This is a genomic window from Microtetraspora malaysiensis (assembly GCF_001528665.1).
Lineage (GTDB): Bacteria > Actinomycetota > Actinomycetes > Streptosporangiales > Streptosporangiaceae > Microtetraspora_A > Microtetraspora_A malaysiensis.
On record NZ_BBYJ01000019.1, the window covers coordinates 57,672 to 173,014 of the forward strand.

Consider the following 115,343-nt stretch of genomic DNA (forward strand, 5'->3'; position numbering starts at 1 on the left):
CTGAGGACGACACCGAAGATCGACGGCGCGACGAAGAAGAGCAGGTAGGCGATCAGTGCCGGCAGCAGCAACGGGAGGTACAGCCGGCGGCGCTCGCCGTGCAGAGCGCCGCCGGCGGCCTTCACCCGCCCTCGGCGGGCCGCAGGCCGCGCCCCGATGTCCGCGACCACTACTCTCCCAACTCGGCGGTCTGCGCCTTGCCCTCGGCCAGGAACTTCCCGGCGCCGATCGACCCGCCGATGAGCTTGTCGTCGAGCGGGAGGAAGACGTCGTTGAACCACTTGGGCGCCACCGTGGCGACGCCGTCGAAGTCGAGGCTGACCGCCGTCGCGGTGCGGATCGACTCCTGGATCGAGGTGAGCGCCTCGGGGGCCGGGGAGTCGCTGCGCGACGGGATGTTGTCGGCGTCGGTCGCGATCCGGTCGATGTACTTCTTCTGCATCGCGAACGCCAGGAAGTCGGAGACCGCCTGCTGGCTCTTCGATTTCGGGTTCACTCCCCATCCGAGCGCGCCGATCGTGACCGCCGAGCTCTTCGACGCGTCGACCGGCGGCAACGAGATGATGCGCGCCTGGACCGCCTGAGCGCGGATCGAGGCCGTCTCGCTGCCGAGCCAGGTGCCGTTCAGGTTGAAGGTGTGGTCACCGGCCGCCCACGCGTTCTGCGCGTCGGGGAACTTCGTGGCCATGTAGTCGGGCTGGAAGAGCCCGGCCTTCACGAACGACTCGAGCTCGGTCACGGCCCGCTTCACATCGGGACGGTCCCAGGCGGCGGGGTCCTCGGCGAGCTGGCGCAGCGCGCCGGGGCCTGCCGTCGAGAGCAGCAGTTGGTAGAGCCAGAACGCGTTGTAGGAGTTGACCGTGCCGTCGAGCGCGATCGGCCGGCGACCCGCGTCCTTCTCCTTGCCGGCGACGGTGAGAAAGTCGCGAAAGGTCTTGGGCGGAGTGGTGGCGAAGTCAGGGTAACGAGCGGCGTCGTACCAGAGACCCACGGAGAAGACGCTGTGGGGCACGAACCCGTAGCCCTTGTCGTCACTGATCGCCTGCAGGACGCTCTTCGGCAGGACCTCCTCGATCGTGGCGTTCTCGCCGGGGATCTTGGCCTTGAAGACGGCCGACATGTCGCCGAGCGCGCCGGCGGCGCGGAACTCGGCGGTGTGGTCGATCGCCGTGTCGAAGAAGTCGGGTCCCTCGCCGGTCGCGATCGCGTTCTTGATCTGCTCTTCCTCGGCCTTGCCGAGCCACTGCACGTCGACCTTGACCCCGGTCTCCTTGGTGAAGTCGGCGATGACGTTCTCGAAGAGCGTGGCCTGCGGGGTGCCCTTGGCCCACTTCCCCCAGTAGACCAGGGGTTTTGCCTTCGGGTCGGACGAGACGTCCGAGGACGCGCCGCCTTGGATCTTCGTGCCACACGCGCTCAGGACAAGGAGCGCGCTGACGACGGCCGCGACGCGGATGCTGTTGCGCATTGCTGTTCCCTTCTTGGGGCAGGCGTCTACGGAGTGCCGTGCGACGCGAGGCGAGGCTGCGCAATAATAAAGACAGTTTCTGTATTAATGGAAGAGGCGTGACCGTACTGCGTGCGTCAGCCGACGCCGGGGGCAACGAGAGGGTTGTGGATGAGTGTGCTGATCGGACGTGAAAAGAGCCTGCTGCGCCGCGCCGGAGACCAGTCGCGGCTGCGTCGTCTGAACTCACTGGCCGTGATCGAGGCGATCCGGCAGGAGCCGCTCACCATTCCGATGGTCGCCCAGGCCACAGGGCTCTCGAAGACCGCCACGGACTCTGTCGTCGCCAATCTCGTCACGCTCGGCTGGGCCGCCCCGGTCGAGCCGCTGGCCCCGACCGGCGCCGGCCGGCCGGCCAGCCGCTACCGCTTCCGCGCCGAGGCGGCGGTCGTGGTCGGCATCGACATCGGCCAGCACACCACCAGGGCCGAGATCGCCGACCTGAACGGCGAGGTGCTGGCCGCAGGGTCGGTCGCCCCATCCGTCTCCGAGGCGCCCGGCGACCTCGTCTCCGGCGCGGTGAAGGTCGTCGATCGGCTGCTCGCCGAGCAGGGCCGGAAGCGAGCCGAGGCCTGGGCGATCGGCGTGGCCGTGCCCGCCGTGGTCTACCAGGATGTCATCACCAAGGGGGCGGAGGGCTGGGCCGGCTTCAGCGTGCGCGCGGCACTGGAACCGCACTTCGAGTGCCCGATCGCGGTGGAGAACGACTCGAACCTCGCCGCGTTCGCCGAAGCGTGGAAGGGCAGCGCCACCGACGCGACCTCGATGATCTACGTGCACTCGGGCAACCGCACGGGAGCGGGGCTCGTGCTGAACGGAATGGTCGTCCGCGGCGCGAACGGCGCCGCCGGCGAGATCGGCGCGCTGCCGCAGCTCGGCTGGGAGCATGCCCAGGAGTTCCTGCACGACGTGCGGCTCACCGACGGGCGACGACTCAACCGTGAGGCGGTATTCGCCGCCGCGACCGAGGGCGAGGCGGCGGCCATACAGGCGGTCGACCGGTTCAGCAGGGAGATCGCGATCGGCATCGCCGCGCTCGTGCTCGCGATCGACCCCGAGATCGTGGTGGTCGGCGGCGGCAACGCGCGCGCCGGCGACACCTTCCTGGAGCCGCTCCGCCGGCACGTCGAGGCCCTGTGCACGGTACGGCCGGCACCACCGATCGTGCCGTCGACGCTGAAAGAACGCGGGTCGATCACCGGCGCGGCCGGGCTCGCGGCCAACACCGTCCTGGAGCAGCTGTACGCGGCGGCTTCCGGCGGGCAGACCCTGTCCAGCACCGACGTCCCGCCATGGCGCTGGAACACGGCGGCGGGTGGATCAAGCTCGTAGAGCAGACAACGACGCTTCCGCCGTTGACGCCAGACATCGGATGAATGTGCACCGAGCCCTTGCCGTCGGAATGAAGATCGAGCTACCTTTCCCCCAATCTCTCCCCCGCTTTGGAGTGGCCATGGCTCGCTTACATCGACTTCTCGCCGCCTCAATGCTCACAGTCATCGGATGTATTGCCTCTCCTGCTCAGGCATCGACGGACGGCCCCTACGAGCCGACCGTCGAATCGCTGAACAGCCATCCGACCCCCCAGTGGTTCAACAACGACAAATTCGGCATCTTCATCCATTGGGGCGCGTACTCCGTCCCAGCGTGGGGGCCCCGCGGCAGTTACGCAGAGTGGTACTGGTACTACATGAACTCCCCCGGTAACGAGACCAACCGCTACCACCGGGCGACCTACGGGGAGGACTTCTCCTACGACCGCTTCGCCGAGCAGTGGAAGGCCGAGAAGTTCGACGCCGCCGACTGGGTCAAGCTCTTCAACGACGCCGGGGCCAAGTACTTCGTCCTCACCTCCAAGCACCACGAGGGCGTCGCCCTGTGGGACAGCAAGGTGAGCGAGCGCGACACCATGGCGCTGGGCCCGAAGCGTGACCTGGTGAAGGAGCTGTTCACCGCGGCCCGCGCCGACGGGAAATTGCGCGGGGGCTTCTACTACTCGCTCATGGAGTGGTACAACCCGCTGTTCACCGGCCAGCCGGCGACCAACCCGTACACCGGTCAGCCCGTGCCGTACACCGGGGCTCCGCAGAGCGGCGACTACGTCAAGGACTACATGCTTCCGCAGCTGCGTGAGCTGATCGACGGCTACGACCCCGACATCCTGTGGTGCGACGGCCAGTGGGACCGCTCGGCCGCCCAGTGGCAGACCGCGGGAGTGATCGCCGACTACTACAACAAGGCGCTCAAGAGCGGCAAGGAGGTGGCGGTCGCCAACCGGTGCAAGATCGAGAGTGGCGCGCTGGAGAGCCACGAGCTGGACTTCCAGACGCCCGAGTACTCCGTCAAGCCGGACATCGACCCCGTCAAGTGGGAGTCCAGCCGCGGCATCGCGCACTCCTATGGCTTCAACCAGAACGAGCCCGTCGAGGACTATCTGACCTCCGACCAGCTTGTGGACTCCTTCGTGGACATCGTCAGCAAGAACGGCAACCTGCTGCTGGATGTGGGCCCGAAGGCCGACGGCACCATCCCCGACGTACAGCGGGAGCGGCTGCTGGACATGGGCGCCTGGCTGAAGGTCAACGGCGAGGCCATGTACGGCACCACGTACTGGACGCGCGCCGAGGAGAAGGGCGGTCCGGACGACGTCCGGTACACCGTCAAGGACGGCGTCCTTTACGCGACCGCGCTGAAGTGGCCGGGAGAACAGCTCACCTTGGGCGCGGACGTGCCGGTGGGCCCCGGAACACGGATCACGCTGCTCGGCTCCGACGGCGCCTCGTTGCCGTGGCAGCGCGACGAGCAGGGCCGGGTGGTCGTCACCACCCCCGCCGAGACCGGGCAGTACGCCTACTCCTTCAAGATCGAGACGCCCGGCGTGTCGGCCCTGCCGCGCTTCGCCACTGACCTGCCTGAGCATGTGCAGGCCGGTGAGAGCTTCACCGGCAAGGTGACCGTCACCAACCCCGCCTCCAAGCCGCTGCGCCAGGCCTCGCTGACCCTCACCGCGCCCGAGGGCTGGACGGTGACCCCGGCGAGCACCCAGATCGGCCACCTGGCGGCCGGGGCGAGCGCCGAGGTGCCCGTCACCGTGACCGTGCCGGGCGGGGTCGAGCCTGCCGCGCTGCGGATTCAGGCGACGCTCAAGACGGGCCGGCTCCGCGCGCCGTACTCGATCCCTGTCTCGGTGGTCCTGCCCAACCTGGCCCAGGGCAAGCCGGCCACCCAGCAGAGCACCGGCTACGACGCTCCGGCCTCACGGGCCGTGGACGGCAACACCGACGGCGCCTTCTGGAGCGGTTCGGTCAGCCACACCGCGGAACCGGCCAAGGAGGCTTGGTGGCAGGTCGATCTGGGGGCCTCGGCCAGCCTGGACAGCGTGGAGATCTGGAACCGCACCGACTGCTGCGGTGACCGGTTGCGGGACTACTGGGTGATCTCCTCCGAGCAGCCGATCACCGCGGACGGCCTGGAAGCGGCCCGCACCGCGCCGGGTGTGACCGCCGTGCACGTGCAGGAGCAGGCCGGGCGGCCCAGCACGATCAAACTGCCCACCGGCACGTCCGGCCGGTACGTCCGTATCCAGCTCTCCTCGGACACCAACCCGCTGACCCTGGCCGAGGTGCGGGTGAGAGGTCAATACAGCTAGCGCAGGCAGGAACCACAAGGCGCCGATCGCCGCGGTCCGCTCGTCATGAATGAGCGCGGTGATCGGCGCCGATGCGCGCAACGGCAACGGAGAGAACCTGCAGGGGGCACCGAGGCTGCCGCCACCTTGCTTCGTGGACCGCGACGACGACGTACGCCGCGGCAGCGGTAGCCCGCCGGGTCCTCGCCGCATCCGGCCCGAGGGCCGCGTCCCCGCAGGGCGGGGACCAAGCGTCGCCGGCGACGGACATGCACGGAGACCTCCGACGATCGTCGTTCCGGTCCCGTTCATACACCGGAGCCATGGAGGCAACAAGGCTCGCCATCCGATGTTTTCCACCGCACGACCGGACGGCCGTGCGGGCAGATATCGGATGCACGGACCGCATTCCATGGCATCAACCGGACATTTCGCCACATATCTAGATCACAGATCGGGCTACCTGGCGCCTAAATATTGACACGAACCCGCGGCACACATGAGCATCTCGACCAAGACATCCGATGTATGGCTGTGTACATATCGAGGGATGCGGTGTGAAGCTGCTGCGAGTGGGACCTGCCGGGCAGGAGAGGCCGGTGGTGATGGACGCCGCCGGAAACCTGCGCGACATCGGAGAGCCCGAGATCGACGGGCTCGGGCGGCAGCGGCAGACGGTGGGGGCAGGCGTGCGCTCCCGGATCGTGTCCCTGGAGTGCTCGCGCGGGTGGTCGACCGCCCCCGAGAGGCCCGAGTTCGGCGGAATCCTCGCCGTCGACGGCGGCATGCACGGCCTCCGGCTCCGGCCCGGCAACTGAAACACCCCCACCCCCTGAGGAAGCAGAGGCGAAACGATGAGGTTCGGCCCCGTGGTCGCAGGAGCGGCCCTCTTGACGATTATCACCGCGTGCGGCTCCGCCGGCGATGACGCCGCAACGGGCGGTGGCAGTGGCACGGCCTCAGGGGGGAAGGTCGGCATCGACTTCCCCCGGGCGGACTCCGACTTCTGGAACTCCTACAGCAAGTACGTGCCGCAGATGGCGGGCGAGCTCAAGGTCGAGCTGATGAACCCGACCAACTCGCAGAACGATGTGGCCAAGCTGGTCGCCAACACGCAGGCGCTGATCAGCCAGGGCGCCAAGGTGATCGTCATGGCCCCCCAGGACACCGGGGCCATCGCCTCCACCCTCCAGCAGCTCGAGAACAAGAAGATCCCGGTCGTCTCCGTCGACACCCGCCCCGACAAGGGCAAGGTTTACATGGTCGTACGCGCCGACAACAAGGCGTACGGCACCAAGGCGTGCGAGTTCCTCGGTGAGAAGCTCGGCGGCAAGGGCAAGGTCGTCCAGCTCATGGGCGCGCTCAGCTCGATCAACGGCCGCGACCGGGCCGAGGCGTTCCGCGAGTGCATGAAGACGAAGTTCCCCGGGATCACCGTCTTCGACGAGCCGACCGAGTGGGAGGGCAGCAAGGCCGCGTCCATGCTGCAGACCCGCCTGGAGCAGAACCCCGACATCAAGGGCGTGTACATGCACGCGGGCGGCGTCCACCTGGCCCCGACGCTGCAGGTGCTCAAGGCCAAGGGCCTGCTCGTCCAGCCGGACGACCCCAAGCACGTGTTCGTCGTGTCCAACGACGGCATCCCGCAGGAGTTCGACGCGATCCGCAAGGGCGAGATCGACGCGACCGTCTCCCAGCCCGCCGACCTGTACGCGAAGTACGCGCTCTTCTACGCCAAGGCCGCCGCCGAGGGCACGACGTTCCAGCCCGGCCCGACCGACCACGACAGCACGATCATCTCGCTGCCGAACGGCCTGGAGGACCAGCTCCCCGCTCCCCTGGTCACCAAGGACAACGTGGACGACCAGAACCTCTGGGGCAACCAGGTCAAATGAGCGTTCACGTCGAAGCCAGGAACGTCGTCAAGCGGTTCGGGCCCACCGTCGCGCTGAACGGCGCGGGCATCTCCATCGCCGAGGGCGAGACGCACGCACTCCTCGGCAGGAACGGCGCGGGCAAGTCCACCCTGGTGTCGATCCTGACCGGGCTGCAGGCTCAGGACGAGGGCGAGGTGCTGTTCTCGGGAGAGGCGGCGCCCGCCCTCGCCGACCGGGACGCGTGGCGGCGGCGGGTCGCCTGCGTCTACCAGAAGTCGACGATCATCCCCACGCTGACCGTCGCGGAGAACCTCTTCCTCAACCGGCAGCGGACGTCCGGCAGGCTCATCCGCTGGGGCGCCGTGCGCCGCGAGGCCCGCGAGGTCCTCGAACGGTATGGCGTGGACGTCGACGCGGGCGCGCTCGCCGGCGACCTCGGGGTCGAGCAGCGTCAGCTCGTCGAGATCGCCCGCGCGCTGTCGTTCGGCGCGCGGTTCATCATCCTCGACGAGCCGACCGCCCAGCTCGACGGCCCGGCCATCGAGCGGCTCTTCGAGCGCATGCGCGCGCTGCGCGAGCAGGGCGTCACGATGATGTACATCTCCCACCACCTGGACGAGGTGTACGAGATCTGCCAGAGCGTCACGGTCTTCCGTGACGCCCGGCACGTCCTGACCCGGCCGGTGGCCGAGCTGCCGCACGACGAACTGGTCGCCGCGATGACCGGCGAGGCCACCGCCGCCTACGAGCCCAGGTCCCGTACGGCGGGCGACTCGGTCGCGATCTCCGCGGCCGGGCTGTCCCTGCGGGACCGCTACCAGGACGTGGCGCTCGACGTGCGGGCGGGCGAACTGGTCGGCCTCGCCGGGTCGGGCAGCAGCGGCAAGGTCGGGCTGGCCGAGACGCTGGTCGGGCTCCGCCGGGCCGACAGCGGCACGATCAGGATCAACGGCGTCGCCGTCAGGCCGGGGGACGTGCCGTCCGCGCTGCGGGCGGGTCTCGGGTTCGTCCCCCAGGATCGGCACCGCGAGGGGTTCGTGCCGCTGTTGTCGATCGCCGAGAACGCCACCCTGCCGATCGCGCACAAGCTCGGCAGGTTCGGCACCGTGTTCCCATCCCGGCGACGGGCCCGCGCCGTACGGATGATCGAGGATCTGGACATCAAGACCGAGGGACCGGAGCAGCCCGTCGGCGACCTGTCCGGCGGCAACGCGCAGAAGGTCGTGCTCGCCCGGGCGCTGTCCGACTCCCCCGCCGCGCTGGTGGTGATCAACCCGACCGCCGGGGTCGACGTGAAGGCGAAACAGTCCCTGCTCGGCGCGGTCGAGGACGCGGTCGGGCGGGGCGCCGGCGCGCTGCTGGTCTCCGACGAGCTCGACGACCTGCGGATCTGCGACCGGGTGCTGGTGATGTTCCACGGCAGGGTGGTCAGGGACGTGCCGCGCGGCTGGTCCGACCAGCAGCTCGTGGCCGTGATGGAAGGCATGGAAGAGTGAGTACAGCGACCCCCTCGGCAACACCGTCCCCGCCGCCGGCGGCGGCCCCGGCGGGACGTCTCCGCGCGGGCGCGGGGCTGCGGCTCGGCCGCTTCCGCGACCTGACGCTGGTGCCGGTCATCGTCGTCCTTCTGGTGGTGGGCGCGTTCGTGGACCCGGTGTTCCTCACCGTGGGCAACCTCACGAACGTGCTCCAGCAGCAGTCCGCGCTGGCCCTGGTCGTGCTGGCCGAGGCGATGATCCTCATCGCGGGCAAGTTCGACCTGTCCCTCGAGTCGACCGTCGGCATGGCTCCCGCCATCACCGTGCTGGTGATCCCGGCGACGGCGGGCGGCTCGGGGCTGCTCGCGATCCCGCTGTGCCTGCTCATCGGGGCCGCGATCGGCGCGTTCAACGGCTTCCTGATCCTCAAGTTCCAGCTTTCGGCATTCGTCGTCACGCTCGCCATGATGATCGTGGTCCACGGGCTGCACCTCGGCCTGACCGGCGGCAAGAGCCTGTTCGAGCTGCCAGAGTCGATCATGTATCTGGGCGGCGCCACCTGGCTCGGCGTGCCCGCGTCGATCTGGATCGCCGCCGTGCTGTTCGCCGCCGGGATCGTCGGGCTGCGCTACTTCAGGGCGGGGCGCGCGCTGTACGCGATCGGCGGGAACCCGGACGCGGCGCGGGCGGCGGGCATCCGCGTGGACCGGGTGTTGTGGACGGTGTTCGTCATCGGCGGCGCGCTCGCCGCCCTCGCGGGCGTCCTGGAGACCGGCCGTCTCGGCGGCATCAGCGCCAACCAGGGCGTCGGCTGGATCTTCATGGTGTTCGCGGCGTCCGTCATCGGCGGCGTCAGCATGGACGGCGGCAAGGGCACGGTCCTCGGGGCGCTCACCGGCGTCCTGGTCATCGGCCTGGTCGAGAACGTCCTCACGCTGAAGGGCGTGCCGGGCGAGTGGAAGCAGCTCGTCTACGGCGGCATCATCCTCGTCGCCCTCATGATCAGCCGGGTGGCCGGCGGGAAGGCGCAGGACTGATGACCGCCCCGCGGCCCACCGCGGACCGGGGCCCGGGCGCGAGCGCCGAAGACCGCGGTGGCGTTATGGAGTGACTTCGTGTGGAACCGCACCCTCCGAGGGGGCGTGCTCCGACAACGGCGGTGAGGCGAGCGAGCCCTGGTCCGCAGGATGAAGATCACCGTAAGGTGATGGTCATGGACTGGGTCGAGCGGGTCGCCGACATCCGGCGCTGGGCGCGGGGCGGCGAACGCGCTCCGCACAAGCCTCTCCTGCTGCTCTACGCACTCGGCCGCTTCCAACACCACGGCGGCGGCCCGATCCCGTTCAGCACAGCGGAAGCGGATCTCAAGCGCCTGCTCAAGGAGTTCGGACCGCCACGGGACACCAGCCCCGGTTACCCGTTCCACCACCTGACCAACGACGGCGTCTGGCTCGTCGACACCGTTCACGGCCCGGGCAGTCCCGGGCCGGAACTCGGCCGACTACGGGCCGCCCAAGCCTCCGGCCGGCTCCATCCCGACCTCCTGCGAGCGCTGTCCGAAGACTCCCATCTGGTCGTACGCCTTGCCCGCTATCTCCTCGACACCAATTTCGAACCGTCTCTCCACGCCGACATCTGCCAACTCACCGGCCTCGACCTGGAAGCACACGGCGCAGCCGACCCGGTGAACGTCCAGGCGCGTTCGACGGCCCGGCGCGACCCCGCCTTCCGCGAGAACGTCCTCATTGCCTACGAGTACTGCTGCGCGTTCTGCGAGTACGACGGCTGGCTGGACGGCACCGCCGTCGGCCTCGACGCCGCCCACGTCCGCTGGTGGGCGTTCGACGGACCCGACGACGTCACCAACGGCCTGTGTCTGTGCGCGATCCACCACAAACTCGTCGACAAGGGCGTCCTCGGCCTGACCCCCGACCGGACGATCAGTGTCTCCGCGAGGTTCGTCGGCCGAACGTCGGCGGCCAAGGAGGTGGTCCTCGCCCTGGCCGAACGCCCCGCCCGCGCCCCACAACCGGGGCTCGCCCCTGTCGACACCGCGCACATCGAATGGCATCGACGCCAAGTCTTCCGCGCCCCCGCCCGCAGCGGATAACAGCTCTCCACCGACGTCGACGAGGCATCCCGTACAACCATGCACGTCGTCCTGACCATCAGGACGCCCCCGGCGCAGGCGGGACCCGGTGGCCGGTCACGCACCTTCGTCGTTGCGCCGGAACTCGTGCACGACTTCGATCAGCCCGACGATATGGGCGTTGAACTCGGCCAACTCCTCGGCGGGGACCCACAGTTCGAGGATGCCCCTGGCCGAGCTTCCGGGTTGACCACGGCCCCGATCTCAAACTCCAGCCGAACCGATCAGCCAGCCACCAGATAGGCGCGAAAGATCGAGGTTAAGTTCGGTGAGTTCGTCATTTTACTTCAGAACATTGACAATGTGCGCGTCCAAGGCGCGGGTGATTTCCAGAAAATCCCCCTTGGCACGTCCACCGATTTCCCGTCATCTATATAGTCGTTCAAGGTCAGCTCGACGACAAATTGCGAATAGCGCCCTCTGAACACCCAGCGCCTGCAGGTGTCGGCGGGGACACGCCAGGCGCCGATACACGAGACGGCGGCGGCTGGCGCCCCCAGGCGAAGATCCGATATGTCCTCACGCTTTATCGCCCCAAAGTCCGAATCGTTGAACTGCCTGCCCTGAGGTGCGGCGTCGAACTCCGCCTGAGCCTCCTCCGGGGTCTCGTAGGTCAGGATTCTCTCGATCAGCGCGGAGTCGCCCTCACGCGTTCTTCCCCAAGAACGTATGACTTCCTCACGGGCGCCGAAGTGGGAAAGCCGGTGATCCCCAGTCACGTCTTCCTGTAGGACAGCGACCGAATCAGATATCGAAGAAGGCCGGGGAAGGTCACGATCGTCGATGAGCAGCCTTTCCGCTGGCACGGACGCGGCCACGAAGGACGCCTCCACTGCCGATGGCTCCCGTGCGAAAGCCAGCACGGACACCAGGACCACCGCGGCGGTCGCGCCGAAGGCCAGGAACGGCTTCCAAGCTCTCACACTATCTCCCACAGCCCTTGACTTGGCCGGCCGTTTCGTGACAGTAAATTGGTATATATTCGCTTATCTTTCTCACGACATCCCCCACAGTCAGGGTCCTCGGATCTCTCCCCACCTGAACCAAGGTTTGACAGAGGTCAACTCCCAAGGCCCCCGGCTTCTTCGCCTCGACCTATACCTCCTCTGATGGCCGCCTACAGTTCGCCGTGTCCATGACACTGGCCATGGACAATGACGAGCGCATGACCGCGGACCAACGCATCACCAACGCCCTCAAATCGGTGTTCTGCCCCGCGATTTAAGCCGCTAATGGCCCGACGATCACGGCCGTGATCGTCAGGCCATTAAGGGCGGTCGACAGGGGGCAGTCACGGTCGCTCGCGGTCTGCCCCCTGCCCAGGTCGCGGCCGCCCCCCTTGGCGATCAGGCCGATTTGCAAGCAGGATGTCAGGAGGCGTTGGGGTCAGCCGCAGTGCTCGAAGGGGCTCTCCCACCACTGGTTGCCGTAGGAGCCGCCCCACATGATGCACTTGCCCGGCGCCTTGACCTTTACCGGGCCGGCGTAATAGTGGTAATAGTCCGCATCCACCACGCCCGGAGAGCCGTACGCCTGCACCACCGCACGCACCCAGGCGCTGTTGCCCACGTAGGATCCCTTTTTCCAGGTGACCACGCAGTTAGTGGAGCCGTTGTAGAGCAGGTAAATGGTGGCGTACGAACCCAGCGCCTTGCTGTCGATGACGTGGTAGCTGCCGCCACCGCAGGCCTCAATCGGCGACGACGCCGCCATGGCCGGACTGGTAAAGGCGACGGACGCCGCCAGCGTGGCCGCCATGCCGAGTGCGAGGGTCGCGCTTCGCTTGATACCGCCCATTCGGGGATGCCTCCTCACTATCTTCATGATCTTCACTGTGGCGATCAAGAGTAGACGAAACGCCCCGACGGCGCCGAGCGATCAGCACGTCGACGCCTGTCACCGATTCGGAGGACAACCATGGACACTGGCACGCTGAGCCTGATCGCCGTGCCATTAGCGTGCCATTGAGGGCGGTCAACACGGGGTAGTCATGGTCACTCGCGGACTGCCGCTCGTCCAGGTCGAGGCCGTTTCCCCTGAAGATCAGACCGATTTGCAAGCCCGTAAGCCTGATGAGTCGGCGCGTAGCCCAACCTGCGGTTGATGACGCGCATGTAGCGGTTGCTGTCGGCGGTATCGATCAGCAGGCCGTCCAGAGCGGGATGGCGCTCTCTCGCCTGCCGGATCGCGAGCTCGGTGATGACACGAGAGCCGCGGAGGGAGGCGCCCGGCGGCGTGCTGTACGGCCCGGCGAGGCCGTACAGCACGGGGAAGCCGTTCTAGGAGGGACGGCGGAGGAACACGCGCTCCTGGACGACGGGGTAGCCGGCGCGGGCGAAGGCGGCGGCCATCGGGGTGTTGCCGACGTCGGTGTCCGCGCCGATCTCGAGGGCCCCGGCGTCCGCCAGGATGTGCGTCGCCTCGGCCAGCAGGTCGTACCCGTAGCCGTGGCCGCGCTGCTCGGGGACGACGCCGATGTAACCGATGGTCGGGCGGGCATGGTTCCGCCCGGGGACCGCGAGACCAACCAGGCGCCCGTCACCGGTGAAGGCCAGGTGCCACCACGTGCGTGGGGACGGCATCCAGTGCAGGAACTCCAGCTCGTCTCTGGCCGAGGCGTCCACGCCTCCGCGTGCCATCTCGGCCCGGGCGTGGGCGTCGAAGGTGCCGACATGCGTCCGGCGGATCACGTCGAGGATCACCTCGTCGTCCGGTTCCGGCCGGAACTCCAGCCGCCTCGGCCGCGGCGGCAGGCCCGCGGCAGGGGTCCATCGGTAGTTGAGGCGCTCGACCAGCAGCTCCATGCCGGCCCGTGTGGCCGCCGCGACGCGGAGGTCTGCCGTGGCGCGAACCTCGGGATCCTCCCGCCATCCTGGCGGCAGGACGAGGCAGTAGTCGGCGGTGAACGGAGCGGCTCGCAGGAGCGCGGCCCCCACCTCGACGTCCGTTCCGAAGTCGAGCCAGTCGAGGGTCAAGGGCCGCCGGTCAGCAGGGCCGCCCCACCAGGCGGCCCTTCCGACGACCTCACCGCCGCGCAGCGCCACCCAGGTCCACTCGGGACGGTACTGCGCGGCCTTCACGGTCTCCAGGTAGTCGCGGCCGGCCCACGCCATGCCGACTGTGGCCGGGGCGGACAGGGACAGGAACAGGTGTTCTTCGCCGGGGTGGAGCGGTCGGACGACCAGATCGGTCATGGAAGTCTTCCTTCGAGGAGATGTGCGCTCCCCGGTTCAGACCCGCGTGAACGCCCGAGCGGGGAGGGAGCGCATGAACGGTCGGATCGACATGGCTCTCACCTCCTCCGTGATCGAGGGCGTGATCTGACCTAAGCACACGGCGGACGTCCGATCAATCCCTTTTCGCGGCCCCTTGCCGAGTGTTAGCGGCCAGCCGCCCGGCCCGGAGACGACCTGCATGTTCCCGCCATGGTGCTTGTGCTTGCCTGACCACCGGAGGTCGGCGCGGTTGGGGCCTGGGGTGGCGACGTCGGTGAGGTCTCCACGCGTCTCGGCGATGGCCCATCGGCATCAGCGACCGGGGCGCAGGCGAATCCTCCTGATCTCAGCTCCGTACACTTCCTAGCTCCATCCGAGTTCGTGCATGAACGCCGTGCGGGCCTCGGCGAAGGCCGCTCTCGACAGTACGGCGCCCCGGTGTGGCCCGGCCGCCACGGGCTCGTCGTGCAGGCGGTCAGGCAGAGTGTCGGGGCCGCTGCCTTCCCGCTGGGCGTACGCGCGCATGAGGTCCAGCCGCGTCTGGCCCGTTCGCAGCAGGTCGACGGGATGGCCGGAGACGGCGGTGACCAGGGCGTTCACGTGGTCGATGGTCAGGGGCCTGGTCGGGGTGGCGGCGAAGACGCAGATGTTCAGGGCGTCGAAGGCGCTCCACAGGCGCAGGAGGCGGGCCGTTCTGCGGCCTCGTTCCGCGTTGAGCTCTCCGGCCGGTGCGGGTTCCACGCCGATGAGGGCCGCCTGGGGCCAGCTGTACGGCAGGCCGTGTTCCGGGTCGAAGTCGAGGTCATGTTCCAGCGCGTCGTAGCGGGGTCCGCTGGGCGACAGGGCGTAGCCGAGCCCGATTCCCGGCTGGATTCGCGGGTCGAAGGGTGGGATCTCGGCGCTTTTGACCGTCATCGCGCACGATACGCCGAGCGTGCGGGCGGCCCTGGCGGAGCCCTCGGCGAGCAGATCGCCCACCTTGCCGCTGCGGTGCGCGATGGCGTGGATCAGGTCGGGCAGCGGGTCGCCGAACGTGGGCGGAAGTGCGGCCTCCATGGCGAAGGCGAGCGTGCCACCCAGCGATACCTGGTCGAGCCCGAGGCCGTTGCAGAGCGCGTTGGCCTCCAGCACCGCGTCGAGGTCGTCGATGCCGAGGTTCCAGCCGAGCGAGAGGAACGCCTCCTGCCCGAGTCCGCCCGTTCTTCCTGGGCCGTAGATCTTGAGGCAGTCGGTGGGGCAGCCGGGGCAGTTGCCCGTCAGCGCGACCTCCCTGCCGAGGTAGGAGGCGGCGGTCGGCAGGCGCAGGGTGCCGTCGCCGGTAGAGGAGAAGTTGCGCACGGCCGCGTAGCCGGGGTCGAGCCTGGCACCCGCCCACGCGCCGAACCCCGGCGGGTCGTGCTGCACGACGGTGAGCGGGTTGTGCGGGATCGCCTCCCGATAGAAGCGCGCGATCGCCTCCACCCCCGCGGGGTCGGAGACCGGAGGTGGTGAGCCCACGCAGACGATCGCCTTGAGGTTCTTGGCGCCGAACACCGCTCCCAGGCCGTATCTCATGGCGGGGAAGGCGTAGTCGGTCACCACGCTCGCGTAGCGGACGAGGTTCTCGCCCGCCGGTCCGATCGCGGCCACGTGAGCGGCGTCGCCGTACCGCTGCCTGAGCATGTCGGTCACCGCGGCGACGCCCAGCCCGCGCAGGTCGGGCGCCCGATGGAGGGAGATGCGGCCATCGCGGACCAGCAGGTATGAGAGCACCTCGGCCCGGCCCGTGATGGCCAGCGACGTTCCGTGCAACCCGGACGCGAACGGTCCGAGCGCGTGCGATTCGCCGGCGATTCCCATGAGGGGCGACTTCGCGAGGAAGACGGCCTTGGCCAGGCCGGGCGCCGCCGTACCGCCCAGAGGTCCTGCCGCGACGTACAGCAGCGCCTCTGGCGCGTACGGCTCAAGCCCCCCGGGCGTCCGTTCCAGCAGCAGCCGGAGCCCAAGGATCGAGCCCCCGCTCTCCTCGGAACGATGGACGGTCCCGCTACCCAGATCGACAGAGAAGAGCGCCATTACTTTCCCAGCACCTCCGGCTCAGGCATGACCAAGTAATCAGTACCGGCGATCGTCCTGTATGACCTCAGCTGAGGTCCACCACGACAACGCTGCACATGGGGTCCAGCAGGGCGGACGGGATCTCCACGCGCAGATCGCCGAGCGGGCCCCCGGTTCCGGAGTGGACCTCCTTGAGCCAGGGCAGCACCGACCAGGCGAGCCGCCCGTCCGCGCCCAGGAGACGCACGTCGGTGATCCGGCGGACGGGCAGCCCGCGCACGGTCAGCCGTTCGTAGGGCCGCATGACCAGGTGCAGGTAGAGCCGCTCCCCGCCCTCGGGCAGGGAGCGGCGCGTGGAAGGCCCGTGAAACTGCCACAGTTCCAGCCCCGTCCGCACGCCGCGGATGCTTTCCTCGTGCCGCTCCATCCAGGTCGCGAACGCCTCGAGCCGGGCCGTCGCCTCGGCGGGTAACTCCCCCATTCCGGTGGGTCCCACGTTGAGCAGCAGGTTGCCGCCCATCGCCACGGCCTCGACCAGCGTGCGCAGCAGTTCGCCGGCGTCCTTCCACTCCTCGTCGGCGACGTACCCCCACGACTCGTTCATGGTGAGGCAGGTCTCCCAGAGCCGGTCCGGCGGGGCCAGCGGGAGCTGCTGCTCGGGGGTGACGAAGTCGCCGTGTCCGACGCACCGGTCGTTCACCAGGCAGTACGGCTGCCGCTCGCGCACGAACTCGCGGATCGCGGCGAAGTCCCACTCCTCGGCCGTGTGCTCGAACTCGCCGTCCAGCCACAGGATGTCGATCGGGCCGTACCCGGTGAGCAGCTCGCCGAGCTGCCCCAGCATGAACGCGCGGTAGCGCTCCCACTGCTCCCGGGTCCCACGCGGATAGTCCCCGACGACGTACGGCTTGCGCACGGTGGCGTCGGTGTAGCGGGGGTAGTCCTCGTGGTGCCAGTCGATGATCGAGAAGTACAGCCCGATCCGGAACCCCTTGTCCCGGAAGGCGGCCACGATCTCCCGGGTGTAGTCGCGCCCTGCCTTGTAGTCCGACAACTTGGTGTCGAACATGGCGAACCCGTCATGGTGCTTGGCGGTGAACACCACATACCGCGCCCCGGCCCGCCAGGCCAGGTCCGCCCACCCCGCCGGGTCGAACCGCTCCGGATCGAAGCCCGCGGCGTTGGCGAAGTAGTCCTCGATGGGGACGGGCGAACGCGGTGGGGACTGGTCGCGGACCCCGCCGGTCATCTGCCAGGACAGCTCCCACCCGCGGGTGCTCGCGTGCCCCCAGTGAATGAACAGCCCCAATCCCAGTTCCCGGAACCAGTCGTTCACTCCTTGACCCCTCCACTCGTGATGCCCTGGGTGATGAAGCGCAGTCCCCCGACCACCAGCACGATCACCGGTACGGCCAGCAGGACGAGCGCGGCGAAGTACTGCGAGGTCTGCTCCGGCGTGGGCCCGAACGAGCTCTCGATCGTCCGTACGGCCTGCGCCGCCGTACTCAGGTCGGAGCGCTTGAGGATCATCGACGGGAACAGGAAGTCCTGCAGCGACCACATGACCGACAGCGCGCCCAGATTGATCAGGGCGGGCCGGCACAGCGGCAGGAAGACGTGCCAGAACGCCTGCCCGTGCCCGGCGCGGTCGATGCGCGCCGCCTCCAGCAGCTCATCGGGGATGCCGTCGGCGTAGTTGCGCAGCATCAGCACCGCGAACGGCAGGGTCAGCGCCGCCTCCGGCAGTGCGACGCCGAGATGGGTGTTGAACAGCGCGAGCTGCCCGGTGATCCAGTACACCGGCACGATGATCGCCACACCCGGCACGGCCAGGAAGATCAGGACGGCGTGGTAGAGCGTCTCGCGCCCCGGAAACCGGATCTTGGAGAAGGCGTAGGCGGCCAGCGCCCCCACCCCGCAGACCAGGATCGCGTGCAACGCGGCCACGATCAGGCTGTTGACGAACGCGCCGAGCAGGCTGACGCCGTTGTAGGTGCTGGTCAGCACGGTCCAGTAGTTGGCCACGCCGCCGTGGGCGATCGACGCCCGCACAGCCGTGACGAGCGGGAACAGCCAGAGCGCGGCCCCCGCGAGCAGGATGCCGTACACCGCGACGCTGTCGCGACGGCGCTGCCGCAGTGCGCGCAGGGGTGTGCTCATCGGGCCCTCCTGCGGGTCACCAGAACCTGGAGTGCCGAGATGGCCAACGCGAACACCAGCACGATCACCGCGGCCGCGGAGGCGTAGCCGATGCGGTTCTCACCCAGCATGGTGTTGTAGATGTAGGTGCCGGTGATCTGGGTACGGCCGCCCGGCTCGCCCTTGGTGGAGAAGAACACCACGTCGAAGGCGCGGAAGCTGCCCAGCAGGACCGAGAGGATCACCGTCTTGTGGGTGTTGCGCAGCATCGGGAAGAGAATGAGCCGGTACATGTGCCCCGACCCGGCGCCGTCGATCATCGCCGACTCCAGGACCGCGGTGTTGGTCGTGGCCAGGTCCGACGTGTAGTACATGATCGGCAACCCGACGAGGTAGACGAGCAGCACGAACAGCGCCGCGTATGACGGGCCCGTCGAGCCCAGCCAGTCCACCGGCCCGATCCCCACGACGCCCAGCAGCGCGTTGACCGCGCCGTCGTCGGTCTCCAGCATCCGCCCGAAGACCGTGGCGAACAGCGACAGCGGGATGAGCGACGGCAGCAGGAACACCGTGAAGAAGAACCGGCGCAGCCGTACGCCCGATGCGAGGCTGACCGCCAGGAAGAATCCCAGGGTGAGCGCGGCGGCGATCGAGACCGCCGCGAACAGCAGGTTGTTGAGCACCGCGCGCAGGAACAGCTCGTCGGTGATGACGAGGCGGAAGTTCTCCCAGCCCACGACCGTCGCGTCGGTGAACGACAGCGAGGTCCGGGTACGGCTGGCGTCGACCAGGACCCCGAAGGCGTACAGGTAGTAGACGCCGTAGAACGCCAGGAGCGGCAGCAGGAAGAGCGCTGCCGCTCCGAGAGCCTTGGATCTCATTGGGCCGCGTACCGGCCGCTTGACCACTCCTCCTGGAGGTGGTCGGCCGCCTTGTCCGGGGCGGTCTCACCGCGGATCACGTCGAGGATGGCGTTGCCCTCGACCTGGTTCAGGAACGCCTGATTGGAGTCGCGGGCCGAGCCGCCGCCGTTGATGACCTGGATGACCGCGCCGTAGCCGTCCTTGGCCGACTGGCTGGTGAGTACCGACGGGTCGACCTGGAAGTCCTTGAAGGTGGGCACCAGGACGAGGTCCTTGGCCCATTCGGCCACGCCCGGGCCCATCGTCATGAACTGGATGAACGCGGCGGCCTCCTTCACGTGCTGGGAGGCCTTCGGGATGGAGAGGCCGCCCTCGGCGAACGCCCGCGCGGCCGGCTGGCCGCCGCCCAGGACGGGCACGGCGGACGCGCCCACGTCGGCGATGGAGATCTTGTTGGCCTTGCGGTAAATGTCCGACAGCATGGAGCTCTGCCAGGAGCCGTCGATGAGGAACGCCGCCTGACCGGAGCCGAACAGCTCCGCCGGGCGGTTGCCCTTGAGGCTGAGCACCGATTTGTCGAAGATCCCCTTGTCGAAGAGCGACTTGTAGTCGGTCAGCGCCTGGACCATCTGGGGAGCGTTCCAGGGCTTGCGGCCGGCGAGCAGGTCGTCGGACAGGGTCGGCGCGGTCTGCCCCGACAGCGTGAACAGCATCTCCTCCTGCCAGTACGGCTCGCCGGAGAAGACGACCGGCTTCACATCCGGCTTGGCCGCCTTGATCTTGTCGACGGCCGCCTTGAGCTCGTCCATCGTCTTGGGTGCGGCCACGCCCAGCTCACCCAGCATCGCGGTGTTCGACAGCATGATGGCGCTGCCGATCGAGCCCATGGGGATGCTGTAGAGGACACCATCCTTGGCGATCTTCTCGCTCTGGGCCACCGGGCTCGCGGCCAGCTTGTCGCGCCAGCCCGCCGGGAGGTCGGCCTCCCACTCGCTCACCGGCCTGAGCTGCTCGTGGACCGAGTTGGTCATGGCCGAGACCTGAACGCCGACGATGTCGAGCTGTTCGCCGCCGCTCAGCGCGAGCGGGAGCTGCTTCTGGTAGTCGGCGGCCTCGAACTCGCGAAGCTCGATCTTGATGCCCGGGTTGCTCTTCTCGAAGGCGGCAATCGTGGTCTTCAGCGTCGACTCGGGCGGGAACCAGGTCCAGTACTTTAGCGTGACTGGTTCACCCGCGGCAGCGGTCTTCTGCGTGGCCGGCTTCTCGCCGGCGCCGCCGACGCCGCCACTGTCCCCGCACCCCGCCGTCAGGCCGAGAGCGACGACGAGCGCGCCGATGAGTGACGTTGCGCGCATGCACACCTCCAGGGATTTCATGTGAGGGCAATAACATCTAGTTAGGCGACAAAAATCAAGAGGCTCATTTGTCACGACTCGGTGAACCGGGCAAGCTGTGATCGTGACCACCGAGACCGACGCGACCTTGCGCGGGCTGCTCCGGCATCTCATCGACTTCGGCCCCCTCAGCCGCCCCGAGCTCGGCGAAGGCGTCGGCCTCGCCCGTGCGACCACATCCAGCCTGGTCAACGACCTCATGCGGCGTGGGCTGGTGGGCGAGATCCCGACTCCTCCGCAGGGCCGCCGGGGTCGTCCCACCACGCTGCTGGACGTGGACGACGACCGGTACGCCTCGCTCGGCCTGGAGATCGGCCTGGACCGCATCCTCGTCGCCGCCTACACCCCGCGGGGCGGGCAACTGCTGCGGGTGGAGCGCCCCGCCGAACCCGAGCCCGGTAACCCGCGCGCGCTCCTCCGGGTCGCCGCGGGGGCGCTGCGCGAGGTGGCCGACTCGGTGGCGGCGACCGGCAGGATCCCGCTGGGCGCCGGGGTCTGCGTCCCCGGCCTGGTGGACGCCAGCAGCGGCACGGTGAAGTACGTCCCGAGCCTGGGCTGGCACGACGTCGCCCTGCGTGCGGGCGTGGCCGACGCGCTGGGCGGAGCGGCGCTCGGGGGGTCGGTCCTGGTCGACAGCGACGCCAACTACGCCGCGCTGGCCGAGCGCCGGGCCCGCCTGCGGGACGGGGCGGCCGGGACGAGCCTGGTCTACCTGACCGGCACGTACGGCATCAGCGCCGGGATCATCACCGGCGACCGGCTCTGGCGGGGCGCACGCGGCCTGGCCGGGGACGTCGGTCACATCATGCTGGACCCGGGCGGCAAGCGCTGCGTGTGCGGCCGCTCCGGCTGCTTCGAGACCCGGGCCGGGCTCGCCGGGATCGTGCGTACGGCGCTCGCCGGGCACCGCCGCCGGGGTCCGGCCCGCTCGCTCGCCGACGCCGTCGAGGAGACGGTACGGCTGGCGCAGCGCGGCGACTCCACGGTCCTGGACGCGCTGGCCGAGGCCGGGCGCTGGCTGGGCCGCGGCGCGGCGGTGGTGTCGGCGCTGCTCGACCCGGGAGCGGTCGTGCTGGGCGGCCACTACGCGCGGCTGGCCCCGTGGATGCTCGACCCGGCCCGCGAGGCGTACGCGGCGGCCGTACTCACGCCCGGAGGCGAGGCTCCGGGCCTGGAGGTGTCGATGCTCGGCCCCTGGGGACCCGTCGAGGGGGCGGCGCTGTCGGTCCTGCTCGCGCTGACCGAAGGCAGCCTCCCCCTCCCCGATCCGGTCAGCTGACCAGATTCACCGCGTCGATCTGCAGGTAGGGCCCGCCACGCTTGACCAGCTCGACGGTGTGGGACCCGCGGGGCAGGTCGCGCACGCCGTACAACACGACCTGCGGCTGGTAGGGGCCCGTCTGGTCGAACCGGCCGACCAGTGTGCCGTCCAGGTAGACGTCCGCGAGCACCTGGCCGTCGACTGGGCCGAGCACGTCGATGCCGGTGCCCGTGAAGGTCATCGACACCGAGTCGCCGTCGGTCCGGGTATAGGTCACGTCCTCCAGGTAGTCACCCGCGCCGACGCGGCCCGAAGCGTGCTCCCAGGAGCCCTCGTAGACCAGGTCCGGGTCGTCGTCGTTGCGCATGCCGACGGGCTCGGGCTGCTCCAGGGTCGCCTTCATGTCGGCGAGCGCCTTCAGCGACGCCGGGGCCGGAGTGCCGGGGTACCACATCATCATGTTGATCGACAGCGCCGACCCGTTGGCCTTGGCCCGGCGGACCATGGCGGCCAGGCTTTGGCCGGAGTACCGCGTGGTGATCGTCTGGTCGGCGTGCCAGACGCCCCAGTCGTCCTCCAGCGTGAACATGCACTGGGCGAACATGCCCTTGTCGGGACCCTCGGTGACGATGCCGTTCGCGTCGGTCTTCGGCGCCGACCCGCAGCCCTCGCCGAACGCCATGTCCTGGAACTCGGTGAACCGCGGCATCCCGGCGGTGTTGTAGCTGACCAGGCGGTTCGGGTTGCCCGTGCGAGCGGCCTTGCCGAGCTCCTCGAACGGCGCCGGGTAGTAGATCAGGCCGTCGTCGAAGAACCAGCCGTCCAGGCGGTCGCCGTACCGGGCGCCCAGCTCGCCGATCACCGACTTCCAGTTGCGGAAGAAGGTCTGCCGGTCCCCGCCGCCGGTGGTGGAGAACTCGTCGGGGAAGCTCTGGGCGCGCCACCAGTCGGTGGAGTTCAGGCCCAGGTGGCTGTCCTGGCCGGTGTGGTAGTACAGGTAGAACTGGATGCCGCGCGACTTCAGCTCGGTGGCGACGTCCCCGACCAGGTCCCGCGCGGCGGTCCGGTCGCCGTTGCCCAGGATCGCGTCCACTGCCGTCGACGGCGCGGCGAGCTGGTAGGTCCACCAGGTCATCGACCAGGTGACGTACCCCGCCCCGGTCGACTGGACCATGTCGGCGAACCGCTTGACGTCGAATCCGGAGGCGAACTCCTCAAGGGAGGGCCGGCTCCCGTGCTCTGGATAGCCCCAGGGACCGAACTGGAACATCAGGCCGTAGCCCGCCTTGGAGAACTTCTCGCGCGTGGGCGCTCCCGCGGCGCGGAACGCGTCGACCCGCCGTTGGTAGGCGGCGTAGTGGTCGGCGGGGAACAGCTCCAGGGCCTTGAAGTCGGTGTTGTCGCCGTCAGCCTGCGGGGCGAACCGAAGCGTGCTGGTCCCCTTGGGGAGCCGGATCGTGCCCTCGACCCGGTCGAAGCCGCCACGCTCGGTGGTGAGGTCGAGCGTGTCGCCGCCGGAGGTCAGCCGGAACGCGCGACCTTTTTGTCCGGCGAGCAACGCGCTCACGTGATATTCGCCCGCCTGGGCGACGGAAACACTCCACTCCAGCCAGCGGCTCGGGCTGGTCAGCCCGTACAGCCAGAAGTTCTTCGGCCCCTCGCCCGCGCCGCCGACGCCGATGCCGTCGGCTCGCCTGGCCGCGCCGCCCATCAGCACGGTGACGTGGTCTTCGCCTCCCCCGGGCAGGACGCGGATCGGTTCGGGTCCATCGGCTCGCGCGGGACCGGTCAGGGTGAGGGCGGCGGCCAGAAGAGCGGCGACAGCCGTCACGAGCCGCCGGACTACGGGTGTGAAACGCACCTGTGTCTCCTTTGCAATGATCTGCGGAGGAGTCTGGCTCATTTTTTGTTGCCCAACAAGACGTAAATTGGCAAACGTGGAGCAGGAGATCGGGAAGGCCGGAGCCGGGCCTGCTCACGTCCGGCCTCACCGGGCTAGGTGTACTGCCCGGGCAGGGTGGTGACACGGCTGATGGGTGGCCGGCTGGGGCGGTCGGTCATCCCGGCCACGCCCAGTTCTCGGCAGGCGCAAAGCGCCAGGGGGACTTCCCGGCGCTGAACCTTGTCGCCACGCGAAGAACAAATTTTGGCTGACGTGTCGAGACCGCCCGTACGTCTCCGACAGAGGGGGTGAAGCATGGCACACACCAGGGAGACCACCGTGACCGCCACCACCATGTCAGCCGCGACGACCGCTACCTCGAGGCGCAGCCGCATCCGTACCGCACTGTCCCGGGTCGTCCGGCTCGCACTCGCCCTGCAGTTCGCTTCCGGCGGGGTGCTGAAGCTGTTCGGCGCCGCGCAGATGACGGCCATGTTCGCCGAGATCGGCGCCGGCCAGTGGCTGCGGATCGTCGTCGGCGCACTCGAGCTCGCGGGCGCCGCCGGACTACTCCTCCCGCGACCGGCCCGCGCTGCCGCGGCCGGGCTTGTCGCGCTGATGATCGGCGCCACCGTCACCAACGTCACGGTGCTCGGCACCAGCCCGGCACTGCCGCTGTTCCTCCTGACGCTCGCGGCCGCGGTCGCGGTAATGCGGCGCGGCCACCGCTGATCCCGGCACCTTTCACCTCACAGGAGAACACGATGAACGCGACAGCGAACAACCTGTGCAGCCTGGAGCCGCTCGTCGGCACCTGGGCCATCGACGGACCCGGCATGTCGGGTACGGCCCGCTACGAGTGGATGGACGGCGGCGGCTTCCTGGTGCAGCACGTCGACCTCGTCAACGATGGCGAGGTCACCCGCGGGGTCGAGTACATCGGCCTCCACGCCGAAAGCGGCCAGTTGCGGTCGCACTTCTTCGGCGAGAGCGGGGAGATTCTCGAGTACGTATACGAGCTCGTCGGCGATACTTTGACGATCTGGTACGGCGACGTCGACTCCCCGGCCAAGTTCGTGGGCAGGTTCGACGCCGATGGCGGGCGCAACACCGGTGCCTGGCAGTGGCCGGGCGGAGGCTACGAGTCGAACATGACGCGGGTGGAGGAACCTTGAAATACATGATCATGACCTTCGGCGACGCGTCGGCGTGGGACACCCTCGGCCTCGGCGCCGAGGAGGCAACCTGGTCCCCAGAAGAGGTCGCCGAACACTTCCGCGCCATGTCGGAGTTCTACGCCGACCTCGCATCCTCCGGCGAGATGGTCACCGGTTTCGGGCTGGCCGACCCCTCGCACACCATGACGGTGGAGATCCGCGACGGACGGCCCGTCGCCTCCGACGGACCACATGCCGAGGCCAAGGAGGTACTCGCCGGGTTCGGGATCATCGACGTGGCCTCACACGACCGGGCGGTCGAGCTGGCCGCGCGCTTCGCCGCGATCGTGCGGAGCCGGGTGGAGCTGCGGCCGGTCATGGACGACACCGGCCGGGAGATGTGACCGTCCCTCAGCGGATGGAGGACCTGCTGCGCGAGCTCGCGCCGCAGGTCCTCGCCCTGCTCACCCGCCGTTACGGCCACTTCGATCTCGCTGAGGAGGCCGTTCAGGAGGCGCTGCTCGTGGCCGCGACCCAGTGGCCGGACCAGGGACTGCCGGACAACCCGCCGGGCTGGATCACCACCGTCGCCACCCGCCGCATGACCGACCTGCTGCGCAGCGAGCAGGCCCGCCGCCGACGGGAGCAGCAGGAGGCGTTCCGCGCGCTGCCCGCCGACCTGCTGTTACCGGCGGCCGACGTACGGCCCGCTGGGGACTCCGACGACACCCTGCTGCTGCTGTTCCTGTGCTGCCATCCAGCGCTGAATCCCCCCGCGCAGGTCGCGCTCACCCTGCGGGCTGTCGGCGGCCTGACCACCGCCGAGATCGCCCGCGCGCTCCTGCTGCCCGAGGCGACGCTCGCGCAGCGGATCAGCCGCGCCAAGAAACGCATTCTGGAAGCGGGCGGCCGGTTCCGGATGCCCGATGACCGGGATCGCGTACGTCGCCTCGACGTCGTCCTCCATGTGCTGTACCTCATCTTCAACGAGGGCTACACCGCCACGGCAGGCGAATCGCTGCATCGCGGCGAGTTGTGTACCGAGGCGATCCGCTTGGCCCGGATGGTGCACCGGCTGCTGCCTGATGTGCCTGAGGTGAGCGGGTTGCTCGCCGAGATGCTACTCACCGACGCCCGCCGTCCGGCCCGCACCGGCCAGGACGGCGAACTGGTCCCGCTCGCGGAGCAGGACCGTGGCCGGTGGAGCCGGGCGATGATCGATGAAGGCATCGCGCTGCTGACCGCCGCGTTGCCGCGCAGGCGGCCGGGTCCGTACCAGTTGCAGGCCGCGATCGCCGCCGTGCACGCGGAGGCGGGGCGGTTCGAAGACACCGACTGGGCGCAGATCGTCGCCCTGTACCAGGTGCTCGACCGGCTCGCCGACAACCCCGTGGTCACGTTGAACCGCGCCGTGGCGGTGGCGATGCTGAGCGGCCCCGCGGCCGGACTGGCCGTCCTGGAGACGGTGGCCCGCGACCAGCGGATGGCCGGCCATCACCGGCTGCACGCGGTGCGCGGGCACCTGCTTGAGGAGGCCGGCGAGAAGACGGCCGCGATCGCGGAGTACCGTACCGCGGCCCGGCTCACGACCAGCCTTCCCGAGCGCCGCTACCTACTGACCCGCGCCGCCCGACTGGACATGCGCTGACACGCCGTCGAGGAGGCCGCCGGCCTGCCCGGCGAAGCGGGCTTCGCCGGGACCGCGGTTTCCTTCCGGCGAAGTGACCGGCCCGGCCAAGGTTCGTACAGCCCATCAACTTCGAAGGCGGGGCGCGTCCGACGGTCCGGCCCTCGTGGCGGGACATGGGGCGGCGGAAGGTCGGACGCGGTTCTACACTGATACATCCGATGTCTGCGGTGCCCAGCCGCCGCACGAGCTGGAGGACGTGGTTCCGTGGCGGTGACGGACGCGGCGATCGACAGGATCAAGGAGATGATCCTTTCCGGTGCGCTGGCGCCCGGCGACCGGCTGCCGAAGGAGGCCGAGCTGGCCGAGCGGCTCGGCCTGTCGCGCAACTCGCTGCGGGAGGCGGTTCGCGCGCTCGCCCTGATCAACGTCCTGGACGTGCGGCAGGGCGACGGCACCTACGTCACCAGTCTCGAACCCCGGTTGCTGCTCGACGCGATGTCGTTCGTCGTCGACTTTCACCGCGACGACACGGTGCTGCAGTTCATGCAGGTGCGGCAGATCCTGGAGCCCGCGGCGACGGCGCTGGCCGCGATCCACATGGCGGACGAGGAGATCGAGGAACTCCGCGAGATCCTCGCCTCGCTGCCGGAGGCGCCGAGCGTCGAGGAACTGGTCGCCAACGACCTGCGGTTCCACCGGCACATCGCCGCCGGGTCCGGCAACCCCGTGCTCTGCTCGCTCGTCGAGAGCCTGTCCGGGCCGACGACCCGGGCGCGCGTCTGGCGTGGCCTCACCCAGGAGGGTGCCATCGCCAAGACTCGGGAGCAGCATGCGGCGATCTGCGACGCGATCGCCGCCCGCCGGCCCGAGGTGGCCAGGGCCTGGGCCACCGTTCACGTGGCCGGGGTCGAGGAGTGGCTGCGCCGGGCGCTCTGAGCGCTCGGCGGGGGCCGGCCGGTCCGGACGCTCTCCCGTCCCCCGCGGGAAAAGAGATCGGATGTATACCCCCATTTTAACTTGACATCAGGCGCTCATGACCCCAATCTGCCAGTCATACATCCGATGTCTTTCTTTCAGGGATGCGATGTGAAGCTGCTGCGAGTGGGGCCTGTCGGGCAAGAACGGCCGGTGGTGCTGGACGGAGCCGGCAACTTGTGCGACATCGGGGAGCGCGAGATCGACGGCGCCTTCCTCGACTCGGGAGGGATGGCCCGGATCAGATCGGCCCTCGAATGGGGTGACCTGCCCGTTGTGCGCCCCGCGGACCAGGCCCTGACACCCGGTACGGACCTGCGCATAGGCGCCCCGGTAGCCCGTCCGGGCAAGATCGTTTGCATCGGGCTCAACTATCGGGACCACGCCGAGGAGACCGGCGCCGCGATCCCGGCCGAGCCCGTCATTTTCATGAAGGCCCCGAACACCGTGGTCGGTCCGTACGACGAGGTGCTCATCCCGCGGGAGAGCGAGAAGACCGACTGGGAGGTGGAGCTGGCCGTCGTCATCGGGCGCACGGCCCGCTACGTGGAGACCGACGAGGAGGCCCTGGCCTGCGTCGCCGGGTACGCGATCTCCAACGACGTGTCCGAGCGGGAGTTCCAGCTTGAGCGGGGCGGGCAGTGGGACAAGGGCAAGTCCTGCGAGACGTTCAACCCGTTGGGCCCCTGGCTGGTGACCCCGGACGAGGCCGGCGACCCCGGAGCCCTCGGCCTGCGGCTCTGGGTCAACGGTGACCTCCGCCAGGACGGGAACACCAGGGACCAGATCTTCCCCGTGGCCGAGGTGATCCGCTATCTGAGCCGCTTCATGGTGCTGGAGCCGGGTGACGTGATCAACACCGGCACACCGGCGGGAGTGGCGCTCGGCCTGCCCGGCACGCCGTACCTGCGCGCGGGCGACGTGATGGAGCTGGAGATCGACGGCCTGGGCCGGCAGCGGCAGACGGTGGGTCAGGCGTGAGCGTGACCGTCACCGCGCTGGAAACGCGCGATATCCGGTTCCCAACGTCGCGCGAGCTGGACGGCTCGGATGCGATGAATCCCGACCCCGATTACTCGGCCGCGTACGTCGTGCTGCGGACCGACGGCCCGCACGAGGGCCACGGCTTCGCGTTCACCATCGGCCGGGGGAACGACATCCAGACCGCCGCCATCCAGGCGCTCGCTCCGTACGTGGTGGGCCGCGACGTCACGGATCTGGGTGACCTGTACCGGGAGATGGTCTATGACTCCCAGCTCCGCTGGCTCGGGCCGGAGAAGGGCGTCATGCACATGGCGATCTCCGCGGTGGTCAACGCGCTCTGGGACCTCACGGCCAAGATCGAGGGCAAGCCGCTCTGGCTGCTGCTCGGGGAGATGCCGCCGGAGCGGATCGTCGACCTGGTCGACTTCCGCTACCTGACCGACGCGCTCACCCCGGAAGAGGCGCTCGAGATCCTGCGCGCCGCCGAGCCCGGCCGCCGCGAGCGGATCGAGCGGCTGCGGACGTCCGGCTATCCCGCGTACACCACCTCGCCCGGATGGCTCGGGTACGACGACGACAAGCTGCGCCGGCTCTGCCAGGAGGCCGTCGAGCAGGGCTTCCGGCAGATCAAGCTGAAGGTCGGCGCCGACCTGCAGGACGACGTCCGGCGGATGCGGATCGCGCGGGAGGTCTGCGGAGAGGGGTTCCGGATCGCGGTCGACGCCAACCAGCGCTGGGACGTGGGCCCGGCGATCCGCTGGGTGAACGAGCTGGCCCCGTTCGACCCGTACTGGGTGGAGGAGCCCACCAGCCCCGACGACGCGCTCGGCCACGCCACGGTCGCCCGCGCCATCGCGCCGATCAAGGTCGCCACCGGCGAGCACGTGGCCAACCGGGTGGTCTTCAAGCAGCTTCTGCAGGCCGGCGCGCTGTCGGTGCTCCAGATCGACTCGGCGCGGGTCGGCGGGGTCAACGAGAACATCGCGATCCTGCTGCTCGCCGCGAAGTTCGGCGTACCGGTCTGCCCGCACGCGGGCGGCGTCGGCCTGTGCGAGATGGTCCAGCACCTGTCCATGTTCGATTACGTGGCGGTCAGCGGCACGCTGCGGGACCGGGTGATCGAGTACGTGGACCACCTGCACGAGCACTTCGTCGATCCCGTCGTGATCGAGGACGGCGCCTACCGCGCCCCGTCGTCCCCCGGCTTCAGCTCCACGATGCTTCCCGAGTCGATCGCAAGGTTCAGTTATCCGGACGGCCTCGCCTGGAGGGCCTCATGAACGAAGTCGCCGGACTGAAGGCGCTGGTGACCGGAGGCGGCTCCGGGATCGGCCTGGCGACCGCCGAGTTCCTGGCCGCCCGGGGAGCCTCGGTGGCGTGCCTGGACCTCAACCCGCCGGGCCGTCCGTTCGTCGGCGTGACGGCGGACGTGACCGACGCCGCCGCCGTGCGGGCCGCGGTCGACGCGGCGGCGGACGCCCTGGGCGGCCTGGACATCCTGGTGAACAACGCCGGGATCGGCGCGGTCGGCACCGTCGACGATAACAACGACGCCGAGTGGGCCCGGGTGCTGGACGTCAACGTGGTCGGCATGGTCCGGGTCACCCGGGCGGCCCTGCCGTACCTGCGCGGTTCCTCGCACGCGGCGATCGTCAACACCTGCTCGATCGCGGCCACCGCCGGGTTGCCGCAGCGGGCGCTCTACAGCGCGTCCAAGGGCGCGGTGCTCTCGCTCACCCTGGCCATGGCGGCCGACCACGTGCGTGAGGGGATCCGGGTCAACTGCGTCACCCCCGGGACCGCCGACACCCCGTGGGTCGGCCGCCTGCTGGACGCGGCCGACGATCCGGAGGCCGAGCGCGCCGCGCTCGACGCCCGCCAGCCGATGGGCCGGCTGGTGACGGCGGCGGAGGTCGCGGCGGCCATCGCCTACCTGGCCGGTCCGCTCGCCGGTGCGACCACGGGAACGGTGCTGGCCGTGGACGGTGGCATGCAGGGTCTGCGGCTGCGACCCGTCTCGTAACCCGGCGGAAGAGGCGATGTCATCGAGCCGGGCGGTGCCGCACCGCCTGATCCACGGTTCCCTGGAGGCTGCGTGAAGGCGACGGAGAGGGTGCGACTCGGGCGCACCGATGTAGAGGTGACTCGGCTCGGGCTCGGGCTCGCGCCGATCGGCGGCCTGTTCACCCCGGTAGGGGACGAGGTCGCGCGGGCGACGGTCGAGGCGGCCTGGGACCTCGGGCTGCGCTATTTCGACACCGCCCCGCTGTACGGCTACGGGCTGTCCGAACGCCGGGCCGGGGCGGTGCTGTCGGGCAAGCCGCGAGAGGAGTTCGCGCTGTCGACCAAGGTCGGCCGGCTGCTCGTGCCAGGCGGAGACGCCGGGCAGCAGTTCTGGGCGGAGCCGAGCGATCTCGCCCCGGTCTTCGACTTCTCCTACGTGGGGGTACTCCGCTCGCACGCGGAGAGCCTGCGGCGACTGGGTGTAGACCGGGTCGACATCGCCCACATCCACGACCCCGACGACCATTTCGCGGAGGCGGTGAGCGGGGCCTTTCCGGCGCTGGCCGAGTTGCGGGCCCGGGGAGAGGTAGGCGCGGTCGGCGCGGGCATGAACCAGACGGCCATGCTGACGGAGCTCGCCCGGGCCGGTGACTTCGACTGCTTCATGCTCGCCGGGCGCTACACCCTCCTGGATCAGTCGGGGCTGGACGAGTTGCTGCCGCTGTGCCTGGAGAGGGGCATCTCGATCATCGCCGCCGGGGTGTACAACTCGGGCCTCCTCGCCGACCCGAAGCCGGGCGCCCGCTACGACTACGCCCCGGCCAGTACGGCGCTGGTCGAGCGGGCCATGGCGATCCGGGCCGTGTGCGAGCGGCACGGGGTGCCCCTGCGGGCCGCGGCGATCCAGTTCCCGCTGGGTCACCCGGCCGTCGCCGCCGTCGTGATCGGCGCGCAGGATCCCGGGCAGATCGCCGACAACATCGCGATGTTCGAGTGGGACATCCCCGGCGCGTTGTGGGCCGACCTGAAGAAGGACGGCCTGCTGCCGGAGGAGGTGCCGACGCCGTGATCGTCGACGCTCACCACCACGTTTGGACCGCGGACTACCCATGGCTGTCCGCGCCGGATCTGGCGCCGATCCGGCGCGACTACACCCTGGCCGATCTCACGCCCCAGCTGGAGGCGGCGGGGGTCACGGCGACCGTGCTGGTCGAGGCGGGTCGCTGCGACGCGGCGGAAACCGCCGAGTTCCTCGCGCTGGCCGCCACGGCGCCCCGCATCGCGGGCGTGGTGGGATGGGCGTCGCTGACCGACCCGGACCTGCCCGCCACCCTGGCGGCCTATCGCGACCTGCCCGGCGGGGCCACGCTGGTCGGCGTCCGCGACCAGCTGCAGGGCGTCGACGACCCGGAGTACCTCGCCCGCCCGGACGTGCGGGCGGCGATGGCCACCATCGGCGGCGCGGGGCTGGCCTACGACCTCGTCGTCCACGTCCGGCAGCTGGCCGCGTGTGCCGAGGCGGTGCGCGCCACCCCGGGCACGCTCTTCGTCCTCGACCACCTCGGCAAACCGCGGATCGGCGCGGGAGCGGAGGGGTTCGCCGAGTGGCGTGCCGCCGTCGCCCCCCTGGCCGCCTGCGGCAATGCCGTCGCGAAGCTGTCCGGCCTGCTGGTCGAGGCCGGACCCGGGTGGGACGTCTCCCTCGTCCGGCCGTACGTCGACACCGCCCTGGAACTGTTCGGCGCGGAACGGCTCATGATCGGCTCCGACTGGCCGGTGTGCGAGCTGGTCGCCTCCTACTCCGAGGCGCTGGGGACGCTCGACGACTGCCTCCGGGAGCTGTCGGCGGACGAGCGGGCCGCCGTGACCGCCGGCACCGCGATCCGTACGTATCGCTTGGATCTGGCTCCAGCCTCTGACCTGCGGTGACCCCACATGACCAAGGTCTTGATTCACTTACGGTGTGGACCCTGAGCGACGACGGCCCTCAATTCGGGTACGTCGCGGGCGGGCGTCCGTAGTGGGGTGCCTCCCGCGGAGCTGAGACGGGACCTGAGCGTTCGATGGCGATCATGGCGGCGTCGTCGCCCAGATGTCCGCCGGCGTATGCGAGTAGATCCGTGCGGAGGTGCTCTACGAGGACCTGCGGGCGTTTCCCGGTCCAGGCGGCGGCGCGCTCGGCGAGTGGGTAGAAGACGCCCTGGGAGTTGCGGGCTTCAATGACTCCGTCGGTGTACACGAGGAGGGTGTCGCCGGCCTTGAAATCGAAGGTCTCGACCTGGCGGCAGGGCAATCCCAGTTGCAGGCCGAGAGGGGGGCCCGGGCTGCGGGCGCAGAGTGCGATGATCTGCTTGCGCCGCAGCAGGAGTGGTGGAGGGTGGCCGCAGTGAACCATCCGGATCGTGGGCGTGCGGTCGGGAATATCGATCAGTACCGCGGTGATGAAGCCTTCCTCCGCCTGCTCGTGCGCACAGGACTCGGCCAGGTGCCAGGCAACGCCCGCTTCCAGGTGGGCGGCGAGTTCCGCCAGGCCGGCTTGCAGATGCGCGGCCGCTCGGAAGGCACCCAGCAGCAGCGCCGCGTCGCCCACGGCGGTGAGGCCCTTGCCGCGGACGTCGCCGACGATCAGCCGGGTGCCGGAGGTAGTCCGGGCCGCCGCGTACAGGTCGCCGCCGATCTGCATCTCGGTCTCCGCCGCCAGGTACGCCGCGGCCACACGCAGTGGTCCGATCCGTGGGGGCAGCGGACGTAGGACCAGGCGCTGGGCGATCTCGGCGACCTGGCGCACCTGCGTCAGCTCCCTCACCTGCCGCTCACGCAGAGCGGAAAGGAGCGCTGAAAAGACGGAGACCAGCACCACGGAGGCCATCTGCGCTATGCGGTCCGTCGTGGGGAGGTCTCCGAGAATGACGCCGATGGCCACCTGTCCGACCAGGGCCAGTACACCGGTCAACGCGGTCAGCCACCGCCCCAGGATCACCGCGGCGAGCGCCGGTGCGGCCACCAGGAGCGGCCCGAGGTGCAGGTGACTGGGTGTGGCCAGGTTGACGACGGTGATCGCGACGATCAGCGCGAGCGGAACGGCCACAAGGCCACGAGCCTCGCGCCACGACCAGCTGCGGGCTGCGGAGCGCCTTCGCACGGCCATACTCCTGTGCTACCCCGCCGTCGGCACCCCAGCCCACAGGGCCGACCTGTTCGGTCCCCGCCGACCGAGCGGCTCGGCACAGCCCGGGCCATCACCGGGCTGAGGAAGCCACCGGACAACCGTTATCAATGAGAACGATCTTGCTAGGGGCGCCAACGGGCAGAAACGGGCATCCCCGAACCACGTCCACCGCCCGCCGGCCGGCCTGTCCCGCACCGCGCGGGCGCCCCAGGTCGAGGACGTCACGAACTGCCGCAGGCCGGCAGAGCCCCCTTCTAGATCCAGCCGCGTTCCCGGGCCTCCAGCCCCGCCTGGAAGCGGGTGACGGCGTTCAGGTCGCGCATGACGGCGTGGATGCGGCGCTGTACGGTGCGCAGCCCGAGCCCCAGCGCCCGCGCGATGGCCTCGTCCGTCAGGCCGCCCGCGAGCAGCCCGAGCAGTTCTCTGGTCGGCTCGTCGGGCCCTTCGGAGAGCGCGGTGGGCCGGGGTGCCGCGCGTAAGGGCAACGCCCGCCGCCACTCCAGTTCGAACAGCGCGATCAGCGCGTCGAGCAGGGCGGACTGGTGCAGGATGAACGCCGCGTCGATGGAGTAGGACCCGTTGCGGATGGGGATCAGCGCGAGCGCGTCGTCGGCGATCCATATCTTGGCCGCCGCCCCGGCCACTACGCGGGCTTTCTCCCCGTGGGCCATGGAGTCCTGGATGAGGCGTAACCTGCCGGGGATCTCCAGGGCCTCCCGGTCGTACACGGTGCGGTATTCGATGCCCGACCTGAGCATCTGCCGCTCGCGCTCGACGTTGTCGGCGTGATTGCGCATGGCGTACGGGGGCTTGTCGATGTTGCGGAACATGGCCTGGGCGCTGTCCTGCAACGCGTACGCCCTGTTGATGATGTTGTCGGTCCCGGTGATGACCTCTACCTGCTCGGCCGGATGCGTCGCGTAGCGGGAGGCCAGGTGGAACGAGCTGGTCAGCTCGTGGATGGCCGTACGCACCCGGTGGAGCCCCTCCTCCTGATGGGCGAGCAACGGCCTGAAGGCGATGTCGGGGGCGACGGCGACATAGCGGGCGCGGCGGCCCGGCAGCCTGCTGGCGAGGCCGCGCCGCGCGAACGCCGCCAGCGTGCGGGCCGCGAGGAGCGGCGGGTTACCGCCACCTGGCGGGTTTTGGCCCGTTCGGCGGACTTGTGCCCTGACTGAATCCCAGATTAGGTCAGCAAAGAAACGATCTCCATCGCATATAGGCGACGATGGCCGATTTTTCACGTCTGGAGAAGGTTGTGCGCATGCTGTCCACCCCCCGGCGCCGCAGACTCGTGGCCTTACTCACGGCCGTACTCGCCGTACCGCTCATCGCGGTCCCGGATACGGCCATCGCGACAACCGCGTCACCGACGGCCGCCAAGGCGGACGCGCGGGCGACCGGCATACCCCCGGTCAAGATCACGCTGATCACCGGGGACACCGTCATCTACACGAAGGCCGGTACGGGTCACGCGTCGGCCACGCTGGAGCCCGGCGACGGCCGGGAGGTGCGGACGTTCCACGCCCAGCAGGACGATCATGGCTACTACGTGATCCCCACTGACGCCTGGCCTTACGTCAGCAAGGGACTGCTGGACAAGGAACTGTTCAACGTCGACTACCTGGCGGCCAACGGGTACGGCGACGCCAAGGCCGCACAGATCCCCCTCATCGTTCAGTACCAGCCCCAGACCAAGGCCGGCGACCTGGCGGGCAAAGCGAGGTCGCTGAAGGGCGGCGCCGAGCCGAAGGTGCTGGACAGCATCGACGGCGCCGCGATCAAGGTGGACAAGAAGCAGGCCACCACGTTCTGGCAGTCCCTCGGACAGGGACAGACCCTTGGAGAAGCGCAGAACAGTGCCACGGCCCTGGCGGGCGGCCTGAGCAAGGTGTGGCTCGACGGCAAGGTCAAGGCGCTCGATGACGTCAGCAACCCGCAGATAGGCGCCCCCACCGCCTGGGCGGCCGGCTACGACGGCACGGGCGCGAAGGTGGGCATCATCGACTCCGGGGTCGACACCGCGCATCCCGACCTGCAGGGCCGGATCGCCGCGGCCCGCAACTTCGTCCCCGAGGGCAGCCCGGGCGGCGGCAACCCTGACGAGGTCACCGACCGGGTCGGCCACGGCACCCACGTGGCGTCCATCGTCGCGGGCAGCGGCGCCGCCTCGAACGGCAAGTACAAGGGCGTCGCCCCCGGCGCCCAGCTGACCATCGCCAAGGCGCTGGACGACACGGGGAGCGCCTACGACTCCGAGATCATCGCGGCGATGCAGTGGCAGGCGGCCACCGAGCACGTCCGGGTGGTCAACATGAGCCTGGGCAGCCAGAGCCCGACCGACGGCACCGACCCGCTGAGCCAGGCGGCCAACGAGCTGACCGCCCAGTACGGCACGCTGTTCGTGGTCGCGGCGGGCAACTCGGGCCCCGGCCGGTACACCATCGCCGCTCCCGGCGCGGCGACCTCGGCGCTCACCGTCGGCGCGGTGGACTCGGCCGACAAGATCGCCTCGTTCTCCAGCCGCGGTCCGCGCCTGAGCGAAGACTTCGCGATCAAGCCGGAGATCACCGCGCCCGGCGTGAACATCATCGCGGCGCGCGGCGGGCACCTCGCTGGGCGCGGGCAGCAGCGTCCCGGGTGGCGGCCCGATCGACGACAACTACACCGCGGCGTCCGGCACCTCGATGGCCGCACCGCACGTGGCGGCCGCCGCGGGAATCCTTGCCACGCAGCACCCCGACTGGACGCCCGAGCAGCTCAAGACCGCTCTGACGGGCACCGCGAAGCCGGGCGACGACACGGTGTACGACCAGGGCTCGGGGCGGCTGGACATCGGACAGGCCGTCACCCAGCAGGTCTTCAACGACCTGTCGACGGTCTACGCCGGCTTCACCGACCCGTACACCGGCCAGACGCTGACCAGGAAGGTGACCTTCCGCAACACCGGCAAGGAACCGGTCACGCTGGACCTGTCCATGGCACTGAAGCGTGGCGACGCCCAGCCGCCCTCCGAGATGGCCACTTTCAGCCCGTCGTCGCTGACCGTCCCCGCGGGCGGGTCCGCGAGCGCGGATCTCACCGTTGAGCCCACTCTCGGCGACCCGGGCTGGTACGAGGGACGCCTGACGGCCACGGCGGACACGGCCCGCCTGACGGCGCCGATCGCCCTCCACAAGGGCGCCAAGATGGACACCGTGCGTGTCAGGTTCGTCGGCAGGCCGGAATGGACGCTGAACCCGGGCGTCGTGACCGCCCTACGGGTCAGCGACACCGACCCGCTCCTCGAAGGGGAGCCGACGACCACGGTCGCCGAGAACTGGCGGGCCACCGACACGCCGGGCACGCTGGAGACCGAGCTCAAACTCGCTCATGGCGGCGTCTACTCCATCGGCGACATGCCCTGGTGGTACACCAAGCCGGACCGGGATCTTCAGTTCGCGGCGCTGCTCGCCCCCGAGATCAAGCTCGACGGCGACACCACGGTGACCCTGGACGCGACCGATGTCGAGCCGATCCAGGTGAGCACGCCGCGCACGTCGGAGCTGGCGTTCATGAACGTGATGGTCACCCGCACGACCGCCTCGGGCCAGATGTACGCGGGCGCGTCAGTGCTGAGCTACGAGCCGGTCAACAGGGGCAAGTACTGGGTTTCGCGGGTGCGGAAGGCACCCACGGTGGGCACCTCCACGGTGCTGTTCGACCAGATCCGCCGCGCTCCCCAGGTCGAGATGACCGTGCCGGGGCTCCAGCTCCACCCCCGCTACGTCAGCGACCACGACGGGGCGGTGCCGAAGTTCACCGCCGACCAGCGCCTGAGCCTGACCACGGGCGACGACATGCGCGGCGGCGCGGACGTGCGCGGCAAACTCGTCTACATCCCGGCCAGGGACTCGCTTGAGCTCTTCCTGGCCGACATGGACCTGGCCATCAAGGCGGGGGCCGCGGGCGTGGTCACCAGCGACCGGCTCACCTGGCGGCTCTCCGACCCGGTGTACACGGCCCAGAACAAGATCCCGATGCTGTGGATCGACAGCGATGAGGCCGACCGGCTCGGCAAGGCCCTGGCTCGCCAGCCGTACCCGAGCGCCGACCGGCTCGGCAAGGCCCTGGCTCGCCAGCCGTACCCGAGCGCCGCCCTGCACGTCACGCCCATCACCCCGTTCGAGTACAAACTGGCCTACTACGTGAAGGGGGCCACAGCAGGGCGCCTGAACTTCGCCCCGAAGGCTCACGACCTCACCGAGGTCGACACCACCTACCACGCGCAGTTCCCTGCGCCGGCGGGCACGTGGGGGCCGATCCCGAACTTCATCGAGGTCAACCACACCTACACGCCCGAGCAGCGCCTCAGCATCCGCGGGTCGCACAGCTTCGACGGGCCCACGGCCAGGACCGAGTACTACAACGCGGCCGGCCAGGACGTGCTGTGGGAGCGTGACTACGCCTTCCTGGACCTCACCTCGGGCGACATCCGCACCGCCTCCTCCATGCGCGGCTTCACCGGCGCCACCAAGGAGCGGGAGGACTGGAACGAGGCCGTCGTTCCCGCGCAGTTCACCACCGGCCCCGACCTGCCGGACTGGGTCAGGCCGACCATCTACTGCGACGGCTGCCGCCAGGGCGACCGGCTGCGACTGCGCTCGCTCAGCCCGCTCGGCTTCGGTTACTACACCGACGCCTCCGACCCGAGCCACATGTACCAGGGCGCACCGGGGACCGAGGAGACCCACCTGTTCAGCGGCACCGCCGAGGTCGAGCCGCAGTACGACGACCTGGGCCTGCCCTACTACGCCGTCCCCGCCGAGTCCGGCGCGTACCGGCTCACGAACTCGTGGAAGGACGGGTTCGCCGGCAAGCACTCCGGCACAAGCGTCGAAACCACCTGGACATTCCACTCCGCCCGCCCGACAGCCGACAGCGCCCCGCAGGCCTGCCTGGACGCGGTGCTGTGGGGTGACAAGCAGCCCTGCGCCGAGGCGCCACTGATCCGCCTCAAGTACGGGCTCAGACTGCCGGAGAACGACACGGTCCAGGCCGGCAAGCCGTTCACCTTCACCGTCACGCCCGAGGGCGGCAGGTCGCCGTCGCTGCAGGGAGTCTGGATCTCCGACGACAAGGGCGCGCACTGGGCACCGGCCACGGCGCTGTCCGGCGACAAGGTGCACGTGCCCAACCCCAAGGGCCCGGGCAGCATCTCGATCAAGGTCGAGGCGAAGGACAAGGACGGCAACTCCGTCCAGCAGATCCTCTCCGACGCCTACCTCGTGAAGTAACCGCCGTAGCGGGGGCAGGACGCCCTGCCCCCGCTACCTCCCCTTCACGGGCGGTAACTGGCGGTCATGTCGTTGACAGGGGAACGCGCCGGTTGCCCGGCCAGAACCCGTACGGCCTCTTCGGCGGCGATGGGCGGAGACTCCTCGCGCGGCGCTGCGACGGCATGTGGGCACTGCTGCGGCGGAGCGGGATGAAAGAGGAGCTCCTCCGCTGGCTGGAAGCGGCCGGAATGCGGGTACGCCTGCTCTGCGGGCCTCAGGCGGTCGCTGCGGCATCGCGTGCCGACTGCCGCCATTCCAACGCTTCTGGGACGTCGCGGTACTCCAGCAGGTGCTGGCCGGCAATCTTCTCCAGCAGGCTGCGTACATCGGCGGGTGTGGCGTAGAAGAACTCGCGGCGGAGGTTGACCTTGTTCACACGCCGCTCGCACAGCTCGTCATGGAGGCGCCCTTCGAGTGAGACCGCGTCCTCGCTGAAGATCAGCGCGTGGGTGTCGAACCTGAACGGCACTGAGGCGTCGCCCAGCTCTCGAACCCGATCTTCCGGCTCCAGCCGCCGGGTCATGCCGATCTTCACGACATTCTCCCCGAAAGCACCGATGTTGGAGATCACATACACATAGCCGGCCCGGATGTTCGCCTCGCGCGCCTCCACATCGGCGACCGCAGCGCCGATTTCCTCCAGCTTCGCTTTCAGCTCCCCCGCGCCCGCCGTGTCACCGTTCGCCAGCAGCTTGGCCAACGCGGTGCGGTAGTGGGACTCCTCCTTGCGCAGGCGAGCCTTTTCGCGCTCGAACTCCCGGCGCGCGGCCTCCTCCTCACGCTGCCGCTCCCGTTGGGCGCGGATGAGTTCCTTTTCCTCTTCAACCTTGGCCAGGTAGTCGGCGGTCAGCTGCAACTCGTACACCCGTAAGCGGTGGTAGTCGTCGCTGACGTGGATGTGCATCGTCTTGCCGAGCTTGACGATGGCATCGCCTGCCTTCTGCAGCCGGTCGATGGCTGACTGCAGCTTGTACGGCCGCATCGTGCGCACGCAGTTGTCGGCCTCGGCGTTGTAGGCGCGCAACATCAGCTTGGAGAAGTCCCGCACCATGCGCCGCCCCTCGGCGGCCGAGCCGTTGACCGTCCAGTTCGTCGCGCCCAGCACAGCCCGCCCGCTGCGGGCCATGCTCTTGATCTGGTCCTTGACCTCGGCCAGTTTCGCCTTGTACGCGACCGCGTCGCTCAGCGGATGCTGGTACTCATAGACGCCGACCTCCTGCAGCAGTGCGACGTCCTCGGTCCGCACTACCTGAGCCTCGATCTCCTGCAGCCGCCGGGTCGCGTCCTCGATCGCCCCTTGCAACCGGGCCTGCTCCGCGCGCAGAGCCTCGGTCACGGCGGTGATCTGCATCGCGTCCAGGCCGCCGAGCCGCTCAACCCACTCCCGTAGCTGGGCGTTCTCCGCCTCCAGCCGCTTCTTGCCGCCGAACAACCCGCCGCCGGAACGTTCCGGAACCAGAACAACGGGAGCCTCGCGGGCTGCCTCGGCATGACGGCCGATCGGTTCCGGAGCAGGAGGAGGAACGGGTGCATGAGCGGGTGGGGCGTCGGCCACCCAGAGTTGCCAGCCCGCCGGGGGCGGAGGCCAGGCCGGGTCCGGTTGCCAACCTGGAGGAGGCCGCCACCCAGGAGGTGGGACCGGCCACCCTGGCGGTGTGTTGAACCGATACTCCGTCATCAGCGCCCTCCCTAGCGTCAGCCCGGCTGGTCATGCCGGTTGAGGAGGAGGACGGCCGCCTGATGGCGGCGGTGCACATACACCCGGCGGCCGCATGTAACCGTGATCAAACCGTGAGCACCGCTCAAGCGTCCGACAAGAGCAGCAGACTCACGTTCTCCTGCAGGGGTGATCCATTCTCCGGCCACGCGGCTCCCCCTGGGAGTGACCCGATCCGGCGGGTCGGCCCGGCCGGGGTTCGCGGTCGCGGCGGAAACGCCGGTCGACATGGCTACGATCTGTGCCTGCTTGATCTCTCTTTGCGGCTTCCAATGTGGAGGGGGCCGACGACCGGCGTTGACGTTGCTTCCTCCACCGTTGCCACCGGAACATTGGGGATGTACGGCCTGCCGCACACGGGTCGATCCCGCGGTCGACGGTTGTTGGTTATCGCCCGGTGTGCCGGAGGATCGCGGCGGAGATACGAGGAAGCGCCGGCGCCGGGAACCCGTGCCCCATTCCCTCGATGGGCAGGAACTCGCTGTTGGGAATCGCCGCTGCCAGTGCCTCGCCATGGGCGATGGGCGCCATCGGATCGTCCGACCCGTGAATCACCAGAGTCGGGGCAGTGATCGAGCCGACAAGCCCGGAGCGGTCGCGAGAGGCGAAGGCCGCGAGGATGTGGTTCTTCGAGGCGGGGGCCGCATCGGTGGCACTTTCGATCTCCCGCTCGATGATCGCACGCGTGGCCGCCTCGTCGAACTCCGTCAACTGTCCGGCGAGAATGCGAGCCAGCTTGAGATGTGCCTCGACGTGCTCCTCTCGGGTGCTCGGCGGATTGGCGATCTGCTCGGCGTCCCAGGCGGCCAGCCGTGGATCCCGTTGTGCGCCCCGGAAGGTATTGGTCACGGGATCGAGAGGCTCGGCGCTCGACATGATGACCGTTAGGCTGCGCAGCCGGTCAGCGTGTTCGAGCGCGATCTCCTGGGCGATCATGCCGCCCATCGACGCGCCGACCACGTCCGCCGCGGCGATGCCCAAGCCGTCGAGCAAGCCGACCGCGTCCTGGGCAAGGTCGATCATGGTGTAGGGCTTGGCCTCGAAATCAACACCGCTGGACCGCCCGGTGTCCCGGTTGTCGTAGCGGATGACGTACCGCCCTCCCTCCTGGAGAAGCCGGCACAACTCATCGGGCCAGGTGGCGCCTCGGGCACCGAGACCCATCACGAGCAGCAGCGCAGGATCGGCCGGATCGCCGAACGTCTCGCACCACAGACGGATCCCATTGGCCTCGACTATGCGTTCCATTGTGTTCTGCCCTTCGTTCTGGCTCGGACCAGTTGCGACGACTGGCGCTACGGCGTCCCGCACGAGGACGAGCGCTCACGGACCGTCCACCGAGTCCACGCTTCCTTCCCACAGCACCCTTCCGCAATAAAAAGTATATGCATGTTAACTTTTTGCTTGAACCAGAGCCGTCAGCGCCCAGCCGGCACATGCAGTACGGCGAGCATCTGGGCCCGCAGGTGCACGCTCAGCGCTTGGGCGTCATTGGTCAGCCGGGCGGCGAGCACCGACGTCACCATCCCCATGACGGATGTGACGGCGATTCGCGCCGCGAGGTCGGACAGCTCCGGCCGCACCTCGATCAGTAGCCCGACCCACTCCTCACGTAGCTGCCGCATCTGGCGATTGAGCCGCCGCCGATCCTGCTCCGGCAGCCACAGCAGCTCGGCCTGCATGACCAAAGTCAGATTCTGGTTCTCGACGGAAAACCGGGAGAACCAGTCCACCAGGGCGATCAGCGCCTCCTGCGGCTCCCGGTCCTGGTCGGCCAGCGCGGCTTGCGTCCCGTCCCGCAGGCGTTCCAGCGACAGCTCGATCAGGGCGAGGAGGATGGCCTGCTTGCCGGGGAAGTGCCGGTAGACCGCAGGCCCGGTGATGCCCACCGCGGCCCCTATGTCGTCGATTCCGGTGTCGGCGTAACCCCGCTCCACGAAGAGCCGAGCAGCCTGCAACAGGATGATGCGCTTGCGCACCCCATGTTTGCGCCCCTGGGAGATGAGCGATTCCAGCTCATCGGACTCGGCCACTGGCGTACCTCCCTGAGAGGAAAACGGGAACTATGGTTAACATATCGGGGTTCCGGTAGGCAACGGTCGTGATGCGGCGGAGTCCGAGAGCCGGACTCCGCGATGCGCTTGGCCCGCCCGCACGGATCAAAGCGTCGATACGGTCATCGATGGCGTGGCTGGTGTCCTGGGCGGTGGCGAGTCGGCGCATGGCGGCGTCGAACCTGTCGGCGTCGTCCACGTCGAGGGACCGCTGGCAGTACGTCCCGCCCAGCACGGCGTTCTCGTAGAAGCTTTCCCACAGTTCTTGGGCCTTGGAGTCGGGGACCCGGAAAAAGCGGTACGCGGCGCGGGCATCGTTCGCGATGTCGAGGCACAGCGGTCGGACGCTGTCGAGGTCGGCGATGCTCTTCCCGGCGTTCACCTCGGCCGCGACCATCGCGAACAGTTCGCGGCGATGGTGGTAGAAGCCGTCCATCAGCCGGCCGCCGCCACGATCGCGCCACGCCTGCACTTGCAACGCTCTCGACTGGGCCGACACCGGGGCATCCTCGTCCACCGTGGCTGCCCCATTGCGGGCAACCCGCTGGACCTCCGCAGGCGGGGGTAGGCGGGATGCCTGTGGCGACCGCTGGACGGCGGCCACGGTGGCCACCGCCAGCGCGGCAGCGACCAGGGCCAGCGCGCAGGCCCGGCCGAGCACCGTCGATGCCGGCGATCCCGGCCGCGTCGGGCCTGTCGATCGCGTCGGTCCGGGCCGCCTCGCGGTACGCGCCCCGGGGAGGGCGATCACGCCCGCCACCAACACCGTGAACGGGGAGGCGGGAACGAGGATGCCGGCGAACAGTTGCTTCGCCACGGCGGGGTTCCAGGAGCATGTCCCCGCGTCGAGGGCCAGCGCGGGCACGCATCCATCGGCAGCACGCAACGCGACAATGACCGCGAAGCTGAGCAGGGTGGCGCCACCCGCGCCGATCAGCGCGGCCGGCAGCCGGTGCGTGGGCACCGCTGTCCGACCGGCGTACGCCGCCAGCGCAGCCGAGGCCAGCAAGACCAGGAGCATTCCGGCCAGGGTCGTCACCAGGAAGGTGGTGGGCGAGGGCTCGACCTGCTTGCGCGCGTGCAGCCAGGCGAACAACGCCACCGCCGCAGCGCCACCGGACGCGCCGCCGATCAGGACCGGGCCGAGCACCCGGCGTAGGCCCGGGGGCGGTGGGCCGAGCGGGGCGTGGCCGTCGCCGGATGCCGCGGCGCGCGACCAGCGGGGTGGGCCGGTGCCGGGGCGTGGCAACCACGCCAGCAACGGCACGACCCACAGGCCGGCAACCGCCACGAGCGCGAGCGGTGCGGTGGTCACGGTGCTCGCCACGGTCATGATTGCGACGAGGAGGACGTCGAGCCACGACACGGGCGGAGGGTCCGATTCCCGGCCCACCATGGAGGACGCCATGTAGTCCCGGACATCGGCGATGTCGATCGACCACCCCGCCGCGAACGCGACCCCCTGGGTCTGCCACCAGAGCAACCAAAGTGACAGTGCCAGGGCCGCGGTCGCCACGTTCACCAGCGCCACCGGCCGCAGCGACCGGCCGTGCCAGGCGGCCACCCACAACTGTGCGCACCGGGTCAGCCACCAGGTGAACGCCATCCCGGCCAGCACGACGAGCGCCAGCGGCCACGGTCTGGCGGGCAGCCAATCGTTGACTGTCCCTTGGCCTGCGGCCAACCCGCCCGCCACCATGCCGAGCCCGAGCCACAGGCCCGCTCGTGCGCTGGACGGAGCCGGCTGACCGGTCAGCGCCGCAAACACCACGGCGCGCCACAGCGCGATGCCCACCACGCCCGCGACCAGACCGGCCGAGACCAGCGCCGCCAAGTGCTGCATCCACGGGGTCAACAGGACGTACTGGGTGATGGCGTACATCATGTGGGCGTGCACGATCGCCCCGGTCATGCCGGTCAGCAGCAGCGGAAGTGCGCGTACGCCGAACAGCACGGCGGGGTTGGTCAGCGCGGTCTGCCGGGTGTCCCATCGCGGGTGCGGCCGCCATAGTTCGACGAACGAGCGCAGCGCGCGCCGCCCGGGGCCGATGACCGGCGCGGGGCCGGCCGCAGACCAGCCCGCCGGATCGGCACCCCAGCGCACGGCGGCGAGGTCGGCGTAGATCTCCCGGCTGCGTAGCACGTCCGACCGGGCCAGATAGACCAGTACGGTGAGCAGACCGGTGATCAGCAGGCCGCGAGTGACGATCGGCGCCTCGCTGGACCACACCACCGAGTCCGAGGCGCCCCGGAACATCCAGGCGCACCAGGCCAGAAAGGGTGGCAGGGCGACCACGGTGTACACCCGCCACATGGCCACCGTCAGGTAGGTGATGGTCACGTCCCGGTTGGCGATGTGGGCGAATTCGTGCAACAGGATCGCCCGGAACCGGCGCGGATCAGCCCTCCGCGTGGCGATCAGGCCACCGTCCAGGCGCACCGTTGCCCGCCCGGATCGGCCGAACACGACCGCCCCGTCCGACGCCGAGGCCGGATCGACCACCACTCGGGGCGGACGGGCCAGGCCCGCGACCGTGGACAGCTCGGCCACCGTGCCCGCGATCTCGCCGTCGGGGTCCATCGTGGCCAGCGGCACCACCCGACTACGGCGGGCCTTCCACGCCGGCAACGCCCAGAACAGCGCGGCCGTGAACAGAGCCAAGATCGCCCACCAGCCGGCCAGTACCCACCACGGCGGCGACGGGGCATAGCGCTTGGTGCAGGCGAAGTATGCCTCCCACTGGAGCGCGCGTTTCGCTATCACCGCCGACGCCGGATCGCTGTCCGGGGCTACCCCGGCCGCCAGCGAACAACCGAAGCCGTCGTACGTGGACAGCGCGATGGTCACGTAGATCACCATCAGGCTGCTGGTGGCCACCAGCAGGGCGACCAGGAGCGCGAACCGCACCGTCGTGCCCGCTCCCAACGCCCGCTCGTCGATACGGGGCGAGGTGCTCTCCATCGGCTAGCTCGCCGGACTCGGCCCCTCTGGGCCGGCGGGGCCTGGATCAGCTCCTCGGGCCAGTCTGCGGACGACCGCGTCGGCGATCTGCTCCGCAGTCCGTTCCTCCAATTCCCGTTTCAGCTGGTCAAGAAGGTCTTGGCGGAGCGCGGCGAGCTGATCCTCGGTCAGCGGCGGGATGGTCGCGGCGGCCGGCCGGCCGCCGCGCCGGAGCCAGCGGCGCAGCCCTCTGGCTTTCCTGGCGGCACCCTCGACTGCGGCGTCCGCGAGCCGCTCCGCCACCTGGTCAAGCACCAGCCAGACCACCGGCGTCATCAGACCGACGACCTCGCCCCAGCTGAAGCCGAGCGGCTCACGTCGTGGCCCGGAACGGCGCAGTTTCCGTACGACGACGGAGTCGTCGTACGCCGCCAGCCCGTCCACCAGCGGTAACTCCTCGGGGGCAAGCTCCGCCACCACGTCCCGTACGACATCCCGCACCGCGGCCACCGCCACCGCTCCTCCTTGGAAGTACGCACTTTTGCATCTAGTAAAGGCCAATCGAGCAACCCGTCGATACGTCGTATTGCACGTGGCCTTGCCGATACGCAGCAGCCCGATGAGGCTTCAACACCTGGCGTTTGCTCCCATTCATGCCCCGCCCGCCCCATGGTGGCGGGCGGGTCCGGCGGTCATTAGCCCCTGACATCCGACCGCCCCCGGCATGTTACGACTGCGGGCGTGTCAGAAAGTCGGCGATCGCCAGATCAAGGCCAACGAAGCCGCCCGGATTCCAAGATCAGATCCGGCGTCCTACCTCGTAGAAGGACTCGGAATCGCCGCAGTCAGCTCCGAGCCCTCAGCGCTCTCCACACCACTGTTGAGCCATCCCTCTCTCGAGATCAAGAGACGGTGAAACACAACCCGTGGTGAAGTGCATCGGTGCAACTACTAAACCTTGTGAAATAACCCTAGAAACGCGCGACCGTGAACGCAAGCCGGTGCGGCGTTTGTCGCGATTGTCGATGTTCAGGGGCATATTGAGCCTTTCCGCGTAACGGATCATTGCGGAGCGTGAGCCACACCAGCAGACCAGCTCCTACGGCTCAAGTGAAGTTGGCCCGGTTTGGTGGACAGGTCTTGCCCCGGCGCGCGCCCGCCCAGGAGCCGACCGATCTTCGAGTCTGTACGCAGGTGGTGGACTATACCTGATTCATCTCCAAGAAATTGGATCGCAAGTGATAAGTCACCTTTCATGATTGCATGTGGCGTTTCTGTAAAGCTTTTGTTCTAAATTCAGCCGAGGCCCGAATATTCGACGCTCTCTGGCATCATTTCATGTATTGGCACCCGCGCTCACAAGGCCGACATCGGCCTTGCATTGGCAAGAACAATACCAATGAAAGGATATCGACATGGCGAGCCTGCCCGTGCGCGAACCGACAGTCGACCACCTGCTGACGCCACAGAACTCGGCCCTACTTCTCATCGACTACCAGCCGCCACAGGTCTTCACCGTGCACTCCATGGAGACCGGCCAACTGGTCAACAATGTGGTGTCGCTTGCGAAGACGGCCAAGGTCTTCGGTCTGCCGATCATTCTGTCGACGGTGAACGTCGCCAGCGGCGTGAACCCCGACACCATTCCACAGCTGCGTGAGGCGCTTCCCGATCAGCCCGAGATCGACCGGACCAGCATCAATTCCTGGGAAGACGAGCAATTCCTCGAGGCCGTCAAGGCGACCGGCCGGAAGAAGCTAATCATGGCGGCGTTGTGGACCGAGGCGTGCCTGCTGTTCCCGACGCTGGACGCCATCAAGGATGGCTACGAGGTCTACCCGGTCGTGGATGCGGTCGGCGGCACCACTCGGGAGTCCCATGAGGCGGCCTTGAAGCGCTGTTACCAGGCAGGCGCGCAACCCACCACGTGGAACTCCCTGCACTGCGAACTGCAGCGCGACTGGGCCCGGACGAATACCGTCCAAGGATTCCGCGACGTGGTCCTCGAGCAGGGCAACGCCTGGGGCTGGTACCTCACTCTGGAAGCTGAGGTCAAGAAGGCGTATGCCGGGCCCGCAGGACCGTAGGCCGCAGCTGCCCCCTATGTGATACGCCCGCCGTCGACTGCCTGCGACCGGTCGGCCTCAGTCGCCGTCGGCCCCGGACGCATGCTGGTGACAGCGTCCGCGTCGCGGACGCGCAGGGCGATGAGGAAGCCGAGAAGCGCGAGCGCGGCGGTGACGATGAAGACATCGTGGTAGGCGGCGAAGATCGCTTCCTGCCTAGTGGCGAGATCGGTGGCCCGAGCACCGAGACCACCGAGCCTGGAGTCGGTTCGCGCGGTGAGCAGGCTGGCGACCACGGCGACGCCGGCGGCACTGGCGACTTGACGAGTGGTGGAGAACACCGAGGAGGCTCGTGCGATCGCCGCAGGGGTGATTGTGGCGAAGGTGGCCGCTTGCAGGGGGATCACGGTGAGTGCCATGCCTGCCCCCATGGCGAACAGCGACAGCCGGACAGCCCAGAGAGTTGTGCCGGGACCGACCATGATCAGCATCACCTGGGCGACGGCGATGACGGCAAACCCGGTCACAAGCAGGCGGTGGGGGCCGACCTTCGGGTACAGACGGCCCGCCACGGGGAGGAGGACCAGCATTCCGAGCGCCTGGAACATCGTGACCAGGCCGGAGCCGGTGGCGTCGACGCCCATCTGATACTGCAGAAGCAGCGGCACCAGGAACAACGCACCCATCAGCGCTCCCGACGACGGAAGCATCAGCAGGTTACCCGTCCGAAACAGCCGGTTCTTCAGCAGGCGCAGGTCGATCATCGGCTCGGTACGGGTCAGCTCGATCGCGACGAACGCAGCCGCCAGCACGAGGCCGGCCCCGAGCGGCACCAGCACAGCGGCGGTGCCCCACCCCTCTCGGGCCCCACGGTCGAGGCCGAGCAGCAGCAGCGCGAGCGCCGCACCACCGGACAGGAACCCGGCGACATCGAAGCGCCCCGGGTCGTCCGCGCGTTCCTCGCGAAGGGCCACCACCGCGAAGAGCAGACCGAGCACGCCGATCGGCACTTTGAGGAAGAAGATCCACCGCCAGCTGACGTTGTCGACCATCCATCCGCCGAGCACCGGACCGAGGGCGGGAGCAATGGTGGTCGGTATGGATAGGACCGCCGACGCCTTCGCCCGCTCGGCCGGCGGAAAGGCGCGGAACAGCATCGCGGTGCCGACCGGGGTCAGCAGCCCGCCGCCGACGCCTTGGACGACCCTGGCCGTGATCAGCTCGCCGAGGGAACCGGCGGCACCGCCCCAGGCCGAGGCGGCGGTGAAGACCGCGAGCGCGAACACGAAGGTGCGCTTGGCGCCGAACCGGTCAGCAACCCACCCGGAGGCGGGGATGAACACCGCCATGCTGACCAGGTAACCGGTGACCAGCCACTGCAGCGTCTCGGTCCCGGCGTCGAAGTTCCGGCCGAGCGCGGGCAGCGCCGTGTTCAGCACCGTCATGTCGAGGATCTCCATGAAGAGACCGAACACGAACGCGACGGCGACCAGCCATTTGTATGGCACGCGTCTCACCATGGTGCGGCTCCTGTCCGTCCGCCGATCGAGTTTCTGACGTCAGCCGGCCGGCGCTCACGGTCCAGCCCTGCCGGCTTCTCACCGATGTGCCGGCGGGCCGCCGGGGTGCCCTTGCGCGGTGCGCCCGGATCGAACTGGAGCGGCCGGTGGACGATCGGGACGTCGTCTCCTCCTTGGACGGCTCGAAGCGCGCGCTTGCCGGTGTAGCACCAGCGGCGGACCATGTCGGCGTAGACATCGGTCGCCGGCGGGGCGTTTTGGGTAGTGGTCATGATTTCCCAGGACCTGGTCAGAAGCCGATGGGTTCGCGGACCAGGACAACGGTGATGCGTTCGGGGAACATCTCGTTGTCGACGATGAGAATCTTCGAGAGCAGAGCCGGCGTGCCGTAGGCCTCCCGGGCGCGGGCGTCCTCGCGCGGGTAGGCGTATGTCTGGATGCGGCGCATGGCCTCGTCGAGGTCGGGCACAATCTTCTGGGAGCCGACGACCCAGATGACCCGGCCCGCGCTGAAGCTGTAGGGGCCGAGCTGGCTTCCGCTCCCCGAGGCGGTCAGCAGCCGCCCGTCCTCGGTCACCGCGTGCACGCTCCCGATGACGACGTCGGGGGCGGCGCCGAGGGTTCGCATCTCATCGAATCGCCCTTCCTCCCGCAACCTCATGAGCTTGGGGCGTACGGCGTCGAAGCGTCCCGATGCGTTGATGTCATCGTCCAGCCTGGACACTCGAAGCGTTTCGCTGGAGACGGTGAAGATGCTCTTGTCGGTGGGCAGCAGCCGCGTGACGACGGCGCGAGCCTCGGCCGCGGTGTCGACGATCTCGACGGCGTAGCCCTTATCCCGGAGGGCTGCTGCGGTTCGGTGGAGCTGCTCTTCGGTTGCGGATCGTGCGAAGCGGGTGTCGATCGGGAGACCGGTATCGGTCGTGTGAGTGGTGGTCATCAGGGAACCTCTCATTGATCTTGTGGCTTGCGCGACAGGCCCGGGGACTTCGCGCTTTAGAGGGCGACCAGGGCAAGGCCGGCCGTGACCGCGCTGAGCACCAGCAGAACCAGCGACGGCAAGGTGCCCTTGGCCGTGTCGCGAGCCTTGATGTGAGTCGCGACGGCGCCGGCCATGAGGAGCGCCAGGCCGACCGCGGCCGCGACGCCGAGCACTCCGACCCACAGCCCGACGACCAGGCCGACGGCTCCGACGATCTCCAGCCCGCCGATGACGCGCATGAGCCCGGTAGGCACGCCGAGTCTGGCGAGCTGAGCCGCCATTTCGTCCTTGCCGGAGGCCTTCGGGAAGCCGGCTCCGGCAAAGGCGAGGGCCAGCAGGACGGACAGGACGGCGGTGGCGATGAACATGGTCGCGGTTCTCCTCACGAGGATTTACTTCAGTGGCTGAACTGTTTTCTATCAGAAGTTATTTCCGGCGCGCCAACAAGGTGGCCCCACCGGGGACGATCAGCAGCGATACGAGCACGGCGCGCAGGCCGGTGAGGCCGACCGCTATCAGGCAGCGCTCTGCCGCCGATGGCGCTACCAGGGGAATCCCCATCGCGTTCGCCATGCTGGGGGCGAACATCGTGGGCGAGTGACGCGGACGCACGCCGGGGCCCGCCGTCGAGCCGAACGGTGAGCCGGGCGGTTTACGGCAGCCATGGCGAGCGCCTGTTCCGGGTGGGTCTCGGTCGCCGACGACACCCGCCGATGCGGCGTCGGCCGCCTTGGTTTCGCCGACGGCATCGAGCCGGGCAGAAGCGGGACGGGGAGAGGGCGAACCCTCTCGGCCGCCCGCGGAGGTTCAGCGCCGGGTGTCGGCGCCGGCCACTGACTGAGCCGTACGCAGGAGCGACAGCAACTCGCTCCGCTGGCCGGCATCGAGCACCGAGATGATCGGCGCCCTTTCGAACAGGCGGGCCAGGAGGCGATCCCTGAGCTGCTGTCCGCGATGCGTGAGGAGAAGCCGCTTGGCCCTACGATCCTCCGGGTCTGGTTCCCGCCGCAGGAAGCCACACCGTTCGAGGGAGTCGGCGATCGCGGTCACATGGGACGGCTCGCAGCGCAGATGCGCGGCCACCTCCCCCATGCGCTGAGGCTCCTGGAGATGGATCAGCGTGTGAGCCTGTGGGACGGTGAGACCCACGTCGGTGGCGGTCTCCTCGAAGTGCGCGCGTAGGGCCATCGCCACGGCGAACAGAAACTCCACGATCTCCTGGCCCTCTGGGTCCGGCCAATCGATTCGTATATCCGCCACGACTCCCCACCCGCTTGCTCCACCCCCTGAACTATTCCACGCCCGGCACGATTCCCGGAATGGCGCGGAGGCAGGCCATCCCGCCTCTCACGGGTGTGGTGCGGGGAGGGATACACCGCGGCCGGGCGGACACCCGTGCCACCGGGCTGGACATCAAGCCACTACGCCGAGGCCCTGGGAAAGCCATAGGTGCGGCCGGGGGTGCGAAACCAGTCCTCACCGAGGTCCTCGCAGCTCAGACACCCGACCTGGCCGCAGCACTGGCGGAGGCCAAAGCCGCCGAATCGGGACACCTCCACCTGGATGGCACCGCGCTCGCCATCCTCCGTCTCGAGAACGGCAGGCACACCTGATCGAAGATCACACTCCGCGGTGATTCGTTATGCGGAAAGGCTCCTTGGCCCAGCTACGGCCAGGCGTTTCACCGGAGCCCCAGGGATCGACATTCCGGCAAATCTGGAACATTTCCCTCTTCGCCGATGCGCTCTTGTCCGAACATGATGTCGAACAAAGTCCGGTACGCCCGCCCTGAACTGACGATCGCCGAGGGGATGACACACTGGTGGGCTCAACTCACCCACCGTGCCCGGGAGATGAACAGATGAATCGCACCGCCGACACGGTCGCCGCAACCCAGGAACGCTCCGGCGGATGCCTGTGCGGACGGATCCGTTTCACCGTCAAGGGCAAGGCTGCCTACCCGCACACGTGCAGCTGCCCCCACTGCCAGAAGCTCGGCGGCGGGCCGATGATGTGGTGGGCCGGCTTCGCCCCGAAAGATGTCACCTGGACCGGCGAGAGCGAGCCGACCTGGTTCGAGACGTTCGAGGGCGAGGCCAAGCGCGGCTTCTGCCCCCACTGCGGCAGCCGCCTCGCGGCGATCGACAGCGACGTCCCGGATCTCGGCATCGTCGTCACGGCCCTCGACGACACCAGCGGCCCCGACCTCGTCCCGGTCAACCAGTCCTTCCGCGACAACGCCGTGCACTGGCTGCCCCAGGTCCCCGACACCCAGAACAGCCCCGTCGGCTGACGCGCCCGAGACCTCCGGGGGCGGCATTCCTTGACTCGCAGGCCCCCGGACCCCATATTTGCTCGCACCGTCCGGTTGGTCGTCGGCGCCGCGAGGCCTCGGTCATGCCACGACGGTCCGTTGCCGGCCGAGGCCGTCGATCTCGACCTCCACGACATCTCCGGGTGCCAGGAAAGTGAAGCGCCCGGACATGGCCACCCCTTCGGGCGTACCGGTGTTGATCACGTCACCCGGGTCGAGCACGGTGTACTGGGACAGGTGCCAGATCAGGTACGCCACGCTGAAGATCATGTCAGCGGTGGTGGAGTCCTGGCGAGGCTCGCCGTTCACCCACGAGCGCAGGCCCAGCTTCTGCGGGTCCCCGACCTCATCCGAGGTGACCAGCCAGGGCCCGAAAGGGTTGAAGGTCTCGCAGCTCTTTCCCTTGGACCACTGGCCGCCGGAATGGGCGATCTGGAAATCCCGCTCCGACACGTCGTTGGAGACCACGTATCCCGCGACGTGCTCGAGTGCCTGCTCAGGTGTGTCGAGGTAGCGCGCCCGCCTGCCGATCACCACCGCGAGCTCGACTTCCCAGTCGGTCTTCGCCGAGCCGCGCGGGATCAGCACCTGGTCGTACGGGCCGACCACCGTGTTCGGGGCCTTGTAGAAGACGATCGGGGTGGGCGGCGGTGCGGCGCCCGACTCGGCGGCGTGTGCGGCGTAGTTCTGGCCGACGCACAGCACCACGCCCGGCCTGGCGACCGGCGGGCCGATCCTGAGCCCGGTGATGTCGATCTCCGGAAGACCGTCGAGGTTCCGCACGCCGCCGGCGGCCAGGAAGGCACCGTCGATGTCGGAGGTGAGCCCCGACAGGTCGGCGTAGCGTTCTCCGTCGAAGGCGACCGGCCGCTCCTGGCCGGGCTCACCGACGCGCATGTATCGCATTGATCATCTCCTTCTATTCGATATATGACGGAACGACGCGGATTGCGGCTGATCGACCCGGCGTCGTCACGTACGAGCCTGGTGGCGGGACGAGGACCGCCCCATCACCAGGCTCAAGGTCGCCGCCAGGGCGGGCAGAAAGCACCGATCCCACCACACCCCGCGTGCATGGTCAGTCGCCGTGCAGCAGGCCTTCGGCGTGCATGGACTTGAGGACGTCGCGGGCGGCCTCCAGGGTGAGGTCGATGTCGGCATCGGTGTGGGCGCCGGAGATGTGGTTGCGCTTGAGGGACATCGGGAGCATGAGGAACCCCGCGTCGGTCATGCGGCGGTGGAAGGTCCGGTAGGCGGAATCATCGTTGCGCAGCAGGTCCCGGTAGCCGCGTACGGGGCCGGAGGTGAAGTAGACGGCGAAGACGCCGCCGAATCCGGCGACGGTGGCGGGCGTGGAAAGTTCGGCGAGGATATCCTCCAGGCCCGCGCGCATGCGCGCGCCGAGCCGGTGGGTCCGCTGGTAGAAGTCCGGGTTGTCACGTAGGTAGGTCATGGTCGCCACGGCCGCCGCCGCCGAGACGGGGTGCCCGTTGAAGGTCCCGGCCAGCAGAACGTCGGACTCGTAGCGGGCCATCAGGTCGCGCCTGCCCGCGAGCCCGGCCACGGGGAAGCCGTTGCCCATGGATTTGCCGAAGGCGGTCAGGTCGGGCGTGATTCCGCAGATCTGCTGGTAGCCCCCGAGCGCGTGCCGGAAGCCGGTGATCACCTCGTCGAAGACGAGCAGGGACCCGTGCGCGGACGTCAGCGCCCTGAGGCCCTCGACGAACTCCTGGGCGGGGAGGAGCGCGCCGACGTTGTGCGGGATGGGTTCGAGGATGACCGCGGCGATCTGCTCGGGGTGTCGTTCGTACAGTGCGCGGACCGAGTCGAGGTCGTTGAACTCCGCGATGAGCGTCGAGTCCACCGCCTCATCGAGCAGACCGGCGGAGAGCGGATCCCTGCCGTACGCGCGATCCGCCGGGGAGATCACATTCCTGGCGACCGAGTCGTGCCAGCCGTGGTAGCAGCCCTGGAACTTGACCAGCAGCGGACGTCCGGTGACCGCGCGGGCCAGGCGCACGGCCTGGGCGGTCGCCTCGGAGCCGCTCATCGCCGCGATCATCATCTCGGCCGAAGGGATGAGCTCGGTGACCAGCTCGGCCAACTCGATCTCCAGCGGCGTCACCCCCAACCCGATCAGGTCGACGCCGTCCAACGCGCGGGCGACCGCCTCGTTCACCACGGGCGCGTTGTGGCCGAGGAGCACGGCTCCGAACGCGGCATGGTAGTCGAGGTAGCGCGTGCCGTCCGCGTCGGTGACGTGCGCGCCCGCCGCGGACACGAAGGCGTACGGCGCGCCGATGTACCGCGTCGCGGAGTTCACGCCTCCGGGAAGCACCGCGCGGGCGGCGTCGTGCAGGGCCCGGCCGGCCGGCTTGATCGAGTCCACCTTGCACCCCTTACATGGAATGTCATTTCAGGTCGCAGTCGAAAGTATGTGGAACGCTGTGCCACGTCAATGCCCCCTGCCCCCCTTGACAGTGCGGAGACACGCCCCCAAGGATGCACACATGGAAAGAGATTCCATGTCAAATCGCCCGCTCGGCATCCTGGTGGTGGGAGCCGGCGCGATCGCGGACCTGCACGTCGCGGCCGTCGCCGCCGACCCCAGGTGCGTGCTCGCGGGCTTCGCCGACGTGAACGCCGATCGGGCGCGGACCGCCGCGCACCGTAACGGCGGCGTCTTCTGGACCGCCGACCTCGCCGAGGCGCTTGCCCGCCCCGACGTTGACGCCTGCATCATCTGCACCCCCAACGACACCCACGAGGATCTGGCGCTGCGCGTGGCGGAGGCGGGCAAGCACCTGCTTCTCGAGAAACCGCTCGCGACGACCGTCGAGGGCGCGGACGCGATCGTCGAAGCGTTCGCGCGGCGCGGCCTCGTCCTCGCCGTGGCCCACTCCCATCGGTTCTACGACTACGGCCGCACCGTCCACGATGAGATCGCCTCCGGCGCGGTCGGCCGGCCCACACTCGTACGGCTCGCGCTGCTCGGCGGCTGGATCTGGCCGGACTGGCGCGCCTGGGTGATCGACCCCGCGAGGTCCGGCGGGCACGCGCTGCACAACGGCGTGCACCTGCTCGACCTGGTCACGTGGTGGATCGGCAGCCGTCCCGTCTCGGTGTACGCGAGAGGACAACGCCGGACTGCGACAGAGTTGGACGTCCACGACTACCTGGAGATGGTGGTCAGGTACGACGACGGCGCGGTGGCGATCTGCGAGATGAGCCGCGCCCATCGCCCCACCGCGTTGGCCCATCGGGACGTCGTGGTGCAGGGCACCGGCGGCCTGCTCACGCTGGCGTGGGACGGCGAGGGCGCGCTCCTGTGGGACGAGAAGGGGGCGCACACGCTCGACCCCGGCGTGGCGTACGGATTCGCAGCCCAGCTCGGCGCCTGGCTGGACGCCGTCACCGCCGGGGACGCGGGGACATCCGTGTCGGGCGAGGAGGCGGCCATGGCCGTCGCGCTCGGGGTCGCGGCCGAGCGCTCGATGGCCCTCGGCGTACCAGTGGAGGTGCAGTGAGAACGCTCGGCGTGCTGCTCGCCGGCTCGGCGGGAGTAGGTCACCAGGACCACCAGGCGGAGATGTACGCGCCCGGCTTCGCCGCGCATCCCGGCTTCGGGATCGTCGGCGCGACGGAGGACGGAAGCGGGTTCGACCGTGCGGACGTCGACGTGGTAAGCGTCTGCGTGCCGTTCGAGCGCAGGGTCGAGGTCGTCACCGCCGCACTGCGGGCGGGCAAGCACGTGCTGGTGGACAAACCGGTCGCGCTGACGTCCGCCGAGTGCGCGGAGATCGCCGCCGTCGCCGCGGAGACGGGCCTGGTCTGCCTGCCCGCCTACCACCAGCGGTTCCATCCGGCGATCCGCACCGCACGTGAGGCGGTGGCGGCGGGCCGGGTCGGGCTGACGTGGAACGTGCAGGCGGACTTTCTCGTCGCCGGCGGCGGGCCCGTCTGGCCGTACGGCGAGTTGCTCAACTTCGCCCCCTACGCGACCGACGCGGTCCACGCCATCACCGGGCTGCCAGTGACCGCCGTCTACGCCCTGGCCAGGCCCGCGGAGGGCCCCGACGACCTGGTGACCCTCTGCCTCACGCACGAGCGCGGCATGACGAGCACCGTCGTCGCGGGCCGGACCCCGCCGATCGCGGGCGTGAACGGCCTGTCCCTGCACCGCTACCGGGTCAGCGGCTCGCACGGCACGCTACTCGCCGACGCCACCCGGCCCGGGGTCACCGTACGAGGCGAGAAGGGGACCAGGACGGCGTGGGCCGGCCACGGCACCGTGCACCGCATGCTCACCGAGCTGCACGCCGCCGTCACGGACGGCAGGCCGGCCGAGCTCGGCCCCACCGACGCCCTGGCCGCGCTCCTGCTGGTGGAGGCGGCCAGGGAGTCCATCGCGACCGGCCGGGTCGTACGGCTCGGCGACGACGAACAGACGAAGGCGAGGGTGTCGTGAAACTGCTGACCTACCTGCGTGACGGCGGCGTACGGCACGGCCGCCTGCTCGGCGACGATCGGGTCGAGGAGTACGGCGACGGCGACCTCACGGTCTGGCTGGCCGATCCGGCCACGAGGGCGGGAGGGACGACGCACGACCTGGCGGACGTCCGGGTGCTCGCGCCGATCCCGCGCCCGGCGAAGCTGATCGGGGTGGCGGCGAACTACCAGGAGCACGTCACCGAGGCCGGGGTGGCCCCCCTGGACAGGAGCAGGCTCGCGCCGCGCCTGTTCCTGATGCCGCCGACCGCGGTCATCGCGCCCGGCGACGCGATCCGGCTGCCCTCGGTGAGCGACCAGGTGGACTGGGAGGCCGAGCTGGGCGTGATCATCGGCACGACCGCCAAGGACCTGGCGGTGGACGACGCGCTGTCGGCCGTCGCCGGGTACACCGTGGCCAACGACGTGTCGGCCAGGTCCATGACGTACGGCTATGAGCGCGACACCGGCGACCCGGCGGTCGGCTTCTTCGACTGGCTCGCGGGCAAGTGGCTCGACGGTTTCGCCCCGTTCGGTCCGTATCTCGTCACCGGCGACGAGGTGCCCGACCCGCAGGCGCTCGACATCGAGCTGCGCGTCAACGGCGTGGTGAAGCAGCACGGCTCGACCAAGGACATGATCTTCACCGTGGCGGAGCTCGTCGCCTTCGCCTCGACCATCATGACGCTGCACCCGGGGGACGTGCTGATGACCGGCACCCCCGCGGGCGTCGGCGTGAGCTCGGGGGAGTTTCTCTCGGCCGGTGACGAGATCCACGTCTCGATCACCGGTCTCGGTTCCCTGATCAACTCCGTCTCACCGAGGGAGACCCCATGACCGTACGACCGCTCTCGCTGATCGTCGCGGGAGCCCTGCTCTTGGCGGCGGGCTGTTCCGATCCGACCAATCCCGGCGGCAACGGCGGGGACACGGGCGCGAAGAACGCACTCAACGTCTACCTCTACCAGAAGCCCAAGCGGTTCAGCCCGCTCGATCCGCCGACCGGCGCCGACCAGCAGGTCATGCAGCTCATTTACGACAATCTCCTGACCGTCAATGACAAGTCTGAATATGAGCCGCGGCTGGCGGAGAGCTGGGAGGTCTCGAAGGACGGCAGGTCCTTCACCTTCCACCTCCGCACCGGGCTGAAGTGGAGTGACGGCGAGCCGTTCGGCGCCAAGGACGTGTCGTTCACCTACAAGCTGCTCGCCGACCCCAAGAGCGGGAGCGCCATGGCGGGCAAGCTCGCGGACGCGTCCTTCACCGCACCCGACGACTCGACCTTCGTGATCACGCTGGCCAAGCCCAACGTCGGGTTCCTCTCCCTGATCGCGGGCCCGTTCGCGTTCATCCTGCCCGAGCATGTCCTCGGCGCGATCCCCGTGGACGCCATCGCGGGCAACGCCTTCTTCAACAAGCCGACCACCGGGCTCGGGCCGTACACGTTCGTGGACTACAAGACGGACCAGTACGTCGAACTGGCCGCCAACCCGAACTACCGCAAGCCGGTGAACATCCCGAAGATCTTCCTCAAGCCGGTCACGTCCGACGTGGCGACCGCCCAGCTCGGCACCGGCGAGATGGACCTGGCCCAGATCTCCCCCACCGACCTGCAGTCCGTCCAGTCGCTCCCCGGTGTCACCGTGGCGGGCAAGCCGAGCCCCGGCTTCCTGCGGATCGCCGTCAACCAGACGGAGAAGCGGTTCGCCGACCCACGGGTACGCCAGGCCATGCTGCACGCCATCGACCGGCAGTCGCTGGTCGACAAGCTGCTCGCCGGCAAGGGCACCGTGCAGAACTCCTCGTTCGTCGCCTCGTCGGCGCTGCCGTCCGACCTGAACCCGTACCCCTACGACGTCGCCGCGGCCAAGAAGCTGCTCGCCGACGCGGGATGGGACGCGAGCAAGCCGGTGACGTTGTCCTGGATCCCCGGGCAGCGTGACCGCGACGACGCCGCCACCGTCGTCCAGGGCGCCCTCGCCGCGGCGGGGATGGACGTCAAGCTCAAGCAGGTCCAGGCCGCCGAGCTGCTGGAGTCATACGAGAAGCTGACCTTCGACATCGTCCTGTTCGGCGGCGGGACGTACTCCGTCGACCCGTCGAGCAGCAACCCGATCCTTCGGTGCGACACGTTCTACCCCAAGGGCGGCAACATCCCGCACTTCTGCGACAAGGAGATCGACCGCCTGACCGGTGCCGCCGACGCCGTCACCGACCCGGCCGAGCGGGCCACCCTCTACCAGCGGGCCGCCAAGCGGGAGAACGAGCAGGCCGCCTACGTCTGGCTGTACAACCCCGAGGCCATCTGGGCGTACGGCCCCAGGCTCCACGGTTTCAAGCCGAGCGGTGACTTCACCGTCGGGTTCTGGAACGCCGACGAGTGGAGCCTGGCGGGGTGACCCGGACCGCGAAACAGGAGGGACCACCGTGCTGACCTACGTCGCTCGCCGACTGATGGTCAACGTGGGCGTCTTCCTTCTGATCAGTGTCGGCGTGTTCCTGCTGGTCAGAGCCGCCCCCGGCGATCCCGTCCGGATGATGGTGAACCCCGAGCAGCTCGCCGCGGGCGGCCCGGACTTCATCGCGCGAAAGCGGGCCGAACTCGGTCTCGACGACCCCGTCGTCGTGCGGTACGTCGTCTGGCTGCGCGACGCCCTCACCGGCGACCTCGGCTACTCCTTCGTGAGTCACCGCCCGGTGAGCGCGGTGCTCGGCGAGCGCATCGGGCCGACCGTCCTGCTGATGGGCACCGCGCTGCTGCTCGGCCTGCTCGTCGCGGTCCCGGCGGGCACGCTGGCGGCGGTCAGGCGGAACTCGGCGGCCGACTACGCGTCGGCCGTCGTCAGCCTCGCGGTGATCTCCGTGCCGAGCTTCTTCCTCGGCATCGCGGCGATCTACGTGTTCTCGCTGACCCTCGGCTGGTTCCCCTCCTCGGGCATGACGACCCCGGGTGGTGGCGGCACCGACGTCCTGGCGCACCTGGTGCTGCCCGCGGCCATCCTCGCCCTGTCCATCGCCGGGCCCTTCATGCGGTACGTGCGCGGCGGGCTCATCGCCGAGCTGGGCGCCGACTACATCCGCACCGCCGAGGCCAAGGGCGCGGGACCGCCGCGCGTACTGCTGCGCCACGCCCTGCGCAACGCGCTGATCCCGCTCATCACCGTCATCATGATCTACGTGCCGCAGCTCCTCGCCGGAGCCGTGGCTCTTGAGCAGGTCTTCGCCTGGCCGGGGATGGGCCAGCTCGCGATCAGCTCGATCGGGCAGCTCGACTATCCGGTGGTGATCGGCTTCGCGCTGTTCATCGCTGTGCTCGTGCTGCTGTGCAACCTCGCCGCCGACGTCCTGTACGCCGTGGCCGACCCGAGGATCAGCCTGCAATGACCGCCGTCCTCACGACACAGATTTCGCGCCGGTCGCCCGCGCGACTGGCACTTCGCAGGTTCCTGCGCAACCGGATGGCCGTCGCCGGCGCGGTCTTCCTCGTCCTCGTCGTCCTGCTGGCCGTATGCGCGCCGTTCGTCGCGGGCCACGATCCCAACGCCGTGGACCTCACCGCGTTCCGCCGCCCGCCGTCGGGCGAGCACCTGCTCGGCACCGACTCCTCGGGCCGGGACGTGTTCGCCAGGCTGGTGTACGCGGGGCGGGTGTCGCTGCTCGTCGGCCTCGTCGCGTCGCTCGCCGCCGTGATGGCCGGTACGCTCCTCGGCGCGGTCGCGGGGGTGATCGGCGGGGTCGCGGACGCCGTGATCATGCGCACCGCCGACGTGGTGCTGTCGTTCCCCTCCCTGGTCGTGGTCGTCGTCCTGGCCGGGGTCCTCGGCCCGAGCGCGCCGATGCTGGTGGTGGTCTTCGCCGCCTGCAACTGGCCGACCTCCTGCCGGGTGGTCCGCGGGCTCGCACTGGGCCTGCGCGAACAGGAGTACGTGCAGGCGTCGCGGGCGTTCGGCGCGGGCCGTGCGTCGATCATCGCCAGGCACATCGTGCCCGCCGTTCTCGCCCAGGTCGCGGTGGTCGGCACGCTGCTCGTGGCGCAGATCATCCTGCTCGAAGCCGTGCTGTCGTTCCTCGGCCTCGGCGTCCAGGCGCCGCAGGCGAGCTGGGGCAACATGCTCACCGACGCGCAGAACCTGACGCTGATCAGGACCATGCCGTGGCTCTGGCTGCCGCCCGGCCTCGCCATCGCGCTCACGGTACTCGCCGTCAACTTCGTCGGTGACGGGCTGCGCGACGCCGTGGACCCGAGAGGAGTGCGCTGATGGACGAGCCGCTGCTGACCATCGAGGACCTGGCCGTCCAGTTCCCCACCGAGGACGGCCTCGTCAAGGCGGTGGACGGCGTCTTCCTCGACGTACGGCCGGGTGAGGTCGTCGGGGTGGTCGGCGAGTCGGGCTCCGGCAAGAGCGTGACGGCGATGTCCGTGCTCGGCCTGGTCAGGCGGCCGGGCCGGATCACGCGCGGGCGGATCCGCTTCCGCGGCAGGAACCTGCTCGACCTGTCGCCACGCGCGCTGCGGGCCGTACGCGGGGGCGAGATCGCGATGGTGTTCCAGGACCCCATGACCGCGCTCAACCCGGTCGTTCCCGTTGGCCGGCAGATCGCCGAGGCGGTCCGGCTGCACGGGAAGGGGCTCTCGCGCGGGGCGGTACGGGACCGCGTGATCGAGCTGCTCGCCTCCGTCGGCGTGCCCAACCCGGCGACGCGGTACCGGCAGTTCCCGCACGAGTACTCCGGCGGCATGAGGCAGCGGGCGATGATCGCGATGGCCATGGCCAACGAGCCCGCGCTGCTCATCGCCGACGAGCCCACCACCGCGCTCGACGTGACCATCCAGGCCCAGGTCCTCGACCTGCTCAGGAGCGCGCGGGAGCGAACAGGGGCGGCGGCGATCCTGATCACCCACGATCTCGGGGTGATCGCCGAGCTGGCCGACAGAGTGGCCGTGATGTACGCGGGCCGGGTGGTCGAGCAGGGCGACGTGCACGCCGTCTTCGACGCGCCCAGGCACCCGTACACCAGGGGCCTGATGGCGAGCAGGCCGCGCATCGAGTCCTCTCCCGGCGCGCTCGTCCCGATCCCCGGCAGCCCGCCGAGCATGCTCGCGCCGCCGCCCGGCTGCCCGTTCCATCCGCGCTGCCCGATCGCCGCGGACCGGGAGCCGTGCCGTATCTCGCGGCCCGGGCTGACCGCCGTCGGCGCGGGGCACGCCACCGCCTGTCACTTCCACGAGGAGCTCGCATGACGACAACGGAAGTGCTCCGCGTCGAGGGGCTGGTCAAGCACTATCCGATCAGATCGGGCCTGCTCAGGCGGCAGACCGGCGCGGTCCACGCCGTGGACGGAGTGGACCTGACGCTGTCGGCGGGCGAGACGCTCGGGCTCGTGGGCGAGTCGGGCTGCGGCAAGACCACTACGGGCCGCCTGCTCGTCCGGCTCATGGAGCCGACGGCGGGCCGCATCCTGTACGCCGGGCGCGACCTGGCCGCGCTCTCCCCCGCCGAGATGCGCCCACTCAGGCGGGACATCCAGATCGTCTTCCAGGACCCGTACGCGTCCCTCTCGCCGAGGCTCACCGTGCACGAGGTCGTCGCCGAGCCGCTGCGCGTGCAGGGCGTGTACGAGGAGGGCAGGGTTGAGGAGCTGCTCGAACTCGTCGGCCTCGCGCCCGAGCACGCCAATCGCTATCCGCACGAGTTCTCCGGCGGCCAGCGACAGCGGCTCGGCATCGCCCGCGCGCTCGCCCTCGGGCCGCGCGTGCTCGTGCTCGACGAGCCGGTGTCCGCGCTGGACGTCTCCATCCAGGCTCAGGTGATCAACATGCTGGCGGACCTGCAGCGCGGGCTCGACCTGGCATACCTGTTCATCTCGCACGACCTGTCGGTGGTCAGGCACATCTGCCACCGGGTCGCCGTCATGTACCTCGGCAAGATCGTCGAAATCGGCGGGGTCGCCGACATCTTCGAGCGGCCGAGCCACCCGTACACCAAGGCGCTGATCTCCGCGGTGCCGATCCCGCATCCCTCGCTGCGCGGCGCAGGAGAGCGCATCCTGCTGTCCGGGGACGTGCCGAGCCCGGCCGACCCGCCGTCGGGCTGCCGCTTCAGGACCCGATGCTGGAAGGCACGGGACCGATGCGCCGTCGAGGAGCCAGTTCTCGAAGACCGTCTCGGCGCCGGGCATCCGAGCGCCTGTCACTTCCCAGAGGAGACCATCAGTGCTCGACACTCTTCCGGACACACCTCCGGCCCGTCCTGACCGGCCACCCGTCGCCCCGGTACGACGCGACGGCGGGCTGCTCGTCGCATCGGGACAGGTCGCGTCCGCCCCCGGCGGCAGGCTGATCGCGACGGGCACCGTCGGCGCGGGCGTGGACCTCGCGACCGCCCGCGCCTGCGCCTGGCAGTGCGCCCGCAACGTGCTCGCGGCCGTGCGCGCGGAGGTCGGCTCGCTCGACCGGGTCACCGCGGTCAAAGTGACCGTCTACGTCGCATGCGCGCCGGGCTTCGGCGAGCAGCACCTGGTGGCCGACGCCGCGACGGAGTTGCTGCTCACCCTGCTCGGGCCGGAGCGCGGCGCGCACGCGAGGGCCGCGATCGGCGTGGCCGCGCTGCCGCTCGGCAGCCCCGTCGAGGTCGAGGGCACGTTCAGGATCGGCGATGACTGACCTGCTGATCAGAGGCGGCCTGGTGGTCGACGGGACGGGAGCCCCCGCCCATACGGCGGACGTCGCGGTTTCCGGAGGTCGGGTCGAGGCCGTGGGGGACCTGACGGGGCGTACGGGGGCGCGCGTGATCGAGGCGGCCGGGCGCGTAGTGTGCCCCGGCTTCGTCGACGTGCACAGCCACTCCGACCTGGCCCTGCTCAGCAACCCGCAGGCGCACAGCAAGATCCGCCAGGGCGTCACGACCGAGGTGCTCGGCAACTGCGGACTCGGCGTCCTGCCCCTCACACCAGGGACCGACATCACCGCCCTGCGCGCCGCCGTCGCCTTCATCGACGCCGATCCCGCGGTGGAGTGGTCGTGGCGGAACCTGGCGGACTACCGGGCGGTGCTCGCGGACGCGAGGCCGTCGGTGAACACCGCGTCGCTCGTCGGGCACCTGCCGCTGCGAGCCGCCGCCGTGGGCTTCGCCGACAGGCCGGCCACGCCCGCTGAGCGGACCCGCATGTGCGAGCTGCTCGCCGAGGCTCTCGAGGAAGGTGCCGCGGGGCTGAGCACCGGGCTGATCTACGCCCCTGCCTGCTACGCGGACGAGGCCGAGCTGACCGCGCTGGCCAGGGTCGTGGCGGCGCACGGCCGGGTCTTCGCGTGGCACCTGCGCGACTACACCGACCGGCTGCTCGATTCCGTGGCGCAGGCCGTACGGGTCGCGGAGGCGAGCGGGAGCCGTACCCAGATCTCCCACCTGGCGGCGGTCGGGCGCCGCAACTGGGGTGGGGTGACCGAGGCGCTGCGGCTGATCGAGACGGCGGACGCGGACGTGCACGCCGATGTCTATCCCTACCTGGCCGGCAGCGCCAACCTCTCCCAGCTCCTGCCCGGCTGGGCGCATGACGGCGGCGAGGCCGCCATGCGTCTGCGGCTGCGCGACCCGCGGGCCCGCGACCGGATCAGGGCCGAATGGGCGAACCGCTGGTGGGACTGGGCGGACGTGTTCGTCGACGGGAGCCCGCTGGCGAGCGACGACACCGCCATGGACCTGGTCGCCGAGCGCGGCAACGCCGTCGCCATGGTCGCCTTCGGCCGTTCCGAGGACGACCTGCTCGCCGCGCTCGCCCATCCCGCGACCGTGATCGGCTCCGACGGATTCGCGCTCGACCCGGCGGGACCGACCGGTCGTGGAACACCACATCCCCGGTCCTACGGCTGCTACCCTCGCCTCCTGCATCGCTATGTCGGCCCGGGACGGCTTACGCTGGAGCAGGCTGTACGCAAGTGCACCGCGGGGCCCGCCGAACTGTTCGGCCTTGTGGGGCGCGGCGTGATCCGGCCGGGCGCCGCTGCGGACCTGCTGCTGCTCGACCTGGAGAAGATCGAGGATCTGAGCACCTTCACCCATCCCCACCGCTACCCGGCGGGCATCGACCTCGTCGTCGTGAACGGAACCGTCGTGATCGACGACGACGCCCACACGGGCGCACAGCCGGGCCGGGTCCTGCGCGCGCTGACGGAAGTGACGACATGAGAAGAACCATTGACGACGACAAACCGGCCGCGGCCAACTACCACGCCCACGCCCTCGCCAGAGGGCTCGCGCTGCTCGAAAGGCTGGCCACGGCCAAGCAGCCGGTCACGCTCGGCGAACTGAACGACGAGACCGGCCTGCCGAAGAGCACGCTGGTACGGCTGCTCGCCGTACTCACCGAGACCGAGTACGTGGTACGGGTGGACGAGCGGCCATCGTTCCGGCTCGGCCACAAGGTGCTCGAACTCTCCACCGCGTACGTCTCGACGCTGGACGTCTCGGCCACCGCCCGCGGCTATCTCGCCGACCTCGCCGCGACCACCGGGCAGACGGCCAATCTCGGCGTGCTCGACGGCGCTCAGGTGCTGCATCTGAGCGTCGAGGAGCCGGATCGGCCCATCCGCTACACGGCCATGAGCGGGTCGCGGGCGGAGGCGTACGCGACCGGGCTGGGCAAGCTCCTCCTCGCCGGGCTCGGTGCCGACGAGCTGGTGCGCCATCTGCCCGCGGAGCCGTACGAGCCGAAGACGGGCAACACCCTGACCGGGCTCGCCGAGCTCCGCGCGGACCTTGAGCTGACCAGGGAGCGCGGCTACGCGTTCGACGACAACGAGTCCAACATCGGCCTGCGCTGCCTGGCCGTCCCGCTGGAGATCGAGGGCCGCTGGGTCGCGTCGGTCAGCGTCTCCGGCCCGTCCGGCGAGCTCGACCCGGAGCGGCACGGCGGATATCTGGCCGAGCTGCGCGCGACCGCCGCCGACATGGCCGCGGACCCCGACCTCGCCGCCGCGCTGCGCGTGGTCCACCGCTCACTGTCGCCCGCGGAAGGGGGACACTCCTGATGATCGACGTGCATACTCACTGCCTGCTGGCCGAGCACTGGGGCTGCGAGTGGGAGGCCAACTGGCGGCCCGTGTACGGCAGGGGCTGGACCGACGTGACGCCCGCCGACTATGACGCGGCGATGAAGGGAGTGACGGCGGCGTTCGTCTTCGGCATCCGGGCCACCTCGGCGGGCGTGGCCACGTCGAACGAGTTCGTCGCCCGTTTCTGCGCCGACACGCGTGCGGAGACCGTCGGCTTCATGGCGCTCGACCCCACCGACCCCGACGTTCTCGAACAGATGGCGGACGGGGTGGCGAAGGGGCTGCGCGGCGTCAAGCTCTATCCGGTGCTGGCCCACTTCGATCCGCGCGACACCGTTCACGATCCGTTCTACGCCGCGGCGGCGGAGGCGGGGCTCGTGCTGCTCTGGCACATGGGCGCGACGCCGAGCCCGCACGGCGACCTCGGCGTCTCCAATCCTCTGGTCGTGGACGAGGTGGCCAGGCGGCATCCGAGCCTGCGTCAGATCATCGCTCACCTGGGGCATCCGTGGCAGCGCGAGACGATGATCGTGCTGAGGAAGAACGCGCATGTCTTCTCCGATGTGTCCGCGACCTGGTCCAGGCCGCTCGACGGGTTCCTCGCGCTGGTCCGCGCGCAGGAGTGGGGGGTGGCGGACAAGCTGCTCTTCGGCTCCGACTTCCCGCTCTGGACGCCGGACGAGGCGGTTCGAGGGCTTCGGGCGCTCACCGAGATCCGCGTCCCGGGGCTTGAAGGCGTCCGGCCGGACACGATCGAACGTCTGCTGGACGAGGACCCGCGCGACCTGCTGGGGGTGCGGTGAGTCCCTTTGCGCCGGTACGGCTGAGTGAGCTGCCGACTCCGGCCTTGCTGATCGATCAGGACCGACTTATCCGGAATATTGCTGACATGTCGGCACTTGCGGCGTCGGCAGGGGTACGGCTGCGCCCGCACTTCAAGGCATCCAAGTGCCTTGACGTGGCCAGACTCCAGCTCGCTCACGGCGCGATCGGGTTCACCTGCGCGACCATGGCCGAGGTCACGGTGCTGCTCGACGCCGGGATCACCGACCTGATCTGGGCGCACCAGCCGGTCGGGCCCGCGAAGGTGGACTTCGCCGTACGAACGGGCGTGACCGTGGCCATCGACTCGGCCGAGGTCGCCCGTCCGCTCGCCGAGGCGGCCCAGGCGGCGAAGCGGCGGGTGCCGTACCTGATCGAGGTGGACACCGGTCTCGGCAGGGCGGGAGTGGCACCCGAGAACGCGGTCTCCCTGGCCGCCGAGCTGGCGGCCTACCCGTCGCTGGAGCTACGCGGGGTGCTGACCCACGAGGGCCACCTGATGACGTACCTGGGCGACCGGACGGGCATGGACAAGGCGGGCAGGCTGGTCGGGGAGGTCCTCGCGGGCGTGGCGGGCGAGCTGCGCGCCGCCGGTCATCCGTGCGAGATCGTGTCCGTCGGATCGACGCCCGGCGCGGTCACCGCGCCCTTCGTTCCCGGCGTCACGGAGGCGCGGGCGGGCACGTACGTCTTCTACGACGGCAACCAGGTCGCGCTCGGCACCGCCGACATGTCCCGTACGGCGCTGACGGTGCTCACCCGGGTGGTGAGCACCCAGCGAGAGGGGACCGCCATCGTGGACGCGGGCCTCAAGGCGATGAGTTCCGACGCCTCCGTGACCGGATCCGGCTTCGGCCGAGTGGTCGGCCGGCCCTCGTTGGCCTTCGCCAAGGCCAACGAGGAGCACGGCTACCTGACAGGGCAGGACGCGGAGGCGCTACGCGTCGGCGAGTTGCTGCGCGTCCTGCCCAACCACGGCTGTGGCGTCGTCAACATGTGGAGCTCCGTCTACGTGGTCGACGGCGACACCGCCGTGGCCCGCTGGCCGATCAGCGGCCGGCACTGATCAGGGCACCCGGTCGAAGGTCGTGGGCCAGATGCGCAGCGCCACCTCCGTGAGGAGGGCATCGCCGTTGCGGCTCGTGTCGGTGATCGAGACGCGCACGTGACGGGCGGGGTGCCTACCCCCCGAGCAGGTGTGCGCGGGCAACGATCCTCGCGCCGCCGATCGACGCGTCAGTGCGGGGAGGCCGCCCCGCGCCCGGACAGGGCAGCCTCCCTCGCCGAGCCCCCAGGCGCTCAGCCGGTGGTGGCGATCATCAGCTCGGTGAGCATCGCCCAGCCCTCCGCCGACGTCACCTCGATCCTGACGTGCCGCGCGTTCGCGGGGGTCGCCAGCTGGAACCATGCGGGTCGATCGGTTTGGAGCTGGTCGGCCGCCGCGACCGGGCAGCCCCAGTTCGTCCCGTCTGCGGACAGGTAGATCTTCGCCGACTCGTGGTAGCCGGGTTTGAGCGTGAGCCCGATGGCGGTCACCTGCTGCGACGCCGGCAGCCCCAGGTCGTAGTGGGTGCTCGGCGGCGCGGTGTGGTTGGCCATGGTGCTGTGCCAGTAGTCGTGGCTGCCGTCGACCGCCCCGTAGATCCCTACGGCGGGCCGCGAGCTCGCGGTGTAGGTCATGTCGGTGTCGACCGTCAGCGTGTGGCCGGCCGCCATGCCCGGCAGGTCGAGCACGGCACTGCCCGCCGGCGGGCCGGCGGCGGTGTCGTCGACCGGCGCCGCGCAGGGCGTGACCGTGTAGTCGCCCGGGTCGGTGTACGTCCCGGCGAGGATGGCTTGACCGCGGTCGTAGTAGACGGTGAAGATCCGGCCGTCGCCGAGCTGCACGCTCGCGGGGTAGGACATGTCGTCGAAGACGCCCGGGTTGCGGTAGATCAGGGTGGGCGGAGCCTGCCACCACCCCTGGGACGGCAGGTACCTCCGCCCGACGACGGGCCTGCCCTGCGCGTAGGTGTTCGAGCGGTCGCCATAGGTGAGCAGATGGCTGCCGTCGGCCAGCTTGAGGAAGTGCGGGGCGTGCGCCATGATCGACGGCTCGTCGACCGGCTCGGTCCAGGTGTCGCCGTTGTCGTAGGAGTGGCTGACCCGGCTGACGTCGCCGTGGTTCTGGGTCCTGGCGACCATCATCAGGTGGCCGCCGCCGAGGTCGGCCAGCGCCGGCTCGACGTAGCCCACGGTCACGTTGGGCGTGTAGTCAAGGCCTTCCCACATCACCACCCGTTCGTCGGCCGGGTCCCAGGTCAGCCCGCCGTCGTTGCTGCGCAGCACGTGCGCGCCGTTGTAGCCGAGGGATCCGTCGGACGCGCGCATGCCGTACACGGGTAGCAGGACGTCGCCGTTGCTCAGCTGCAGCATCTCGCCGTTGGTGGCGACGGTGCCCTTCTGGGCGGTGTACATCAGCGTCTGCGGCACGATCGCGCTCGACCAGGTCTGGCCGTTGTCGGTGGAGCGCTTGACGTACACCTGGCGGCGATTCGGCCGGGACGGGCGGTAGTCGTAGTAGGACATCAGCAGCGTGCCGTCGCTGAGTGCGGTGAGGCTCGGCTCCTTGACGTCCACCGTCAGCGGGTCCGGATCGGCGGCGATGATCTGCTGCGCGGACCACGTCTGCCCGTTGTCGGTGCTACGGCGTGCCGCGATAGCGCCGCTGTGCGAGTGGCTGACGGACCAGGAGTAGGCCAGGTACAGGTCGCCGTTGGCGAGCCTGGCCATCGACGGGAACCACGGGCAGAGGACGACCTCGTTCTGATCCCTGGTCTTGTTCGGGTCCCACGGCTCGCAGTCGCTGTTCTGCGGCGAGATGATCGTGACGTCGGGCTGCGTGGGGTCCTGCGTCGCGAATGCCGGACTCGTGCTGACGTGCAGCACTCCAGTGATGAGGAGGAGCACCCCTAAAGGCGCCCATCTTGATAAAGGGGACATGCTTGCCACCTCCGTGTCTGCTAACCGGCCGTCCCGGCGGCCGCGGTGAACTGGTCGAGGCCCTTGACGTCGGCATCGCTCCAGGCGAAGGCGCCCGCCGCGAAGTAGCCGAAGGCTCCGATCACCGGCCAGGGCGGGTCCGTGTCACGACGCTCGGGACGGCCCTCGTAGAGCATGCGCAGCTCGGTGCCGACGCTGACCGCCGTCACCCGGGATCGGACCAGGACCTGGCCCGGAGCAACCGCGGGATCGGGAACCTCATCCAGGACCAGTCGACCGGGACCGGTCGCCACCAGCGCACGCATCAGGTCTCCTCCACGTTGTCGAAGGGGGATGTCGTCGGTCAGCCGTCCGGCCCACCGGCGGCTGGTCGGCGCGCGCGTCTCCGGGTTCGGTGAGTGTTGATCACCGTGCCAGCTGTGCCATCAGACAACACGGAAGGACATTCCATGTCAATGCGCGCGGCGGACGCCCGATGGCAGGCCGCCGCCCGGCATGCCAAGAACCTGTTCAGCTCCTGGATCGCCCACCACCGGCCCACCGGCGGCTGCGCTCCTCCTGGATCGTCGAACTGCTGACCGCGCGGACCGACCCCGGAGCGGTGGCCGCCGGCGGGGATGAGCGCCTCCGCGCCGGCCCGCTACCGACCGCAACGGGAAGGGAATGCTTCTCGAAGATCAGGAGAGCGCTCTCTTTCTCGTGGCGCGGCCAGAGATGGAGCGACCGTACCCCCTCCGGCCGCCCCTGGGGCGTACGGACCGGACTCGCCACCTAAATGGCGACTCTCGGCACGGAGAGGCATCAAAGGCGACGTGTCATTCCGCGCCAGAGCTGCGGTTTCGCGAGATAGAAGCGCTCTCACAAGCGGTGACGGCGTGATCAGGTAACGGGGATCGTTACTGATCCAACCCTTGACGCTTCGAGGAGTGCGGCCGAATCTTGTGCGAGAGCGCTCTCTTCATGATCGTTAACTCGGAACCCGAGGAGGGTTCATGGGCATCCCCCGCACCGGCCGCCGACTCCCCCGGCTGCTCGCCCCCATGGTCGCCGCCACGCTGCTGACCGTCACCGCATGCAGTGGCGGTGGCGGATCCACCCCCGCGAACGGAGACACGGCCGCCCCGGCCGAGAAGATCAAGCTGACCGTCGGCCTCTTCGGCGACTTCGGCTTCAAGCCGCTGTACGAGGAGTTCAGGAAGACGCACCCGAACATCGAGATCGAGGAGCGCCAGGCCGCCTACGCCGACCACCACACCAACCTCGCCGCACACCTCGCCACCGGCGCGGGCGCCGCGGACGTCGAGGGCATCGAGGTCGGCTTCATCAGCCAGTTCACCGCTCAGCCCGACCGGTTCCAGGACCTCAAGCAGTACGGCCTGGACAAGCGCCAGGGCGAGTACCTCGACTGGAAGTGGCAGCAGGGCGTCGCCCCCAACAGGGCCGTCGTGGGACTCGGCACCGATGTCGGCGGCCTGGCCATGTGCTACCGCACCGACCTGTTCAAGAAGACCGGGCTGCCCACCGAACGCGACGAGGTATCCGCGCTGTGGCCCACCTGGGACCAGTACATCGAGACCGGCAAGAAGTTCACCGCCTCCGCGCCCAAGGGCACGAAGTTCTTCGACAGCCCCGGCGAGATCATGCGGGCGATCATCGCGCAGGCCCCCGTCGGCGTGTACGACGCGCAGGACAACATCGTCGTCGCCACCAACCCGGACGTGAAGAAGGCCTGGGACCTGTCCGTCCGGATGGTCCAGGACGACCTGTCCGCCAAGATCGGCGCGTGGACGCCCGAGTGGAACACCGGATTCGCCAAGGGCTCGTTCGCCACGATCATCTGCCCGGCCTGGATGACGGCGTACATCCAGGACCAGGCCAAGAACGCGTCCGGCAAGTGGGACATCGCCACCGTTCCCGGCGGCGCGGGCAACGCCGGCGGAACGCATCTCACAGTTCCCAAGCAGAGCAAGCACCCCAAGGAGGCGGCCGAGCTGGTCGACTTCCTGACGTCGCCCGACAGTCAGGCGGCCGTCTTCAAGGCGATCGGCAACTTCCCCTCGATCCCGGCGCTGTACGACCAGCCGGACATCCAGAACTTCACCAAGGACTTCTTCAACGGCGCGCCCGTCGGCAAGATTTACTCCGACGCCGCCAAGAACCTCAAGCCGCAGCACCTCGGCCCGAAGGAGGGTGACGTGCGCACGGCGATCGGCAACGGCCTCGGCCGGGTGGAGCAGGGCAAGCAGACCCCCGAGCAGGCGTGGGCCCAGGTCCTCAAGGACGTCGAGAACGTCAAGTAACCAGGCGTCCGGTGCCCCCTCCGCCGCCCGGCGATCCCCTGGGTGATCCCTGGGGCCCACCGTCCCGGAACGACCGGAATCCGGGCGCCCGAACACTCGTAACACTCGGAACGAAAGGATTCCCGATGCCTGTCGTCCGTCGGGCGCCGGCCGCCGAGAGCCCGCCGCACCCGCCGCCGGGCGAGAGCCGTACGCGGGCGGCGACCTCGCCGTGGCGCCACCGGCTGGACCGGCTGGTCTCCCCCTACGCCTACATCGCGCCCTTCTTCCTGCTCTTCGCCGCCTTCGGCGTCTTCCCACTGATCTACACGGCGTGGGTCTCGCTGCACGACTGGAACCTGCTGAGCAGCGCGAACCCGTTCATCGGCCTGGACAACTACCGGGAGCTGTTCTCCGACGGCTACTTCTGGAACGCGGCGTTCAACACGCTGTCGATCGGGGTCCTGTCCGCGGCTCCCCAGTTGGCGCTCGCGCTGGTGCTCGCCCACCTGCTGAACCGGCCGCTCAGGGCGCAGACGTTGTTCCGCATCACCCTGCTGCTGCCGAACGTCACCAGCGTCGTCGCCGTCGTGGTGATCTTCAGCCAGCTCTTCGGTCGCGACTTCGGCCTGGTCAACGCGCTGCTGGACCTCGTCGGGATCGACCGCGTGTACTGGCAGGCGAACGTGGCGAGCTCACACGTCGCCATCGCCACCATGATCATGTGGCGGTGGACGGGGTACAACGCGCTCATCTATCTGGCCGCGATGCAGGCCGTACCCCGGGAGATCTACGAGGCCGCGACCATCGACGGGGCCTCGGCGGCCCGGCAGCTCTGGGGCATCACGATCCCGATGATCCGCCCGACGATCATCTTCACGGTCATCGTCACCACGATCGGCTCGATGCAGATCATCGCCGAACCGCTGCTGTTCGGCGCCCAGGTGAGCAACGGCGCGGCGACCACGGGCGGCACCGACCGCCAGTTCCAGACGCTCGCGCTCTACCTGTACGAGAAGGGCTTCCGGAGCTTCGAGTTCGGCTACGCCTCGGCCGCCGCGTGGGTGATGTTCCTGCTCGTGGTACTCGTCGTCGGATTCAACTACCTGGTGGTCCGCAGGATGCGCGGAGGTCTCGATGTGTGACGGAAGTCGTCCGGCATGCGAGGAAAGCCGCCTGACGCGCGCGGGAACCGGGGTGCGCGGATGAGAGCCCTGCGCAAGCACCCGCTCACCTATCTCACGCTGGTGGCGGTGGCGTTCTTCTCCGCCTTCCCCGTCTACTGGAGCGTGATCGTCGCCTCGCACGACAACGCGGCGATGGCCGAGATGCCGCCGCCACTGCTGCCCGGCGGCAACTTCCTCGCCAACGTGTCGCGGGTCTTCGACACCACGCCGTTCGCGCTGGCACTGGTCAACTCGTTCGTGGTGGCCGGCACGATCACCGTCTCGGTGACGTTCTTCTCCACGCTGGCCGGTTTCGCGTTCGCGAAGCTGCGCTTCCGGGGACGGAACGCGCTGCTGCTGCTCACCGTGGTGACCATGATGGTCCCGACCCAGCTCGGCATCATCCCGCTCTACATGCTGATGATCAAGCTGGAGTGGACGGGGAAGCTGTACGCCGTGATCGTGCCCGCGCTGGTCAACGCGTTCGGCGTGTTCTTCATGACGCAGTACCTCAGCCGCGCGCTTCCCACCGAGCTGCTCGAGGCCGGGCGCATCGACGGCTGCGGCACCTGGCGGCTGTTCCGGCACATCGTCGTCCCGGCGGCGCGGCCCGCCGCCGCGGTGCTCGGGATGCTGACCTTCATGACGGCCTGGAACGACTACTTCTGGCCGCTGGTCGTCCTCACCCCGGACGACCCGACGGTGCAGGTCGCGCTGTCCCAGCTCGCCAGCGGGTACGTCCGCGACTTCACACTCGGGCTGACCGGGACGGCGGTGGCGACGCTGCCGCTCGTGCTCATCTTCGTCCTTCTCGGCAAGCAGATCATCGGAGGAATCATGCAGGGAGCGGTCAAAGGATGAGCGCCACGACCACCGCGCACCCCGGGGAACCTCCTGTGACGGCGGCGTCCGCCAGGACCACGCGCGGCGAGACGGACGAAGGCCGCGGCGGGCGGCTGGAGTTCCCCGACGGCTTCGTCTGGGGGGCCGCGACCGCGGCGTACCAGATCGAGGGCGCCGCCGCCGAGGACGGCAGAGGGCGCTCCATCTGGGACAGCTTCTCCCGCGTGCCGGGCAAGGTCGCCGACGGTCACACCGGGGACGTCGCCTGCGACCACTACCATCGCTACGCCGAGGACGTCCGGCTCATGGCCGGGCTCGGCCTGGCGGCCTACCGTTTCTCCGTCGCCTGGCCGCGGGTGCGTCCCACCGGATCCGGCCCGGTCAACCCGCGCGGGCTCGACTTCTACGACCGGCTCGTGGACGACCTCCTGGCGCACGGCATCGCGCCCTACCCGACGCTCTACCACTGGGACCTGCCGCAGGCGCTGGAGGACTCCGGCGGCTGGACCTCCAGGGACGTCGCGTACCGATTCGCCGACTACGCGACGGCCGTACACGACCGGCTCGGCGACCGGATCCGGACCTGGACGACCCTGAACGAGCCGTGGGTCGCGGCCTTCCTCGGCTACGGCTCCGGCGTGCACGCGCCGGGACGGCAGAGCCCGGCCGCCGCCTTCCGCGCCGCGCACCACCTGCTGCTCGGGCACGGGCTGGCCGCCTCCGCGCTGCGTACGGCCGGCGCCGCCGAGATCGCGCTCACCCTCAACCTGGCCCCCGTGATCGGGCCGGGCGACGCCGCGCCCGTCATCGCCACGGTGGACGGGCTGCTCAACCGGCAGTTCCTCGACCCCGCGCTGCGCGGGAGCTACCCGGCGGACGTGCTGGAGATCGCCGCCCGGCACGGCGGCCTCGACCACATCCGGGACGGCGATCTGGAGATCATCCGGCAGCCTCTGGAACTGCTCGGGATCAACTACTACAACCCGTCCTTCGTCTCCTCCGCCCCCGGCGAGCCCGCCAACCCGGCGTTCCCCGGCACCGAGGGCGTCCGGTTCGACCCGCCGGCCGGGCCGACGACGGCGATGGACTGGCCCATCGATCCGGCCGGACTGGAGTCGCTCCTGCTCAGGCTGTCCCGCGACTATCCCGAGGTTGGCCTGCTGGTCACCGAGAACGGCGCCGCCTTCGACGACGTCGTCCGGGACGGACAGGTATCCGACCCGGAGCGGGTCGGATACCTCGACGCGCACCTGCGCGCCGCGCACGCGGCGATATCGGCCGGTGCGGATCTGCGCGGTTATCTCGTATGGTCGCTGCTGGACAACTTCGAATGGGCGTATGGATACCACAAGAGGTTCGGGATCGTGTACGTCGACTTCGCGACCCAGCGGCGCATTCCCAAGGAGAGCGCGTTGTGGTACCGCGAGGTCATCGGCCGCAACGGCCTCTCCTACGGCTCTCAGGGGGACAGATGAAACGACCCACGCTGGAGGCGGTCGCCGCGCGGGCGGGGGTGTCGCGCGCGACCGTCTCCCGGGTCGTCAACGGACAGGCGACGGTGACGCCGCAGATCAGAGAGGCCGTGCTGCGCGCGGTCGACGAGCTGGGATACGTGCCCAACTCGGCCGCCCGCAGCCTGGTCACCCAGCGGACCGACTCGATCGCCCTGGTCGTCTCCGAGCCGCCGACCAGGGTGTTCTCGGAGGACCCGATGTTCTCCACGGTCATCAGATCCGCCAGCCTGGAGCTCGAGGCCGCCGACCGGCAGGTGGTGCTGATGCTGGCGGGCTCGCCCAAGAGCCACGCGCGGATCGAGCGCTACATCGCCGGCGGCCACGTGGACGGCGTCATGCTCATCTCCATGCACGGCGCCGACCCGCTGCCCGCCGCGATCTCCCGCATGTCCGTGCCGATCGTCTCGTACGGCAGGCCCGCCGTGCCCGTGCCCCTGCCGTACGTGGACAACGACAACGTGGGCGGCGCCGAGAAGGCCGTACGGCACCTGCTGGACAAGGGACGGCGCCGCATCGCGACGATCGCCGGGCCGCAGGACATGATCGGCGGCCAGGACCGGCTGACCGGCTACCGCAACATGCTGCGGGAGTCCGACCGCCGCTCCATCGTGGCCGTCGGCGACTTCACCCGCGAGTCCGGCGCGGTGGCCATGCGCCAGCTCCTCCACGACGATCCGGATCTCGACGCCGTCTTCGTGGCCAACGACCTGATGGCCGTCGGCGCGCTGCAGTCGCTCCGGCAGGCGGGCCGGCGGGTTCCCGACGACGTGGCCGTGGTCGGCTTCGACGACATCGAAGCGGCGAAGTTCACCGAGCCCCCGCTGACCACGATCAGGCACCCGTTCACCGAGCAGGCGGCGGCGATGGTGAAGCTCCTGCTCGGCCTCTTCGAGGGCGGCCCGGCCGACCCGGTGATCCTCCCCACCGAACTGGTCGTCCGCGAGTCGGCCTAGAGCCGGGGCTCGGCATGCGCCGGCCGTCGACCTGCCCACGGGGGGCGGGAGCGATCGCCCGCTGATCATGCCTCAGGGCAGGAGCGGGGGGTCATCGGAGTCGGAGCGGCGGGCGCATGGTCAGGCCGCTCGGGATGCGGGGAGGCGATGGTCAGGCGCACCCTTCGGTGGAGACCGGGGCGGTCGCGCGCCTTCCCGCCTTCGCGGCCGTCGAAAGCTGCCGGGCCGTGAGCGCGTACCCCTTGTCCTCCAGATCCGTATCCACGGCGAAGACCATGCCGAGAACCCGTTCGTCGCGGGAGACGAGGGGAGCCCCCGACATGCCCCGCCGCACCCGTGGCCCCCGAAAGGAGTAGCTGTCGAACCCGACAAGCTGATCGTCGTAGATCCCGCGAGACGTGGCGGGCACTCGATCACCCAGGATGGCGGGCTGGACCGACGGGGTCGTTCCGCCTTCCTCATACCCGATCACCATCGCCGACGCCTCCCGCTTCACCTGCAGAGGAAGGGAGGGCGAAGGGAGACCCTCGACCGACAGCACGGCTATGTCCACCAGCGGATCGAAGACCACCACCTCGGCGTCGAAGCCCCGCCCGTCGGCCAGCGAAACCTTCAGGTTCCGATCCGCTCCGGCCACCGTGTGGGCGGTGAGCATCACCCGCTCCCGCGCGTAGACGAATCCGGTTCCCTCGACATCCCGATCACACGCATGCGCGGTTCCGGTGACGCGCACGATGCTGCGGACGGCCTCTCCGGTGTACGGGCTGACGCTCCCCCCGGAAGGTGCGGAGCTCTCTCCGGGAGCCGCGGCGCTCTTCTGGGAAGCGGGCGGCTGCCGGGGCGCGGCGCATCCCGTGGCGATGGCGGCGCTCATGACGGCGAGCAGTCCAGCAACGAGCGTTCGCGTCGGCACGGGGGGCATGAAGATCAGAATAAGGGCTTGCCGGCCACCAGAACTGATCTCAGCGGCGGCGCCACCGGCCGCTCCGGAGCCGGGCCGGCTCTACGCCGCGTACGTCCCGCCCGCCGGCCAGCTCTCCCGTTCCCGGCGCAACCGCAGGATCTTCGTGACCACCGCCGCGTACGTGCGGTCCACCGTCCCGTCCGCCGGAGTGCCCTCCAGCGTGGATTTCTCGATCACCAGCAGGCGGTCCATCTCCGGATGTCCGAAGCGATACTCCACCTGTGTGTCGGTCTCCCGGGTTTTCCGGAAGTCGACCAGAAGTGCCATCGTCGTTGTGCCGTCCCCACTTGATGCCGAGGTCCTCGCCGGTCCGTCCCGGCACGGTAGTCCGTCTCCGGGTGCTGGCGCATGTAGTTGGACTCGGTCGGCTCGTGACGCTGGTCGGCCGTGCCGAGCAGCACCAGGTCCTTCGGCGGGGAACCACTCGTACGCCCCGTACGCCCGGTCCGCCCAGTCGAAGGCCAGCACCTCGTGCGGGCGGATCGCCGCGCCGGTCGACGCCTCGGGAGCCGAGCATGCGCCCCGGCGGCGACGCCGGCGAACTACTCCGCAGGGACGACATGGAACCCCCAATTCTCAGCCGGCCCGGCCGCCCCGGCGAATCCCTGCCGCCGCCCGCCACCCGTGGCCGCTCCGACCGTCAGGCCCCGAACGCGACCAGAAGTGCCCCCTGCGCCGACTGGATCGGCGCCGACGACGCGCGGGCCTCGGCCTGCTAGCGTGCGGATCGAGGAGGTCGTCCGGTGAAGATTGGGAACAGCCCGAACTACTACGTCCGTGTTCGCGCACGCGGCTGGGACGAGGAGCCCGAGCAGGCCGAGCTGTACGAGGGCATGTACACCTTCGACCTCAACGAGGTCGTCCAGGTGTCGTTCGTCCCCGCCGTTACCACTCCCCGGCCCTGGTCGGTGAACCATCTGCCGGGCGACATCTCCGAATTCACCTCGGTGGAGCAGGCACGTGTCTTCGATTTGCTCATCTCGCAATACTCGGTCACTCCGGACGAAGCGCGCGCCGGGACGGAGGAACAGTTCGACTGGCCGTTCGACTGGGACGACCCAGCCACCCGGCCGTGCCCGACGGTCTTCTACGTCACGCCCAAAGAGTTCGCCCGCCTCAGCGCCGACCTCGAAGACCTGTCGGACACCGCCGGCCGTCTGCACTCCGTCGTCCGACGGTCGGACGTCACGGAGCACGAGGTCGTCCGCTTCATCGAGCGTCGCATCCTCGACTCCCCACTGCTGACCCCGGACAGCGCCCGCTCCATCGGTCGCTGAGGCCTCCCCCGGGCACGGCCTCACCGTGGTCCTGCGCCGTCCGCCCCGTCCGCAGGCGCACAGGAATCCGTGATCTCCGCGCTGCTGTGGCCGCTGAAGCACTACGGCTAGGGTCTCAAGCATGAAACCTGCGGATATCTCCCTTTTGCATGCTCTCGGCGCGCCGACGATCTCGCCCGACGGGAAGCATGCGATCGTCGCCGTGACCCGGCCCGACCTCGAGGCCGACGAGTACCGCGGCGGCCTCTGGCTGGTCCCGACGGACGGCTTCACCGAGCCGCGCCGGCTGACGAGAGGTCCGCGCGACGGAGAGCCCGCGTACTCCCCCGACGGCGCCTGGCTGGCCTTCGTCCGCGGCGGCGACGGCGCCAAGCCGCAGCTTTACGTTATGCCCACCGGCGGCGGCGAGCCGCGGAAGGTGACCGACGAGCCGCTCGGCGTCAGCGAGCCGGTGTGGAGCCCCGACTCGCGGCGGCTGGCCTTCGTCGCGCGTGTGCCCGAGGAGGGCCGGTACGGCGAGAACAAGCCGGAGAAGGAACGGCCGCGCCGCATCACCGGCTTCAAGTACCGGCGGGACAACCTGGGCTTCTTCCTTGACCGGCGCTCTCACGTCTTCGTCGTCGACCCCTTCGCCGAGGAGCCCTCGGCCACGCAGATCACCGAGGGCGACTTCGACCACGACGGGGTCACCTGGAGCCCGGACGGCGCGCTGCTGGCGTTCGTGGCCGCACGCCATGACGAGCGCGGCAGCACGCTCACCAACGACGTGTGGGTGAGCGCCCCCGACGGTTCGGACCTGCGCCGCGTGACCGCCACCGACCTGGCAGTGGCCGCACCGCGCTTCACCCCGGACGGCGACGCCCTGTGCTTCCTCGGCGCCGGCGCCGGCCCCGAAGGCCGCCACCTGGTCGCCAAGAACTTCGGGCTCTGGCTGATGCCGCTCGCCGGCGGCGCGGCCCGCCGCCTCACCGACGAGGAACGCTTCCACCTCCCCGTCACCCCGTACGTCCCCACCACCGACGGCGTGCTCGTCACCGTGGAGAACCGGGGCGCCAAGGACCTGCTGCACGTGCCGTACACGGGCGCGGAACCCACCGTCCTGATCAACGGCCCCCGCGAGGTCGACGCCGTCGCCCACGCCGCCGACGTCACCGTCGTGGCCGTCGCCGACGCCCGTACCCCCGGCGAGCTGGTTGCCCTCCACCGGGACAAGGAGATCACCCTCACCTCCTTCGGCCCCGGCCTCGACGTACTCCCCGTCGAGGAGGTCACCGGCACGGCCCCGGACGGCTACCCCGTGCACGGCTGGATCGTCCGCCCTGCCGGCGAGGGGCCGCACCCCGTGCTCCTCATGATCCACGGTGGCCCCTTCGCGCAGTACGGCTGGCACGTCTTCGACGAGGCCCAGATCTACGCCTCGGCCGGTTACGCCGTCGTCATGGGCAACCCTCGCGGCTCCTCCGGCTACGGCCAGGCGCACGGCCGGCACGTCTTCGGCGACGTCGGCCGCCTGACGGCTCTCGACCTGCTGGCGCTGTTCGACGCCGCCCTGGCCACCGGCGGCCTGGACGCCTCCCGCGCCGGAGTGCTCGGCGGCTCGCACGGCGGCTTCATGACCACGTGGATGGCTGCTCACCACGGCGACCGGTTCAAGGCGGCGATCAGCGAGCGCGCGGTCAACGCGATCGACAGTTTCCACGGGAGTAGTGACATCGGGTGGTCGTTCGCGCGCGACCTGTACGGCGAGGACCCGGCGCGCTGGGTGGAGCAGAGCCCTCTCACACACGCCGACAAGATCGACAAGCCGTTTATGATCATCCACTCGGAGCATGACTGGCGGTGCCCGGTCGAGCAGGCGCAGCGGTTGTTCGTCAAGCTTCAGTTGCGGGGGGTGGAGACGGAGCTGCTGCTGTTCCCGGGGGAGGGACATGAGTTGTCCCGCTCAGGGCTTCCCAGCCATCGGGTGGCCCGCTTCGACGCCATCCTCGACTGGTGGGGGCGGCACCTGTAGGGGGTTACCGCGCCGGACGGCCTGACTCCGCGGCTTGATCATGTACGAGAGACGTACAGGCACCGGCACGTACCTCACGTTTCCGCAGGTCGGAAGCGTGAATCCGTCCGGTCTCCGGACCCGGGCCTGGGCGCTGTCGGCGGTGGCCGTGGCGCCCAGGCTGCTCATTGCCCAAGAGGCGAGCAGCAGGATCGCGGCCACGACCCCTCTCGCGAGGCCGTGCCCGCTGCGGCCTCGCCGGCGCCGCGGCCGCTGGGCCACCGGCCGGCTTCATCCGTCGTCATGCTCACCGAACAGGGTGTCCCACTCCCAGGTCCCCAGTAGCGGGCGCGCGCAGTACCACACCATGAAGACGACGACCGCGGAAGACACGACCCCACCGAGGACATCGCCCTTGACGAACAGGGCGACCGCCATCACGACCATCAGCAAGATGAGCGGTATCAGGACGACGAGGCTGAGCACGATCACAACGCGGCGTATGCCGCCCACGATCCCTTTCGCGGAATCCAATACTGTTTCCCGGAGAGCGTCCTGCTCCGACCGAGATAGCGGCGCGCGCCCTTCGAATCCGTACGGTATGCCGCCGGCGGCAGGAGGAGGAGGAGGCGGCGGCGGGTCCGCGGCCGTCCCATGGGGCCACGGTTGTCCCGGGCGCCTTGGACCCACCGGCGGCGAGGTTCCGGCTGGACCCGACGGCGGGGGGACCTGTCCCTGTGTGGGCCTGACCTTGCCCAACGCGGTCCGCAATCCCAGCCAAATGAAGGCTGCCGCGCCGTACCACAGCGCGACCGACATTATCCACTGAGGCGACCAATACAGCGCGCCCAGCACGCACGCCCCCGCGGCACCGGACGACAAGAGCCCCAGGCCCAATCGGTATTTCAGCACTCGTACCTCCAACGGATGCGGGAACAGTAGTTAGGACCCGCGGGCAGCCCCTGCGGTTCGGCCTAATCCGACCCGAAGTTCTGACAGGGTTCCCGTGTTCACGGTGATTGGCCAGGGCGGTGACCTGCGTGCCCTGCCCCGACTACCGATGGAGCCGCAGACGCCAACGGTTGAAACGACCAGATGGCGCCCCACGTCATCGCGAGACCAGCGGCAGGAAGACTCAGCGCAGACCCATCTGCGCTCGGATCATTCGGTCGAGGACCCGGTCGGGGAGGATCCTGACGAGCCAGGCCATGTCGGTCGCGTCGCCGGCCGGCGGTTTAGCGAGTACGCGGCCGCGGCGCACTGATGGCACGGGAGATGACGGCGCACGACCCCTTGACCCCCAGGACGTGGGGGTAGGCGTTTTCGCACCTCAACGGCTTTAAGGCAGCCATGCACGACGGCGGGCGGCGGCCTCTGGGACACCCTGGCGTGCCCCGATCTCACCAAGGCTGAGTTCCGTGAGCGCCCCCTGGACAGAACGAGGCCCAGGTCGCGGCCGTACAGATCGACGGCCGACTCTTGCGCGAGCTGGGCGAGACCCTGATCACGGCCGTCTGCGGGCTCGGCTCCGCCCTGCTGGACACATAGGGGGCCTCCGCCACCTCGATGGTAGGGAATACCCCACTTCGAGAGACATGCACGCGTGACTGATCGTGAGCGATCTTCCTGCCACATTAGCGGCATGACGAAATTACTCGCCGCTGCGGTCGCCGGGGCCCTGATCGTTGCTCCTGTCGCCCCCGCCTTGGCCGCCGCCGGAACGCCCTCGCCGCAGTCGCGCCTTGACCTCCTCACCACCGAGGACGGCATGGCGGGCGCGTTGAGTCAGGCGCGAAGTCCGGGCGGCGCGACCGTGACCCGGCGTTCCGGCACCGCGGAGCGGGACACCGAGCAGCCGATGATCGGTCCCAAGGGCCGGTTCCGGATCGCCAGCATGAGCAAGCCGATCATGGCCGCCACCGTGCTGCGGCTGGTCGACCAGAAGAAGATCGACCTTGACGCAACGGTGGAGCGTTACCTGCCCGGGGTCCTGCGCGGCACCGGCGACGGCGCCGCGATCGACGGGCGGAAGATCACCGTCCGGATGCTGCTCCAGCAGACCAGCGGCCTGCCCGAGTACGTCAACGCGATCCCATGGAAGGAGCCGTTTCCGGACTACCTGCAGGTAGCGCTGACGCTCAAGCCCACGCCCCGTGGATCGTTCGCCTACGCCAACACCAACTACCTGGTCGCCGGAATGATCACGACCGCGGTGACCGACAAGGACTTCCGCGAGGCGAGCCGGGACCTGATCCTCAAGCCGTACGGGATGCGGGACACGTACTGGCCGGCCAAGGGCGACTACGGCATCCGCGGCCCGCACGCCCACACCTACGGGGTACACCCGGGCCATCCACAGGATGGCGAGGTGGATCTGACCGACCAGCTGCCCACGTATGAGTTCGGGCCCAGCGGCGGCCTCATCTCCACCCCCGAAGACCTCAACCGGTTCTGGAGCAAGGCCCCGCTGGGCACGATGATGGCCAGGACGGTGCCGGTCGAGCAGGCGGGCTGGCCCGCAGGCGCCCGCTACGGCTACGGCGTGACCCAGATGATGTCGAGCTGTGGCTACGCCTATTTTCACGGCGGCGACATGCCGGGAGCCTCGGTGCTCAGCGGGCGGGATCGGGCCGGGCATGCGGGCACCGTCTACGTCACCGGCGTCGCCGACACCCCTGGGAAGCGGCAGCACCTGATCGACGCCTTCATCGCCGCGATGTGCGACCGCTGAGCCCGGATGCCGAGGCGGGCCGCTTCAGCTCAGCCCCGAGACATCCAGACAGCGACCCGCCCAGCCGGCTGGTCGATGACCTGCGCAACGACGTGCAGGGCGAGGTGTTCCGCGCATCTACCTCCGGCTCGGCGGGTTCACCAGGTCGGCCCCGCACGGGCGGGGTGTGTCGACGGCACATGAAGACTGGATCTGGCACAAGTTCCATGAGGTGATCACTGTCCGTGATCTCAGCGGCGTGTGGCGAGATGGCGGGACTCCGCTCCTCTCTCACACGGATCCGCGCCGGAGCCCTGCCCCCTCCCTGATCCTCACGGGTGATTACGCCGCGCTCGCGCGGGACGCTCGTCGGATACCGGATGGGGAGGTGCCTGGCCGCTGTCGCGTCGGCCCGCACGCTTGAGTTGGCCCAGAACGACTCCGGCCAGGACCAGGACCAGTCCGCACAGTTGCTGGACCGTCAGCACCTCTCCGGCGACCGCCGTGCCGAGCAGCACGCCTGTGACAGGGTTGAGCAGCCCGATCAGTCCGACTGTCCCCGCGGGCAGGTGCCGCAGCCCCGTGAACCAGGCGGTGAAGGCCAGCGCGGTGGCGACCAGGGCGACGTAGCCGAACGCGAAAAGCGTCGGCATGGAGAGCGCGGGCGGAGGGCCTTCCAGGGCTGCGGCGACCGGGAGCAGGAACAGACCTCCGGCGGTGAGTTGCCAGGCGGTCGAGGCGAGCACGTCGGCACCGGCGCTCCACCGTTTGGCCAGGATGTAGCCGAAGGACGACACCAGCATGGCGACGGCCGAGGCGAGGACTCCCGGCACGCTGACCCCTTCCACTCCCGTGAGCAACATGAGACAGACCCCGCCGAGCCCGACCGCGGCGCCAGCCAGGTGGGCGGTCCGGGGCCGCTCGGACACCAAGGGCCAGGCGATGAGCATCATCGTCAACGGGGACACCGCCATGACAGTCGAGGCGACGCTCGTCGGAAGCAGTTGAGAGGCGGCATAGACGAGGACGAAGAACGCGCTCATGTTGAGCAGCCCGAGCACCGCGGACCGCCACCACCACGCGCCGTGCGGCCGCTGCCTGCGCAAGGCCAGAAGGACCATGCCGGCGGGCAGCGCTCGCAGGGCAGCCCCGTAGAGCGGGCGGTCAGCCGGCAGGAACTCGTGCGTGACGAAGTAGTTGGTTCCCCAGGCCACCGGCGCGACTGCGGTCAGTGCCACCCAACGCATATTGGCTTCCATGGAAGGCAATATAACTTCCCCGGAAGCTATCATGGGGTCCATGGAACACCGGCAACAGCTGGACCGCGTGGCCCACATCCAGGCCGACTGGCGTCGCGAACGGCCCGACGTCGACGTCAGCCCGCAAGGAGTGATCGGCCGACTGCACCGCCTGGCCGACCGGCTCACCGAGGAACTCTGCCTCGTGTACGGCCGCTACGGTCTCGGCGAGGGAGAGTTCGACGTCCTGTGCGCACTGCGCCGCGCCGGTGAGCCCTACGAACGGGCACCCGGCGAGCTCGCCGCGCACACCATGGTCACCACCGGCGCGATGACGAAGAGAATCGACCGCCTGGAGCGAGCCGGACTCGTCACCCGCCGCCGTTCCGACGACGACCAGCGCGGCCGGATCGTCGCCCTCACCAGACCCGGGCGCGAACTGATCGACCGGGCGTTCACCGACCACATGCGCAACGAACGCCACCTGCTCGATCTACTGACCCCTGCCGAGGCCGAGTCGCTCGAAACGCTGCTCACCACCTGGCTCTCCCGCATGGAACATCCGCGCCCCTGATAGATCATCCCGCTGTGGCGCGGGGCGACCTTACCGATGATGAGTGCGTGGGCGTGCGGCGACGAACGCCGGGCCAGGGCCGGTACGAGAGGGCGACCATGTCAGCGAGATCACGTCAGGGACTTCATGACCGTGCATGAGAGAAGGGGCGGGCCGCACGAGCGGGCTCTGGCGCGTGTCCCGGGCGACGCCGCGTCGCTGGCCGAGCTGGTGCGCGACCAGTACGCCGACGAGCGGCAGGGGGGCCGGGTCCGCGACCTGGCCGCGCTGCTGGCGGAGCGGCGGCGGGTCCACCACCTGGTTCCGCTGCTGGAGCACCCGCCAGAGGAACCGGACGCGTGGGCCGAGCTGGTCGCCTGCCTCATCCAGGAGCTGGTGGCACGCCGCCTCACCTTGGTCAGGGTGCCGGCGGCGGCGCGATGCGCGGACGCCCTACGGGGACTCGGCCATCCCCTGGCCGGACTGCCCCTGAAGCGCACCCGGGGAGAGCGGCGGATGGACGCGGCCGTCCTCGGTCCCGGCTGGACGCCACGCGGCGAGCAGGCCCTCCCGGAGCCTCCGGAGCGGGACGCCTGGCTCGCGGGCCGGAGTTCTCCGGACCACGCGCCGAGGATCGTCAGCACGCGGGAGGACGAGCGGCGCATCGCCTCCGCGGTGGAGCACTGGAGCGCGCCGGAGGTGGCGGCCGTCATCGAGCTTCCCCGGCGGATCGATCCCCAGAAGCTGACGCCGCTGGAGGTGAACGCGTTCCTGCCGGGCGCGCTCAGTGCCCAGATCGCGCTGTACGGCGCGATGACGAGCCTGGACGCGGTGGTGAACGAGCTGTTCGCCGTGGCCTACTGCGACGCCAGCTACTCTCCTGGCCTCCGCGGCGGATACGGCAGGCTCGCGGCGTGGCAGTCGGTCGCCGGCCTCGTCCGCGCCCCGGCGGGCGCGTCCGTCCACCGGATCAACGAACTCGCCGCTCGATGGCGATGGACGATGTTCCGGATCATCCGGCGGCAGCCGCACTGGGTGTATCGGGAACTCGCGATCGGCGCGCTCAGCCCGCGCGGAACCGTCCTCAGTCTGCTCGTCACCCACGACACCGACTAGAGGCCGCAAGTCGCACTTATCGCGAAATTTTTTCATATCTACGGGATCACCTAGATCATTCTGACTAGAGTGGTCCGGTGATTTTGACTAGATCCACAAGTCATCGGAGGCGTGCTCTCTCCGGGCTCGCCGCCACAGCCGTGCTGCTGAGCGGCCTCGTAGCGCCGCTCCCCGCGAACGCGGGGGTGGACAACGGCTCCGTAAGCGCGCTGGCGCACTTCCTGCGGCAGGCGCTGGATCGTCAGCAGTTCGAGCAGCTCCTGGACACCAACCCGCCGACGAGCACGGCCGACCTGAACGCGCTGCGGCGCGACGGCGCCGACAAGGAGGCGAAGCAGCTTCCGCAGAAGGCGGACCTGAGCGCGGCCGCCGCAGCGGCCGCGCCGATCACGCAGCAGCCCCAGATTGACCTGACCGTCATCGAGCTGAACAGGTTCGGCCGCCCCCTCTCTTCCGGCACCGTGCTGATGAGCCCGCAGTACCCGGACGGCAAGGCCGTGCCGGTGGACGACACGCTGCACACCACGGCCGTCCGCTGGAGGCAGTGGGACGACGCCGGCTGGTACGCCGACCGCGGCCAGGGCAGCATCGACATCGTGCCGGGCCGCGAGAACGCCCCCATCGACTTCATGAGCCCCTACCCCGCGTCCGTCCTGAAGCTGATGGTGGCCTTCGGGGTACTGCGGCTGGTGGACCAGGGCCAGATCTCGCTCGACGACACCTACGACTACCAGCCGGTCACGGTCAGCTCGCTGTGCGGCCCTGCCCGCAGCGACACGGTCCGCAACTACCTCGACGCCGCGCTCACCTGGTCGTCCAACGCCGCCGCCTGCGCCATGGTCAAGTTGCTGCACGACGAGGGCGCGGTAGACGGCCTCAACCAGACCTTCCAGGATCTCGGTCTGGAGACGCTGCAGCTCAAGAACACCAACCCCGACAACGGCGCGCGATGGGGGAACCCCGTCACCATGACCTCGCTTGACACGGCGAAGCTGCTGATGCTGGTCAACGGCGGGGTGGGCACCTTGTGGAAGACTCCGGGCGGCGCCACGGTCACCGCCGACGTCTTGAGCGACGCCTCCCGCGCGTTCTTCAGGAGCAGGCTGGCCGAGCAGGGCATGAACGTCACCCTCTCCACCACCAACTGGTGCGGCGCGGGCTATCCCGCCCCCGGAATCCCGCAGCTCACGCCCTCGCGGTGGCTCGGCGCCGACGGCACCGTGACGATTCCCGGCCAGGGCATCTCGTACGGCCGCGACGTGCGACCGTGCAACCAGAAGGCCGAGGTGACGTACGCCCACAAGAACGGCTGGGTGAACAACTCCGGCGCCGACGCGGGGATCGTGAAGGCCCTGCCCGGCAAGGGCGGCCGCACATACATCGTCGCCATGTTCTCCAACCTCGGCTACCAGTACGTCGACTCGAACCGGCCTGCGGCAGGCGCGGAGAACGTGTGGTTCACTGAGCGGCTGGCGAAGCTGGGCAAGGTCATCGACGAGTACGAGAAGCGACGCTCCGGCTGACCCCGCCGCCCAGCCGAGGCGTCGGACCTGACCGAGGCTGAGTGGGGCGGGGCGGCCGCCCATACTGTGCTGCCGCCCCGCTCCGCCGGGCCGGTTAACCGAACCACTTCCTGATCTTCGGAAGTGATCGGGCGGCCCAGGCTCCCGCGGTGCCGCCTGCCGCGGAACCGAGATATCCGCCGACCCCGGCGCACGCGGGTCCGCACAGCGCGCTGCCCAAGGCCCCTCCGACGAGCGTGCCTCCCACCGTGGCAGCGCCTCGAACGACGGCTCGCGCGGTCTTCATGCCGCCGGACAAGTCCGTACGACCGCTGTCCTCCGCCCGTTGCGCGTTGTAGTTGTCCCATCCCGCCAGCGCCGCACCAAGGTAGTTGGCACCCTTGGCGAACTTCACCAGACGCCGGCTCTTGGTCTGCGCCTGGGTCATCGACTTGAGCATGCTGGTGCGGTAGTAGGCGGACCAGTAGCGTTGGTTGCCGCCGTTCTTGATGGCGAGGAGTTCGGCGTCAAATCTGAGCCGCTGCAGTTCGAGCAGTTCGTCACCATAGTTCAGCAGCGGGATGGTTCGCGCACCGTCCAGCATCGTGCTGAGGAAGGTGGTGCCCAGGCTCCCCCATCCCAAGTTGGTGAACGCCTGGGGATTGAGGTTGCCGACGAAGATCTGGCCTGAGCCGGGCGGGGTCTCGTACGGCTGGACCGGGCGGATCACCGGCACCATCCTGGCCCGTGGGGCGGGACGGTATCCGCCGCCGCCTCCGCTGCCGTTGGAGGAGCAGGAGTACAGGATGCCGCAGCCGATCGGGCCGAGCACCTTCTTGGGGCTCTTCGGCCGGGGTGGGTTGAGGATCTGGCACAGCAACGGGAGCGCTCTGCACAGTGCGGGGCTCGGTGTGAAGCTCGGTGTGACGCCGCAGTTCTTGCCGGAGTAGTAGCAGCCGGTGTTGCCGCGCAGCGGCCCGTCGAGTCCCGAGGGATCGCTCTGGGTGACCGGCGTGTTGTTGGCGTAGACGTAGCCGTTCCAGCTCTGCGGATGGTCGAAGTTGAAGATCGGGTCAACGGAGATGAAGCGGCCGGTGTCGGGGTCGTAGAGGCGGGCGCCCAGATGGGTGAGCCCGGTGGGGTCCTTGGTGCCGCCGACGAAGTCCTGCTCGCCCGGCCAGGCCACGCTGGGACCGCGCTGCGTGCCGAACGGGGTGAAGCGGCGCACGGTGGTCTGCTGGGTGGCGGCGTCCACGGCGACCTGGGCCGTGTCCTGGTGGTCGACGGTCAGGAAGGTGACGCCGGTCGTGGTGCGCATGGCGACGGTCTCGTCGCCGTGGCTGTAGTAGCGGGTGCCGACGGGGGTGGTGGCGCCGGTGTTCAGCCGCAGTTCGGTGTTCTGCAGGTAGAGGGTGGTGCCGGTCGAGTCCTTGCGCAGCAGCCGGTTGCCTTCGGCGTCGTAGACGAAGCCGGTGGTCTTGCCGCCTTCGGTGACCTGGGTCAGTTCGCCGGCGGTGCCCCAGCCGAGGGTCTGGGCGGTGCCCCCGATGGCACGGGTGGTGGTGTTGCCGGTGGCGTCGTAGGTGTAGGTGTCGGTGCGGGCGCCGTCGCCTCCGGTCTGGGTGACCTGGTTGAGGCGGTGGCCCTGGCCGGGAGGGGCGTAGGTGTACGTGCGGACGGTGTCGGCCTTGCCGCTGGTCCCGTGCCGGGTCTCGGAGGTGCGGTTGCTGGCCGTGTCATAGGTGAAGGACTGCCAGTAGGGGGCCGGGCCGCCGAGAACGGCGGCGGTGGGGGCGGCCTCGCAGGAGGTGTCGCCCTCGGTCCACGCCTCGGTCAGGCGCTGCAGATGGTCGTAGGTGAAGCATTGGGTGTCGGTGCCGTTCTTGGCGGCGTCGGCGATGGTGGTGATCAGGCCGGCGTCGTTGTAGCGGTAGGTGGCGTCGCGGTCGGTGCCGGACTGGTTCTCACGCAGCGTGCGGGCGGTGGTCAGGCGCTGGGTGCCCCACTCGTAGGTGAAGGTCTGCCAGACGCGCTTTCCGGTGACGCCCATTTCGTACAGCAGTGGCTTGCCGGTGGAGGTGTAGTCGGTGGCCGCCACGTACGTGCCCAGATTGCTGGTCAGGCGGGTGGGGCGCAGATAGTCGTCGTAGGTGGTCACCAGCGATTCGGCGGGCAGGCCGCCTGCCGCGGGCAGGCTCCGGCCGGTGACGGTCTCGTCCAGGCCGTAGGAGGTGGTGAAGATGTACGTCCCGGCGAGGGCCCCTTCGGCGGCGGGGACGATGACGGCGGTGGTGTCGGCACGGCCGAGCTGGTCGTAGTGGCGGATCTGGCTGGTGTAGTCGCCGCTGGAGGTGTGCCGGGTGGAGGTGGCGAGCTTGCCCTTGCCGAAGGCGGCCGAGTCGTAGGTGTAGGAGGTGAGCTTGGGGCCGGTCGCCGAGCCCTCGTGCGTGGCGGTCTTGCGGCCCAGCACGTCATAGTCGGTGAAGACCTTTTTGCCGCGCGCGTCGGTGACGGAGATCTCCCGGTCCAGGTCGTCGTAGGTGTAGGTGGTCTCGCCCTTGTCCGGGTCGGTGGTCTTGACCTTGCGTCCGCGCTGGTCGTAAACGGTGGTCCAGACGGCTCCGGCCGGTCCCGTGACGGTCGCCTGCTCCCCGTCGGGGGTGTAGGTGTAGCGGGTGGCGTCGTAGGTGCCGGTGGGCGTGGAGCCGTGGTACTGGCGGCGTTCGGTGACCCGGCCGCGGGCGTCGGTGATCTCGGCTGTGGGGATGCCCCCCTCGGGCGGGGTGACGGAGACGCGGTTGCCGCCGCCGTAGCTGGTGATGGTGCGCCACTTTTCCTGCTCGGGCTGGGAGCCGTTGCCCACCATCAGGATTTCGGCGGTCTTGCGGCCCAGCCCGTCGTACTCGGTGCGGGTCTGCGCCTCCACGTTGCCCGGCGTCAGCACGCCGAGCAACTCAGGCTGCGGTGCCCCTGACGCCGAGTACGGAGCGTAGCTCTTGATCACCTGGCCGCGGTCGTCGTAGAAGTTGTCGGAGATCAGCCGCCCCTCTGGGCCGGGTACCTGGGTCTGCCGCGAGCGCAGCCAGCCGTCCAGCAGTTCGATCTCCGAGACGCGTTCGCCGCCTGTGGCGGTGAGTTCCGTCGTGGTGATGGCGACGATCTTCTTGTCCTCGACCCGGTAGGTGAAGGCGAAGTTGGGCGACTGGCCGGAAGCTTTGGAGCGGTTGGGCTGCCAGACCTTGCTGAGCCGCCCCAGCCCGTCGTAGGCCAGATCGGTGCGGAGCCGGTTGGCCTCGTCGATCTTGGCGATCGGCTCGCCCCACGCCGGGTCGATCTCCTCGGTGCTGGTCAGCGGGGTGGCTTCGAGGCCGGGCACCGCCGGGGGCGTCTTGGCGGCCTTGGTCGTCAGGCCGCGCGTGTCGGTGTAGACCGTGGTGGCGGCCTGCCCGAGCGCGTCCTTGACCACGGTGGCACGGCCGTATGAGTCGTAGGTGGTCTGTTGGTCGGTGACGTAGGTGGCGGTGGTGCCGTCGTGGGAGGCCAAGGCCTCTGTCCTGGTCACGTTGCCCCGCGTCGGGGCGGCACCGAAAGCGCCGTTGTCGTAGAAGGTGCGCGAGTCGGAGATGACCTGGCGGGACCGGTCGGGGGTGACGGTGCAGGCTACGGCGACCGTCTCGATACGAATGGGGAAGGTCACCATGTGCGCGCCGACGTTGTCGGCGTAGCTGGTGCGGGTGCACTTGTCGTCGGCGGCGGTGGTGACGTCGCCGAGGTCGTTGACGGTCGTGCCGCGGCCGACGCCGGGGCCTGACTGGGCGTAGTCGGTGTCGATCCTGGTCTCGATCCAGCCGCCGCCGTCCTTGGCCGTCCAGGTACGGGTGACGTCGGCGTTGACGACGTTGGCCGTGACCGTGCCCCAGGAGCGGGTCCGTGAGGCGGTCTGGACCCGCCACGGGGATTTGATGGCCTTGCTGTGGATCTGGCCGCCGGGGCCCGTGTACTGGACGTTGCGCAGTTCGAACCCGGCCAGGGCGTCCTGGTCGGGATGCGTGCCGCCCTCGCCGTCGGAGACCGTCACTGATTTCTCGCCGCCCGACTTGTTGAGCCGGTCGCCGTCCATGCCCCGCAGGTAGAACGCGTCGGTCTGGGTGGCGGGGTTCGTGTAGTCGCCGGTCACGGTTCGGACCTGACCGTAGCCGCGCCATTGGGACCAGGTCTTGTGCTTCTCCTTGGTGAGCCCGTCGTCGTCGTCGAAGTGCCAGGCCGCTCCGCCCAGGTACTCGTACTTGGTGACCATGTTGGGGGCCAGCCCGGTGCGGTCCACCTGGGTCACGCTCGTGACAACGTACTTGTGGAACCAGTCGGTGATCGGGTCCTCCTTGCCCGGCGCCTGCCAGATCACCGGGAAGCACCGTCTGGTGTTGGTCTCCGGGGTGGGCAGCGCGTCGAGCGTGCAGTCCGGGTCGCTGTAGGCGATGTCGATCTGCCCGCCGGACTCGTCGTAGATCGCGCCGAGCCGGTAGCGGATGTAGGCGAGGATGTCGTCGCCGGACTTGTCCAGCCGGTTGGGCAGCTGCACGTGCTTGAACGTCACCTTCGGCAGTGTCACCGGCTTCTCGCCGTCGGGGACGGCGAGACCGATGTGCTGGATCGAGTCCAGAAGCAGGTCCCGTTCCACATCCGCCAGTCCCCACGTGTGGTCCATGGCCCAGGACTCCACGCTGCGGTAGCCCGACCCGTCATCCTTGATCACCTGGGTGGTGACCTTCGTCAGCCGCTTACGCGACCAGAACGTGGGTGCCACCGCCCCGTGGCCGCCCTTGCACTCCTGGCCGGAGTCGCAGTTGAGGTCCCATGGCACATCCCACCAGCGCTGCGGATTATCGGCGATCTTGGACGGGGCACAGTCGAAGGACCCGTCGGGCAGGCAGCGCTCGGCGGTGTCGAAGACCACGCGGGCCGGCGCGGTGGCGAACAGGGCGTCGGAGCGCAGCCCGTAGGAGATGGACTTGAGGTATCCGCCGCGGGTGTAGGGGGTCTCGGCGTCGGCCTTGAGATTGCGGCCGTAGTAGTTGGTCTCCTTGGCATAGGTGTAGGTGATGGCGTTGCCGTCCCTGTCCACGACGTAGTCCAGGTTCCAGCGGTAGGCCTGCTGGCACCAGGAGTCGGCGAAGCCGGAGGACTTGTGGCAGGGCTCGCCGTCGTCGTCGCCGAACACCGGGACCGTCCAGGCCGAGGCGGTCTCCGGCTTGCCGTCGGCCCAGCCCGGCAGCCTGTTGCGGCCGAAGAAGTACTGCACGCCGTCGGTGGTGGTGACCCGCCAGTACTCGCCGTCGTCGTCGCCGTTGGTGGTGCCGGTCAGCTTCTCGAACTTGGTGCCGTCGTCGTTCTTCATCCGCCACGTCCCGTCCGCGGCCTTGATCACCTCGCCCGCCTTGCCGTTCCACGAGACGGTGGCGTTGTCGTATCCCCAGCACTGATCGCCCGGGTAGTTGCCCCAGGAGTCCTTGGGGGCTCCGTCGTCCTCGCATGACTTGAAGCGGCGTTCGATGAACCCCGGCGACAGCTCGAAGCCCTGGCCCGCCCAGGACGGCTGGCCGTTGGTGTTACCGGTCCGCCCGTCCACGCTGCCCGAGGAGTACGACAACTCCACCTCCGGCTTCAGGTCGCCCGGCACCGGCGGCACCCGCATCGGGTACGTCCAGGTGAACTCCCCGGCGTTGCCCCCGGCCTCCCAGGTGGCCGACGCCGACAGCGAACTGGCCTTGTAGTCACCCTGCGAACCCGACTCTCCGGCGGCGGCCATGAGCACGGTCCCGGGCGCGGCTTCGACCTCGGCGGTCAGGGTTCCCGCGGCCGTGTCGTTGGCGGCAGGCAGCGGTGTGGACGTGCGGCAGCCCGGGTCATCCGGGGTCGTCAGCACACACCCCGGCAGGCGCACCAGGCGCAGCCTGCTGCCATACGCACCGCCGTAGGCCTGGGCGAAGGAGGAGTAGTCGACGCGCACCCCGACCCGGCCCGCCCCGGCGGTTTCGGCGGGACCCAGGGTGAGCACGAGGCCGTCCAGCCCTGCCCGGGTGGCTGTGGTTTTGTCGAGCACCGACACGCGTACCTTGCCCGCGGGGCGGAGTGTCGTCGCCTGGCTTGACGGAAGTATCCACACCGGAAGCCGGCCCGCTCGTACCGGCCGGCCCGCGTCCGGCACACTCACCTCCGTGGTGCCCCCGGCAGGCCAGTCCGCCTTGGGCGGCGGTCCTGGCCGGGCGGCCGGGTCGGCCAGGCGTGGCAGGGCCGCCAGGGTTCTGCCCTTGACAGGGCGTTCGGTGCGAGCCGGTTCGGGCCGCTCGGTGTGAACGGGCTCTGGATCGGCCAGTGCGGGCACGCCGGGCAGCACCCCGGTCAAGCACACCACCACCGTGCCCAGCACGGTCCCGCGCAGTGCCACACGTTTCAGGCTCACCTTCATCACGACCTCCACAGGGCCAGGACACGACAAGGGGTACGGCCCGGCCCCGCTTGCCGGGGGCCGGGCGGCCGACGGGTGATCAGCGGCCGGAGGCGGTGTCCAGTTCGCCGCCGGTGGCCAGCATCTGGACCTGCTCCTGGGTGAGCGCGCCCTGGTAGGCCCACACATCGTCAATGGCGTCGGGCCAGAACTCGCCGCCGAACCGGCTGCGGCCGACCTGCAGCCCGCCGTTGGCGGCGGCGAAGCCGAACACCTGGTCCTCCTGGGAGACGCCGAGCGAGGTCTCCTCAAGCTGGCCGTTGACGTACAGGCTCATCCGGTCGCGCAGCGCGTCGTAGACGATCGCGACGTGGTCCCAGTCCCACGCGGTGAAGGCTGAATGCTCCGCCTGGCGCAGGTCGGATGCCGCGGTGGTATCGGCGTTGCGCATCTGGATCTGCCATCCCCCGGCGTCGGGGTCCGCCTGGTCGGGCACATACCGCAGAGCGAAGGCGTTGGCGTTCGCTCCCGCCTGCGAGAACACAGTCCTGGCCGTCGTGGGACGGCCCATGTTGCGTACCCAACCGGCCACGGTGAAGCTGTCATCGGTCTGCACCGGCGGGGTGGCCGTCTCGGCGTATGCCGTGGTGCCGTTGAGCAGCAGCCCGGCGCTGGAGACGTAGCGGAAGCCCGCGGCGGGGTCGATGACGGCACCGCCCGCGAGGGTGAGGTTCTGAGCACCGGCGGGCTCGCCCGCGCCGCCGGTGTTGAGCTTCCAGCGTCCCTTCACCACGGGGTGCTGGGTGACGAGTTCCTCGGCCTCGACCGCGCCCACGGACCGGTCGTAGATACGGACGTCGTCGATCAGACCGGGCCATTGGTCCACGTAGGCACCGAGCCACTTGCTGCGGCCGATCTGCAGCCCGCCGCCGGCGTGCCACACCGCGTCGAGCTGGCCGCTGTCGGTGCCCTGCTCGCCGTTGACGTAGATCCGCAGTCTCCTGGTGACCGCGTCGTAGACGCCGACCAGGTGGGTCCAGGAACCGATGGACGGCGTGGCCTTGGAGACCGCCTGATACCAGCCGCTCTCGTCGGTGTCGGTCTTGGCCTTGCCGAACACCCATTTCTTGATGCCGCCCTCGTACTTGAGGTAGAAACCGCTCTTGCGCAGGCCGTCCTGGGAGACCACCGAGTAGTGCTTGTCGAGCTGGCCCGTCTCCAGGCGCACCCACGCCGACACCGCGAAGCTCTTGGTGGTGTCGACGATCGGGCCGGTCGTGGCCGCGTAGCCGGTGGCGCCGTCCAGCCGCAGCGCCGTACCGTCCTGCCCGGCCTGCCCGAGGGTGGCACCGCCGTTCAGCGCGGCCTGGACGGCCGCGGCGGGCACGCTGTGAACCCGACCGAGCCCGGCCCCCTCATCCAGCGGCCAGTACGCCACGAGGCCAGACGGGGTCCCGCCCAACGTGAGTTGCCGGGCCTCCTGGTCCGACAGCGCCCGCTGGTGCAGCTTGACCTCGTCGAGGCTGCCAGGCCACCGGTTGACCTGGGCGTCGTTGTACTTGCTGCGGCCGATCTGCAGGGCGCCCGAGGCCTCCCACGCGGTCACTCCGCTCACCGTGCTCGCGAGCTGCCCGCCCACGTAGAGGCGCAGCTGACCGGCGGGCTGGTCGTAGACCCCGGTGAGGTGGGTCCACGCCCCCAGCGGGAGAGGGCTGCTCCCCCTGGCGGAATGCCAGACACCGCCACCGTCCCCCGCGGTGTCGGTGCTGGGCATCTTGAACTCCGGTAGCCCGGACGGGTTGATGCCGAGCTGGAATCCGCTCTGGTGCGCTCCGTCCTGGGCCAGCGCGTTGACCATCCGATGAGCTTCTGGTTTGACCCACGCGGAGACGGTGAAGCTCTCCCGCGTGCGTAGCACCGGAAGGTTCGTCTCGGCATATCCGCTGACCCCGTCGAGGGTGAGCGCTGTGCCCACTTGTCCCACCCCGCCCAGAGTGGCTCCGCCCCGCACGTAAGCTGCCATGCCCGGAGTCTGGGCCGTCACAGTCGTCGCGCCGGGGCTCTCATCCAGCGTGAACCGGGCCGCCGCGTCCGCGCCGGCGCGGGCCCAGAACTCGTAGGTGGTCGGGGTGCTGTTCTGGTTGGCCTGGGTGAACGCCTGGACGGTCAGCAGGTTGGGGCCGGAGCGGCTGGGCGCCACGGCAAGCTGGCGCGCGGCGCCGCTGGTCGTGGTGACGGTGGTGAAGGCGGCGCCGTTCAGCTTCAGCTCATAGCGGGCCGCGGCCTTGGCCGGGTCGCTGACGGTGAAGGTGCCCTCGTCGCCGACGCCACCGTGCCAACTCTGATCGTCGGGGTATTCGGACGAGAACACGGCGGGCGCAGCCGGTACCGACGGGTCGTAGGAGAAGTAGCAGCCGGTCTGCGCGCCGTCGTAACTCCACGGACCCCACTGGACGCCGTCCCAGGCCCGTACGCCCCATGCGATGATCTTCTTCTGGGGGATGGTGGAGGGAAGTTTTATCTGGTGCCTGCTGCCCGAGGTCAGCGCGGGTGTCAGTGCCGAGGTCCATTTGGCACCCCAGTCCGAGCCGTCGGCGTTGTTGGCCCAGTGCAGCGTGAACTGGCCCTGCACCTTCTTGGCATCCTCGGTGTCCGGGTCCCCCAGGTAGGCGTACAGGGTGGACAGATCGTTGACCCATTGGGCCTCTTTCTCAGGCACGCACTTGGTGCCGGGGCTGGCGAACATCGTTCCGGTGTTGGGCTGGTACGGCGGCCGGTTGTACTGGATACGCAGGTAGGCGTCGTCGGCGAACCGCTTCCACCAGGTCATCGAACTCTCGCTGTAGGCCTTCAGGCCGAAGGTGATGGTCGAATACCCCTTGTCCACCGCGCTCTGCACGTGGGCACGGAGCTTGGACCCGCCGAACTCGACCGGCGCCCGCGAGCAGTAGGCCACATCGCGCGAGGTCAGTTGCTCAAGCCAGGCATCCTTGGTGTTGTTCCAGGTCGCCCCCGAGGTCAGCGCGCTGGCCCGCCACAGTTGCACCGAAGTGGCGTTGGCGCAGTCGTAGGCCGCGGTCTCGTAGGCCACGAACTCGGCCGACTCGATGTACTTGCCCTTGATGGAAGGCAGTTTCATCCGGTAGAAGAGCCGCTTGGTCTGGTTCTTCACACACCGGCCGTCCTTGGCGACCTCACAGCGGCCCATGCCCTCGGTGGTGTTGCCGTTGAACTTGGGATAGTTCTCGTCGGGGTAGCCCGAGGACACCATGCCCCAGTAGTAGGCAGCGCTGGTCTGCCACACCGGGTCGATGTAAACGGGGAACGTGGTGTTCGGTGAGGTCAGCAGCTCTTGGTCCGGGGTCAGCGCCAGTTGCCGCTCACCGAGTCCGACCTGCACGTCAGCGGTGCGGGACCCCTCTCCCGGCCCCTTGCTGAGATCCTGAGCGGCCATGTCGCGCGGCTGCGCGCCTCCAGCGGGCAGCGAGGAGTCCCACATGACCGGGGAGGGCGCCTCGAACACGGCTTCGCCGGTGGTGCCGTCCTTGGCCCGCAGCACCCCTGCGGCGTCCCGGTCCACCGACAGCCGGGAGGTGCCCACGGTGAAGGCGAGCCGGGTCAGCCGAGGGTCCCTGGCCGCCGCCGCCGTCTTGATCACGAGGACGTGCGAAAAGCCGTCCGGCAGCGCCCGTACGCGTAGATCGACATCGCTTCCGAGCACGCCCTGATAGACGGCGGTGTCCCCCTCGATGACAGGTTCGGGCAGTGTGCCCGGCCACGACAGCGACAGCTCGCGGCCCGCCCGGGACATCCGCACCAGCGGCTCCTGCCCGCCACCGGACAGCCGCAGCCCGACCGCGGCCGCGGCCGGGACGATGCCGGAGCCGTCCTGCCGCAGCGTGGTGTCGATGTCGGCCCATTTCCCGTCCCGGCGCGTGCGCACCGGACGCAGGTGCTCGGTCACCTCGAACCGGCCATTGGGCAAGACCCTGACCGTGCGGTGCTCGCCCCGCTGCGACAGCACCTCCACCGGCCGGCCCGACGACCGCGCGAGCGCCGCGGCCTCGGCCTCGGTCACCGGGGCTTCGGCGGACGGCTCCGCGGGCGGGTCGGTGACCGAGGCCGCTCCTACCTCAGACACGTGGACGCTCACGCAGGTCAGCACGGCAAGCACCACCATGCCCTGTGCCAACGCGCGCCTTAATCGGCCCTTGCCGCCGAGCATCACCAGCATCGCAACCCCGCTCCCCATACCCGTCTGATGATCAGAAACTAGGCGGGAAATGATCAGCCGGACATTCAGCGCAAGATGGAATCTTGGCTACAACTACGGCGGTAGGGAGCGGTTAGCTGTAAACCCACGTAGTACACCGCAGCGCGCATCACCTCGGTGGTGGAACATCGCGGCTTCCACCGAGCCGCCGCGAACGAGCTCCGCCGACCATGATCAGCCCACTGGAGGAGGCGGGGTCGAGGCGCGCCGAATCTCGACGTGGTCAGGCGCCCTTCCGATGCTCGACGGCGGTCTCCGAGGTCTCCTCGACGGTCAGGAAGGGGTGATGAGTGGTAGACGAAGGATGAAGCGCGCTCCGTGAGGGGATGCGTTCCGGACGTGGAGGGTGCCGTGGTGGGCGTGGGCGATGTCGCGGGCGATGGCCAGTCCCAGGCCGGTGCCGCCCTGGTCACGGCTGCGGGCGGTGTCCAGGCGGGTGAAGCGCTGGAAGATATGGTCACGCTCGGCTTCGGGGACTCCCGGACCATCGTCAGTGACACTGAGCTCCGCTTCACCGATGGCGCGGCGCACCCGCACCACGATGATGTGCGCGGCATGACGCTGGGCGTTGTCGAGCAGGTTGCGCAGAACCCGGCAGATCTGCGAGGGGACGACATCGACCATCACACCGGGGCGCACATCCAGGCGGACCCTGTGGCGGTCGCCGGTACGGCTGCGGGTTTCGGCTTCGGCGAGTTCGGCCAGGTCGATGCGCTTGAAGGCGGCAGGCGGGGCGGCACCGAGCCGGGCCAGCAGCATCAGGTCGTCGATGATGGCCTGGAGCCGGTTCACATCGCGCAATGCATAGTCGATCAGCTCGCCCGGGTGGGTCTGGTCGGGATGCAACTGTGCTTCCTCCAGCTGTGCACGCAGTCCGGCAAGCGGGGTGCGCAGTTCGTGGGAGGCGTCGGTGGTGAATCGCCGCTGGAGTGCGAGTGACTGTTGCAGCGACGCGGTGGCGCGTTCCAGTTCCAGCGAGATGGCACGCTCGCGGGTGTAGCGGCGGGCGTTGTCGATGCACACCGCCGCGCGGCTGACCAGTTCCTCGGCCAGAGAGACATCGTCGTCCTCGAACGGATCCGATGCCTGCCACCGCGTGAACGTCACCGCCCCCAGCACCCTGTCCTGAGCCAGCAACGGCACCACGATGACCGAGGAGACCGGGCCTTCGGTCGCCTGCACCGGCCGAGCGCCGCCCGGATCCGGCCAGAGCACCGTCTCCCTTCTCGCCAAGCAGCGCGCTTGATGGGAGGAGGCGGGGTAGTGCACCGGCTCGCCCGCGGCGACCGGACTCCCGTTCTCCCGGGCGCTCTGGACGGCGACCCGGCGCAGGTCGCCGGTGAGCGCTGCGGGCTCCTCACCGCGCACGACGCTCTCGCTGAGATCGACGGTCACCAGGTCGGCGAGCCGTGGGACGGTCACCTCGGCGAGCTCTTCGGCCGTACGCACCACATCGAGGGTCTGGCCGATGTTCATGGCTGCCTCGCACAGCAGCCTCAGGCGCTTGCGCGCCGCGGTGGCGAGCCTGCCGACCCCCGGTTCGCCGAAGAGGAACAACCACGGGTCGGTGGGCGTGGACGCCTCCTGCGGGGAGCCGGGCGGCGGCGGGCATGTCTCGTCCTCCTCGCCCATGCCAGGCCAAGCGTCGCCCGCCGTCGGGAAGCCGCCCGCGCCGGCGTCCCGGGCCGCCTCGGTGCTGGTGTTCGCAGCGTTTTGGGGGTACACGACGGTCGCCTGCGGAGGTACCGACCAGCCCAGCCGATCGGGTGCCGACGTGACGAGGTCGTCGGCGAGAGACTCCCACCGGCCGCCCTGGATCCGGACTTGCGCGACGACGCCGACCATACCGGCGGGTTCCGTCCCAGGCAGGGAGCGCAGGGTGGCGTTGCGACCGTGGGACAGGGAGACCTCGACGGCCGCCCGCTGCCCGTACGCGATCAGCTCGGCGGCCTTCTCCTCCAGTGCGAGACGGTCGCCGAGGGGCAGATCGCGGAGCAGAGAGTCGGCCTCCTGGGCGGACAGGAGGTCAGGCAGGTCCGCACTTCGCAGGAACGCCTCGAGCAGAGCGCGCTCCTGTGCGGTGCTCTGCTCCAGGAGCCGCTGTTCGATGGCCTCGGCCACCTGACGGGCGAGCACGCCCATCGCCGTATGCGTGCGTTTGTTCAGGCACGCGATCGTCACCACGCCGCGCGCGTGCCCGGTGAGCGGGTCGAGGATCGGGACACCGGTGGCGGTGAACGGCTGCACGCACTGGGCCAGATGTTCGAAGCCTGCTACCTGGACCAACCGCTTCTCGCGAAGGGGGGTGCCTACGGCGTTGGTCCCGAGGAGTGCTTCGGTGTACTCCACGCCCGGGAAGTGGTGCTCGCGGTCGAGCGCTCTCCTCAGCTGCGGACCCCCCTCATAGCGCTGCAGCAGCCTGGCCCGCTCGTCGCTGAGAATCAGAGTCACGCCGACGTCCGCGATTGCGGTCCGGAACCGCTCCAACACCGGTCGGGCCACCCGGACGAGGACACAGTCCATGTCGATCTCAACCGGATCGGCGAACCTGAGCTTCTCCGGGATGAGGCCGATCTCCTGGCACCTGCGCCACGATTTCAGGATGGCAGGCCGAACATTCCCCTCTATCGGCTGCCCTTCAAAGAACCGTTCGAAGATCGGCTCGGTGCGTGCGGCCATGTTGTTCCCCCGAAACCTGTGACTGGCGTGGTTCCTGGCGCACCTCTCCAAGGCTAAACAGGGAGCATACGCAGCAAATCCCCACGAATCTCCAAGTAAGGCCAGGTCAACGGTAATTTCCGCCCAGGCGAGCTCGTCGAGATCACGCACGGCTTACCGTTACGTGCCGGGACGTTCCGTCACCACCGAATCTGCGACAGAGCCGAAGGCCACCGTTCAGTCCCACTCCTCGACGATTGTCAGGACCTCGTCGACCGAACCGGCCGGTGGCTGGGTGAGCCGCGCGTAGAGCCCGAAGAAGTCCTCTGGATCGATCGCGGTCTCGGGAGTGTGCACGCCGACCCGGCCGATCCGGCCCTGCCGCAGCAGTTCGACCGCGAGGGCCAGCGGGATGCCGGTGTGCCCGCCCATCCTGCCCGGCAGCTTGGCGTGGGGGTACACGGCGACCGACGTCGGCCGGCCGGCGCGGGTGCCACGGGCGAGCGCCCAGATGTCGGGCAGCGGGGCGTCGGTGCCGATGCCCTCCATGTCGGGTCGGCTCTCCACGAGGTGCGCGCCCTCGGCGAGCGTGATCCGCCCGGCTTCATACGCCTCGACGACCGGCCGGACCTGGTCGAACAACTCAGTCGGCCCGGCCTGGAGGTTGAGGCAGCGGCGCAGGCCGCCGACCGCGCGGGGCAGCGTGATCGCCTCTGGATGCCCCATGGTGAAGGCGTGCACGTCGCCCATGCCGGGGAAGCGGAAGTCGACGCGGTCGAGCGGCTTGACGTCGGCGGGCGCGCCCGCCTCCCACACCCGGATGGTGCCGCTGCACTGGAGAAGCCAGTGCTGGGCGGCCGCGGCCGCGTTCCCGGACGGAGGGTAGTCCGGCTCCGGCTCCACGACCGCCGAGCTGAGCTGCCAGCCGGTGAACAGGTCCTCCACCGTGTCGAGTCGAGCGGCGGCGAGCACCGCGCACAGGTTGGACGTTCCGGGGCTCGCGCCGATTCCGATCACCGCGCGGCAGCCGTTGGCACGGGCGAGGTCGTCGAGCTCGAAGGCCTCAAGGGTGGCCTCCCAGTCGTCGTCGATGTCCACGTAGTCGCAGCCGGATTGGAGTGCGGCGCGCAGGACCGGGGTCCCGAAGTGCGCGAACGGCCCCATCGTGTTCACGACGACGTCGCAGCCCGCGAACGCGCGGCGCATCGCCTCGGGGTCGGTCGCGTCCAGGGCAAGGGCCTCTCCGACCGGGCCGATCTCGTCAGCGAGCCGCGCTGCGCGTTCGATGTCGAGGTCGGCGACGACGAGGCGCTTGGCCGAACCGAGTTGGGCGATGGTACGGACGGTGTGCCGCCCCATCGCTCCCGCGCCTCCGACGACGAGGACGGTCAGCGGATCGCCTGCGGTGTGTTGCATGGTTGCTCCTTGGTCGAGGATGAGTGACGGTCGGGCCGAGGTCACTCGGGTCGGGTCGGCTCACTCGCGCTCGCCGCCGACGGGAGTCGGGGGGTGCCGTCGGTGATGTCGGCCGGTTCCAGGGGCCGACGGGGTACGGAGCGCCCGATGCCGGCGTACACCTCGGGCCGCTCGCGGCGCAGCCAGAGCGCGTACAGCCAGCCCACGACGGCCACCACCGGGAACAGCCACGGCAGCGAGTTGATGACGACGCTATGCACGCCCGTCAGCTCGGCGTAGTTCGCGACGATCAGCACGACTGCGGTGGCCAGGCCGAGCAGGGCGAGCAAGGGCGCGAGGCCGGTCTTCCACCAGTGCCGGTCGGGCCGGTTCCAGAAGAAGCCGAGCACTGCGGCGGCCGCGGCCGCCTGGAGCAGCACGGCACCGAGGGTGCCGAGCGCCGACATGCTGACCGAGAGGGTGAGGTACGGGTCGAGTCCGGCGACGGCGAAGCCGCCCACAACGACGATGTTGATCACGGTCTGGACCAGACTGGCCCGCGCGGGCGACCCGTGCTTGGGGTGCGGGCCGCCGAACCGGCTCGGCAGGATGCGCTCGCGGCCGAGCGCGAACATGTAGCGGTTCACCGAGTTGTGCGCGGCCAGCAGCGACGCGAGCAGGCTGGTCAGGAAGAACAGCGTCATCACGTCGGACACGGTCTTGCCGGCGTACTGCTCAGCCATCGTGAAGAACAGGTTGCCCAGCTCCTGTCCGGCCGCCGACCGTACGTGGTTCGGGCCGATCGCGCCGACCGAGATCCAGCTCGTCAGGCCGTAGAAGACGGCGACGACGGCGACGGCGGTGTAGGTCGCGACGGGTACGGTCCGCTGCGGGTCACGGGTCTCCTCGCCGTAGACGGCGGCGGCCTCGAAGCCCAGGAAAGAACTGAACGCGAACATCAGGCCGAGCCCGATCGCCCCCAGGCTCAGGGGCGACACGTCCAGCGAGGCGAGCGGAAAGGCCTGGACGCCCTTGTTCCCGACCACACACAGGTCGAACACGAGCAGGATGAGCAGCTCGGCGGCCATCAGCAGCCCGAGCACCTTGGCACTGATGTCGATGTTGCGGTATCCGAGTACACCCACGACCGCGATGGCGATCCCGGCGTACACCGCCCACGGTGCGGTGAAGCCGAAGCCGATCTGCAGAATCAGCCGCGTGAAGTAGCCGAACGCCCCGACGAGCATCACGGCCAGCGCGTTGTAGGAGAGCAGCGCGATGAGCGCGGCCACCACGGCCGGCCGGCGACCCAGCCCGGCGCGGATGTACGCGTACAGCGCCCCACTGCTGGTGACGTGACGGCTCATCGTCGCGTATCCGACGGCGAAGCACAGCAGGATCACGCCCGCGACCACGTACATCACCGGCGTCGCCGCGCCGCCCCCGAGCGCGAACGACAGCGGCAGCACTCCGATCATCGCGGCGAGTGGAGCGGAGGCCGCGATCACGAAAAAGACGATCTTCGACACGCTCAGGTTCGCCCGGAGTGTCGGGGGTGGGCTCTGCGGACGGGACTCGGGTTGCGACATACGCGGCCGCCTCTCAGGACGGCGGTGGAGCCGGACTGTGACGCCGGTCACCGCAGGGGAGTGAGCGTCAGTGTGTATTGGTCACTCGAATATGTCAATCGACCAAGTCGAATGCCTGATAGCATCCTGTCCAGGAATGATCTACAGAGGAGCGAGGGGCGAGGAGAAGTGACCAGGCTGGCGGCGGCCGACCGCCGAGCGATGCTGCTGGACGCCGCGCTACGTGTGATCGCGCGAGACGGGATCGCCGAAGCCACGACTCGGGCCATCACCGCCGAGGCGGGCATGCCGCAGAGCGTGTTCCACTACTGTTTCCGCTCCAAGGACGAGCTGCTGCGTGAGCTCATCACGGTCACCGTCGCGGAGCTGGCGGGCCGTGCCGAACTGCCGACCCATCCGCTCCCCGACATCGAGCAGAGCGTACGCGCGGGCCTGCACGCCCTGTGGAAGGCGATCATCGACCCGCCCGACAAGCAGCTCGTCCTGTACGAGATCACGACCTACGCCCTCCGCAATCCGGAGCTGGCCGACCTGGCACGGCAGCAGTACGCGGGCTACCTCCACGCCGCCACCCGGTCCTTGACCGCATGGGCCGAGCAGGCCGGGGTCCGCTGGACGGTCCCGGTCCCCATACTCGCCCGCCTGCTCGTCACCGTCATCGACGGCCTCGGCCTCAGCTGGCTCACCGACCACGACTCCGCAGCCGCCTTGGCCGTGATCGACCAGTTCGCCGCCCACCTGGCCACTCTGGCCGAACCTCTCACCACCTGAAGCCTGCACACTGCTCCGGGACCCGCAACCGCGAGTTCCGGTGCCGTCGACGGCTGAAAGGAAAATATGCATAGCTCGGTGGTCGTCTTTTGCTGGTCCGGCGCCTTGATCGATACCTTGTCGCCCCACCGGCGATGTCATCGTGGTTGAAGCCGATGACACGTTCAGGACCGTACTCACCCCCGGGGTGGTGACGTCCCCTGGGCGTACGCTTTCCGGGACCTTTCATCGGTTGCCGTTGATTTCGGCGCTCCCACGGAACAGTCACGGAACAGACCAAGATCAGGAGATGTCCGGTGGCGCTCCCCAGGAAGGGCTCTCGACTCATCACCGTGAGTGATGCGGCGTACCGCTGGCGCGTCCGCCACAAGCCCACCTACTGCCAGGGGAACAGCTGGTTGAGCTTCTCCCAAGCCGGGGTCCCGTACGATTCGCTGGTGATCGAGGAGGTAGGGCGAAAGCGGGTCGGCCGTCGGGCGTGGCCGTGGATGGTTCTGGCTGTGCTCGCCTCGGCGGTGCCGTTCGTGCTGATGGTCATGACCGAGAGCGGCGGTATCGATTACCTGCCGATCGTTTCCTTCGCCTGGCGCTTCATCGGTGCCGACGCGCGATTCCTGTTCCCTGTGGATGTCTTCCTGGCGGGCGGTCTGCCGCTGCTCGTCCTGGTCGCGGCCGGCGCCTCCTGGCAGTGGTGGCCGACGGGGATGGCGGGCGCCACGCTCCTCAGCGCCCTGGCTGTGGTCAACCTGGTGCTCTTCGTGGAGTACCGCCCCCGGCCGTTCACCCCGGCCGACATCAGCGCGGGTAGCCAGCCGGATTTCCATACGGGCTTCGGCAGTTCGGGTATGTCACCGCTGCTGGCGGCCATCGCTTGCACTGCCGCCGCCGTAGCGTTGTCGGTGGGCGCCCGGCGCATGCGGGCGAACCGCCGCCGATGAGAACGGGCGACGCCCGCGCCTACGATCCCCCGCCGTCTTGGTGGAGCAGCGCGATGGCCTGCATGACGTCGGAGACCACATGGTCGGCTTGATGCTCCTCCCGAGGCCGTACCGTGCGGTCGATCCACACGGTACGCAAGCCGGCCGCGCGGCCTCCTTCGATGTCGGCGACGAGGTTGTCACCGATCATCCATCCGCCCTCGCCCGGGTTCATCCCGCACCGCTGCGCGGCGATCTCGAACAGCCCGGCATCGGGCTTGCGGATGCCCTCGATGCCCGACACCGCGTAGCCATCGACCGCTTCCGCGAGTCCGGTCCGTTGCAGCTTGCCGAGTTGGTTGTCCGGCGTGCCGTTCGTGATGATGCCCACTCGCCACCCGGCCGCCCGTAGCTCCGCGAGTCCGGTCATCACCTCGGGGCGGCATTCGACGAGACGCGGCATGCGCCGACGGTAGGCGGCCCACATGCTCGCTGCGGTGGCGGACAGTTTGAATCGCTCGCGCACCTTGGCGAAGAACAGCTCGCGGTGTGGGAGTCCGTTGCGGTTCAGACTGATCAGGTGGTCGACGCCTTTGCGGCCCAGCCGGTGCTGTTCGGCGAACTCCTCGGCCCACAGCAGGAACGCGGCATCCAGATCGATGAGCGTCTTATCAAGGTCGAAAAGGGCAAGGCGCTGCACGACGCCACTCTAGAAGTGATCGTCTCTGCCGTACATCCGATGGGAGCGCTCGGTGGTGACACAGCGAATACCGGCCTGCGAAGTGCGGAGACGGCGTCATGACTGGTTCGCGTATGGTTCGCGATCATTGGCCTACGGCTGCAAATCGCTGCTCTTGGCTGCCTCTGTCCCGCCGACTACTCCTGTACGGAAGCGCAGGTCAGACGGTGAATGGCAAGGTCAAAGAAGTGCCCCCGGCAGGATTCGAACCTGCGGCACCCGCTTCAGGAGAGCGGAGGTCCCTCCGCCCGTTTAGGCACCGTGCCGGTGCTGGTGCTCGGCTACCACCACCCGCTCACGATCGCCAAGCGGTACGGCACGCTCGAAGCCGGACTTCGTCCGGGTCTCAGTGGCAGGGTGCAGGTGAACGGCGGTGAAGGTGCCATCGGGGTGGAATTCGGAATCGGCGCCGGATCTGGGACATCAGGAGCTCATAGCTGCCGATAAAGGCCTTTCACGGGGAGGGACGGCTGTCTGCTACGAGGCGGGCGCCCCCACCCTGGACAGCAGCGAGACACCCATCCGGGCGAACCACTCCCGCGCGCCCGCGACCTGCGTGGGATCGGCCGCGAGCCGGGCGGCGAACTCGTCCACGTCGACCTTCTTGCCCGCCGCGTCGAGCAGCGTGGCGGGGCCGGTCCACGACAGCGTCCACCGGGCCTTGCCGCTTCTGATGAGCACGCCCTCGATTGCGCGGGCCAGGACCTTGGCCACCAGGTCCGGCGACGGGCGCCAATCGAGCCGGACGAGCTCCTCGTGGAGGGCGCTGGCCCGGCCCCGGGCCAGCGCCTCCAGGGCGGCGTCGAGGGACGGCGCCGGCCCGCCCACGATGCGCTGACCCGCGACCGAGAGGTCCTGCACCGCTTCGTCGTTGAGGCCCATGTACATGCCCTGGGCGACCATCTCCTCCCAGGGCAGCGGGCGCAGACTCAGCGCCTCATCGGTCCAGAAGGTCTGCTCCACGGCGTTCGCCGTGAGAGCGGGGTCCCGGAGGAGCGCCGACGCGGGACGGGGGTCGCCGACGTGCGGCACGTCCTTCAGAGCGGCGATGGCGACCAACCGCTGGGGCAGGCTCGGGTGGGAGTCGTACGGGCTGGTCTCCTCGTCGGCCCCGTCCGCCTGGGCGATCTGGGCCCGATGCACGTCGACGAGGGCGTGGAAGCCGCCGAACAGGTCGGCCGGACGGCTGCCCGCCATGCCGGTCATGCCGACGTACCGTTCCATGTACAGGTTCCAGACGTCCGCCGTGCCGTGCACCTTGCGCAGGGCGTTTCCGGCGGCCTCACGGCTCGCGACAGCGGCCGCGAACCTGTCGGCCTCCAGCTCCTGCCTGCGTGAGACGGCCTGGGAGACCCGCAGGAAGAGCCTGGCGTAGAGGGAGAAGAGCTTCTGGATGAACGGGTGGTTCTCCAGGGACTGAACCGCCGCGAGCACGGCGATCCGGCCGCGGTACACCGGTGTGCCCAGCCGCGTGTGCGCTCCGCTGTAGTGGCTCAACTCGTGTCCCAGCACCGCGCGCATCTCGTCGACGGTGAGCGTCATCAGCAGCGGCAGGCCGACGTACATGGTCCGGCGGCCCGCCAGCAGCCCCATCCAGCTCGTGTCCTCGCTCACCGCGGCGTTCACCTCGGCGACCAGCCGGATCTCGTCCGGGGGGCGGGTCCCCACCCGCGCGGCGAGTTCCTCGACCGTCTGCCAGAGCACCGGCTCGTCTTCGCGGCCGACCGCGACACCCGGCTCCGCTTGGCTTCCGCGCCGGTTGACCAGGATGAGGCCGCGCAGCAGCGCCAGGGCGGCCAGGGTAAGCACGATCGCGATCTTCACCGAGCCGGCCGTGATGTGCCGTACGGCGGCGACGTCGACGAGCACCGCGGCTCCGAGTACGGCGGCGACGAGCACGTAGAAGCCCGCCAGCAGGACGAACGCGATCGTCGCGCGCAACGCGGTCACCATGTCGGAACTCCTGGAAGGCGAGGACGAGACGGCCGAAATTAACGGATCTTGCACATCCTGTCACCCCATTTGCCACTATTGCCCTCGCCTGGCGACCTCACGAAGCCTGACACGTTCGCGTCGTACGGCCCCGCCCACTTCCGAAAACTCCGCCATTCTGCGCACACTCACTCCGTAGCCGTCCGCCGGGGGAAACCCGAGGGAAGGCCCGCCTGCTCGCCGCCGGAGCCGGAGCCGGAGCCGGCGGTGGGGCCTCCGGACGGCGGTGGCACCTCTCTCACGCCGAACAGCGGGCGTCGACGCAGGTCAGCAGGTGGTACGCGTCGGGGCCGGCGGGGCCGAGCCGGCCATACCACAGGAGGCGCGGCCGGCCGTCGGGACCGGTGGCGAGATCGAAATAGCCGAACCCGTACGCGGGCACGAGCCGGGCGGTCGACCGGCTCGTGCAGGCGTCGTCCTCGCAGGCCAGGATGGACATAAGCGGATAGTCACGGTCATATCCGACCAGCAGGAGCCGTCCACGCGAGTCCAGCGTGAGACCGGGCGTGCCCAGCGCGACCACTTCGGTGATCCGCGCGGTGCGCGGAGTCCCCGAGCACACCCGATCGCGGCAGACCACGATCATCGTGGAGAGATCGTGCGGATCATTACGCACGATCACCGGCCGGCCGTCCGGCCGGACCGCGACCTGCACACGCAGCGGCCCCCAGGACCAGGCGCCCTGCCGCCACTGAGTCGGATCGAAGGTACGGATCACGGGGTGCGCGCAGACGGCGGAGTCGCAGATCGCCAGGGTCGTCTTCTGCGTGTACCTGTCCGCGTACGCGACGATCGGGCGACCGTCCGGCGACGCGGTGACAGCGAGGGTGCGCTCGTCCACTGTCACGTCCGTGAGGTGCGAAAGCAGACGGCCCAGCCGGACGGTGATCGGGTGTGCGCACGTGATCTCCGGACACGTCGTGAGGTCGACGAGCGCGTTCCGGCCATTCCGGTCGTCCCGGTCATCGGGGTCGGGGGCGATCGAGGCGATGACGATGCCGTTCCGCGTGGCGACGGCGGCGGCGCGCACCTCGAGCTCGGCATTCTTCGCGACCCGCAGCGGCGAGCCGGACCTCCGCGCGCAGCCATCGGGGCGGCACGAGAACGTCTCCAGCTCCACCTTCCAGCCAGGCTTGTGCGTCCACCCCGCGACCGCAAGCGAGCCGTCAGCCGCCATGACGACGCCCGGATGGATGTCGAAGTACTCCCTCAGCTCGGTGGTCCGACTCCCAGTGCAGGCGGCGTCGTCACAGAAAATCAGTTCCGGGTAGCCCGAGGCGCGGAAGACGACCGGCCGCCCGGCGGGGTCGAAAAGGACCTGGGTCGTCGCGGCGCGGTCGTGGAAGCCGATCACACCGATCTCGTCGTCCAGCACGCTGACCAGGCCGAGCGGATTGCCCGCCACGTAACTCCCGTAGAGCAGGCCCGGAAGCACGGCACACGCCAGGACAATGGCGATCGGCCACCGCGCGGCCCGCCGCCGATTCTCCGCGGCACCCGGGTCCTGCACGGGCGTCGCCGCAGGCAGGGGATCTTTCTGCCCCGCCTGCCGGAGATAGGCGTAACAGCACGCCAGTGTGGCGGCCTGGACCGGGGCGAGCAGCACCGACGTGATCATCCGGACCGCGTCGACGATCGGCGCGCCGGCCGGGGCGGGGAGCTCCACGCTCGCCCAGAACAGCCCCAACTGGACCAGACCGGGGAGTCCCGCGAAACCCAGCGCCGTCATCCAGACGGCTCCGCCGTAGTCCCGCGAGAACAGTTTCTCGACTGTACGCAACGGGGGGACCCGGTCGGACAGCGCGGCCCAGGCCGTCATGGCGGGCAGCAGAAGGAAGACGCCCACCCCGAGCAGCAGGATCAGCCCAGGAATGACGGATCGCACCGTGGCCGACAGCCACAACGCGGCGCCGACCAGGGCGGTGAAAGCCACGCCGAACTGGACGGCGAGTAGCAGGAACGAATGCGGTCGGCGGAGGATCGCCCACAGGGCGCGGGTGGCCGACACGGGCCGTCCGCAGATGTGGTCCAGCACGACGCGGCTGCCGGCGACCAGGAAGAGCAGTCCGGACAGGATCGCGGCGAGTCCGGCGGCGGCGAGGGCACCGATCTCGGCGAGGGTGTAGTGGACCAGATGCGGCGACCCGTTGACGATGACGATCCGGTGTCCCATGGCGACCAGCACGATCAGCGGCAATCCCACGCCGGGGGCGAGAGTCATCGCGCCGACTGCCAGCAGGTCTCGGTACACGCGGCGGGCGGTGCGGTAAATGATCGGGAGCTGGTGGGGGCGGTCCGCCATCTGGGCGAATGTCTCCGGCGGCCATCCTGGGGATTCCACCGTCGTGCTCACAAACCGTTCCAGAGGCACCTTCTCTCCTCCCGGGAGTCCTGCGGCGACGTGGAGCGCTTTCCGAGCGAAAGGCCGTGCGTGACCGATTCCATCCTCGGTGAGCTGGAAGGGAAGGCCAAGCGGTTCCGGGGCCAGATGGTGCCGCGCGGCGGGTGTTTCACAGAGGCGGACGGCATCCTCAACCGGGGAGCGGAAGGCGTCTCCGAAGCCGAACGCGCCAAGAAGTTCAACGACAACGAACTTCTCACCTTCTCCTACGACGCGGCCGACCTCGCCTGGAAGGACCTGAGGATCCGCGCCGCCGAGCGCTCGTGGAGCACATGCATGAAGGGGTCCGGATTCGACTACGCGACACCCGCCGACGCCATCGGCGATCCGCGATGGGCGGTGTCGGCCGCCGACGACCACATTGAGAAACCGCGCGGCACCCTCGTGGAGATCGAGACGGCCGTCGCGGACGCCGACTGCCGCCTGGACACCAACTATTGCGGCGTCAGGCAGGTGGTCTACGCCGACTACCAGAAAAGGATCATCGCCCGGCATCGCGATCGGCTGGCCGGCATCAAGATGCTCAACGCGACCCGCCTGGCCAATGCCGCCAAGCTCCTCGGCGGCGAGATCGCGACGCGCTGAGCCCTTTCCTGATCCCGCGCCCGCGTCTCGCTCGGCGTGGGTCGCCCGACTGTCGGTGTGCCGTACGCACCCTGATGTGCCGGCACGGGCCGATCCGGGCGCCTTTACGTTGTAGATCTACAGGTCGGCGCGACCCGAGATCCGGATTCCCGCGAAGCTGCGCGAACTCGACAAGGCCATCGATCACCTGCGGATCACGCGCAAGACCCTTGTCGCCCTCGCCGACGAGGGCGACGCCGAGACGGGTGTGGCGCCACCCGAACCACCTCCCGCGCTGCCCGACCACCCCGCCTACCAGCAGATTCTCACTGTCTTCGCCGACCTGCGCCGCCAGCTGCGTACGATCCCACACCCGCTTCCCGAGGCCAGCGTCGCACCGGCCCGCGAGCCGACATCCACCGTCGCCGACGCGACGAGAACCACCGCTGGCAGTACGTCCCCGGGGTCACGCTCGCGCAGCGCACCCACGTCGTCGGACTCCCACTCAGCCAGTAGCCGGCGGCGCGTGAACCTGACTTCCTCCAGCCGGTCAACCGCCTCGTCTCTCAAAGCAGTGACCGTCAATCCCGATACGACGCCCAACTCCTCCGCGCCGATGCCGGTCAGCACGCGCCCTAGCTGAGCGCCAGGGCCGTATGGATCAGATGGAGGTGGGTGAACGCCTGAGGGAAGTTGCCCAGATGGCGCGCCTGGACGGGGTCGTACTCCTCGGCAAGCAGACCCACGTCGTTGGTGAGGGCCAGCAGCCGCTCGAACAGGTTCATGGCCTCGTCCCTGCGGCCGACGAGGTAGAGCGCTTCGGCCAGCCAGAAGCTGCAGGCGAGGAAGGCGCCTTCGGTTCCGGGCAGGCCGTCGATGTCGTTGCTCTCGGAGGTCGGATAGCGCAGCACGAAGCAGTCGGTCACCAGCTCGCGTTCGATCGCGTCGATCGTGCCGATGACCCGGGGGTCCTCAGGGGGCAGGAAGCCGACGATCGGGATGAGAAGCAGCGCCGCGTCGAGTTCGCGAGAGCCGTACGACTGGGTGAACGTGCCGCGCTCGGTGTCGAAGCCCTTGTCGCAGACCTCGGCGTGGATCCGGTCCCGCGTGGCCCGCCAGCGCCTGAGGGGGCCGGTGCGGCCGAGCTCTTCGATCACCCGTACCTGCCGGTCGGCCGCCACCCACGCCATGACCTTGGAGTGGACGAAGTGCCGCCGCGGGCCGCGGATCTCCCACAGGCCCGCGTCGGGCTGGGCCCAGTTGCGCTCCAGGTAGTCCATCAGCCTGCAAACGGTGGACCAGGCGTAGTCGTTGGGCGGCATCCCCAGCTTACGGGCCCGGTAGAAGCAGCTGAGCACCTCGCCGTAGACGTCGAGCTGAAGCTGGCTGGCCGCGCCGTTGCCGATCCGTACCGGCCGGGAGCCTTCGTAACCGGGAAGCCAGTCGAGCGTCTGCTCTGGCAGGCGCCTTTCGCCTGCCACGCCATACATGATCTGGAGGTCCTCCGGGCGGCCCGCGATGGCGCGGAGCAGCCAGTCAAGCCAGGCGTCCGCCTCGGTGATGTATCCGGATTCGGTCAGGGCGTCGAGTGTCATCGCGGCATCGCGCAGCCAGCAATATCTGTAGTCCCAGTTACGCACCCCGCCGAGATGCTCGGGCAGCGACGTGGTGGGAGCCGCCATGATGCCGCCGGTCGGGCTGTAGGTGAGCGCCTTGAGCGTGATGAGGGAGCGGATCACAGTGGCGCGGCAGCGGCCCGGGAGCCAGCAGCGGGAGACCCACTCCTCCCAGAACAGGCTGGTCTTGGTGAGTTGCTCGCTGGGATCGATGCCGCAGGGTTCCGGCTGATGCGAGGGGTGCCACGTGAACACGAACGACCGGCGTTGCCCTGCGGCGATCGTGAAGGCGCCGGTGTGCCGGTCGCCGCTGCCCTTCAGGTGGAGGGGAGCGTCGATCCAGACCGAGTCGGGCCCGCCGATGGCGTGGAGGCGGTCGTCGAAGCGGCGGGCCCAAGGGATGATCCTGCCGTAGTCGAACCGGATGCTGATCTCTGTGGTCATGTCCACCGTCCCGGACACGCCGTCCACGATCCGGACCAGGGTGGGGTTGGCGTGCCGGGGAGGCATGAAGTCGATGACCTTGACGGTCCCTGTGGAGGTCTCCCATACGGTCTCGAGGATCAGCGTGTCGTGGGCGTACGCGCGTCGCGTGGCCATCTCATGCCCGGCTGGGGCCAGCCGCCAGAACCCGTTGGACTCGTCGCCGAGGAGCTTGGCGAAGCATGCGGGAGAGTCGAACCGGGGAAGGCAGAGCCAGTCGATCGATCCGTCGCGACCGACGAGGGCGGCTGACTGCGTGTCCCCGATGAGGGCGTAGTCCTCGATCCGCATGTGGACCACGCTACTCGCCGGGCGGCGTGTCATCGCTCGGGCGTGTAACGGTTGTAACCGTAAGCGCCAGAAGGTTGAGCAGCTCCGCTCGGAGATGGCGAGCGCGGCCGGAATTCCGCATGAGACTCCCGTCCCCGGAGGCGGCGCCGCCCTCACCGCCCTCGAGGCACCTTGGACAACGGGCCGCTGCCGATGATCGTCACCGACGAGCAGGCTGCAGGGCCGGGCTCCACCTCGCGTCACCCGTCCTCCGGCTACGCGACCCCGCCGTGATCATGTGCCAGACAGACCCTGGCGCCGCTCCTCACCCGGCCGGCGCGCGCCAAGTGCGAGGAACACGAGCGGCACGACCGCGAGCACGCCGAACACCATGCCGACGAGCGGCGGCCCCTGGGGGCCGAGGTCGGAGGCGAGCGCCGTACCAGCCAGGGCCGAGCCGCCCGCGATGCCGACATTGAACGCCGAGGTGTTGAGCGCCATCGCGAGCGGGCGCTCCGGTCCGGCGACAGCGACGACCTGAGCACTCAGGATCGGGTTGCACACGAGTCCGACCACCCCGAGCGACACCACGAGCACGACCGCAACGACGCTGCTGGTCGCCCACAGGGTGGTCGCCCACAGGACCACAGCGGTGAGGGTCGCCGCAGTGATCGCGGCCTTCCAGGGGATGCGGTCGCCCAGCCGCCCGCCGATCGTGCTGCCGACCACGCTTCCGGCACCGTAACCGAGCATCGCCAGCGGAACGAGCGAGGCGGACAGCCCGGCGCGGTCGGTCAGCATCGGCGAGATGTAGGAGTACGTGCCGAGCACCGCAGCCTGTGTGAGGGCGACGGCAAGGTAGACGAGCCACAGGCGGCCGTGCCGAAGGGAGGAGACCTCTCCACGCACGGTGGTGTGTGAGCCGGGGCGGTCGCCAGGCACGAGACGCACGACAACGAGGGCCGCGACCAGCGCGATCAGGGCGAGCCCCCAGAACGGCCCCTGCCATCCCATGGCCTTTCCGAGGGCCGCGCCCAGCGGGACACCGATGACGTTCGCGATCGTCAGACCGCCCACCATGACGCCCATCGCGCTCGCCGCACGAGCGTAGCCCGCTGCTGCTGTGGCGACCAGGGCGCCGACGGCCCAGAAGGTGCCGGTGCCGAGGGCTGCGACGACACGGCCCACAATTGCGACGGCGAAGAAGTCCGTGGCCGCGCCGAGCACGTGCCCGGCAGCGAACAGCACAAGCGCGGCGACGAGCACCGCACGGCGCGGCAGGCGCAGGGTGGCCAGCGCCATGAGCGGGCCGCCGATCATCATGCCGAGCGCGAAGACGGTGATGAGTATGCCTGCCTGTGCCTCGGTGACGTCCAGAGCGGCCGAGACCTCGGGCAGGATGCCGGCGACCACCATCTCGGTGGTGCCGACCAGGAACGTCACGGTACCCAGCACCCATACGACCGGGGGCAGGCCGCGGTTCCCAGCGGGTGGGTAGGCGATGATCGGGTCGGTTGCGG

Annotated in this window: 91 protein-coding genes and 2 pseudogenes (2 of these 93 cut by a window edge); 50 read left to right on the forward strand and 43 right to left on the reverse strand. The window is 69.4% G+C overall.

What is annotated here, in order from left to right; translation table 11 throughout:
* On the reverse strand, positions 1-170 hold the 5' portion of the coding sequence (locus tag AWQ71_RS24890) for a carbohydrate ABC transporter permease (RefSeq protein WP_067137274.1). The gene continues 790 nt to the left of window position 1, outside the view; 170 of the gene's 960 nt are visible here — the first part of the coding sequence; the start codon lies at positions 168-170; its stop codon lies beyond the left edge, outside the window.
* A complete protein-coding gene (locus AWQ71_RS24895) occupies positions 170-1,468 on the reverse strand; it encodes an ABC transporter substrate-binding protein (protein WP_067137276.1) in 1,299 nt (432 codons plus the stop codon). Before AWQ71_RS24895 ends, AWQ71_RS24890 begins: the two co-directional genes overlap by 1 nt.
* A 150-nt stretch (positions 1,469-1,618) precedes the next feature.
* Between AWQ71_RS24895 and AWQ71_RS24900 the strand changes: the two genes are divergently transcribed.
* From AWQ71_RS24900 to AWQ71_RS24930, 7 genes are all read left to right on the forward strand, one after another.
* Positions 1,619-2,839, forward strand: a complete 1,221-nt coding sequence (locus tag AWQ71_RS24900) for an ROK family protein (protein ID WP_067137278.1) — start codon at positions 1,619-1,621, stop codon at positions 2,837-2,839.
* Between the two features lie 154 nt (positions 2,840-2,993).
* Positions 2,994-5,156 (forward strand): alpha-L-fucosidase, encoded by a 2,163-nt coding sequence (locus tag AWQ71_RS24905; RefSeq protein ID WP_169806622.1) that lies wholly within the window; start codon positions 2,994-2,996, stop codon positions 5,154-5,156.
* 536 nt (positions 5,157-5,692) lie between these two features.
* Positions 5,693-5,953: a hypothetical protein gene (locus tag AWQ71_RS43350; RefSeq protein WP_218001951.1), complete on the forward strand. Its 261-nt coding sequence runs from the start codon at positions 5,693-5,695 to the stop codon at positions 5,951-5,953.
* Positions 5,954-6,025: 72 nt separating this feature from the next.
* The gene (locus AWQ71_RS24915; RefSeq protein WP_245658451.1) at positions 6,026-7,030 is read left to right on the forward strand and encodes a sugar ABC transporter substrate-binding protein; all 1,005 of its coding nucleotides are present in this window, start codon (positions 6,026-6,028) and stop codon (positions 7,028-7,030) included.
* Positions 7,027-8,508, forward strand: a complete 1,482-nt coding sequence (locus tag AWQ71_RS24920) for a sugar ABC transporter ATP-binding protein (RefSeq protein WP_067137284.1) — start codon at positions 7,027-7,029, stop codon at positions 8,506-8,508. Before AWQ71_RS24915 ends, AWQ71_RS24920 begins: the two co-directional genes overlap by 4 nt.
* Positions 8,505-9,527, forward strand: coding sequence for an ABC transporter permease (locus AWQ71_RS24925; protein WP_067137286.1), 1,023 nt, complete (start codon positions 8,505-8,507; stop codon positions 9,525-9,527). The genes AWQ71_RS24920 and AWQ71_RS24925 overlap by 4 nt, the downstream gene beginning before the upstream one ends.
* Positions 9,528-9,703: 176 nt before the next feature.
* Positions 9,704-10,600 (forward strand): phosphorothioated DNA-binding restriction endonuclease, encoded by an 897-nt coding sequence (locus AWQ71_RS24930; RefSeq protein ID WP_067137449.1) that lies wholly within the window; start codon positions 9,704-9,706, stop codon positions 10,598-10,600.
* A 326-nt stretch (positions 10,601-10,926) separates the two neighbouring features.
* On the opposite strand, the gene AWQ71_RS24935 is transcribed toward AWQ71_RS24930, so the two are convergent.
* The 9 genes and pseudogenes from AWQ71_RS24935 to AWQ71_RS24970 form a co-directional block, all read right to left on the reverse strand.
* Positions 10,927-11,562, reverse strand: coding sequence for a hypothetical protein (locus AWQ71_RS24935; protein WP_067137288.1), 636 nt, complete (start codon positions 11,560-11,562; stop codon positions 10,927-10,929).
* Between the two features lie 463 nt (positions 11,563-12,025).
* The gene (locus tag AWQ71_RS24940; protein WP_218001952.1) at positions 12,026-12,436 is read right to left on the reverse strand and encodes a hypothetical protein; all 411 of its coding nucleotides are present in this window, start codon (positions 12,434-12,436) and stop codon (positions 12,026-12,028) included.
* Between the two features lie 482 nt (positions 12,437-12,918).
* Entirely contained in the window at positions 12,919-13,833 is a 915-nt protein-coding gene (locus AWQ71_RS24945) for a GNAT family N-acetyltransferase (RefSeq protein WP_067137289.1), read from the reverse strand.
* Between the two features lie 186 nt (positions 13,834-14,019).
* A pseudogene (locus AWQ71_RS41905) lies at positions 14,020-14,124 on the reverse strand (IS5/IS1182 family transposase); the annotation flags it as partial.
* Between the two features lie 93 nt (positions 14,125-14,217).
* Complete coding sequence (locus AWQ71_RS24950; protein WP_067137291.1) at positions 14,218-15,909, reverse strand: aldehyde ferredoxin oxidoreductase C-terminal domain-containing protein; 1,692 nt, start codon at positions 15,907-15,909, stop codon at positions 14,218-14,220.
* A gap of 67 nt (positions 15,910-15,976) precedes the next feature.
* On the reverse strand, positions 15,977-17,227 hold the full coding sequence (locus AWQ71_RS24955; RefSeq protein WP_067137293.1) for an alpha-L-fucosidase: 1,251 nt from the start codon (positions 17,225-17,227) through the stop codon (positions 15,977-15,979).
* Complete coding sequence (locus tag AWQ71_RS24960) at positions 17,224-18,051, reverse strand: carbohydrate ABC transporter permease (protein ID WP_067137295.1); 828 nt, start codon at positions 18,049-18,051, stop codon at positions 17,224-17,226. Before AWQ71_RS24960 ends, AWQ71_RS24955 begins: the two co-directional genes overlap by 4 nt.
* The gene (locus AWQ71_RS24965) at positions 18,048-18,911 is read right to left on the reverse strand and encodes a carbohydrate ABC transporter permease (protein ID WP_067137297.1); all 864 of its coding nucleotides are present in this window, start codon (positions 18,909-18,911) and stop codon (positions 18,048-18,050) included. Before AWQ71_RS24965 ends, AWQ71_RS24960 begins: the two co-directional genes overlap by 4 nt.
* Entirely contained in the window at positions 18,908-20,248 is a 1,341-nt protein-coding gene (locus AWQ71_RS24970) for an ABC transporter substrate-binding protein (protein ID WP_067137299.1), read from the reverse strand. Before AWQ71_RS24970 ends, AWQ71_RS24965 begins: the two co-directional genes overlap by 4 nt.
* Before the next feature lie 103 nt (positions 20,249-20,351).
* On the opposite strand from AWQ71_RS24970, the gene AWQ71_RS24975 reads away from it, so the two are divergent.
* On the forward strand, positions 20,352-21,566 hold the full coding sequence (locus tag AWQ71_RS24975) for an ROK family transcriptional regulator (RefSeq protein WP_169806623.1): 1,215 nt from the start codon (positions 20,352-20,354) through the stop codon (positions 21,564-21,566).
* Here AWQ71_RS24975 and AWQ71_RS24980 read toward each other — a convergent pair.
* Positions 21,559-23,409: an alpha-L-fucosidase gene (locus AWQ71_RS24980; protein ID WP_067137302.1), complete on the reverse strand. Its 1,851-nt coding sequence runs from the start codon at positions 23,407-23,409 to the stop codon at positions 21,559-21,561. The genes AWQ71_RS24975 and AWQ71_RS24980 overlap by 8 nt on opposite strands.
* A 336-nt stretch (positions 23,410-23,745) precedes the next feature.
* Between AWQ71_RS24980 and AWQ71_RS24985 the strand changes: the two genes are divergently transcribed.
* From AWQ71_RS24985 to AWQ71_RS25030, 10 genes are all read left to right on the forward strand, one after another.
* Positions 23,746-24,162 carry a DoxX family protein gene (locus tag AWQ71_RS24985; RefSeq protein WP_218001953.1) on the forward strand — a complete coding sequence of 139 codons (417 nt, stop codon included), beginning with the start codon at positions 23,746-23,748 and terminating at the stop codon, positions 24,160-24,162.
* Between the two features lie 32 nt (positions 24,163-24,194).
* Entirely contained in the window at positions 24,195-24,605 is a 411-nt protein-coding gene (locus tag AWQ71_RS24990) for a hypothetical protein (protein ID WP_067137304.1), read from the forward strand.
* Positions 24,606-24,610: 5 nt separating this feature from the next.
* The gene (locus tag AWQ71_RS24995; protein WP_245658454.1) at positions 24,611-24,991 is read left to right on the forward strand and encodes a YciI family protein; all 381 of its coding nucleotides are present in this window, start codon (positions 24,611-24,613) and stop codon (positions 24,989-24,991) included.
* On the forward strand, positions 24,988-26,235 hold the full coding sequence (locus AWQ71_RS25000) for an RNA polymerase sigma factor (protein WP_439650378.1): 1,248 nt from the start codon (positions 24,988-24,990) through the stop codon (positions 26,233-26,235). Before AWQ71_RS24995 ends, AWQ71_RS25000 begins: the two co-directional genes overlap by 4 nt.
* A 246-nt stretch (positions 26,236-26,481) precedes the next feature.
* Positions 26,482-27,153 (forward strand): FadR/GntR family transcriptional regulator, encoded by a 672-nt coding sequence (locus tag AWQ71_RS25005; protein WP_067137310.1) that lies wholly within the window; start codon positions 26,482-26,484, stop codon positions 27,151-27,153.
* A gap of 150 nt (positions 27,154-27,303) precedes the next feature.
* Positions 27,304-28,173 carry a fumarylacetoacetate hydrolase family protein gene (locus AWQ71_RS25010; RefSeq protein WP_067137311.1) on the forward strand — a complete coding sequence of 290 codons (870 nt, stop codon included), beginning with the start codon at positions 27,304-27,306 and terminating at the stop codon, positions 28,171-28,173.
* Positions 28,170-29,456 carry an L-fuconate dehydratase gene (locus AWQ71_RS25015; RefSeq protein WP_067137313.1) on the forward strand — a complete coding sequence of 429 codons (1,287 nt, stop codon included), beginning with the start codon at positions 28,170-28,172 and terminating at the stop codon, positions 29,454-29,456. The genes AWQ71_RS25010 and AWQ71_RS25015 overlap by 4 nt, the downstream gene beginning before the upstream one ends.
* Positions 29,453-30,199, forward strand: a complete 747-nt coding sequence (locus AWQ71_RS25020) for an SDR family NAD(P)-dependent oxidoreductase (RefSeq protein ID WP_067137315.1) — start codon at positions 29,453-29,455, stop codon at positions 30,197-30,199. Before AWQ71_RS25015 ends, AWQ71_RS25020 begins: the two co-directional genes overlap by 4 nt.
* A 72-nt stretch (positions 30,200-30,271) precedes the next feature.
* Positions 30,272-31,249 carry an aldo/keto reductase gene (locus AWQ71_RS25025; RefSeq protein WP_067137317.1) on the forward strand — a complete coding sequence of 326 codons (978 nt, stop codon included), beginning with the start codon at positions 30,272-30,274 and terminating at the stop codon, positions 31,247-31,249.
* Positions 31,246-32,109, forward strand: a complete 864-nt coding sequence (locus tag AWQ71_RS25030; RefSeq protein WP_067137319.1) for an amidohydrolase family protein — start codon at positions 31,246-31,248, stop codon at positions 32,107-32,109. The genes AWQ71_RS25025 and AWQ71_RS25030 overlap by 4 nt, the downstream gene beginning before the upstream one ends.
* 58 nt (positions 32,110-32,167) lie before the next feature.
* On the opposite strand, the gene AWQ71_RS25035 is transcribed toward AWQ71_RS25030, so the two are convergent.
* Positions 32,168-33,322, reverse strand: a complete 1,155-nt coding sequence (locus AWQ71_RS25035; RefSeq protein WP_218001954.1) for a PP2C family protein-serine/threonine phosphatase — start codon at positions 33,320-33,322, stop codon at positions 32,168-32,170.
* Between the two features lie 281 nt (positions 33,323-33,603).
* Positions 33,604-34,356 carry a helix-turn-helix domain-containing protein gene (locus AWQ71_RS25040; RefSeq protein WP_157570548.1) on the reverse strand — a complete coding sequence of 251 codons (753 nt, stop codon included), beginning with the start codon at positions 34,354-34,356 and terminating at the stop codon, positions 33,604-33,606.
* Between the two features lie 257 nt (positions 34,357-34,613).
* Between AWQ71_RS25040 and AWQ71_RS44455 the strand changes: the two are divergent.
* Both AWQ71_RS44455 and AWQ71_RS44460 read left to right on the forward strand, forming a co-directional pair.
* Positions 34,614-35,939, forward strand: a pseudogene (locus AWQ71_RS44455) (S8 family serine peptidase); the annotation flags it as partial.
* Positions 35,940-36,036: 97 nt separating this feature from the next.
* On the forward strand, positions 36,037-38,625 hold the full coding sequence (locus AWQ71_RS44460) for a S8 family serine peptidase (protein ID WP_084259258.1): 2,589 nt from the start codon (positions 36,037-36,039) through the stop codon (positions 38,623-38,625).
* Between the two features lie 256 nt (positions 38,626-38,881).
* Here AWQ71_RS44460 and AWQ71_RS25055 read toward each other — a convergent pair whose 3' ends face one another.
* The 5 genes from AWQ71_RS25055 to AWQ71_RS25075 all read right to left on the reverse strand — a co-directional run bounded on the left by AWQ71_RS25055 (position 38,882) and on the right by AWQ71_RS25075 (position 45,895).
* Positions 38,882-40,222, reverse strand: a complete 1,341-nt coding sequence (locus AWQ71_RS25055) for an SNIPE associated domain-containing protein (RefSeq protein ID WP_245658452.1) — start codon at positions 40,220-40,222, stop codon at positions 38,882-38,884.
* Between the two features lie 549 nt (positions 40,223-40,771).
* The gene (locus AWQ71_RS25060; RefSeq protein WP_067137328.1) at positions 40,772-41,632 is read right to left on the reverse strand and encodes an alpha/beta fold hydrolase; all 861 of its coding nucleotides are present in this window, start codon (positions 41,630-41,632) and stop codon (positions 40,772-40,774) included.
* A gap of 170 nt (positions 41,633-41,802) precedes the next feature.
* Positions 41,803-42,417: a TetR/AcrR family transcriptional regulator gene (locus AWQ71_RS25065; protein ID WP_067137330.1), complete on the reverse strand. Its 615-nt coding sequence runs from the start codon at positions 42,415-42,417 to the stop codon at positions 41,803-41,805.
* Positions 42,401-45,400 (reverse strand): M48 family metallopeptidase, encoded by a 3,000-nt coding sequence (locus tag AWQ71_RS25070; RefSeq protein ID WP_067137332.1) that lies wholly within the window; start codon positions 45,398-45,400, stop codon positions 42,401-42,403. The genes AWQ71_RS25065 and AWQ71_RS25070 overlap by 17 nt, the downstream gene beginning before the upstream one ends.
* A gap of 3 nt (positions 45,401-45,403) precedes the next feature.
* Entirely contained in the window at positions 45,404-45,895 is a 492-nt protein-coding gene (locus AWQ71_RS25075; RefSeq protein WP_174550761.1) for a hypothetical protein, read from the reverse strand.
* Positions 45,896-46,794: 899 nt separating this feature from the next.
* On the opposite strand from AWQ71_RS25075, the gene AWQ71_RS25080 reads away from it, so the two are divergent.
* Positions 46,795-47,466: a hydrolase gene (locus AWQ71_RS25080; protein ID WP_067137334.1), complete on the forward strand. Its 672-nt coding sequence runs from the start codon at positions 46,795-46,797 to the stop codon at positions 47,464-47,466.
* A 14-nt stretch (positions 47,467-47,480) separates the two neighbouring features.
* On the opposite strand, the gene AWQ71_RS25085 is transcribed toward AWQ71_RS25080, so the two are convergent.
* From AWQ71_RS25085 to AWQ71_RS25105, 5 genes are all read right to left on the reverse strand, one after another.
* A complete protein-coding gene (locus tag AWQ71_RS25085; protein WP_218001955.1) occupies positions 47,481-48,953 on the reverse strand; it encodes an MDR family MFS transporter in 1,473 nt (490 codons plus the stop codon).
* Positions 48,954-48,958: 5 nt separating this feature from the next.
* Positions 48,959-49,237: a thioredoxin domain-containing protein gene (locus tag AWQ71_RS41910; protein WP_157570550.1), complete on the reverse strand. Its 279-nt coding sequence runs from the start codon at positions 49,235-49,237 to the stop codon at positions 48,959-48,961.
* Between the two features lie 17 nt (positions 49,238-49,254).
* Positions 49,255-49,905, reverse strand: a complete 651-nt coding sequence (locus AWQ71_RS25090) for an LUD domain-containing protein (protein ID WP_067137336.1) — start codon at positions 49,903-49,905, stop codon at positions 49,255-49,257.
* Positions 49,906-49,961: 56 nt separating this feature from the next.
* Entirely contained in the window at positions 49,962-50,315 is a 354-nt protein-coding gene (locus tag AWQ71_RS25095) for a DoxX family protein (RefSeq protein WP_067137338.1), read from the reverse strand.
* Between the two features lie 439 nt (positions 50,316-50,754).
* On the reverse strand, positions 50,755-51,159 hold the full coding sequence (locus AWQ71_RS25105; RefSeq protein ID WP_157570551.1) for a MarR family winged helix-turn-helix transcriptional regulator: 405 nt from the start codon (positions 51,157-51,159) through the stop codon (positions 50,755-50,757).
* Positions 51,160-51,808: 649 nt separating this feature from the next.
* Here AWQ71_RS25105 and AWQ71_RS25115 point away from each other — a divergent pair.
* On the forward strand, positions 51,809-52,240 hold the full coding sequence (locus AWQ71_RS25115; protein WP_067137344.1) for a GFA family protein: 432 nt from the start codon (positions 51,809-51,811) through the stop codon (positions 52,238-52,240).
* 102 nt (positions 52,241-52,342) lie between these two features.
* On the opposite strand, the gene AWQ71_RS25120 is transcribed toward AWQ71_RS25115, so the two are convergent.
* Positions 52,343-53,167, reverse strand: a complete 825-nt coding sequence (locus tag AWQ71_RS25120; protein WP_067137345.1) for a fumarylacetoacetate hydrolase family protein — start codon at positions 53,165-53,167, stop codon at positions 52,343-52,345.
* A gap of 172 nt (positions 53,168-53,339) precedes the next feature.
* The gene (locus AWQ71_RS25125; RefSeq protein WP_218001956.1) at positions 53,340-54,650 is read right to left on the reverse strand and encodes an aspartate aminotransferase family protein; all 1,311 of its coding nucleotides are present in this window, start codon (positions 54,648-54,650) and stop codon (positions 53,340-53,342) included.
* A 136-nt stretch (positions 54,651-54,786) separates the two neighbouring features.
* Here AWQ71_RS25125 and AWQ71_RS25130 point away from each other — a divergent pair, with 136 nt between their 5' ends.
* The 13 genes from AWQ71_RS25130 to AWQ71_RS25190 are packed head-to-tail and all read left to right on the forward strand — an operon-like array spanning position 54,787 to position 67,689.
* Entirely contained in the window at positions 54,787-55,788 is a 1,002-nt protein-coding gene (locus AWQ71_RS25130; RefSeq protein ID WP_067137347.1) for a Gfo/Idh/MocA family protein, read from the forward strand.
* Positions 55,785-56,729 (forward strand): Gfo/Idh/MocA family protein, encoded by a 945-nt coding sequence (locus AWQ71_RS25135; protein WP_067137348.1) that lies wholly within the window; start codon positions 55,785-55,787, stop codon positions 56,727-56,729. Before AWQ71_RS25130 ends, AWQ71_RS25135 begins: the two co-directional genes overlap by 4 nt.
* The gene (locus AWQ71_RS25140) at positions 56,726-57,586 is read left to right on the forward strand and encodes a fumarylacetoacetate hydrolase family protein (protein ID WP_218001957.1); all 861 of its coding nucleotides are present in this window, start codon (positions 56,726-56,728) and stop codon (positions 57,584-57,586) included. The genes AWQ71_RS25135 and AWQ71_RS25140 overlap by 4 nt, the downstream gene beginning before the upstream one ends.
* Complete coding sequence (locus AWQ71_RS25145; RefSeq protein ID WP_067137350.1) at positions 57,583-59,148, forward strand: ABC transporter substrate-binding protein; 1,566 nt, start codon at positions 57,583-57,585, stop codon at positions 59,146-59,148. Before AWQ71_RS25140 ends, AWQ71_RS25145 begins: the two co-directional genes overlap by 4 nt.
* A 28-nt stretch (positions 59,149-59,176) precedes the next feature.
* Positions 59,177-60,133, forward strand: coding sequence for an ABC transporter permease (locus AWQ71_RS25150; RefSeq protein ID WP_157570553.1), 957 nt, complete (start codon positions 59,177-59,179; stop codon positions 60,131-60,133).
* Positions 60,130-61,008 carry an oligopeptide ABC transporter permease gene (gene opp4C / locus AWQ71_RS25155; RefSeq protein WP_067137351.1) on the forward strand — a complete coding sequence of 293 codons (879 nt, stop codon included), beginning with the start codon at positions 60,130-60,132 and terminating at the stop codon, positions 61,006-61,008. The genes AWQ71_RS25150 and opp4C overlap by 4 nt, the downstream gene beginning before the upstream one ends.
* Complete coding sequence (locus AWQ71_RS25160) at positions 61,008-61,991, forward strand: ABC transporter ATP-binding protein (RefSeq protein WP_067137353.1); 984 nt, start codon at positions 61,008-61,010, stop codon at positions 61,989-61,991. Before opp4C ends, AWQ71_RS25160 begins: the two co-directional genes overlap by 1 nt.
* Positions 61,988-63,004, forward strand: a complete 1,017-nt coding sequence (locus tag AWQ71_RS25165; protein WP_067137355.1) for an ABC transporter ATP-binding protein — start codon at positions 61,988-61,990, stop codon at positions 63,002-63,004. Before AWQ71_RS25160 ends, AWQ71_RS25165 begins: the two co-directional genes overlap by 4 nt.
* Positions 62,964-63,413, forward strand: coding sequence for a RidA family protein (locus tag AWQ71_RS25170; RefSeq protein WP_067137357.1), 450 nt, complete (start codon positions 62,964-62,966; stop codon positions 63,411-63,413). Before AWQ71_RS25165 ends, AWQ71_RS25170 begins: the two co-directional genes overlap by 41 nt.
* Positions 63,406-64,935, forward strand: coding sequence for an N-acyl-D-amino-acid deacylase family protein (locus tag AWQ71_RS25175; protein ID WP_067137359.1), 1,530 nt, complete (start codon positions 63,406-63,408; stop codon positions 64,933-64,935). Before AWQ71_RS25170 ends, AWQ71_RS25175 begins: the two co-directional genes overlap by 8 nt.
* A complete protein-coding gene (locus AWQ71_RS25180; RefSeq protein ID WP_067137361.1) occupies positions 64,932-65,777 on the forward strand; it encodes an IclR family transcriptional regulator in 846 nt (281 codons plus the stop codon). The genes AWQ71_RS25175 and AWQ71_RS25180 overlap by 4 nt, the downstream gene beginning before the upstream one ends.
* The gene (locus AWQ71_RS25185; RefSeq protein WP_084259262.1) at positions 65,777-66,604 is read left to right on the forward strand and encodes an amidohydrolase family protein; all 828 of its coding nucleotides are present in this window, start codon (positions 65,777-65,779) and stop codon (positions 66,602-66,604) included. Before AWQ71_RS25180 ends, AWQ71_RS25185 begins: the two co-directional genes overlap by 1 nt.
* Positions 66,601-67,689: an alanine racemase gene (locus AWQ71_RS25190; RefSeq protein ID WP_281196247.1), complete on the forward strand. Its 1,089-nt coding sequence runs from the start codon at positions 66,601-66,603 to the stop codon at positions 67,687-67,689. Before AWQ71_RS25185 ends, AWQ71_RS25190 begins: the two co-directional genes overlap by 4 nt.
* 233 nt (positions 67,690-67,922) lie before the next feature.
* Here the strand turns inward: AWQ71_RS25190 and AWQ71_RS25195 are convergent, their stop codons facing one another.
* Positions 67,923-69,551 carry an exo-alpha-sialidase gene (locus AWQ71_RS25195; RefSeq protein ID WP_169806624.1) on the reverse strand — a complete coding sequence of 543 codons (1,629 nt, stop codon included), beginning with the start codon at positions 69,549-69,551 and terminating at the stop codon, positions 67,923-67,925.
* A 74-nt stretch (positions 69,552-69,625) separates the two neighbouring features.
* Complete coding sequence (locus tag AWQ71_RS25200; RefSeq protein ID WP_067137367.1) at positions 69,626-69,910, reverse strand: hypothetical protein; 285 nt, start codon at positions 69,908-69,910, stop codon at positions 69,626-69,628.
* A gap of 144 nt (positions 69,911-70,054) precedes the next feature.
* Here AWQ71_RS25200 and AWQ71_RS44465 point away from each other — a divergent pair, with 144 nt between their 5' ends.
* The 6 genes from AWQ71_RS44465 to AWQ71_RS25225 all read left to right on the forward strand — a co-directional run bounded on the left by AWQ71_RS44465 (position 70,055) and on the right by AWQ71_RS25225 (position 76,360).
* Positions 70,055-70,183 (forward strand): hypothetical protein, encoded by a 129-nt coding sequence (locus tag AWQ71_RS44465; RefSeq protein WP_281196248.1) that lies wholly within the window; start codon positions 70,055-70,057, stop codon positions 70,181-70,183.
* A 414-nt stretch (positions 70,184-70,597) separates the two neighbouring features.
* A complete protein-coding gene (locus AWQ71_RS25205; protein WP_067137369.1) occupies positions 70,598-71,905 on the forward strand; it encodes an ABC transporter substrate-binding protein in 1,308 nt (435 codons plus the stop codon).
* A 125-nt stretch (positions 71,906-72,030) separates the two neighbouring features.
* Positions 72,031-73,029: a carbohydrate ABC transporter permease gene (locus tag AWQ71_RS25210; RefSeq protein WP_084259265.1), complete on the forward strand. Its 999-nt coding sequence runs from the start codon at positions 72,031-72,033 to the stop codon at positions 73,027-73,029.
* Between the two features lie 60 nt (positions 73,030-73,089).
* Positions 73,090-73,911 (forward strand): carbohydrate ABC transporter permease, encoded by an 822-nt coding sequence (locus AWQ71_RS25215; RefSeq protein ID WP_084259266.1) that lies wholly within the window; start codon positions 73,090-73,092, stop codon positions 73,909-73,911.
* Positions 73,908-75,368, forward strand: a complete 1,461-nt coding sequence (locus AWQ71_RS25220) for a GH1 family beta-glucosidase (RefSeq protein ID WP_084259267.1) — start codon at positions 73,908-73,910, stop codon at positions 75,366-75,368. Before AWQ71_RS25215 ends, AWQ71_RS25220 begins: the two co-directional genes overlap by 4 nt.
* Positions 75,365-76,360, forward strand: a complete 996-nt coding sequence (locus AWQ71_RS25225; RefSeq protein ID WP_067137372.1) for a LacI family DNA-binding transcriptional regulator — start codon at positions 75,365-75,367, stop codon at positions 76,358-76,360. The genes AWQ71_RS25220 and AWQ71_RS25225 overlap by 4 nt, the downstream gene beginning before the upstream one ends.
* Positions 76,361-76,511: 151 nt before the next feature.
* Here the strand turns inward: AWQ71_RS25225 and AWQ71_RS25230 are convergent, their stop codons facing one another.
* Together AWQ71_RS25230 and AWQ71_RS25235 are read right to left on the reverse strand one after the other, a co-directional pair.
* Positions 76,512-77,282, reverse strand: a complete 771-nt coding sequence (locus tag AWQ71_RS25230; RefSeq protein ID WP_084259268.1) for a trypsin-like peptidase domain-containing protein — start codon at positions 77,280-77,282, stop codon at positions 76,512-76,514.
* A gap of 81 nt (positions 77,283-77,363) precedes the next feature.
* Entirely contained in the window at positions 77,364-77,591 is a 228-nt protein-coding gene (locus tag AWQ71_RS25235) for a hypothetical protein (protein WP_067137376.1), read from the reverse strand.
* A 476-nt stretch (positions 77,592-78,067) separates the two neighbouring features.
* Here AWQ71_RS25235 and AWQ71_RS25240 point away from each other — a divergent pair, with 476 nt between their 5' ends.
* Positions 78,068-78,601: a hypothetical protein gene (locus AWQ71_RS25240; RefSeq protein WP_067137378.1), complete on the forward strand. Its 534-nt coding sequence runs from the start codon at positions 78,068-78,070 to the stop codon at positions 78,599-78,601.
* 121 nt (positions 78,602-78,722) lie between these two features.
* On the forward strand, positions 78,723-80,612 hold the full coding sequence (locus AWQ71_RS25245; RefSeq protein ID WP_067137379.1) for a S9 family peptidase: 1,890 nt from the start codon (positions 78,723-78,725) through the stop codon (positions 80,610-80,612).
* 270 nt (positions 80,613-80,882) lie between these two features.
* Here AWQ71_RS25245 and AWQ71_RS41915 read toward each other — a convergent pair whose 3' ends face one another.
* Positions 80,883-81,104 carry a hypothetical protein gene (locus AWQ71_RS41915; RefSeq protein ID WP_218001958.1) on the reverse strand — a complete coding sequence of 74 codons (222 nt, stop codon included), beginning with the start codon at positions 81,102-81,104 and terminating at the stop codon, positions 80,883-80,885.
* Positions 81,105-82,233: 1,129 nt separating this feature from the next.
* Between AWQ71_RS41915 and AWQ71_RS25255 the strand changes: the two genes are divergently transcribed.
* Positions 82,234-83,322 carry a serine hydrolase domain-containing protein gene (locus tag AWQ71_RS25255; protein ID WP_067137383.1) on the forward strand — a complete coding sequence of 363 codons (1,089 nt, stop codon included), beginning with the start codon at positions 82,234-82,236 and terminating at the stop codon, positions 83,320-83,322.
* Positions 83,323-83,633: 311 nt separating this feature from the next.
* Here AWQ71_RS25255 and AWQ71_RS25260 read toward each other — a convergent pair whose 3' ends face one another.
* Complete coding sequence (locus tag AWQ71_RS25260) at positions 83,634-84,548, reverse strand: EamA family transporter (RefSeq protein ID WP_067137385.1); 915 nt, start codon at positions 84,546-84,548, stop codon at positions 83,634-83,636.
* 52 nt (positions 84,549-84,600) lie between these two features.
* On the opposite strand from AWQ71_RS25260, the gene AWQ71_RS25265 reads away from it, so the two are divergent.
* The 3 genes from AWQ71_RS25265 (at position 84,601) to AWQ71_RS25275 (ending at position 87,731) form a co-directional block, all read left to right on the forward strand.
* Positions 84,601-85,113: a MarR family winged helix-turn-helix transcriptional regulator gene (locus AWQ71_RS25265; RefSeq protein WP_067137468.1), complete on the forward strand. Its 513-nt coding sequence runs from the start codon at positions 84,601-84,603 to the stop codon at positions 85,111-85,113.
* Positions 85,114-85,239: 126 nt separating this feature from the next.
* Positions 85,240-86,208 carry a DUF6183 family protein gene (locus AWQ71_RS25270; RefSeq protein ID WP_067137386.1) on the forward strand — a complete coding sequence of 323 codons (969 nt, stop codon included), beginning with the start codon at positions 85,240-85,242 and terminating at the stop codon, positions 86,206-86,208.
* A 77-nt stretch (positions 86,209-86,285) separates the two neighbouring features.
* On the forward strand, positions 86,286-87,731 hold the full coding sequence (locus tag AWQ71_RS25275) for a serine hydrolase (RefSeq protein ID WP_218001960.1): 1,446 nt from the start codon (positions 86,286-86,288) through the stop codon (positions 87,729-87,731).
* 94 nt (positions 87,732-87,825) lie between these two features.
* On the opposite strand, the gene AWQ71_RS25280 is transcribed toward AWQ71_RS25275, so the two are convergent.
* The 5 genes from AWQ71_RS25280 to AWQ71_RS25300 all read right to left on the reverse strand — a co-directional run bounded on the left by AWQ71_RS25280 (position 87,826) and on the right by AWQ71_RS25300 (position 103,989).
* A complete protein-coding gene (locus tag AWQ71_RS25280) occupies positions 87,826-94,176 on the reverse strand; it encodes an RHS repeat-associated core domain-containing protein (protein WP_067137388.1) in 6,351 nt (2,116 codons plus the stop codon).
* A gap of 79 nt (positions 94,177-94,255) precedes the next feature.
* Positions 94,256-98,407: a LamG-like jellyroll fold domain-containing protein gene (locus AWQ71_RS25285; RefSeq protein WP_157570555.1), complete on the reverse strand. Its 4,152-nt coding sequence runs from the start codon at positions 98,405-98,407 to the stop codon at positions 94,256-94,258.
* A gap of 294 nt (positions 98,408-98,701) precedes the next feature.
* Entirely contained in the window at positions 98,702-101,257 is a 2,556-nt protein-coding gene (locus AWQ71_RS25290; protein WP_157570556.1) for an ATP-binding protein, read from the reverse strand.
* 66 nt (positions 101,258-101,323) lie between these two features.
* Positions 101,324-102,502, reverse strand: a complete 1,179-nt coding sequence (locus tag AWQ71_RS25295) for a saccharopine dehydrogenase family protein (protein ID WP_067137391.1) — start codon at positions 102,500-102,502, stop codon at positions 101,324-101,326.
* A gap of 41 nt (positions 102,503-102,543) precedes the next feature.
* A complete protein-coding gene (locus AWQ71_RS25300) occupies positions 102,544-103,989 on the reverse strand; it encodes an APC family permease (protein ID WP_169806625.1) in 1,446 nt (481 codons plus the stop codon).
* A gap of 249 nt (positions 103,990-104,238) precedes the next feature.
* Here AWQ71_RS25300 and AWQ71_RS25305 point away from each other — a divergent pair, with 249 nt between their 5' ends.
* Both AWQ71_RS25305 and AWQ71_RS25310 read left to right on the forward strand, forming a co-directional pair.
* Positions 104,239-104,841: a TetR/AcrR family transcriptional regulator gene (locus tag AWQ71_RS25305; RefSeq protein ID WP_067137394.1), complete on the forward strand. Its 603-nt coding sequence runs from the start codon at positions 104,239-104,241 to the stop codon at positions 104,839-104,841.
* Positions 104,842-105,278: 437 nt separating this feature from the next.
* Positions 105,279-105,779 (forward strand): hypothetical protein, encoded by a 501-nt coding sequence (locus AWQ71_RS25310; RefSeq protein ID WP_157570557.1) that lies wholly within the window; start codon positions 105,279-105,281, stop codon positions 105,777-105,779.
* A gap of 19 nt (positions 105,780-105,798) precedes the next feature.
* On the opposite strand, the gene AWQ71_RS25315 is transcribed toward AWQ71_RS25310, so the two are convergent.
* The 3 genes from AWQ71_RS25315 to AWQ71_RS25330 form a co-directional block, all read right to left on the reverse strand.
* The gene (locus AWQ71_RS25315) at positions 105,799-106,458 is read right to left on the reverse strand and encodes an HAD family hydrolase (protein WP_067137399.1); all 660 of its coding nucleotides are present in this window, start codon (positions 106,456-106,458) and stop codon (positions 105,799-105,801) included.
* Positions 106,459-106,974: 516 nt separating this feature from the next.
* A complete protein-coding gene (locus tag AWQ71_RS25325) occupies positions 106,975-108,450 on the reverse strand; it encodes a M48 family metallopeptidase (RefSeq protein WP_067137401.1) in 1,476 nt (491 codons plus the stop codon).
* Between the two features lie 277 nt (positions 108,451-108,727).
* A complete protein-coding gene (locus AWQ71_RS25330; protein ID WP_067137402.1) occupies positions 108,728-110,791 on the reverse strand; it encodes a hypothetical protein in 2,064 nt (687 codons plus the stop codon).
* 129 nt (positions 110,792-110,920) lie between these two features.
* Here AWQ71_RS25330 and AWQ71_RS25335 point away from each other — a divergent pair, with 129 nt between their 5' ends.
* Positions 110,921-111,475, forward strand: coding sequence for a hypothetical protein (locus AWQ71_RS25335; RefSeq protein ID WP_067137403.1), 555 nt, complete (start codon positions 110,921-110,923; stop codon positions 111,473-111,475).
* A 291-nt stretch (positions 111,476-111,766) separates the two neighbouring features.
* Here the strand turns inward: AWQ71_RS25335 and AWQ71_RS25340 are convergent, their stop codons facing one another.
* The 3 genes from AWQ71_RS25340 to AWQ71_RS25350 all read right to left on the reverse strand — a co-directional run.
* On the reverse strand, positions 111,767-112,084 hold the full coding sequence (locus tag AWQ71_RS25340) for a hypothetical protein (protein WP_067137404.1): 318 nt from the start codon (positions 112,082-112,084) through the stop codon (positions 111,767-111,769).
* 5 nt (positions 112,085-112,089) lie between these two features.
* Positions 112,090-113,844 carry a glycoside hydrolase family 15 protein gene (locus AWQ71_RS25345; RefSeq protein ID WP_067137471.1) on the reverse strand — a complete coding sequence of 585 codons (1,755 nt, stop codon included), beginning with the start codon at positions 113,842-113,844 and terminating at the stop codon, positions 112,090-112,092.
* Positions 113,845-114,117: 273 nt separating this feature from the next.
* On the reverse strand, positions 114,118-115,343 hold the 3' portion of the coding sequence (locus AWQ71_RS25350) for an MFS transporter (RefSeq protein WP_157570558.1). Its footprint extends 37 nt past the window's final position; 1,226 of the gene's 1,263 nt are visible here — the last part of the coding sequence; the start codon falls outside the window, past its right edge — the gene reads right to left on this strand; the stop codon is at positions 114,118-114,120.

Bases quoted from the DNA above. Each gene is read 5' to 3' on its own strand.
- AWQ71_RS24950 (WP_067137291.1), bottom strand. From the start codon at position 15,909: ATGGCGCTCTTCTCTGTCGATCTGGGTAGCGGGACCGTCCATCGTTCC.
- AWQ71_RS25205 (WP_067137369.1), top strand. From the start codon at position 70,598: ATGGGCATCCCCCGCACCGGCCGCCGACTCCCCCGGCTGCTCGCCCCC.
- AWQ71_RS24930 (WP_067137449.1), top strand. From the start codon at position 9,704: ATGGACTGGGTCGAGCGGGTCGCCGACATCCGGCGCTGGGCGCGGGGC.
- AWQ71_RS25120 (WP_067137345.1), bottom strand. From the start codon at position 53,167: ATGCGATACATGCGCGTCGGTGAGCCCGGCCAGGAGCGGCCGGTCGCC.
- opp4C (WP_067137351.1), top strand. From the start codon at position 60,130: ATGACCGCCGTCCTCACGACACAGATTTCGCGCCGGTCGCCCGCGCGA.
- AWQ71_RS25175 (WP_067137359.1), top strand. From the start codon at position 63,406: ATGACTGACCTGCTGATCAGAGGCGGCCTGGTGGTCGACGGGACGGGA.
- AWQ71_RS44465 (WP_281196248.1), top strand. From the start codon at position 70,055: ATGTCAATGCGCGCGGCGGACGCCCGATGGCAGGCCGCCGCCCGGCAT.
- AWQ71_RS25295 (WP_067137391.1), bottom strand. From the start codon at position 102,502: ATGCAACACACCGCAGGCGATCCGCTGACCGTCCTCGTCGTCGGAGGC.
- AWQ71_RS25115 (WP_067137344.1), top strand. From the start codon at position 51,809: ATGAATCGCACCGCCGACACGGTCGCCGCAACCCAGGAACGCTCCGGC.
- AWQ71_RS25210 (WP_084259265.1), top strand. From the start codon at position 72,031: ATGCCTGTCGTCCGTCGGGCGCCGGCCGCCGAGAGCCCGCCGCACCCG.
- AWQ71_RS24990 (WP_067137304.1), top strand. From the start codon at position 24,195: ATGAACGCGACAGCGAACAACCTGTGCAGCCTGGAGCCGCTCGTCGGC.
- AWQ71_RS24960 (WP_067137295.1), bottom strand. From the start codon at position 18,051: ATGAGCACACCCCTGCGCGCACTGCGGCAGCGCCGTCGCGACAGCGTC.
- AWQ71_RS25285 (WP_157570555.1), bottom strand. From the start codon at position 98,407: ATGGGGAGCGGGGTTGCGATGCTGGTGATGCTCGGCGGCAAGGGCCGA.
- AWQ71_RS44460 (WP_084259258.1), top strand. From the start codon at position 36,037: ATGGCCGCACCGCACGTGGCGGCCGCCGCGGGAATCCTTGCCACGCAG.
- AWQ71_RS25270 (WP_067137386.1), top strand. From the start codon at position 85,240: ATGACCGTGCATGAGAGAAGGGGCGGGCCGCACGAGCGGGCTCTGGCG.
- AWQ71_RS25130 (WP_067137347.1), top strand. From the start codon at position 54,787: ATGTCAAATCGCCCGCTCGGCATCCTGGTGGTGGGAGCCGGCGCGATC.
- AWQ71_RS24945 (WP_067137289.1), bottom strand. From the start codon at position 13,833: ATGACCGATCTGGTCGTCCGACCGCTCCACCCCGGCGAAGAACACCTG.
- AWQ71_RS25345 (WP_067137471.1), bottom strand. From the start codon at position 113,844: ATGCGGATCGAGGACTACGCCCTCATCGGGGACACGCAGTCAGCCGCC.
- AWQ71_RS25180 (WP_067137361.1), top strand. From the start codon at position 64,932: ATGAGAAGAACCATTGACGACGACAAACCGGCCGCGGCCAACTACCAC.
- AWQ71_RS24995 (WP_245658454.1), top strand. From the start codon at position 24,611: ATGATCATGACCTTCGGCGACGCGTCGGCGTGGGACACCCTCGGCCTC.
- AWQ71_RS24920 (WP_067137284.1), top strand. From the start codon at position 7,027: ATGAGCGTTCACGTCGAAGCCAGGAACGTCGTCAAGCGGTTCGGGCCC.
- AWQ71_RS25265 (WP_067137468.1), top strand. From the start codon at position 84,601: ATGGAACACCGGCAACAGCTGGACCGCGTGGCCCACATCCAGGCCGAC.
- AWQ71_RS25080 (WP_067137334.1), top strand. From the start codon at position 46,795: ATGGCGAGCCTGCCCGTGCGCGAACCGACAGTCGACCACCTGCTGACG.
- AWQ71_RS25280 (WP_067137388.1), bottom strand. From the start codon at position 94,176: ATGAAGGTGAGCCTGAAACGTGTGGCACTGCGCGGGACCGTGCTGGGC.
- AWQ71_RS25165 (WP_067137355.1), top strand. From the start codon at position 61,988: ATGACGACAACGGAAGTGCTCCGCGTCGAGGGGCTGGTCAAGCACTAT.
- AWQ71_RS25235 (WP_067137376.1), bottom strand. From the start codon at position 77,591: ATGGCACTTCTGGTCGACTTCCGGAAAACCCGGGAGACCGACACACAG.
- AWQ71_RS25255 (WP_067137383.1), top strand. From the start codon at position 82,234: ATGACGAAATTACTCGCCGCTGCGGTCGCCGGGGCCCTGATCGTTGCT.
- AWQ71_RS24985 (WP_218001953.1), top strand. From the start codon at position 23,746: ATGGCACACACCAGGGAGACCACCGTGACCGCCACCACCATGTCAGCC.
- AWQ71_RS41910 (WP_157570550.1), bottom strand. From the start codon at position 49,237: ATGACCACTACCCAAAACGCCCCGCCGGCGACCGATGTCTACGCCGAC.
- AWQ71_RS25145 (WP_067137350.1), top strand. From the start codon at position 57,583: ATGACCGTACGACCGCTCTCGCTGATCGTCGCGGGAGCCCTGCTCTTG.
- AWQ71_RS24905 (WP_169806622.1), top strand. From the start codon at position 2,994: ATGCTCACAGTCATCGGATGTATTGCCTCTCCTGCTCAGGCATCGACG.
- AWQ71_RS25330 (WP_067137402.1), bottom strand. From the start codon at position 110,791: ATGGCGGACCGCCCCCACCAGCTCCCGATCATTTACCGCACCGCCCGC.
- AWQ71_RS25160 (WP_067137353.1), top strand. From the start codon at position 61,008: ATGGACGAGCCGCTGCTGACCATCGAGGACCTGGCCGTCCAGTTCCCC.
- AWQ71_RS25185 (WP_084259262.1), top strand. From the start codon at position 65,777: ATGATCGACGTGCATACTCACTGCCTGCTGGCCGAGCACTGGGGCTGC.
- AWQ71_RS25090 (WP_067137336.1), bottom strand. From the start codon at position 49,905: ATGACCACCACTCACACGACCGATACCGGTCTCCCGATCGACACCCGC.
- AWQ71_RS25060 (WP_067137328.1), bottom strand. From the start codon at position 41,632: ATGGAACGCATAGTCGAGGCCAATGGGATCCGTCTGTGGTGCGAGACG.
- AWQ71_RS24970 (WP_067137299.1), bottom strand. From the start codon at position 20,248: ATGCGCGCAACGTCACTCATCGGCGCGCTCGTCGTCGCTCTCGGCCTG.
- AWQ71_RS25070 (WP_067137332.1), bottom strand. From the start codon at position 45,400: ATGGAGAGCACCTCGCCCCGTATCGACGAGCGGGCGTTGGGAGCGGGC.
- AWQ71_RS25215 (WP_084259266.1), top strand. From the start codon at position 73,090: ATGAGAGCCCTGCGCAAGCACCCGCTCACCTATCTCACGCTGGTGGCG.
- AWQ71_RS24900 (WP_067137278.1), top strand. From the start codon at position 1,619: ATGAGTGTGCTGATCGGACGTGAAAAGAGCCTGCTGCGCCGCGCCGGA.
- AWQ71_RS25230 (WP_084259268.1), bottom strand. From the start codon at position 77,282: ATGCCCCCCGTGCCGACGCGAACGCTCGTTGCTGGACTGCTCGCCGTC.
- AWQ71_RS24895 (WP_067137276.1), bottom strand. From the start codon at position 1,468: ATGCGCAACAGCATCCGCGTCGCGGCCGTCGTCAGCGCGCTCCTTGTC.
- AWQ71_RS25095 (WP_067137338.1), bottom strand. From the start codon at position 50,315: ATGTTCATCGCCACCGCCGTCCTGTCCGTCCTGCTGGCCCTCGCCTTT.
- AWQ71_RS25225 (WP_067137372.1), top strand. From the start codon at position 75,365: ATGAAACGACCCACGCTGGAGGCGGTCGCCGCGCGGGCGGGGGTGTCG.
- AWQ71_RS25325 (WP_067137401.1), bottom strand. From the start codon at position 108,450: ATGGTGACCGCGTTGCGCGCGACGATCGCGTTCGTCCTGCTGGCGGGC.
- AWQ71_RS25260 (WP_067137385.1), bottom strand. From the start codon at position 84,548: ATGCGTTGGGTGGCACTGACCGCAGTCGCGCCGGTGGCCTGGGGAACC.
- AWQ71_RS25020 (WP_067137315.1), top strand. From the start codon at position 29,453: ATGAACGAAGTCGCCGGACTGAAGGCGCTGGTGACCGGAGGCGGCTCC.
- AWQ71_RS25200 (WP_067137367.1), bottom strand. From the start codon at position 69,910: ATGCGTGCGCTGGTGGCGACCGGTCCCGGTCGACTGGTCCTGGATGAG.
- AWQ71_RS24965 (WP_067137297.1), bottom strand. From the start codon at position 18,911: ATGAGATCCAAGGCTCTCGGAGCGGCAGCGCTCTTCCTGCTGCCGCTC.
- AWQ71_RS25245 (WP_067137379.1), top strand. From the start codon at position 78,723: ATGAAACCTGCGGATATCTCCCTTTTGCATGCTCTCGGCGCGCCGACG.
- AWQ71_RS25220 (WP_084259267.1), top strand. From the start codon at position 73,908: ATGAGCGCCACGACCACCGCGCACCCCGGGGAACCTCCTGTGACGGCG.
- AWQ71_RS24940 (WP_218001952.1), bottom strand. From the start codon at position 12,436: ATGGGCGGTATCAAGCGAAGCGCGACCCTCGCACTCGGCATGGCGGCC.